104 protein-coding genes, 1 tRNA gene and 3 pseudogenes (1 of these 108 cut by a window edge) are annotated in these 113368 nt (G+C 61.0%); 53 read left to right on the top strand and 55 right to left on the bottom strand.

Translation table 11 applies throughout. The features are described 5' to 3' along the window. The 7 genes from IVB27_RS42240 to coxB form a co-directional block, all read right to left on the bottom strand. Positions 1-141, bottom strand: partial view of a DUF983 domain-containing protein gene (locus IVB27_RS42240; RefSeq protein ID WP_247352353.1) — the 5' portion only. 261 nt of this gene lie to the left of the window's left edge; the window shows 141 of its 402 coding nt (coding positions 1-141); it begins with the start codon at positions 139-141; its stop codon lies beyond the left edge, outside the window. Between the two features lie 96 nt (positions 142-237). Beyond that, on the bottom strand, positions 238-1134 hold the full coding sequence (locus IVB27_RS42235; RefSeq protein WP_247352351.1) for a cytochrome c oxidase subunit 3: 897 nt from the start codon (positions 1132-1134) through the stop codon (positions 238-240). Positions 1135-1212: 78 nt separating this feature from the next. Beyond that, positions 1213-1863, bottom strand: a complete 651-nt coding sequence (locus tag IVB27_RS42230) for a cytochrome c oxidase assembly protein (RefSeq protein WP_247448406.1) — start codon at positions 1861-1863, stop codon at positions 1213-1215. A gap of 5 nt (positions 1864-1868) precedes the next feature. Beyond that, on the bottom strand, positions 1869-2045 hold the full coding sequence (locus IVB27_RS42225) for a cytochrome c oxidase system small membrane protein (RefSeq protein WP_247352347.1): 177 nt from the start codon (positions 2043-2045) through the stop codon (positions 1869-1871). Next, the gene (locus IVB27_RS42220) at positions 2042-2986 is read right to left on the bottom strand and encodes a heme o synthase (RefSeq protein WP_247448405.1); all 945 of its coding nucleotides are present in this window, start codon (positions 2984-2986) and stop codon (positions 2042-2044) included. The genes IVB27_RS42225 and IVB27_RS42220 overlap by 4 nt, the downstream gene beginning before the upstream one ends. Before the next feature lie 61 nt (positions 2987-3047). Continuing rightward, positions 3048-4673, bottom strand: coding sequence for a cytochrome c oxidase subunit I (gene ctaD / locus IVB27_RS42215; RefSeq protein WP_247448404.1), 1626 nt, complete (start codon positions 4671-4673; stop codon positions 3048-3050). A gap of 88 nt (positions 4674-4761) precedes the next feature. Beyond that, positions 4762-5601: a cytochrome c oxidase subunit II gene (coxB, locus tag IVB27_RS42210; protein WP_247352342.1), complete on the bottom strand. Its 840-nt coding sequence runs from the start codon at positions 5599-5601 to the stop codon at positions 4762-4764. Between the two features lie 449 nt (positions 5602-6050). Between coxB and IVB27_RS42205 the strand changes: the two genes are divergently transcribed. Next, on the top strand, positions 6051-6596 hold the full coding sequence (locus IVB27_RS42205) for an invasion associated locus B family protein (protein ID WP_247448403.1): 546 nt from the start codon (positions 6051-6053) through the stop codon (positions 6594-6596). A 19-nt stretch (positions 6597-6615) separates the two neighbouring features. On the opposite strand, the gene IVB27_RS42200 is transcribed toward IVB27_RS42205, so the two are convergent. Both IVB27_RS42200 and IVB27_RS42195 read right to left on the bottom strand, forming a co-directional pair. After that, a complete protein-coding gene (locus IVB27_RS42200) occupies positions 6616-6948 on the bottom strand; it encodes a DUF5615 family PIN-like protein (RefSeq protein WP_247448402.1) in 333 nt (110 codons plus the stop codon). After that, entirely contained in the window at positions 6945-7169 is a 225-nt protein-coding gene (locus IVB27_RS42195) for a DUF433 domain-containing protein (protein ID WP_007599426.1), read from the bottom strand. Before IVB27_RS42195 ends, IVB27_RS42200 begins: the two co-directional genes overlap by 4 nt. Positions 7170-7318: 149 nt before the next feature. Here IVB27_RS42195 and tldD point away from each other — a divergent pair, with 149 nt between their 5' ends. Genes tldD through IVB27_RS42180 form a run of 3 tightly spaced genes read left to right on the top strand, consistent with a single transcriptional unit; the run spans position 7319 to position 10107 of the window. Then, positions 7319-8746 (top strand): metalloprotease TldD, encoded by a 1428-nt coding sequence (tldD, locus tag IVB27_RS42190; RefSeq protein WP_026233924.1) that lies wholly within the window; start codon positions 7319-7321, stop codon positions 8744-8746. Continuing rightward, positions 8743-9519, top strand: coding sequence for a signal peptidase I (lepB, locus tag IVB27_RS42185; RefSeq protein ID WP_247448401.1), 777 nt, complete (start codon positions 8743-8745; stop codon positions 9517-9519). Before tldD ends, lepB begins: the two co-directional genes overlap by 4 nt. A 21-nt stretch (positions 9520-9540) precedes the next feature. Beyond that, positions 9541-10107, top strand: coding sequence for a nucleotidyltransferase family protein (locus IVB27_RS42180; protein ID WP_247448400.1), 567 nt, complete (start codon positions 9541-9543; stop codon positions 10105-10107). A 107-nt stretch (positions 10108-10214) separates the two neighbouring features. Here the strand turns inward: IVB27_RS42180 and IVB27_RS42175 are convergent, their stop codons facing one another. From IVB27_RS42175 to IVB27_RS42165, 3 genes are all read right to left on the bottom strand, one after another. After that, positions 10215-10787 carry a PAN domain-containing protein gene (locus tag IVB27_RS42175; RefSeq protein WP_247352332.1) on the bottom strand — a complete coding sequence of 191 codons (573 nt, stop codon included), beginning with the start codon at positions 10785-10787 and terminating at the stop codon, positions 10215-10217. Positions 10788-10907: 120 nt separating this feature from the next. Further along, the gene (locus tag IVB27_RS42170; RefSeq protein ID WP_247448399.1) at positions 10908-12278 is read right to left on the bottom strand and encodes a glutamate--cysteine ligase; all 1371 of its coding nucleotides are present in this window, start codon (positions 12276-12278) and stop codon (positions 10908-10910) included. A 101-nt stretch (positions 12279-12379) separates the two neighbouring features. After that, on the bottom strand, positions 12380-12877 hold the full coding sequence (locus IVB27_RS42165) for a MarR family winged helix-turn-helix transcriptional regulator (RefSeq protein ID WP_247352328.1): 498 nt from the start codon (positions 12875-12877) through the stop codon (positions 12380-12382). 126 nt (positions 12878-13003) lie between these two features. Between IVB27_RS42165 and gstA the strand changes: the two genes are divergently transcribed. Further along, positions 13004-13618, top strand: coding sequence for a glutathione transferase GstA (gstA, locus tag IVB27_RS42160; RefSeq protein ID WP_247448398.1), 615 nt, complete (start codon positions 13004-13006; stop codon positions 13616-13618). 72 nt (positions 13619-13690) lie between these two features. Here gstA and IVB27_RS42155 read toward each other — a convergent pair whose 3' ends face one another. The 4 genes from IVB27_RS42155 to IVB27_RS42140 form a co-directional block, all read right to left on the bottom strand. Beyond that, positions 13691-15904, bottom strand: a complete 2214-nt coding sequence (locus tag IVB27_RS42155) for an FAD-dependent oxidoreductase (protein WP_247448397.1) — start codon at positions 15902-15904, stop codon at positions 13691-13693. Positions 15905-15922: 18 nt separating this feature from the next. Beyond that, entirely contained in the window at positions 15923-17131 is a 1209-nt protein-coding gene (locus tag IVB27_RS42150) for an acetyl-CoA C-acetyltransferase (RefSeq protein WP_247448396.1), read from the bottom strand. Between the two features lie 68 nt (positions 17132-17199). Next, positions 17200-18990 (bottom strand): acyl-CoA dehydrogenase C-terminal domain-containing protein, encoded by a 1791-nt coding sequence (locus IVB27_RS42145; RefSeq protein ID WP_247448395.1) that lies wholly within the window; start codon positions 18988-18990, stop codon positions 17200-17202. 38 nt (positions 18991-19028) lie between these two features. Further along, positions 19029-19412: a nuclear transport factor 2 family protein gene (locus tag IVB27_RS42140; RefSeq protein WP_247448394.1), complete on the bottom strand. Its 384-nt coding sequence runs from the start codon at positions 19410-19412 to the stop codon at positions 19029-19031. 206 nt (positions 19413-19618) lie between these two features. Here IVB27_RS42140 and IVB27_RS42135 point away from each other — a divergent pair, with 206 nt between their 5' ends. From IVB27_RS42135 to IVB27_RS42120, 4 genes are all read left to right on the top strand, one after another. After that, positions 19619-20209, top strand: coding sequence for a PadR family transcriptional regulator (locus IVB27_RS42135; RefSeq protein WP_247448393.1), 591 nt, complete (start codon positions 19619-19621; stop codon positions 20207-20209). 222 nt (positions 20210-20431) lie between these two features. Continuing rightward, positions 20432-23902, top strand: a complete 3471-nt coding sequence (locus IVB27_RS42130; RefSeq protein WP_247448392.1) for a tetratricopeptide repeat protein — start codon at positions 20432-20434, stop codon at positions 23900-23902. 315 nt (positions 23903-24217) lie between these two features. Beyond that, positions 24218-25135, top strand: coding sequence for a sulfite exporter TauE/SafE family protein (locus tag IVB27_RS42125; protein ID WP_247352313.1), 918 nt, complete (start codon positions 24218-24220; stop codon positions 25133-25135). Next, positions 25132-25902 (top strand): TIGR02186 family protein, encoded by a 771-nt coding sequence (locus tag IVB27_RS42120; RefSeq protein ID WP_247448391.1) that lies wholly within the window; start codon positions 25132-25134, stop codon positions 25900-25902. Before IVB27_RS42125 ends, IVB27_RS42120 begins: the two co-directional genes overlap by 4 nt. A gap of 97 nt (positions 25903-25999) precedes the next feature. On the opposite strand, the gene IVB27_RS42115 is transcribed toward IVB27_RS42120, so the two are convergent. After that, the gene (locus IVB27_RS42115; RefSeq protein ID WP_247448390.1) at positions 26000-26791 is read right to left on the bottom strand and encodes an MBL fold metallo-hydrolase; all 792 of its coding nucleotides are present in this window, start codon (positions 26789-26791) and stop codon (positions 26000-26002) included. Between the two features lie 11 nt (positions 26792-26802). Continuing rightward, on the bottom strand, positions 26803-27717 hold the full coding sequence (locus tag IVB27_RS42110) for a DMT family transporter (protein ID WP_247448389.1): 915 nt from the start codon (positions 27715-27717) through the stop codon (positions 26803-26805). A 96-nt stretch (positions 27718-27813) separates the two neighbouring features. Here IVB27_RS42110 and IVB27_RS42105 point away from each other — a divergent pair, with 96 nt between their 5' ends. Next, positions 27814-28677 carry a LysR family transcriptional regulator gene (locus tag IVB27_RS42105; protein ID WP_247448388.1) on the top strand — a complete coding sequence of 288 codons (864 nt, stop codon included), beginning with the start codon at positions 27814-27816 and terminating at the stop codon, positions 28675-28677. Here IVB27_RS42105 and pdeM read toward each other — a convergent pair. The 4 genes from pdeM to IVB27_RS42085 form a co-directional block, all read right to left on the bottom strand. Further along, the gene (pdeM, locus tag IVB27_RS42100; RefSeq protein ID WP_247448387.1) at positions 28674-29345 is read right to left on the bottom strand and encodes a ligase-associated DNA damage response endonuclease PdeM; all 672 of its coding nucleotides are present in this window, start codon (positions 29343-29345) and stop codon (positions 28674-28676) included. The two genes, IVB27_RS42105 and pdeM, sit on opposite strands and share 4 nt — an antisense overlap. A 53-nt stretch (positions 29346-29398) precedes the next feature. Further along, complete coding sequence (locus tag IVB27_RS42095; protein ID WP_247448386.1) at positions 29399-31987, bottom strand: ligase-associated DNA damage response DEXH box helicase; 2589 nt, start codon at positions 31985-31987, stop codon at positions 29399-29401. A 201-nt stretch (positions 31988-32188) separates the two neighbouring features. Next, positions 32189-33418 carry an ABC transporter substrate-binding protein gene (locus tag IVB27_RS42090; protein ID WP_247338625.1) on the bottom strand — a complete coding sequence of 410 codons (1230 nt, stop codon included), beginning with the start codon at positions 33416-33418 and terminating at the stop codon, positions 32189-32191. 114 nt (positions 33419-33532) lie between these two features. Continuing rightward, on the bottom strand, positions 33533-34459 hold the full coding sequence (locus tag IVB27_RS42085) for a methyltransferase domain-containing protein (protein WP_247448384.1): 927 nt from the start codon (positions 34457-34459) through the stop codon (positions 33533-33535). A gap of 67 nt (positions 34460-34526) precedes the next feature. Here IVB27_RS42085 and IVB27_RS42080 point away from each other — a divergent pair, with 67 nt between their 5' ends. The 5 genes from IVB27_RS42080 to IVB27_RS42060 all read left to right on the top strand — a co-directional run bounded on the left by IVB27_RS42080 (position 34527) and on the right by IVB27_RS42060 (position 40180). Further along, positions 34527-35564 (top strand): ligase-associated DNA damage response exonuclease, encoded by a 1038-nt coding sequence (locus IVB27_RS42080; protein ID WP_247338628.1) that lies wholly within the window; start codon positions 34527-34529, stop codon positions 35562-35564. Continuing rightward, positions 35561-37435, top strand: a complete 1875-nt coding sequence (locus tag IVB27_RS42075) for an ATP-dependent DNA ligase (protein WP_247448383.1) — start codon at positions 35561-35563, stop codon at positions 37433-37435. Before IVB27_RS42080 ends, IVB27_RS42075 begins: the two co-directional genes overlap by 4 nt. A gap of 303 nt (positions 37436-37738) precedes the next feature. Beyond that, a complete protein-coding gene (locus IVB27_RS42070) occupies positions 37739-38041 on the top strand; it encodes a DUF6460 domain-containing protein (protein WP_247338631.1) in 303 nt (100 codons plus the stop codon). 77 nt (positions 38042-38118) lie between these two features. Further along, positions 38119-38853 (top strand): MBL fold metallo-hydrolase, encoded by a 735-nt coding sequence (locus IVB27_RS42065; protein ID WP_247338633.1) that lies wholly within the window; start codon positions 38119-38121, stop codon positions 38851-38853. Between the two features lies 1 nt (position 38854). Continuing rightward, positions 38855-40180, top strand: a complete 1326-nt coding sequence (locus IVB27_RS42060; RefSeq protein ID WP_247448382.1) for an MATE family efflux transporter — start codon at positions 38855-38857, stop codon at positions 40178-40180. Positions 40181-40189: 9 nt separating this feature from the next. Here IVB27_RS42060 and IVB27_RS42055 read toward each other — a convergent pair whose 3' ends face one another. Together IVB27_RS42055 and IVB27_RS42050 are read right to left on the bottom strand one after the other, a co-directional pair. Then, positions 40190-41287, bottom strand: coding sequence for a quinone-dependent dihydroorotate dehydrogenase (locus IVB27_RS42055; protein ID WP_247448381.1), 1098 nt, complete (start codon positions 41285-41287; stop codon positions 40190-40192). Beyond that, positions 41284-41628 (bottom strand): DUF952 domain-containing protein, encoded by a 345-nt coding sequence (locus tag IVB27_RS42050; RefSeq protein ID WP_247338639.1) that lies wholly within the window; start codon positions 41626-41628, stop codon positions 41284-41286. The genes IVB27_RS42055 and IVB27_RS42050 overlap by 4 nt, the downstream gene beginning before the upstream one ends. 279 nt (positions 41629-41907) lie before the next feature. Here IVB27_RS42050 and IVB27_RS42045 point away from each other — a divergent pair, with 279 nt between their 5' ends. Continuing rightward, a complete protein-coding gene (locus IVB27_RS42045; RefSeq protein ID WP_247448380.1) occupies positions 41908-42561 on the top strand; it encodes a S24 family peptidase in 654 nt (217 codons plus the stop codon). A gap of 187 nt (positions 42562-42748) precedes the next feature. Here IVB27_RS42045 and IVB27_RS42040 read toward each other — a convergent pair whose 3' ends face one another. From IVB27_RS42040 to IVB27_RS42020, 5 genes are all read right to left on the bottom strand, one after another. Then, a complete protein-coding gene (locus IVB27_RS42040; protein WP_247448379.1) occupies positions 42749-44392 on the bottom strand; it encodes a lysine--tRNA ligase in 1644 nt (547 codons plus the stop codon). A gap of 180 nt (positions 44393-44572) precedes the next feature. After that, positions 44573-45508, bottom strand: a complete 936-nt coding sequence (locus IVB27_RS42035; RefSeq protein ID WP_247338644.1) for an ABC transporter substrate-binding protein — start codon at positions 45506-45508, stop codon at positions 44573-44575. Positions 45509-45602: 94 nt separating this feature from the next. Beyond that, positions 45603-46193, bottom strand: a complete 591-nt coding sequence (locus IVB27_RS42030) for an SCO family protein (RefSeq protein WP_247338646.1) — start codon at positions 46191-46193, stop codon at positions 45603-45605. A 24-nt stretch (positions 46194-46217) separates the two neighbouring features. Continuing rightward, a complete protein-coding gene (locus tag IVB27_RS42025; RefSeq protein ID WP_247338648.1) occupies positions 46218-46412 on the bottom strand; it encodes a hypothetical protein in 195 nt (64 codons plus the stop codon). 110 nt (positions 46413-46522) lie between these two features. Next, on the bottom strand, positions 46523-47047 hold the full coding sequence (locus tag IVB27_RS42020; protein ID WP_247448378.1) for a Clp protease/crotonase-like domain-containing protein: 525 nt from the start codon (positions 47045-47047) through the stop codon (positions 46523-46525). Positions 47048-47321: 274 nt separating this feature from the next. Here IVB27_RS42020 and IVB27_RS42015 point away from each other — a divergent pair, with 274 nt between their 5' ends. From IVB27_RS42015 to IVB27_RS42005, 3 genes are all read left to right on the top strand, one after another. After that, positions 47322-48980 (top strand): FAD-binding dehydrogenase, encoded by a 1659-nt coding sequence (locus tag IVB27_RS42015; RefSeq protein ID WP_247448377.1) that lies wholly within the window; start codon positions 47322-47324, stop codon positions 48978-48980. Positions 48981-48983: 3 nt separating this feature from the next. Continuing rightward, positions 48984-49901, top strand: coding sequence for a CE1 family esterase (locus IVB27_RS42010; protein ID WP_247448376.1), 918 nt, complete (start codon positions 48984-48986; stop codon positions 49899-49901). 95 nt (positions 49902-49996) lie between these two features. After that, positions 49997-50347: a RidA family protein gene (locus IVB27_RS42005; RefSeq protein ID WP_247338655.1), complete on the top strand. Its 351-nt coding sequence runs from the start codon at positions 49997-49999 to the stop codon at positions 50345-50347. 70 nt (positions 50348-50417) lie between these two features. Here the strand turns inward: IVB27_RS42005 and IVB27_RS42000 are convergent, their stop codons facing one another. From IVB27_RS42000 to IVB27_RS41965, 8 genes are all read right to left on the bottom strand, one after another. After that, complete coding sequence (locus IVB27_RS42000; protein WP_247448375.1) at positions 50418-51260, bottom strand: amidohydrolase family protein; 843 nt, start codon at positions 51258-51260, stop codon at positions 50418-50420. 3 nt (positions 51261-51263) lie between these two features. Beyond that, positions 51264-52241: an aldo/keto reductase gene (locus IVB27_RS41995; protein ID WP_247448374.1), complete on the bottom strand. Its 978-nt coding sequence runs from the start codon at positions 52239-52241 to the stop codon at positions 51264-51266. A gap of 136 nt (positions 52242-52377) precedes the next feature. After that, complete coding sequence (locus IVB27_RS41990) at positions 52378-53310, bottom strand: sugar-binding protein (protein ID WP_247448373.1); 933 nt, start codon at positions 53308-53310, stop codon at positions 52378-52380. A 94-nt stretch (positions 53311-53404) separates the two neighbouring features. After that, on the bottom strand, positions 53405-54487 hold the full coding sequence (locus IVB27_RS41985) for an ABC transporter permease (protein WP_247448371.1): 1083 nt from the start codon (positions 54485-54487) through the stop codon (positions 53405-53407). Continuing rightward, positions 54487-55245 carry an ATP-binding cassette domain-containing protein gene (locus IVB27_RS41980; RefSeq protein ID WP_247448370.1) on the bottom strand — a complete coding sequence of 253 codons (759 nt, stop codon included), beginning with the start codon at positions 55243-55245 and terminating at the stop codon, positions 54487-54489. Before IVB27_RS41980 ends, IVB27_RS41985 begins: the two co-directional genes overlap by 1 nt. Before the next feature lie 12 nt (positions 55246-55257). Continuing rightward, the gene (gene xylA / locus IVB27_RS41975) at positions 55258-56580 is read right to left on the bottom strand and encodes a xylose isomerase (protein ID WP_247448369.1); all 1323 of its coding nucleotides are present in this window, start codon (positions 56578-56580) and stop codon (positions 55258-55260) included. Next, a complete protein-coding gene (gene xylB, locus IVB27_RS41970; RefSeq protein ID WP_247448368.1) occupies positions 56581-58035 on the bottom strand; it encodes a xylulokinase in 1455 nt (484 codons plus the stop codon). An 80-nt stretch (positions 58036-58115) separates the two neighbouring features. Further along, complete coding sequence (locus IVB27_RS41965; protein ID WP_247448367.1) at positions 58116-59174, bottom strand: LacI family DNA-binding transcriptional regulator; 1059 nt, start codon at positions 59172-59174, stop codon at positions 58116-58118. 114 nt (positions 59175-59288) lie between these two features. Between IVB27_RS41965 and IVB27_RS41960 the strand changes: the two genes are divergently transcribed. Next, positions 59289-59816, top strand: coding sequence for a DUF1003 domain-containing protein (locus IVB27_RS41960; protein WP_247448366.1), 528 nt, complete (start codon positions 59289-59291; stop codon positions 59814-59816). A 1-nt stretch (position 59817) separates the two neighbouring features. Here the strand turns inward: IVB27_RS41960 and IVB27_RS41955 are convergent, their stop codons facing one another. Together IVB27_RS41955 and IVB27_RS41945 are read right to left on the bottom strand one after the other, a co-directional pair. Continuing rightward, positions 59818-60285, bottom strand: a complete 468-nt coding sequence (locus IVB27_RS41955; protein ID WP_247448365.1) for a GNAT family N-acetyltransferase — start codon at positions 60283-60285, stop codon at positions 59818-59820. Positions 60286-60747: 462 nt separating this feature from the next. Next, positions 60748-60821, bottom strand: a tRNA-Gly gene (locus IVB27_RS41945). 313 nt (positions 60822-61134) lie between these two features. On the opposite strand from IVB27_RS41945, the gene IVB27_RS41940 reads away from it, so the two are divergent. From IVB27_RS41940 to IVB27_RS41900, 9 genes and pseudogenes are all read left to right on the top strand, one after another. Next, a complete protein-coding gene (locus IVB27_RS41940; RefSeq protein ID WP_247448364.1) occupies positions 61135-61485 on the top strand; it encodes a type IV secretory system conjugative DNA transfer family protein in 351 nt (116 codons plus the stop codon). Positions 61486-61763: 278 nt separating this feature from the next. Continuing rightward, positions 61764-62009 carry a hypothetical protein gene (locus tag IVB27_RS41935; RefSeq protein WP_247448363.1) on the top strand — a complete coding sequence of 82 codons (246 nt, stop codon included), beginning with the start codon at positions 61764-61766 and terminating at the stop codon, positions 62007-62009. Positions 62010-62159: 150 nt separating this feature from the next. Beyond that, complete coding sequence (locus IVB27_RS41930; protein ID WP_247448362.1) at positions 62160-62507, top strand: DUF3768 domain-containing protein; 348 nt, start codon at positions 62160-62162, stop codon at positions 62505-62507. Positions 62508-63938: 1431 nt separating this feature from the next. Next, the gene (locus IVB27_RS41925) at positions 63939-64205 is read left to right on the top strand and encodes a hypothetical protein (protein WP_247448361.1); all 267 of its coding nucleotides are present in this window, start codon (positions 63939-63941) and stop codon (positions 64203-64205) included. A 1-nt stretch (position 64206) separates the two neighbouring features. Then, positions 64207-65790, top strand: coding sequence for a peptidoglycan recognition protein family protein (locus IVB27_RS41920; protein WP_247448360.1), 1584 nt, complete (start codon positions 64207-64209; stop codon positions 65788-65790). A 491-nt stretch (positions 65791-66281) separates the two neighbouring features. Then, positions 66282-68306 carry a GAF domain-containing protein gene (locus IVB27_RS41915; RefSeq protein ID WP_247448359.1) on the top strand — a complete coding sequence of 675 codons (2025 nt, stop codon included), beginning with the start codon at positions 66282-66284 and terminating at the stop codon, positions 68304-68306. Next, the gene (locus IVB27_RS41910) at positions 68299-69990 is read left to right on the top strand and encodes a CHAT domain-containing protein (RefSeq protein WP_247448357.1); all 1692 of its coding nucleotides are present in this window, start codon (positions 68299-68301) and stop codon (positions 69988-69990) included. The genes IVB27_RS41915 and IVB27_RS41910 overlap by 8 nt, the downstream gene beginning before the upstream one ends. Then, positions 69899-71161: a hypothetical protein gene (locus tag IVB27_RS41905; protein WP_247448355.1), complete on the top strand. Its 1263-nt coding sequence runs from the start codon at positions 69899-69901 to the stop codon at positions 71159-71161. Before IVB27_RS41910 ends, IVB27_RS41905 begins: the two co-directional genes overlap by 92 nt. A 10-nt stretch (positions 71162-71171) precedes the next feature. Continuing rightward, positions 71172-72320, top strand: a pseudogene (locus IVB27_RS41900) (ISL3 family transposase); the annotation flags it as partial. A 79-nt stretch (positions 72321-72399) separates the two neighbouring features. Here the strand turns inward: IVB27_RS41900 and IVB27_RS41895 are convergent. Beyond that, positions 72400-72615 (bottom strand): annotated as a pseudogene (locus IVB27_RS41895) (IS66 family transposase); the annotation flags it as partial. Positions 72616-72920: 305 nt separating this feature from the next. After that, a pseudogene (locus IVB27_RS41890) lies at positions 72921-73166 on the bottom strand (GGDEF domain-containing protein); the annotation flags it as partial. A gap of 344 nt (positions 73167-73510) precedes the next feature. On the opposite strand from IVB27_RS41890, the gene IVB27_RS43100 reads away from it, so the two are divergent. After that, positions 73511-73708: a diguanylate cyclase domain-containing protein gene (locus tag IVB27_RS43100; protein ID WP_345947008.1), complete on the top strand. Its 198-nt coding sequence runs from the start codon at positions 73511-73513 to the stop codon at positions 73706-73708. 248 nt (positions 73709-73956) lie between these two features. Here the strand turns inward: IVB27_RS43100 and IVB27_RS41880 are convergent, their stop codons facing one another. After that, complete coding sequence (locus IVB27_RS41880; RefSeq protein WP_247448351.1) at positions 73957-75183, bottom strand: type IV secretory system conjugative DNA transfer family protein; 1227 nt, start codon at positions 75181-75183, stop codon at positions 73957-73959. Positions 75184-75511: 328 nt separating this feature from the next. On the opposite strand from IVB27_RS41880, the gene IVB27_RS41875 reads away from it, so the two are divergent. The 6 genes from IVB27_RS41875 (at position 75512) to IVB27_RS41855 (ending at position 80059) form a co-directional block, all read left to right on the top strand. Next, positions 75512-75757: a hypothetical protein gene (locus IVB27_RS41875; RefSeq protein ID WP_247448348.1), complete on the top strand. Its 246-nt coding sequence runs from the start codon at positions 75512-75514 to the stop codon at positions 75755-75757. 155 nt (positions 75758-75912) lie between these two features. Next, the gene (locus IVB27_RS41870; RefSeq protein ID WP_247448346.1) at positions 75913-76230 is read left to right on the top strand and encodes a DUF3768 domain-containing protein; all 318 of its coding nucleotides are present in this window, start codon (positions 75913-75915) and stop codon (positions 76228-76230) included. 330 nt (positions 76231-76560) lie between these two features. Next, entirely contained in the window at positions 76561-77478 is a 918-nt protein-coding gene (locus IVB27_RS41865; protein WP_247448345.1) for a class I SAM-dependent DNA methyltransferase, read from the top strand. Then, the gene (locus tag IVB27_RS41860; RefSeq protein ID WP_247448344.1) at positions 77396-79207 is read left to right on the top strand and encodes a type I restriction enzyme subunit R domain-containing protein; all 1812 of its coding nucleotides are present in this window, start codon (positions 77396-77398) and stop codon (positions 79205-79207) included. Before IVB27_RS41865 ends, IVB27_RS41860 begins: the two co-directional genes overlap by 83 nt. Continuing rightward, a complete protein-coding gene (locus IVB27_RS44015) occupies positions 79204-79524 on the top strand; it encodes a M48 metallopeptidase family protein (protein ID WP_524536569.1) in 321 nt (106 codons plus the stop codon). The genes IVB27_RS41860 and IVB27_RS44015 overlap by 4 nt, the downstream gene beginning before the upstream one ends. Before the next feature lie 25 nt (positions 79525-79549). Further along, complete coding sequence (locus IVB27_RS41855; protein WP_247448343.1) at positions 79550-80059, top strand: gamma-glutamylcyclotransferase; 510 nt, start codon at positions 79550-79552, stop codon at positions 80057-80059. A gap of 25 nt (positions 80060-80084) precedes the next feature. On the opposite strand, the gene IVB27_RS41850 is transcribed toward IVB27_RS41855, so the two are convergent. Next, a complete protein-coding gene (locus tag IVB27_RS41850; RefSeq protein ID WP_247448342.1) occupies positions 80085-82820 on the bottom strand; it encodes a TrlF family AAA-like ATPase in 2736 nt (911 codons plus the stop codon). 169 nt (positions 82821-82989) lie between these two features. Here IVB27_RS41850 and IVB27_RS41845 point away from each other — a divergent pair, with 169 nt between their 5' ends. From IVB27_RS41845 to IVB27_RS41820, 7 genes are all read left to right on the top strand, one after another. After that, entirely contained in the window at positions 82990-83247 is a 258-nt protein-coding gene (locus IVB27_RS41845) for a multiubiquitin domain-containing protein (protein WP_247448341.1), read from the top strand. Continuing rightward, positions 83248-83664 (top strand): E2/UBC family protein, encoded by a 417-nt coding sequence (locus IVB27_RS41840; protein ID WP_247448340.1) that lies wholly within the window; start codon positions 83248-83250, stop codon positions 83662-83664. Continuing rightward, positions 83661-85112 carry a ThiF family adenylyltransferase gene (locus IVB27_RS41835; RefSeq protein ID WP_247448339.1) on the top strand — a complete coding sequence of 484 codons (1452 nt, stop codon included), beginning with the start codon at positions 83661-83663 and terminating at the stop codon, positions 85110-85112. The genes IVB27_RS41840 and IVB27_RS41835 overlap by 4 nt, the downstream gene beginning before the upstream one ends. A gap of 2 nt (positions 85113-85114) precedes the next feature. Next, positions 85115-85570, top strand: a complete 456-nt coding sequence (locus tag IVB27_RS44010) for a ubiquitination-like system serine protease family protein (protein ID WP_524536568.1) — start codon at positions 85115-85117, stop codon at positions 85568-85570. A 739-nt stretch (positions 85571-86309) separates the two neighbouring features. Continuing rightward, entirely contained in the window at positions 86310-88070 is a 1761-nt protein-coding gene (locus IVB27_RS41830) for a recombinase family protein (RefSeq protein WP_247448338.1), read from the top strand. A 366-nt stretch (positions 88071-88436) separates the two neighbouring features. After that, positions 88437-88904 carry a phasin family protein gene (locus IVB27_RS41825; protein WP_247448337.1) on the top strand — a complete coding sequence of 156 codons (468 nt, stop codon included), beginning with the start codon at positions 88437-88439 and terminating at the stop codon, positions 88902-88904. 194 nt (positions 88905-89098) lie between these two features. After that, positions 89099-89302 carry a hypothetical protein gene (locus IVB27_RS41820; RefSeq protein ID WP_247448336.1) on the top strand — a complete coding sequence of 68 codons (204 nt, stop codon included), beginning with the start codon at positions 89099-89101 and terminating at the stop codon, positions 89300-89302. A gap of 293 nt (positions 89303-89595) precedes the next feature. Here the strand turns inward: IVB27_RS41820 and IVB27_RS41815 are convergent, their stop codons facing one another. Together IVB27_RS41815 and IVB27_RS43095 are read right to left on the bottom strand one after the other, a co-directional pair. Next, entirely contained in the window at positions 89596-90363 is a 768-nt protein-coding gene (locus IVB27_RS41815; protein WP_247448335.1) for a Crp/Fnr family transcriptional regulator, read from the bottom strand. Between the two features lie 353 nt (positions 90364-90716). Continuing rightward, positions 90717-90848, bottom strand: coding sequence for a hypothetical protein (locus tag IVB27_RS43095; protein ID WP_256468519.1), 132 nt, complete (start codon positions 90846-90848; stop codon positions 90717-90719). Positions 90849-91069: 221 nt separating this feature from the next. Between IVB27_RS43095 and IVB27_RS41810 the strand changes: the two genes are divergently transcribed. The 6 genes from IVB27_RS41810 (at position 91070) to IVB27_RS41785 (ending at position 98674) form a co-directional block, all read left to right on the top strand. Further along, positions 91070-92425 carry a hypothetical protein gene (locus tag IVB27_RS41810; protein ID WP_247448334.1) on the top strand — a complete coding sequence of 452 codons (1356 nt, stop codon included), beginning with the start codon at positions 91070-91072 and terminating at the stop codon, positions 92423-92425. A gap of 250 nt (positions 92426-92675) precedes the next feature. Continuing rightward, complete coding sequence (locus IVB27_RS41805) at positions 92676-93029, top strand: helix-turn-helix transcriptional regulator (RefSeq protein WP_247448333.1); 354 nt, start codon at positions 92676-92678, stop codon at positions 93027-93029. A gap of 65 nt (positions 93030-93094) precedes the next feature. Continuing rightward, complete coding sequence (locus tag IVB27_RS41800) at positions 93095-93547, top strand: hypothetical protein (RefSeq protein WP_247448332.1); 453 nt, start codon at positions 93095-93097, stop codon at positions 93545-93547. A gap of 1400 nt (positions 93548-94947) precedes the next feature. Further along, positions 94948-97602 (top strand): Tle-like phospholipase domain-containing protein, encoded by a 2655-nt coding sequence (locus IVB27_RS41795; protein ID WP_247448331.1) that lies wholly within the window; start codon positions 94948-94950, stop codon positions 97600-97602. Positions 97603-97650: 48 nt separating this feature from the next. After that, complete coding sequence (locus tag IVB27_RS41790; RefSeq protein WP_247448330.1) at positions 97651-98466, top strand: hypothetical protein; 816 nt, start codon at positions 97651-97653, stop codon at positions 98464-98466. 43 nt (positions 98467-98509) lie between these two features. Next, positions 98510-98674 carry a DUF2934 domain-containing protein gene (locus tag IVB27_RS41785; protein WP_247448329.1) on the top strand — a complete coding sequence of 55 codons (165 nt, stop codon included), beginning with the start codon at positions 98510-98512 and terminating at the stop codon, positions 98672-98674. Positions 98675-98704: 30 nt separating this feature from the next. Here IVB27_RS41785 and IVB27_RS41780 read toward each other — a convergent pair whose 3' ends face one another. After that, positions 98705-99451, bottom strand: a complete 747-nt coding sequence (locus tag IVB27_RS41780) for a hypothetical protein (RefSeq protein WP_247448328.1) — start codon at positions 99449-99451, stop codon at positions 98705-98707. Positions 99452-99733: 282 nt separating this feature from the next. Next, the gene (locus IVB27_RS43090) at positions 99734-99859 is read right to left on the bottom strand and encodes a hypothetical protein (protein WP_256468518.1); all 126 of its coding nucleotides are present in this window, start codon (positions 99857-99859) and stop codon (positions 99734-99736) included. A gap of 529 nt (positions 99860-100388) precedes the next feature. Here IVB27_RS43090 and IVB27_RS41775 point away from each other — a divergent pair. After that, on the top strand, positions 100389-100847 hold the full coding sequence (locus IVB27_RS41775; protein WP_247448327.1) for a cupin domain-containing protein: 459 nt from the start codon (positions 100389-100391) through the stop codon (positions 100845-100847). Positions 100848-100915: 68 nt separating this feature from the next. Here the strand turns inward: IVB27_RS41775 and IVB27_RS41770 are convergent, their stop codons facing one another. Together IVB27_RS41770 and IVB27_RS41765 are read right to left on the bottom strand one after the other, a co-directional pair. Beyond that, positions 100916-101182, bottom strand: coding sequence for a hypothetical protein (locus tag IVB27_RS41770; protein WP_247448326.1), 267 nt, complete (start codon positions 101180-101182; stop codon positions 100916-100918). 341 nt (positions 101183-101523) lie between these two features. After that, complete coding sequence (locus tag IVB27_RS41765; RefSeq protein ID WP_247448325.1) at positions 101524-102525, bottom strand: septal ring lytic transglycosylase RlpA family protein; 1002 nt, start codon at positions 102523-102525, stop codon at positions 101524-101526. Between the two features lie 355 nt (positions 102526-102880). Here IVB27_RS41765 and IVB27_RS41760 point away from each other — a divergent pair, with 355 nt between their 5' ends. Then, the gene (locus IVB27_RS41760) at positions 102881-103597 is read left to right on the top strand and encodes a hypothetical protein (protein ID WP_247448324.1); all 717 of its coding nucleotides are present in this window, start codon (positions 102881-102883) and stop codon (positions 103595-103597) included. A 1356-nt stretch (positions 103598-104953) separates the two neighbouring features. On the opposite strand, the gene IVB27_RS41755 is transcribed toward IVB27_RS41760, so the two are convergent. Continuing rightward, positions 104954-105583, bottom strand: coding sequence for a LabA-like NYN domain-containing protein (locus tag IVB27_RS41755; RefSeq protein WP_247448323.1), 630 nt, complete (start codon positions 105581-105583; stop codon positions 104954-104956). 912 nt (positions 105584-106495) lie between these two features. Further along, a complete protein-coding gene (locus IVB27_RS41750; protein ID WP_247448478.1) occupies positions 106496-107452 on the bottom strand; it encodes a replication-relaxation family protein in 957 nt (318 codons plus the stop codon). A 198-nt stretch (positions 107453-107650) separates the two neighbouring features. On the opposite strand from IVB27_RS41750, the gene IVB27_RS41745 reads away from it, so the two are divergent. After that, entirely contained in the window at positions 107651-107836 is a 186-nt protein-coding gene (locus IVB27_RS41745; RefSeq protein WP_247448322.1) for a hypothetical protein, read from the top strand. Positions 107837-107875: 39 nt separating this feature from the next. On the opposite strand, the gene IVB27_RS41740 is transcribed toward IVB27_RS41745, so the two are convergent. From IVB27_RS41740 to IVB27_RS41725, 4 genes are all read right to left on the bottom strand, one after another. Further along, entirely contained in the window at positions 107876-109996 is a 2121-nt protein-coding gene (locus tag IVB27_RS41740; protein WP_247448321.1) for a type IV secretory system conjugative DNA transfer family protein, read from the bottom strand. Continuing rightward, complete coding sequence (locus IVB27_RS41735) at positions 109986-110429, bottom strand: hypothetical protein (RefSeq protein ID WP_247448320.1); 444 nt, start codon at positions 110427-110429, stop codon at positions 109986-109988. Before IVB27_RS41735 ends, IVB27_RS41740 begins: the two co-directional genes overlap by 11 nt. 726 nt (positions 110430-111155) lie before the next feature. Next, positions 111156-111374, bottom strand: a complete 219-nt coding sequence (locus IVB27_RS41730) for a helix-turn-helix transcriptional regulator (RefSeq protein ID WP_247448319.1) — start codon at positions 111372-111374, stop codon at positions 111156-111158. An 808-nt stretch (positions 111375-112182) separates the two neighbouring features. Continuing rightward, positions 112183-112617, bottom strand: coding sequence for a DUF3833 family protein (locus tag IVB27_RS41725; protein ID WP_345947007.1), 435 nt, complete (start codon positions 112615-112617; stop codon positions 112183-112185). Between the two features lie 278 nt (positions 112618-112895). Between IVB27_RS41725 and IVB27_RS41720 the strand changes: the two genes are divergently transcribed. Continuing rightward, positions 112896-113237 carry a DUF2934 domain-containing protein gene (locus IVB27_RS41720; protein ID WP_247448318.1) on the top strand — a complete coding sequence of 114 codons (342 nt, stop codon included), beginning with the start codon at positions 112896-112898 and terminating at the stop codon, positions 113235-113237. Positions 113238-113368: the final 131 nt, after the last annotated feature.

Here is a 113368-nt window from a genome sequence, read left to right as displayed (position 1 = left end):
ACGGTCGCAGGCGGGCGCAAGCGTCAGGAAGCCCGCATAGAGCTTGCCCTGGCCGCAGCGCGGGCATTTGCAGGCAAGCCCGCGCAGCGCGCTTTGCAGGACAGTGGCTTGTGGCTTGGACGTATCGGAGGCTTCGTTCATGATGAAGGAGTCTATCACAGTTCTGCCGAAACCTCCGGCGCGTCGAAAGCGAAAGGGCGGCCCTACGGCCGCCCTTTCTGATCAATCCAAGGTTGCTCAGTGCGCGCCGTGGGCCATGGACTCGGCGCCGTGTCCCCACACATAGATGCAGAGGAACAGGAACAGCCAGACCACGTCGACGAAGTGCCAGTACCAGGCGGCAAACTCGAAGCCGAGATGCTGCGTCGGCGTGAAGTGGCCGGCATAGGCGCGGAACAGGCAGACCAGCAGGAAGATGGTGCCGATCAGCACGTGGAAACCGTGGAAGCCGGTCGCCATGAAGAAGGTCGCGCCGTAGACGTTGCCGGCGAACGAGAACGCCGCGTGGCCGTACTCATAGGCCTGCACGCAGGTGAAGAGCGCGCCGAGCACGACGGTGATGATCAGGCCGTATTTCAGGCCCTGGCGGTCGTTCTCGAGCAGCGCGTGATGGGCCCAGGTCACCGTGGTGCCGGAGGTGAGCAGGATCAGCGTGTTCAGGAGCGGCAGATGCCAGGGGTCGAAGGTTTCGATGCCGTGCGGCGGCCAGGTGCCCGGCACAGCGCAGGCGCCGGCCGCGGTACCGAGACCGCAGCCGAATATCGCATCGCGCGTGGCGTGGACGGCGTCGGCCGGGAACAGCGCTGCGTTGAAATAGGCCCAGAACCAGGCGACGAAGAACATCACCTCGGAGGCGATGAACAGGATCATTCCGTAGCGGTGATGCAGCTGCACCACGCGGGTGTGGTCGCCCTTGTACTGGGCTTCCTTGATCACGTCGCCCCACCAGCTCGCCATGGTGTAGAGCACGCCGACGGTGCCGACGCCGAAGATGATCGGCGCCGCCGAGAACATGTGGTGCATCCAGGCGATCGCACCGACCGCCATGATGAAGGCCGAGATCGAGCCGACGACCGGCCACGGCGAGGGATCGACCAGATGGTAGTCGTGATGCTTGGTGTGCGCCGTTGCCATTTGCGGTCTCGCTCCTCAATCCCGTGCCTGTCCGGCACTTATCCCCTTGTTCCAATCCCCTGAGCGTGAGCCCGGCGATCAGAGATTTCCCTTGCGTTTGTCGCCCTCGCCAGAGGCGACCGGCTTCACTACCGGATCGCGCACCGGATAGAACGTGTAGGACAGCGTGATCGTGTTCAGCCCGTCGTTGTCGTGGTCGTCCGCGATCGACGGGTCGACGTAGAACACGACCGGCATCTCGCGCTTCTCGCCGGGCGCCATGGTCTGCTCGGTGAAGCAGAAGCAGTTGATCTTCTGGAAATAGGATCCGACCGTCAGCGGCGCGACATTGTAGGCGGCCTGGCCTGCGGTGGTCCGCGCGGCCTGGTTGGTCACCGTGTAAAAGACTGTCACGACCTGACCGATATTGACCTCGATCTCGCTCTGCTCCGGCTCGAACTTCCAGGGCAGGCCGGGCGCGACGTTGGAATCGAAGCGCACCGCGATCTTCCGTGCGATCGGACCGCTCGCAGGCGCCGAGGTCGCGACCTGGGTCGTGCCGTTGAAGCCGGTGGCACGGCAGAACCAATTGTAGAACGGCACCGCCGCGTAGGAGGCGCCGACCATCAGCGCGACCACGCCGCCGCAGATCGAGGCGACCAGCACGTCGCGGCCGACACCCCTGAAAGGCCGACGCCCTTTGGTGGCCGTCCGGCTCTGATCCGGCGATATGGTCGGCTTCTGATCCATGTTTCCTACATCGGCCGGATGAGCACGGCCGGTCCCTTGACCATGGTCACGGCGAAGAACAGCACTACGAGCACGCCGAGCGCGAGCGCGATCGCGATCGAGCGCTGTCGACGGCTCTTCTTCTGCGCCTCGGTGAGGACGATTCCATCGATTTCGGGTTTGTCGGCCATTCCTGCGATCATGCGCCCCCTACCATCGGAGCAAGCGCCCGGAACACGACCTCGGCCAGCAAAGTCGCGAACAGCGCGAACAGATAAAGGATGGAGAACGCAAACAGCTTTCGCGTCGCCCGCAACGATTGGCTGCGCTCGCGGCGGATATAGACGTTGATGGCGAACGCCAGCATGCCGGCGCCGAGGATCAGCGAGACGATGCCGTAAATGGCGTCAAAATAGCCGAGCGCCCACGGCGCAGCGGCGACCGCGATCAGCACGATGGTGTAGAGCAGGATCTGAAGCCGCGTCGCGTCGGGGCCGGCGACATTGGGCAGCATCGGGATGCCGGCACGCGCGTAATCGTCGGAGCGGAACAGCGCCAGCGCCCAGAAGTGCGGCGGCGTCCAGAAGAAGATGATGACGAACAGCAGCAGCGGCTCGACGTCGACCGTGCCTGTGACCGCGGCCCAGGCCACCACCGGCGGCAGCGCGCCGGCGGCACCGCCGATCACGATGTTCTGCGCGGTCCGGCGCTTCAGGCCGATCGTGTAGATCACGACGTAGAAGAAGATGGTGAAGGCGAGCAGCGCGCCCGCGATCCAGTTGACCAGGATGCCGAGCGTCATCACCGAGAAGAAGGCGAGCGTCATGCCGAAGGTCATCGCCTCGGGACGGGTGATACGGCCGCGCGGAATCGGCCGGTTCGCCGTGCGCGACATCTTGGCGTCGATGTCGCCTTCCAGCGCCATGTTGAGCGCGCCGGAGGCGCCGGCACCGACGGCGATGCAGAGCAGCGAGGTGAAGGCCAGCACCGGGTGGAAATGCCCGGGTGCCAGCGCCATTCCGACCAGCGCGGTGAAGATCACCAGCGACATCACGCGCGGCTTCAAGAGCGCGATGTAGTCGCCAACCTCCGCTTCGGAGATGCGGGGATTGATGTCGACGGCGTTGTGGTCGAGGACGGACACTTAGTTTGACTCGCTTTGTTGTAGAGCCGCGGCGCCCGTCACGGGCGCCGCGGGAGATTGATTACTGCACGCGGGGCAGCACTTCGAACTGGTGGAACGGCGGCGGCGAGGGCAGCGTCCATTCCAGCGTGGTCGCACCGGCACCCCACGGATTGTCGCCAGCCGGCACCTTTTTCGCGAAGGCGTCGATCACGCAATAGAGGAAGATCAGCACGCCGAAGCCGGAGATGTAGGAGCCGAGCGACGAGACCAGGTTCCAGCCCGCGAACGCGTCGGGATAGTCGACGTAGCGGCGCGGCATGCCCGACAGGCCGAGAAAGTGCTGCGGGAAGAACACCAGGTTGACGCCGATGAAGGTGACCCAGAAGTGAGCCTTGGCCAGCGTCTCGTTGTACATGTAGCCCGACATCTTGGGGAACCAGTAGTACCAGCCGGCAAAGATCCCGAACACGGCGCCGAGCGACAGCACGTAGTGGAAATGCGCGACGACGTAGTAGGTCTCCTGCAGCACGCGGTCGACGCCGGCATTCGCCAGCACGACGCCGGTGACGCCGCCGACGGTGAACAGGAAGATGAATCCCACCGCCCAGATCATCGGGGCGCGGAACTCGATCGAGCCGCCCCACATCGTGGCGATCCACGAGAAGATCTTCACGCCGGTCGGAACCGCGATGACCATCGTGGCAGCGACGAAATAGGCCTGCGTCGCCGAGGACATGCCGACCGTGTACATGTGGTGCGCCCACACCACGAAGCCGATGCCGCCGATCGCGACCATGGCGTAGGCCATGCCGAGATAGCCGAACACGGGCTTGCGCGAGAAGGTCGAGACGATCTGGCTGACCATGCCGAAAGCCGGCAGGATCAGGATGTACACTTCGGGGTGGCCGAAGAACCAGAACAGATGCTGGAACAGCACGGGGTCGCCGCCGCCTTCGGGGTTGAAGAATGTCGTCCCGAAATTGCGGTCGGTGAGCAGCATGGTGATGGCACCGGCGAGCACCGGCAGCGACAACAGCAGCAGGAACACCGTCACCAGGATCGACCACACGAACAGCGGCATCTTGTGCAGGGTCATGCCCGGCGCGCGCATGTTGAAGATGGTGGTGATGAAGTTGATGGCACCGAGGATCGAGGAGGCACCGGCAAGATGGATCGACAGGATCGCGAAGTCGACGGCCGGCCCCGGATGGCCCGAGGTCGACAGCGGCGCATACATCGTCCAGCCCGCGCCGACGCCGTTGGCACCCGGCTCGCCCTCGACGAAGGTCGACATCAGCAGCAGCGCGAACGAGGCCGGCAGCAGCCAGAACGAGATGTTGTTCATGCGCGGGAACGCCATGTCGGGCGCGCCGATCATCAGCGGCACGAACCAGTTGCCGAAGCCGCCGATCATCGCGGGCATGACCATGAAGAAGATCATGATCAGGCCGTGAGAGGTCACGAACACATTGTAGGTGTGCGTCTCGTGGAAGATCTGCACGCCCGGATACATCAGCTCGGCACGGATCGCGATCGACATCGCGGCACCGATGATGCCGGCGATGACCGCGAAGATCAGGTACATCGTGCCGATGTCCTTGTGGTTGGTCGAATAGACGTAGCGCCGCCATCCAGTCGGATGGGCGTGCTCGTCATGTCCGTGGTCTTGCGCGTGATCGCCGTGTGCCGCTGCGCTCGTTGCCATTTTCAAATCCTGCCTTGCGTCCCGATCGGACCCTTTGGAGGTCCCGCCTTTATGTCGCTTTCAGTCCCTCGAGCCCCTCGCCCGGCGCTTACTGCGTCGGGCCGGCCGTGGAGGCGTAGGTGCTGGTGCCGCCGCTCGCAAATTTCTTCTTCGCCGTCTCAACCCAGGAGGCGAACTCCTGGTCCTCCACGACGCGAATCGCGATCGGCATGAAGGCGTGGTCCTTGCCGCACAGCTCCGAGCACTGGCCGTAGAACATGCCGGTCTTGGTGGCCTTGAACCAGGTCTCGTTCAGCCGTCCCGGAATGGCGTCGATCTTGACGCCGAAAGCCGGCATCGCGAAGGCGTGGATGACATCAGCGCCGGTGACCTGGACACGAATCACCTTGTTGACCGGCACCACCATCTCATTGTCGACACCGAGCAGCCGGGGCTGCTTGTCCTGGGCCAACAGCGAGTCGAACTCGAACTTGCCGTTATCAGGATAGGCGTAGGACCAGTACCACTGCTTGCCGGTCGCCTTGATGGTGATATCCGCCTTCGGCACGTCGAGCTCCAGGAACAGCAAGCGGAACGACGGCACCGAGATACCAACCAGGATCAGCACCGGAACGAGCGTCCACGCCACCTCGATCAGCGTGTTGTGCGTGGTCCGCGACGGCACCGGATTGGCCTTCGAGTTGAACTTGACGACTACGATCACGAGCAGCGCCAGAACGAACAGTGTGATCACAGTGATCAGCACGAACAGGAAATTGTGGAACCAGACAATATTGTCCATCACCGGGGAAGCGGACCGCTGAAGCGTCCACTCCCACGGCGCCGGTTGCCCGAGTTCGGCGAATGCCGCGCCGCTCGTCGCCAGCGTCAGACCCGCCACGGCCAATCCCAGCAAGTGCCGGCCCACCGGGCCCATCGACAACTTCATGCCGTTCGCGCTCCCCTAACGAAATCACCCCAAGTGCATTCCCCTAATTTTCGGGAAACGCATTATTCGATCCGCCCGTCTGACAAACCGCCGCGCAAGAATACCTCTAAGAGGAACTGGGGCCGGATCGCTAGAACGCCGAAATCAAGCCTCTCAAACCATAATTCTTGATCTATCGCAATGCAGTCTTAAGCCCGGTCTGTCAGCCATCACCCGCAAGATATTTCCTAGTAACATCAGACAAAAATACCGTTTCCCGGGATGCTGCGGCTTGACAGCGGAATTGCCCGCGTTAGGCACTGGCAGACAGCCGCACCGGAACCTGATTCGTGCGGGCGACGGCGGCCGTGGCGGCGTGGAATTTGCTTGCGAATCGCCTTCAAGACGCCGTCATTCCCGTATCAGTCCGCCAGGTGCGAGCGACCCAGGCGAGCAGAGGGACCGACCCGATGGGGTTTTCGAGATGCATGGCAAGGCCGGCGACAAGGCAGGCTAGCGGCCTCACGAAGCTGGCTGCCCTGCTGGCTGCTGTCGTCGTCCTGGCGTTCCCGGGCCTCGCCCATGCGCAGGGCGCGGTGCGCTCCGTCCACGGCGACTGGCAGATTCGATGCGACACCCCGCCGGGCGCCCAATCCGAGCAATGCGCCCTGATCCAGAGCGTGGTGGCCGAAGACCGCTCCAATGCCGGCCTGACCGTGATCGTGCTCAAGACCGCCGACCAGAAAAGCCGCCTGATGCGGGTCGTCGCTCCCCTTGGCGTTCTCCTGCCCTCCGGCCTCGGCCTCAAGCTCGACAACCAGGACGTCGGCCGTGCCGGCTTTGTCCGCTGCCTGCCCAATGGCTGCGTCGCCGAGGTCGTCATGGACGACAAGCTGCTCGGCCAGCTCCGCACCGCCAAGACCGCGACCTTCATCATCTTCGAAACCCCGGAAGAAGGCATCGGCTTCCCGCTCAGCCTGAACGGGCTCGGCGAGGGCTACGACAAGCTGCCATAGGCGGCTGGGACGGCCTCGTCTAGTAAATCTCAAGGCAGGCTGTGCCGTTGTCGCTCTCGAAGGATTCGATCGTCTGCGCATGTCGGCGAAACAGAGCCGCGATTGCCGCCGTGGTTTGATTGCCGGTCCGCAGCCAGATCACCTTTGGCGGAGACCCCAACAAGCTTGCCATGTCGGCAAAATCGACGTCCTGGGTCACAATCGCGAGGCCATTTGCCTTCGCAAACTCCCAAAGCGCACGGTCCGCAGCTTCCGATAGTCCGTGAGACCGGACGTGGCTGGAATCTGGAAAAAGATCGGCGATCATCTGGCAAAGCATAAAGCTGAGGTTCTGATCGAACAGCAGCCTCATATCGGTGCGGTCACCAATCGCCTCTCGCGGTCGGCGGCATAGGCCAGGCAGGCGCGGATATCGTCCTCGGTCAATTCGGGGAAGTCGTCGAGGATTTGAGCGTGGGTCTGACCAGCAGCCAGCCAGCCGAGCACATCTGCCACAGCGATCCGCATGTGGCGGATGCAGGGTCGCCCCCCACGCTTGCCAGGCTCAATCGAGATGATGTCTCGGTAATTCATGAAAGCAGCATAGCATCGATCTGTATCAGCGTCAGGGCCCCTTGCTTCCAGCCCAATCCTATCGTTTCCGTAATGTGACGGCCAAGCCCCTCGCGGAACTGCCGGGAAACCATTATCTTGCCTCACATCCCCCGATAATGGACGGACGCATGACCAACCCTGCCACAACCTCCCTGCTCGACCGCGCCAATCTCGACCGCGACCAGGTTCGCAACGAGCTCGCGCGCGGGCTTGCCGGCGCCGACGACGGCGAATTGTTCCTGGAATATAGCCAGACCGAAGCGCTGATGTTCGACAACGGGCGGCTGAAGCAGGCGACCTACGACACCTCGCAGGGCTTTGGGCTGCGCGCCGTCAAGGACGACGCGGTCGGCTATGCGCATTCCTCCGACGTTTCGCTGCCGGCGCTGATTCGCGCTGCGGACGCGGTCGCGGCCGTGCGCGGCGGTTATTCCGGGAGCTTCGCAGCGCCTCCAGCGCATACCAACGTGCGGCTTTATAGTGACGACAATCCGCTCGATGCCCCCGGCTTCGAGACCAAGGTAAAACTGCTTGCCGAGATCGACGCCTATCTGCGCGACAAGGATCCGCGGGTACGGCAGGTCAGCGTCAGTCTGGGCGCGACCTGGCAGGTGGTCGAGATCCTGCGGCCCGACGGCGAAAGCTATCGTGACATCCGCCCGCTGGTGCGCGTCAACGTCTCCGTCGTCGCCGGCCAGGGCGACCGCCAGGAGAGCGGCAGCAAGGGTTATGGCGGCCGCGCCGGCTACGCCGAATTCATCGAGAGCAAGAACTGGCGTGACGCCGCCGACGGCGCGCTGCGCGAGGCCCTCGTCAATCTGGAATCGATTCCCGCCCCCGCCGGCGAGATGGACGTCGTGCTCGGAGCCGGCTGGCCCGGCGTGATGCTGCATGAAGCGGTCGGCCATGGCCTCGAGGGCGACTTCAACCGCAAGAAGACGTCTGCGTTTGCGGGCCTGATGGGCCAGCAGGTCGCGGCCAAAGGCGTCACCGTGGTCGACGACGGCACCATTGCCTCGCGCCGCGGCTCGCTGTCGATCGACGACGAGGGCACGCCGACCAACCGCACCGTGCTGATCGAGGACGGCGTGCTGGTCGGCTACATGCAGGACCGCCAGAACGCGCGCCTGATGAACATGAAGCCGACCGGCAACGGCCGTCGCCAGGGCTATGCCCATGTGCCGATGCCGCGCATGACCAACACCTACATGCTCGCGGGCGACCGCGATCCGGCCGAGATTCTCGCCTCGGTGAAGAACGGCGTCTTCGCCGCGAATTTCGGCGGCGGTCAGGTCGACATCACCTCGGGCAAATACGTGTTTCAGTGCACCGAGGCCTACAAGATCGAAAACGGCAAGATCGGTGCGCCCTTGAAGGGCGCCATGCTGATCGGCAACGGGCCGACCGACCTGCATCGCATTCGCATGATCGGCAACGATCTCGCGCTCGATACCGGCATCGGCACCTGTGGCAAGAACGGCCAGGGCGTGCCGGTCGGCGTCGGCCAGCCATCGCTTCTGATGGAACGCATTACGGTGGGTGGAACGGGCGGATGAGTGTCGAGAAGGTAACTGTCACCACGAAGCGGAAGAGCAGCGGCTGGGCCGGCCAGCTCGCGCAGCTCGCCGGCATCGTCGCCGCGGTGTTCATCGCAAAGGGCGCGCTGGCCGAGCCGTTCTACGTGCCGTCGGGCTCGATGGAGCCGACATTGTTGATCGGCGACGCCTTGATCGCCTCGAAATTCCCCTACGGCTACGGCACCTCGTCGCTGCCGATCCAGATCAACCTGCCCGAGAGCGGCCGCGTCTTCGCGGAAACGCCAAAGCAGGGCGACGTCGTCGTGTTCCGCTGGCCCGGCGACCGCTCGCAGGCCTGGGTCAAGCGGGTCGTGGGTCTGCCCGGCGACCGCATCCAGTTGCGGCAGGGCCAGCTCTTCGTCAATGACCGTCCCGCCGAGCTGAAGCCGGACGGCGTCGGCGCCGCCGAGGACGACAATGGCGGCAGCGAGCCCGCCTATCGCTATGTCGAGACGCTGCCGAACGGCGTCTCGCATCTGATCTTCAAGATGCGCGACAACGGTCCGCTCGACAACACGCAGGAAGTGACGGTGCCGGCAGGCCATCTCTTCGTGCTCGGCGACAACCGCGACAATTCCGCCGACAGCCGCGTGCCCTTGCGCTCCGGCGGCGTCGGCCTGTTGCCGATCGACAATCTGGTCGGCCGTGCCGATGCCGTGCTCGGATCCTGGGATCTCGGCATCCGCGGTCAGCCGGTGTGGACCTGGCTGTCCGGATTTCGCATGGCGCGGTTTTTCACCGCCGTGCATTGAGCAGAAGTCTCCCCGCTCGCGATGAACCGTGACGAATTCCTCGCGCTCGCGCTGAGAAATCCGGTCAACGCTGCAATCATCGACGAGCTGGCGCGGCTCGCGCTGCCGGATGCGTGGCTGGTCGCAGGGTGCCTGGCGCAGACGGTCTGGAACGTACTTACAAACCGCGCGATCGATCACGGCATCTCCGATTACGACGCGTTCTATTTCGACCCTGATACTTCATGGGAGGCGGAGGACACGGTGATCCGTAAGCTGCATGGTAGGCTTGGGCATCTCGGCGCCAAGGTCGAGATCCGCAACCAGGCGCGCGTGCACCTGTGGTATCCCGACAAGCACGGCCTGCCCTACCCGCCGCTGACGCGCGCGACCGATGGCATCGACCGCTTCCTCACGCAGAACACGCAAGTCGGAGTGAGGCGCGCAGGTGACCGCTACGAGGTCTACGCGCCGCACGGATTCGACGACGTCGAAAGACTGATCGTGCGACCCAATCCGGGCCTGAATTTTTCCCCGGCGAACTACACGGCGAAAGCGGCGCGATGGAAGGCGCTGTGGCCGGAGATCACGGTGATTGAGGCGGAGTGAGATGCCGTAAGTGGGCAAAGCCAAGCGTGCCCCACGACCAAACATGGTTGCAGAGAGATGGTGGGCGCGGGGCTTCGTGCGCCTTTGCCCACCCTGCGGCAGCCTTCCTACCGCACCACGCCCGACGTAAACCCCGCCTTCCGGCGCGGCGGCTTGATTTCCTTTTTCAGGAAGCAGCGCGCCTCGCGTCCGGTGTAGCCGGGGCGTGCATAGGTGAAGGCGCGGCATTTGTTGTCGGCGGTGCAGGCGGCCTTGCAGGCCTCTCCGCCTTCGCCGGCCTTGATCTCGAAATTGCGCAAATCGCCGCCGGGACGGTCGATCGAGGTCTCCACGCCTGCGACGCGCGGCTCGATCACGCCGGCGCCACGCACACCGGAGATGCAGCAGCTTTCCGGCACGCGCGCCGGCACCGCGTTCTTGAGCCAGCAGACCGCCGAGCCGCCTTCGACGTCGGGATAGCTGAAGCTCCAGGAGCGGCAGCGGCGGTCGCGCTCGCATAGCAGCGCGCAATCCTCGGGATCACCTGACGTGACCGGCGTGCTGAAATAGTCTCCGCCGGGCCGATCGAACGCCGTCTGGGCGCGCACAGGCCAGCTCGCAAACACGAGCGAAAGCAGCGCGGCACATGCCACGACGCTTGCCAGGACGCTCGCCATGACGGCCAGGCGGCCCTTCCCCATCGAAACAGCTTTCGGGTTATTGACGACGCTCAGGTTTTTCAGGCGGTCATTTGATCGCCGCAAACCTGTATGGGCGATGAACGGCTCGGGTCCTGATCGTTGGCCCTGCTGTCCCCACGTCTAGAACGCGTATTCCGCGTAGGCTGGTTCCACCGAGCCGTTCCAGGGACCGTTGAACTTCTCGAGCATCTCCTCGGCCGGCGTGCGGCCGGAATCGATGATGCGATCGAGCGGCTCCAGATGCCGGGTCTCGTCGCGGCCGAGCTGATCGATCCGGCCGCGCCGGCGCAGGCCGGCATGTGCCAGAACGAGGCATTCCTTGGCGATCTCGAACAGATAGCGGTCCTTGATCCGCGACTTGAAGCCGAAGCGCGGCACGTCGTCGCGCAGGCCCTGACGCTCATGCGCGGTCCAGTGCTTCACAAGGTCCCAGGCGGCATCGAGCGACACGTCGTCGTAGAGCAGCCCCGCCCAGAACGCCGATAACGCCGGCAGACGGCCCCACGGGCCACCGTCGGAGCCGCGCATCTCGAGATAGCGCTTGAGCCGCACCTCCGGGAAGATCGTCGAAAGATGGTTGGCCCAGTCCGACAACGTCGGACGTTCCCCGGGCAAATTGTTGTTGCGGCCATCGAAGAAGGCGCGGAACGAAGAGCCGGAGACGTCGATGTAATCCTCGTCGCGCTTGACGAAGTACATGGGTACGTCGAGCGCGTAGTCGACATAGCGCTCGAAGCCCATGCCGTCCTCGAACGCCCACGGCATCATGCCCGAACGCGCATTGTCGGTGTCGCGCCAGATCTCGGACCGGAAGGAGAGGAAGCCGTTCGGCTTGCCCTCGGTAAACGGCGAATTGGCGAACAAGGCGGTTGCGACCGGCTGGAGCGCGAGCGAGACACGCAGCTTCTTGACCATGTCGGCTTCGGAGGAAAAGTCGAGATTGGTCTGTACCGTGCAGGTCCGGTACATCATGTCGAGGCCGTATTGGCCGACCTTCGGCATGTAATTGGTCATGATCTTGTAGCGGCCCTTGGGCATCACCGGGATGTCGGCGCGCGACCAGGACGGCGTCATGCCGAGCCCGAGGAAGCCGATGCCGAGCGGCGTTGCGATCTCGCGCACCTGCGCCAGATGCGCCATCAGCTCGCTCTGGGTCTGGTGCACGTTCTCGACCGGCGCACCGGAGAGCTCGAACTGTCCGCCGGGCTCGAGCGAGATCGCGCCGCCGCCGGTGACGTCGTAGAGGCCGATGATGTTGCCCTTCTCCATGATCGGCTCCCAGCCAAGCAGGAGCTTCATGCCTTCGAGCAGCGCACCGATACCGCGCGCGCCTTCGTAGGGCACCGGGCGGTGGCCTTCGAGCGTGAACGGCGTCTTCTCGTGCTCGGTGCCCATGCGGAATTCGGACGGGTCCTTGCAGCCTTCCTCGAACCACGTGACGAGCTCGTCACGTGATTGCAGCGGCGTCATATCGATCTGGTCTCGCGCCATATCAAACTCTAATTAAAAGGGCGCTTCGACAGAAGGCGCGCGGGTGACGGGGACGGTCCGCGCACCCATCGGGTGCACGGACGAGCTGGTGTGCCGCGCGCTCATCGCGACGGCGTGGTTTCGTTGGCGTGGACGACCGGCGGCAGTTTCATCTCGCCGCACGAGCAGCCCAGGCGGTCGAGCAGACCGCTGAGCTTGACGGCATCCGCGTCGGACAGTTTCGAACCGACATATTTCTCGATTGCGGCCGAATAGGCGCCCCACATCCGCTTCTGCAACTCGCGGCCGGCTTCGCTGATCTCCACGAACTGGCCGCGCTTGTCGATCTTGCATTCACGCCGCGAGGCGAGGCCTTCGTCGACCAGACGGTCAATCAGCCGCGATGTCGAATATTGCGGGATCAGCATCTGCCGTTCGAGTTCGACCGGGCGCAGCTCCCCCGAAGGCGCCCGCGACAATTCGAGCAGGGCATCGTACCATGCCAGCGGCGGGAACCCCGCCTTCTTCAGGTCCTGCTCGACGCAATCGAGCACGCGGCTCTGTACCCGCATCAGGCGGATCCAGGCGGAAGTCGCCTCGGTCGATGGTTTGCGTTTCATGGTCCCGCTCAAGCTCGTCGCCCGTCTCTTACGCTATTTGATGCACATGCATCAATCTTGACTATTTCAAGCAGATGCATGTAGTCGTTCTTTCGCCTGAACCAAGCAACAAGAGGAGAAAATTCCATGAAATTGTACTATTCGCCCGGTGCCTGCTCGCTATCCCCCCACATCGCGCTCCTGGAAGCCGGCCTGCCGTATGAGCTGGTCAAGGTCGATATCCGGGCGAAGAAGCTCGAAAATGGTGAGGATTATCTGAAGCTGAACCCCAAGGGCCAGGTCCCTGCGCTGGGTCTCGATAGCGGAGAGATCGTGACCGAAGGCCCGGTGATTGTCCAGATCATCGCCGATCAGGCCTCAGCCAAGGCGCTGGCGCCGGCCCACGGCAGCTCCGAGCGCTACAAGCTGCTCGAATGGCTGAACTTCCTCACCTCGGAGGTCCACAAGAGCTTCGGCCCGATGTTCGCGCCGGCGCTGAACGACGAGGCCAAGGCGTTCTTCAGGGATCGCGTCATGGGCAAGCTGAAATACATCGACAGCCAGCTCGCCGGCCGCGATTACCTCATGGGCAAGCAGTTCACGGTGGCTGACGGCTATCTCTTCACGATGCTGACCTGGGGCGACCGGATGAAGTTCGACCTCTCGGCGATGCCGAACCTTGTCGCGTACAAGACCCGCGTCGCGGCGCGGCCGCAGGTGCAGGAAGCGATGAAGAAGGAAGGGCTGATTCCGGCCGCCTGAGGCGCAAATGCGAAAGGCCGGATCGAAAATCCGGCCTTTCGTATTTTTCATCCTGGCTACGGGTTCAGAGAATTACGCCGCCGCTTTCTTCGGGGCAAAGCGGCCGTAAAAGGTTTCTCCCTTCGCGGCCATCTCCTCGAGGAGTTTCGGCGGGGTGAAGCGCGAGCCGTATTTCGCCTCCAGCTTGTGGCAAAGCTCGACGAAGGTCTTCGGGCCCATGAAGTCGATGTAGGACAGGGTGCCACCGGTGAACGGCGCGAAGCCGAAGCCGAGGATCGAGCCGACATCGGCCTCGCGCGGATCGGTTATGACGTGATCCTCCACCGTGCGCGCGGCTTCCACCGCCTGCACCACCAGGAAGCGCTGCTTCAACTCTTCAATGTCGAGCGTATCGGGGTCGAGCTGCTTCGGCTGCAGCGCCGAGAGACCCGGCCACAGGCTCTTCTGGCCCTTGCCCTTCTCGGGGTAGTCGTAAAACCCCTTGCTGTTCTTGCGGCCGAGACGGCCCTGCTTCTCGACCATCTCCACCATCAGCTTCTTCTGATCGGGATTGATGGCGTTGGGACCGAGGTCGGCTTCCGTCGCCTTCATGATCTTGAGGCCGAGGTCGAGCGCGACTTCGTCGGAGAGCGAGAGCGGGCCGACCGGCATGCCGGCCATCTTGGCGCAGTTCTCGATCATCGCCGGCGGCACGCCTTCCAGGAACATCTCGTTGCCTTCGGCGACGTAGCGGCCGACGCAGCGATTGGCGAAGAAGCCGCGGCTGTCGTTGACGACGATCGGCGTCTTGCCGATCTGCCGGACGTAGTCGAGCGCAGTCGCGATCGCGAGATCGCCGGTGTTCTTGCCCTGGATGATCTCGACCAGCATCATCTTCTCGACCGGCGAGAAGAAGTGGATGCCGACGAACCTGCCCTGGTCCTTGAAGCTCTCGGCCAGCGAGGTGATCGGAAGCGTCGAAGTATTGGACGCGAAGATCACGTCCGGCTTCATATGCTCCTGCGCCTTGGCAAAGGTATCAGCCTTGACCTTGCGGTCCTCGAACACGGCCTCGATGACGAGGTCGACGTCCTTCAACGCCGCATAGTCGGCTGTCGGCGTGATGCGGGCGAGCAGCGCTTCTGCATCAGAAGGCTTGGCGCGTCCCTTCTTGATCTGCTCCTCGATCACCTTTTGCGCATGCGCCTTGCCCTTGTCGGCGCTCTCCTGATCGCGATCGATCAGGACGACATCGAGGCCGGCACGGGCCGAGACATAGCCGACGCTCGCGCCCATGAAGCCGGCGCCGATCACGGCGATCTTCTTCACCTTGGTCGGCGGCACATCCTTCGGACGGCGCGCGCCCTTGTTCAATTCCTGCATCGACAGGAACAGGCTGCGGATCATCGCGGCCGCTTCCTTCGAGCGCAGCACCGAGGTGAAGTAGCGTGACTCCACCCGCAGCGCGGCGTCGATCGGCAGCTGCAGGCCTTCATAGACGCAGCTCATGATCGCGCGCGCGGCCGGATAATTGTCGTAGGTCTCGCGGCGATAGATCGCGTTGCCGGCCGGGAACATCATCATGCCGGCCTTGGAGAACACGGGACCGGCGGGGAGCTTGAAACCCTTCTCGTCCCAGGGCGCAACAGCCTTGCCTCCGCCCTTGATCCAATCCTTCGCCGCCTTGACGAGATCGGCGGCGGGAACGATGGCATGGATCAGATTGAGCGCCTTGGCCTTCTCAACCGTGACAGGATCGCCCTTGAGCAGGATCGTCATCGCGTCCTGCGGCGGCACCAGGCGCGGCACGCGCTGCGTGCCGCCGGCGCCGGGGAACAGGCCGACCTTGACCTCGGGCAGGCCGAGGCGGGTCTTGGGATTCTCCGCGGCCACGCGATAGTGGCAGCACAGCGTGATCTCGAAGCCGCCGCCGAGCGCGAGGCCGTTGATCGCCGCCGCCCACGGCTTGCCGGAGGTCTCGATTCCGCGCAGCACCAGCGAAAAGCGCCGGCTCTGGTCGAACAGCATCTGGTTTGCGGCGGTCTCGCCCTGCTCCTTGAACAGTTTTGCGTAGGCCTGGTTCATGCCTTCGAGCATGGACAGGTCCGCACCGGCGCAGAACGCCTCTTTCGCAGAGGTGATGACGACGCCCTTCACCGCGGCGTCAGCCGTGGTTTCCTTGACGATCGCGTCCAGCTCGCTGGTCGAGGTCTCGTCGAGCACGTTCATCGAACGGCCCGGGATATCCCAGGTGACGAGCGCGATGCCGTCGGAATCGGTCTCAACCTTGAAATTCTTGTAAGCCATGTTGGTCGCTCCCTATCCTTAGACGCGCTCGATGATGGTCGCGGTGCCCATGCCGCCGCCGATGCACAACGTCACCAGCGCGGTCGCCTTGTTGGTGCGCTCGAGCTCGTCGAGCACGGTGCCGAGGATCATCGCACCGGTCGCACCGAGCGGATGGCCGAGCGCGATCGCACCGCCATTGACGTTGATCTTGGCGTTGTCGATGTCGAAGGCCTGGATGTAGCGCAGCACCACGGAGGCGAAGGCCTCGTTGAGCTCGAACAGGTCGATATCCGACTTCTTCATGCCGGAGCGTGCGAACAGCTTTTCGGTGACGTCGACCGGACCGGTCAGCATCATCGCCGGCTCGGAGCCGACATTGGCGAAGGCGCGGATTTTCGCACGCGGCTTCAGGCCGTATTTGCCGCCGGCGTCCTTGCTGCCGAGCAGAACCGCGCCGGCACCATCGACGATGCCCGACGAATTGCCGGCGTGGTGCACGTAATTGACGCGCTCGATCTCCGGGTGCGACTGCACCGCGACGCCGTCGAAGCCGCCCATCTGCGCCATCATCGTGAACGCCGGCTGCAGCTGCGCCAGCGACTGCATCGTCGTCGAGGGACGCATATGCTCGTCCTTGGCGAGGATGGTGAGGCCGTTGATGTCCTTCACCGCGACGATCGACTTGTCGAAGCGGCCTTCTTCCCAGGACTTCGCCGCACGCTGCTGGCTCTGCACCGCATAGGCGTCGACGTCGTCGCGCGAGAAACCGTATTTGGTGGCGATCAAATCGGCCGAGACGCCCTGCGGCATGAAGTATGAGGGCACCGCCATCGATGGATCCATCGGCCAGGCGCCGCCGGAGGCGCCGATGCCGACGCGGCTCATGGATTCCGCGCCGCCGCCGATCACGAGTTCATGCTGCCCGCTCATCACCTGGGCCGCGGCAAAATTCACGGCGTCCAAGCCGGAGGCACAGAAGCGGCTGATCTGCACGCCGGGCACGGCCTCGCCGAAGCCCGCCTTCAGCGCCGCAAAGCGCGCGATGTCGGAGCCGGCTTCGCCGACCGGATCGACCACACCGAGAATGACATCATCGACGGAATCTTTTGGCAGGTTATTGCGGTCCTTCAGCGCCTTCAGCGGCACCGTCGCAAGCGCGAGCGCGGTGACTTCGTGCAGCGCGCCGTCCGCCTTGCCGCGGCCGCGCGGGGTGCGGACGTGGTCGTAAATATAGGCATCTGCCATGGGAGCCTCCTGATTGCGGTTATTGGTTACGACCGCCGCGGTCGCTATCATTCGTGGGGCGGAAATCCTCAGAACGCTTCCGCGGGCAGTTCCATGATGGTGGCACAGCCGGCCTGGATGCGCGCAAGATTGGCGGCGGTCTCCGGAAGCATCCGCTCCATGAAGAAGCGGCCGGTGACGAGCTTGGTCGAGAGATAGGGGGTTGCCCCGCTCTCGGCAATCTTCACCTGCGACACCTTCGCCATCTTCGCCCACATGTAGCCGAGAGCGACGAAGCCGAAGAGATTCAGGTAATCGGTCGCGGCGGCGCCGGCATTGTCGGGCTTCGCCATCGCGTTCTGCATCAGCCAGGTGGTGGCCTGCTGGAGATGGCCGAGCGAAGCCGAGAGCGGGGTGATGAAGGGCTTCATCGCCTCGTCGCCGCCGTTCTCCTTGGCGAAGGCCATGACCTCGCCGAAGAACGCCATGATGGCGCGGCCGCCGTCGCGCGGCAGCTTGCGGCCGACGAGGTCGAGCGCCTGGATGCCGTTGGCGCCTTCATAAATCATGGCGATACGGGCATCGCGCACGAATTGCTCCATGCCCTGCTCGGCGATGTAACCGTGGCCGCCATACATCTGCTGCGCCTGCACCGCGTTGGCGAAGCCGTAATCGGTCAGGAAGCCTTTCAGGACCGGCGTCATCAGGCCCATGTGATCGTCGGCGGCCTGGCGGTCCTTGGGGTCCTCGGAGCGGTGGGCGACGTCGCTCTTCAGCGCGGTCCACATCACGAAGGCGCGCGCAGCCTCGTTGAAAGAGCGGATCGACAGCAGCGTGCGGCGTACGTCGGGATGCACGATGATCGGATCGGCCGGCTTGTCCGGCGCCTTGACGCCGGTGAGCGAACGGCCCTGGATGCGATCCCGCGCATAGGCGACGGCGTTCTGATAGGCCACTTCCGACTGCGCGAGACCCTGCACGGCGACGCCGAGGCGGGCCTCGTTCATCATCACGAACATGCCCTGCATGCCCTTGTTCTCTTCGCCGATCAGCCAGCCGATGGCGTTGTCGTAGTTCATCACGCAGGTGGAATTGCCGTGAATGCCCATCTTGTGCTCGATCGAGCCGCAGACCACGCCGTTGCGTGTGCCCACCGAACCGTCGGCGTTGACCATGAATTTCGGCACCACGAACAGCGACACGCCCTTGATGCCGGCCGGCGCGCCCTCGATGCGGGCAAGCACGAGGTGGATGATGTTGGGCGCGAGGTCATGCTCGCCGGCCGAAATGAAGATCTTGGTGCCGGTAATCTTGAAGCTGCCGTCGGCCTGTCGCACCGCCTTGGTGCGGAGCATGCCGAGGTCGGTGCCGCAATGCGGCTCGGTCAGGTTCATGGTGCCGGTCCACTCGCCCGCCACCATCTTCGGCACGTAGGTCTGCTTCTGCTCGGGCGTGCCGTGGACGATCAGCGCCGCTGTCGCGCCCATGGTGAGGCCGCCATACATCGAGAAGGCCATGTTGGCGGAGATCTGGAATTCGTTGACCGCCTGGCTCAGCGTCACCGGCAGACCCTGGCCGCCGAACTCGGTCGGGGCCGACAAGCCGAGCCAGCCGCCCTCGGCGACCTGCTTGAACGCGTCCTTGAAGCCCTTCGGCGTGGTGACGCTGCCGTCATCGGCGCGCTTGCAGCCTTCGAGATCGCCCACACGATTGAGCGGCTGGAGCACCTCTTCGGCGAGCTTTGCGGCTTCGCCCAAAATGGCTTCGCGCACGTCGCTCGACGCGTCGGAGAAGCCGGCCAGATTGTCATAGCGGTCGATCTGGAAGACGTCGTTGAGCAGGAAGTTCACGTCTTCGACGGGGGCTTTGTAGATCGGCATGGCGTTCTCCCGGCATAGATTTGAAGTGGTGGAATTTTTTATGATTGAGCGGCAAGCTGCTCCGCCATCAGGCGATGCAGCATGTTGATCGCCTTGAGCGGCCGCACCATCACCTTGAAATGGGTGATGCGTCCCTCGCCGTCGAAGGTGATGATGTCGACGCCGTTGATCTCGAGGCCGTCGATCAGGGTCTTGAATTCGAGCACGGCGCCGCTCTCACTTGTCCACTCTCCGACATAGGTGAAGCCGGGACCGCCAAGCACCTTCTCGGCACTCGCGAGATATTTGAAGGTGATGTCGCGTCCGCGCTGCGGCGAATGCACGACGGGGCTTTCGAAGACAGCGTCGGGATGCAGGAGGTCCCAGAGCGCTTTGCCGTCGTGGGATTTCATGAAGGCGTACCAGGAGTCGAGACCGGTCATTGTCAGAATGCCTCCCGTGGATAAAAGGCCTTGGCAAAAAACTCGAAAACAACCCCATGCACAGTAGCTATGAGGTTGATTCCGCTGGGTTTTCGGATCGGGTCTTTGGCCCCGATCTTCGCCCCTCCATATGCACATTGACGCATATGCACCAATGCGCATAAAGTCAAGTCAATAGGTCGAGACCTCGAACGGAAGCTGGCGCAATGGCACTGGGCGACGCGATCCTCGCATGCCTGACGGAACGTCCGATGACGGGCTACGAGCTCGCCAAGACATTCGACTCCTCGATCGGCTTCTTCTGGAAGGCCGACCACCAGCAAATCTACCGCGAGCTCTCCAAGCTGCGCGACCGCGGCTACATCCAGGGCCGCGAGGTCGTGCAAACTGGCAAACCCAATAAACTGATCTATACGCTGACTCCCGAGGGCCGAACAGCGCTGCGGCACTGGGCCGCGCGGCCAAGCACGCCGCCCTCGATCAAGGACGACCTCCTGGTGCGGCTGCATGCGCTCGACAGCATCGACATCGAGCCCCTGCGCGCCGATCTGATGGCCCGGCTGGAGCACCATCGCGACCGGCACGAGAATTACGAGCGGATCCTCAAGAAGCGATTTCCGGAAGGCGCGGCGTCGGGCGTGCTCGACCTCGGTAATTTGCTCCTGCTTCAGCTCGGTGCCCGGCACGAGCAGATGGTGGCCGATTTCTGCGAAGAGGCGCTCGAGGCCCTGTCGGCCACGAGCGGCAAGGGCACCGTGGTGCCGCTGGAGGAAGGCAAGCGCGAGGGCAAGGACTAGACCGGCTTCGAGGGAGGGAGCACACCTGCTCCTTGGGCTGGTAGGCCCCACCCAACTTTAAGACCCCGTCAACGAGTTCCTTAACCCGTTATTTACCGTAACAGACAAAAGTCGGTTTTCGAGGCAGACGACCCGCGCCAAATCCGATTGTCTTTGCAACCGGCACGCGAGGGAAGACTGGAGGCGCCGGGTGGGGCGCCGGAGTCGGAACCGGGCAGAGTCATGAATTCGCGCGTATCGTGGAGTGTTGACGGTATCGATCCATCGGTCAGGGAGCGGGCCGAAGCTGCTGCGCATCGCGCCGGCATGTCACTCAACGATTGGCTGAACTCAACGCTCGGCGAAACTGCCCCGCCAAACTTTCGCGGACCTTACGACCAGCGTCCGCAGCAAATGCCTAGCCAAGCACCAAGCCAGGCACCGAGTCAGGAAAGCCGCGAAGTCGCCGACATCCACCAGCGGCTCGACGCCATCACCCAGCAGATCGAGCGGATCTCGAAGCCCGCGCCGCGCCAGGACCCTTCACGCCAGGACCCTTCACGGCAGGACCCTTCACGGCAGGACTCTTCGCGACCGGACGTCTCGCGCGAGCAGGGCGTGGCACGCCAGCTCAACGATGCGATCTCGCGCCTCGATGCGCGGCTGTCGCAAATCTCAAAGCCGCAGCAGCCCCAACCGCAGCAGCCACAGGCGCCGCGCCCCGCTCCCGTCGACAGCCGCCAGCGCCAGGCCGATGCAGTGGAGCGCGCTGCAGCGCAGGTCTATCGCAACTCACCACCCCTGAGCCCCGCTTCGTTCGACGTTGCCGTCGCCGAGATCACCGCACGCCAGAGCGAGCTCGACGGCTTTGCGCCGCGGCAGATGCCGCCGCGCGCCGCGCCATCGATCGCGCCTGCGGCAGCGCCTTTCGCGCCCCCCATGACACCGATGGCTGCGCCGTCCGCGCCTGCCTACGCCCCGCCGCCACCGCAGCCGGGGCCGGATTTCTCCGCGCTCGAGCGCCATCTGCTCAAGATCACGAGCCAGATCGAATCGCTGCAGCGCCCCGACAATACCGAGCAGGCGATCAACACGTTCCGCAGCGAGCTTGCGGAGATCCGCAACGCCATCACCGAGGCGATGCCGCGCCGCGCGATCGAATCGATCGAGAACGAGATTCGCTCGCTGCATCGGCGCATCGACGAGACGCGTTCCAACGGCACCGACGGGCAGGTCCTGTCCGGCATCGAGCACGCGCTGTCCGAGATCAAGCAGGTGCTGCGCACGCTGACGCCGGCCGAGCAGCTCACCGGCTATGACGAGGCGATCCGCAATCTCGGCGCCAAGCTCGATCTGATCCTGCGCGCCAATGACGATCCCTCGACGGTCCGCCAGCTCGAAGGCGCGATCTCGGCGCTGCGCGGCATCGTCTCCAACGTCGCCTCCAACGAAGCGCTGGCACGGCTCTCGGACGACGTGCAGCTGCTGTCGTCCAAGGTCGACCAGGTCACCCGCTCGTCCGGCTCCGGCGATAGCTTTGCGGTGCTGGAGCAGCGCATCGCGGCGCTCACCGCCGCGCTGGAAACGCGCGAGCGGCCTCAGCCATCCGAAAGCAGCGAGCATCTCGAAAGTGCGATCCGCGCGCTGTCGGACCGTTTCGACCGCATGCAGGTCGGCAACGATTCGGCTTCGACCTTCGCTCATCTCGAACAGCGGGTCTCGTATCTGCTGGAGCGGATCGAGACCGCCTCCGATCCGCGCAACGGCAATTTGAGCCGCGTCGAGGACGGGTTGCACGACATCCTGCGGCACCTGGAACGGCAGCAAGCGACCTATTCCGCGCTGGCCGAGAGCCGCAGCTCCGCGCCGGCCGAATCCGGAATGGTCGATATCGTCAAGCGCGAGCTCTCCGACATCCGCTTCAGCCAGGCCGAGACCAACCGCAGCACCCAGGATTCGCTGGAGGCCGTCCACAACGCACTCGGCCACGTCGTCGATCGTCTCTCGATGATCGAGGGCGATCTGCGCAATGTGCGCACCGCGCCGCCGGCCGCCGCGCCGCAGCCGATGCCGATGGCCGCTCCGATGGAGCCCGCGCCGATGGCGCGCGAGCCGCGGCCGCAGCAACAGCCGCCGAAATACGATCCGAAGCCGGAACTGCCCAATCCCGCCGCCGCGCAGGCGGCGCAAGCCGCCTTCGTCGCCGCGCCGCGCGAATTCCACGCCGCTGCACCGGCCGCGCCGCCGCCGATGCCGATCGCGCCGCCCGTTCCGCCCCGCGCGATCAGCGAAATCCTCGAGCCGCATACGGTGCCCACGCGGGCCGCGCTTGCGCCCGAATTGCCGCCGGATCATCCGCTCGAGCCGGGCACCCGGCCGGGTGCACGCGTCGCCACGCCGTCGGAGCGCATTGCCGCGTCTGAAAGCGCAATCAGCGAAATCCCAGCCGCGCCGAAGGAGCCGGTGTCGTCGTCGAGCTTCATCGCGGCCGCGCGCCGCGCTGCCCAGGCCGCCGCCGCACAGCCGGAAAAGCCGGCCCGCGGCGCCAAGGCAGGGGCCGATCGCTCCAAGGGCAAGGACAACGGTAAGGACGGCGGTTCGACCATCACCTCGAAAATCCGCTCGCTGCTGGTCGGCGCAAGCGTGGTCGTGATCGTGCTCGGCACCTTCAAGATGGCGATGAACCTGCTCGATGGCGGCAGCTCGGCGCCGTCGCCGCAGGCAATGGAGAATTCGTCGAGCGCACCCGCGCCGCAGGTGGCGCCGCCAGTCGAGAACAAGCCCGCCACGCCCGAGCAGGTGACGCCGTCGATGACCTCGCCGACCCCGATCGGGCGCCAATCCCAGAACAATGCCGCGCCGGCTCCCGCCGGCAATTCGGCCTCGGTTGAAATTCCGCCGGTGCCCGCCGTAGCCCCGCCGCCTGTCACCAGCGACGTCACCGGCGCGCTGTCGGGCACGAGCCGCGCGAAACTCGCGATGATCCAGGTGCCGCCGAGTGAAAAACTGCCTGACGGCATCGGCGGCCCGAGCTTGCGTACCGCGGCGATGAAGGGCGATGCGAACGCGGCCTACGAGCTCGGCGTGCGCTTCGCCGAAGGCAAGGGCGTGGCCGCGAATTACGACGAAGCCGCCAAATGGTACGACCGCGCGGCGCAGGCCGGCGTGGTGCCGGCGACCTTCCGCCTCGGCACGCTCTACGAGAAGGGCCTCGGCGTGAAGAAGGACGCCGACATCGCCCGCCGCTACTACACACAGGCGGCCGAGCGCGGCAACGCCAAGGCGATGCACAATCTCGCAGTGCTCGACGCCGATGGCGGCGGACATGGCGCCAATTACAAGAGCGCGGCGCAGTGGTTCCGCAAAGCCGCCGACCGCGGCGTCGCCGACAGCCAGTTCAACCTCGCCATCCTCTATGCCCGTGGCATCGGTGTCGAACAGAACCTCGCCGAATCCTACAAATGGTTCACCCTCGCAGCCGCCCAGGGTGACGCGGATGCCGCCGGCAAGCGCGACGATGTCGCCAAGCGGCTCGACCCGCAATCGCTCGCGGCCGCCAAGCTCGCGATTCAGACGTTCAGCGCCGAGCCGCAACCCGATGATGCCGTCAATGTCGCGACACCCGCCGGCGGCTGGGACAGCGCGCCGCAAGCAGCCGCAAAACCCGCGCCGAAGCCGGTCGCGAGCAAGCGCTCGGCGTCAGCGGTGCATTGAGGCACACAGCATTAGATCAGACCAAAGGGGCCGCAGGATCGGTGTACCTCTCCCGCTTGCGGGAGAGGTCGGCGCGTAGCGCCGGGTGAAGGCTTTGTCCTCTTGGGGAGTCTTACTGCGGAGACACCCCCTCCCCGACCCTCCCCCGCAAGCGGGAGAGGGAGCGCACTTTCTCCGTAGCAATCAAGTCTCATTTGCCTCGCGCGCTAGCCGCGCCCATTCACCACGCCCAAAATTCCTGATCACTCCCGCCAGCGAATTCGGCTATTGAGGGACGCGGCAATCGATCCGTTTTCGCCGGAGCGTGGTCCTTCGATGCAGCTCTATCTCCCGATCGCCGATCTTCCGGTCAACGTCTTCCTGGTGCTGGCGATGGGCGCGGCGGTCGGCTTCGTCTCCGGCATGTTCGGGATCGGCGGCGGCTTCCTGATGACGCCGCTTTTGATCTTCATCGGCATCACGCCGGCGGTCGCGGTCGCTTCCGTCGCGAGCCACATCGCGGCCTCGTCCTTTTCCGGAGCCCTCGCCTATTGGCGGCGGCGCGCAATCGACCCGGCGCTGGCGAGCGTCCTGTTGTGCGGCGGCGTGACCGGGACGGCGCTCGGGGTGTGGACCTTCACGCAACTGCGCGCGCTCGGGCAACTCGATCTGATGATCGCACTGTCCTACGTCGTGCTGCTCACCACCGTCGGCAGCCTGATGTTCTCCGAAGGCCTGCGCGCCCTGCTACGGACCCGGCGCGGCGCGGTGCCGCCACGGCGCACGCATAACTGGATCCACGGGCTGCCGCTGAAGATGCGGTTCAAGCGCTCCAAGATCTACCTTTCGGTGATTCCGGTCGTGATCGTCGGCATCGTGATCGGCTTCATCGGCGCCATCATGGGCATCGGCGGCGGCTTCATCCTGGTGCCGATCATGATCTATCTGCTGCGGGTGCCGACCTCGACGGTGATCGGCACGTCGATGGTCCTGACGCTGGTCACGATGCTGTTTGCGACCTTGCTGCACGCGGCGACCAATCACCTCGTCGACGCGGTGCTGGCGCTGATCCTGATGGTCGGCGGCGTCACCGGTGCACAGTTCGGCGCCCGCGCCGGCCAGAAGATCCGCGGCGAGCAGCTGCGGCTGCTGCTCGGCCTCTTGATCCTTTCGGTCGGTGTTCGCTTCGCCATCGAGCTGGTGATCCGGCCCGAGGACCTCTTCACCATCCGCGAGCTGGGGGTGAACGGATGATGCGCGCAGCTCTCGCAGTCCTGCTTGTCCTGCTGCTCGGCTCCGCCGCACGCGCCGAGCGGCTGATCGTGTCGGTCTCCAACCATCGTGTCACGGTGACGCCGAACTATTCCGGCGAGGAGCTGGTGTTGTTCGGCTCGGTCGAGAAGGACGCCACCACGCCCGCCGACCGCAAGACCTACGATCTCGTCGTCACCGTGATGGGCCCGCGCGCCGATATGGTGACGCGGCGCAAGGAGCGCACCTTCGGGATCTGGATCAACACCGACTACCGTCAGTTCCTGGAGGTGCCGAGTTATCTCGCGCTGTTCGCCAACCGCTCGTTCGAGGCGATCACCTCGCCCGAGGTCGCGCGGCGACAGCAGATCGGGCTCAACAACGTGCGGCTGACCCAACGCGTCAGCGGGGACTACGCCGACGTGGTGCCGAACGACGCGTTCCGCTCGGCCTTCATTCGCCTGCGCACCGAGCGCGGGCTCTATCGCGAGGATCCGAGCGCGGTGACGTTCCTGACACCGACGCTGTTCCGCACCGGCATTCCACTGCCGGCGGAGGTGCCGATCGGCACCTACCAGGTCGAGATCAAGTTGTTTGCCGACGGCGCGTTCGTCGGCAAGACCGAGACCGCGTTCGAGATCGTCAAGGTCGGCTTCGAGCAGTTCGTCGCCACCACTGCGCGGCAGAACGGGCTGATCTACGGCCTCATCACCGCCGCGATGGCGCTGATGACGGGTTGGATGGCCTCGATCGTATTTCGGAAGGATTAGCCTCCGTCATTGCGAGCGCAGCGAAGCAATCCAGACTGTCACTGCGGAGGGATTCTGGATTGCTTCGCTTCGCTCGCAATGACGGCTGTGGTGCTAGCTACGGCGCCTGCACCACCGTCGGCACGCCGGGCTCCAGCAATCGCAGCCGCGTCCCGAAGCCGAGCGCGTCGAAGGTCTTGCGCAGATCCTCGCTGTTCTGGCGGAAATGGGCCCAGCCCTCCGTATGCACCGGCACGATCATCGCATCGGGGAAGGCGCGTGCGGTCTCGATGGTGTCGTTGGTGTCCATGGTGAGATGGAACGGCCCGCGCGTTTGCGCAGCGCCCGCGAAAGGCATCACCACGCCGCACTTGAATCGGCGTGCGACCTCGGCGACGCCATCGAACCAGGTGGTATCGCCGCTGATATAGACCGAAGTTGTGTCGGTCCGGCTCGACGACACCACGAAGCCGATGACGTCGCCTGACAGCGGCTCGATGCCGGCCGGGCCGTGACGCGCCGGGGTCGCGGTGATCGTCAGCGAATTGCCGTCACGATCTTTCAGATGCGTCGTGCCCCACGGCACCAGGCCTTCGACATGCAGGCCTTCGAATTGGCCACCGAGGCGCTTGGCGCCGGCTTCTGTGGTCAGGACGCGCTTCGCGTGCTTGAGATATTCGCGGCCGGAATTGTCGAGATTGTCCGAATGCTGGTCGTGGCTGAGCAGGACCGCATCGATCGGGCCGATTGCATCGGCCTTGAGCGCAGGGCCGATTGTCTTCTCCAGCTTCACATGCGGCAGCTGATAGGCGGTATTTGCGTCATCGAAAGTCGGATCGGTGAGCAAGCGGAAGCCATCGATCTCGATCAGCGCGGTGGGACCGCCGATCAGGGTAATGGAAATGGGCATAAGAACTCCTCCTACGACACAGGCTTCGCGGCAGGCCGCGTCACCAGATAGATCCCGAGCGCCACTGGAATGATTCCGAGCAGATCGCGGGCCTCGACATGCTCGGCGAGCACGAGATACGCGAACAACATGCCGAGCGGCGGCATCAGGAAATGATAAGCGCTGGCAGCCGTTGCGCCACACACTTTCAGGAGATGAAACCAGAGCCAGTAGGCGAGGATCGAGCCGCCGAGCACGAGGAAGGCGAAGGCGCCGATCAGGCCCGGCGTAAAGTCGATGGCGTGAACGTCGGCGAAGGTCAGCGCGACCGGCGTCAGCACCACGCCGGCGGCAAGATTCTGCACGCCATTGCCGATCCACAACGAGCCCCTCGGCGCGAGCAGCTTGAACAGGATCGTGCCGGCGACGATGGAGGCGAGCGAGGCCAGCGTGAACATGATGCCGTGCAGTGAGTCAGTGCCGACCGACAGCCGATGCCAGACGATCAAGGTCACGCCGACGATGCCGAGCAGGAGGCCGCTCGCCTTGCGCCACGTCATGCCTTCGCCGAGCAGGAGCGCGGCGAAGCCCGCCGTGAACACCGGATTGGCCGACACGATCAGGCCGCCGAGGCCAGCCGAAACCGATTGCAGTCCGGTGTAGCCGAGGCCGAGATAGAGCGCGTTATTGGCGATGCCGAGCACTGCGAAAATGGCGGCATCGCGCCAGGACAGCGACCAGTCGTCGCCGCGGATCAGCGTGGCGCCAAGGATCAAGATGCCGGCGAGCGAGAAGCGCGCGGCGAGCAGGATCAGCGGCGGGCAATGGGTCACGCCGATCTTGCCGGCGACGAAGGCGTAGCTCCAGAGCAGGCAGAACAGGCCGATAGCGAAGGGCAGCGTGTTGAAACGGCTGCGGGGGACGGCAAGCGAGGGGGCGAGCGACATGTGGAATCTCCTGAGCCATCGATCTAGGAACCCGGCTTGTCATTTGGAAATTAAATGATTAACTACCCCTCAGTTGATTTTCGAATGGAGAGATCCATGCTCGATCTGGAGCTCCTGCGCAGCTTCGTCTCGGTGGTCGATTCCGGCGGTTTCACTCGGGCCGGCGAACGCGTCCACCGCACGCAATCGACCGTCAGCCAGCAGATCAAGCGGCTGGAGGAGGATGTCGGCCAGGTGCTGCTGCACCGCGACGGCAAGGACGTGCGTCCGACCGAGGCCGGCGAGCGGTTGCTGTCTTATGCGCGGCGGCTGTTGTCGCTCGCCGAGGAGGCACGCGACGTGCTGAGTCAGCCCGACGGCGAAGGCGCGATCCGGCTCGGCATCCCCGAGGATTTTGCGGCATATCGGCTGGCGAAACTGCTTGGCGCATTCTCGCGCTCGCATCCGGGCCTGCGCCTCGATGTGCGCGCCGACCAGAGCAAGAACCTGTCGCGAGACCTCGATCGCGGCGAACTGGATCTGGCGCTGTTCAAGCGCGAGGCCGGCGCGAAGGGCGCTATTGCGGTGTGGCCGGAGCAGGTGCACTGGGTCACGAGCAAGAGCCATCCTATCCATGCCGACGTCGCCTCGGTGCCGTTGATCGGCTTTCCGCTCGGCTGCCTCTACCGCGCCGGCGCCATCCACGCGCTGGAAAGCGCGGGCCGCATCTGGCACATGTCCTACACCTCATCGAGCCTCGCCGGCATCCAGGCCGCCGTCGCCGCCGGCATGGGGCTGAGCATCCTGTCGGAGATGGCGATCCAGTCCGACCACCGCGTGCTGACGGCGAAGGATGGTTTTGCGCCGATCAACCGGACCGAAATGGCGCTGATGGCCGCGCCCGGCGCCAGTCCAGCGACGCTACGGCTGGCGGATCGTCTTGCGGAGTTTTGCGATGACGTGCAGGCGAAGGCGGCTTAGCTGCACCGTGACGCCGCGATCGCGTGGACGCGGCGATCGCCGAGCAGGTGCGCGACAAAACCGTTCCTTGGAAAGATTTTTGCGAACGCGGCATCGCGGATGCTGAGGCCGCCGGCATAGGCGCCGAAGGCGGGCATCACGGCGCGCATCCCGTCGGACGCGAAGCAGCGGCGCTCCATCGAGCGGCCGCGCGCGGAGACACGGGCCTTGGGATGCAGATGGCCGGCGATCTCGCCGCACGCGCCGGTCGGCTCATGGCGGAAGGTGATCGGGCCGATCGCGACTTCGTCGGCGACGGTGCCGCCGAGGTCATGCGGCAGCGCCGGATCGTGATTGCCTGAGATCCAGATCCAGTCGCGGCCGGCCTGCAAGGCGGCGACCGCGTCGCGATCGTCCGCCGACAGCCGTCCATGTGCAGTGCGATCATGAAAACTGTCGCCGAGCGCGATGACGATTCGGGGATTATGGCGGGAGATGACAGCAGCGAGCCGGCCGAGCGTCGCGATGGTGTCGTAAGGCGGCAGCAGCACGCCGCGCATGGCGAAGCTGGAACCTTTTTCCAGATGCAGATCGGAGACGACGAGCATGCGCTGCTCTTCCCAGAACAGTGCGCCGGAAAGATCGGCCGCGAACGTCACGCCGCTGATGCTGACATTTGAAACGCGCATGTCCTCGATATCCCCTGAAACCAGCGCGCCTATCGTCACGTCCGAACCTGCTCTTATCCCATCGCCTCTTTGACGAGCTCGTCGGCGGCCTCCGCCAACAGCTCGTCTCCAGCTTCGCCATAGACTGACTCGCGGCCGATTTCCAGCATCACGGGGACGGCGAGCGGAGAGACACGGTCGAGTTCCCGATGTGTGATGCGGCCCTGGATGCGGGTGAGCATGTCGCTGAGACGGCGCAGATCGAGCAAGCCGGTGGCGGCATCGGCCCGCGCGGCGCGCAACAGCACGTGATCGGCCTGGTGTTTTCGCAGGACGTCGTAAACGAGATCGGTCGAGAACAGCACCTGGCGGCGGCTCTTCTCCTCGCCGGTATGCCGGCGCGCGATCAGGCCGGAGATGATCGCGCAATTGCGGAACGTACGTTTCATAAGAGCGGATTCCGCGAGCCATGCTTCGAGGTCGTCGCCGAGCATGTCGGGATCGAACAGCGCGTCAAGGTCGATCCTGCCGTCCCGGATCATGAAGGACATGTCGCCGAGCGCCCAGACGGCGATCGCATATTCGTTGGCGACGAAGCCGAGCGGCCGGGCGCGGGCACGCTCCAGCCGGCGCGTCAAGAGCATGCCGAGCGTCTGATGCGCGAGACGGCCTTCGAACGGGTAGCAGACGATGTAATGCTTGTTGGCGCGCGGAAAACTCTCGACCAACAGCTCGCGCACGGCCGGCACGCGGGAGACGTCCTTTTGCAGTGACAGCCAGTCGCGCACCTGCTCCGGCAACGCGCCCCACGCGCGCGCGTCATCGAGCAGGCGACGCACGCGTTCGGCAAGATAGGTCGAGAGCGGAAACTTGCCGCCCATATAGGACGGCACTTTCGGGTCCTTGTCGTTGGCGCGCGAGACATAGACCTGGTCCTCGACCAGGGTCTCGTAGCGCACCACCTCGCCGCTGAACACGAAAGTGTCGCCCGGACTGAGGCCCTCGATGAAGGCTTCCTCGATCTCGCCGAGCAACCTGCCGCCGCGGGCGATCACGCCCGTTGACCCGCCTGCTTTTCCCTGACCGCCTCCTTGGCCGCCGCCGCGCGATCGCACCAGCCGCACCTTCAGCATGTCGTCCTCGACGATGGTGCCGACATTCATCCGGTAGCTCTGCCGCACCTTTGGATTGGCGACGCGCCAGCGACCCTGCTTGTCCTGCTTGATGCGGGCGAATCGCTCGTAGGTTTTCAGCGCGTAGCCGCCGGAGGCGACGAAATCGACGACGTCGTCGAAATCCTGCCGCGTGAGATCGGCATAAGGCGCGGCGGTACGCACTTCGTCGTAAAGCTCGTCAGAGAGAAACGGCTCGCCGCAGGCGCAGCCGAGCACGTGCTGGGCCAGCACGTCGAGCGCACCGGTGCGCAGCGGCGGCGTGTCCTGCGCGTTCTCGGCGATGGCGTCAATGGCGACGCGGCACTCCAGCACCTCGAAGCGGTTCGCCGGCACCAGCACCGCGCGCGAGGCTTCATCAAGGCGGTGGTTGGCGCGGCCGATGCGCTGCATCAGGCGCGAGGCCCCCTTCGGCGCGCCGATATTGACGACGAGATCGACGTCGCCCCAGTCGACGCCGAGGTCGAGCGAAGAGGTGCAGACCACGCCGCGCAATTTTCCCGCCGACATCGCATCCTCGACCTTGCGGCGCTGCGCGACATCGAGCGAGCCGTGATGCAGGGCGATTGCAAGGTTGTCGTCGTTCATGCTCCAGAGATTCTGGAACAGCATCTCGGCCTGGCTGCGGGTGTTGACGAAGACCAGCGTGGTCTTGTTCGCCTTGATCAGCTCGTAGATCTCGGGAAGCGCATGGCGCGCGCTGTGACCGGCCCAGGGCAGGCGTTCGCGCGTATCCATCATCTCGACCAGCGGCGGCGCCGCGCCGCCGGCGATGACGATGTCGGCCGCCGCTTCCTTGCCGCCGGGCTGCGGCACCAGGAAGCGCGCCAGCGATTCCGGCTCGGCCACCGTCGCCGACAGGCCGATCGCCCGCATCTGCGGCGCCAATCGCCACAACCGTGCGAGCCCAAGGGAGAGAAGATCACCGCGCTTGGAGGTCACCAGCGCATGCAGCTCGTCGAGCACGATGCGCTTGAGCGAGGAGAACAGGAACGGCGCGTCGTCGGAGGACAGCAGCAGCGCGAGCTGTTCGGGCGTGGTCAGCAGAATGTCCGGCGGATAGCGCCGCTGCCGCTGGCGCCGCGACGTCGGCGTGTCGCCGGTGCGGGTCTCGATCTTGATCGGCAGCGCCATCTCGGCGACCGGCCGCTCCAGATTGCGTGCGATGTCGACCGCGAGTGCCCTGAGCGGGGAGATGTAGAGGGTGTGCAGGCCGCCGCTGCGTTGCAGGGTGCGGCCGGTGGAGACCACCGATTTCGCCGAAGCTTTGGGCGCAGCACTCAGCTCCACCAGCGTCGGTAAAAATCCCGCCAGCGTCTTGCCGGCGCCGGTCGGTGCGATCAGCAGTGCGGACCGGTCCTCGCGCGCTTTCTCCAGCAGCGCCAATTGATGCGCGCGCGGCGACCAGCCGCGGGCTGCGAACCACGCCTGGAAGTGGTCGGGCAACAGCGCGGCCGGCTCGGCCGGAGATTTGAGGATACGAGGCGGCACGGCATCACAGGTAAGCCGTGGGGGTGGGTTCGTCGAGGGGTGGGTGGGCAGGATGCGCCTACAGGCGTCATGGCCGGGCTTGTCCCGGCCATCCACGTTCTTGCCACACGGAAGCGAAGACGTGGATGGCCGGGACAAGCCCGGGCATGACGAGTGTGGAGCTATCGCCCCTTCAACGCTCCGCGCATTCGCGGAGACCCCCTACTCCGTCACCGGCTTGTCGGACACGGCCCAATCCTTGCCGTTGAAGGTCGAGATATAGAGCGTCTTCATCGGTGTGTAGTCGCCGGGCGTGTAGTTGTAATTGACGCCGTCGAGGAAGAACGGCGAGTGGAAGCCGTTGAGGTTCGCGGCCTGCTTGAGCACGCTTTCGCGCGTGAGCTCATCGCCGCAGCGGCGCAGAATCTCGCCCATGGTCACCGCCTGGCCGTAACCGGCATAAGCGATGGTGTTGTCGGGATCGACGCTCGGCAGGTAATTCTTGCGCAGCGTGTCGAACGCGATCACATCTTTATCGTTCTCCCAGGGGCCGGGGCCGGCATCCTTGGAATAACGGATCGCGACGATGCCGGTGGCGTTCTCCAGCCCCGCGGCATTGAGGATCGAGCGGCCGGTCGATCCGGCCGACAGCAACTGCAGCGGCTTCCAGCCGAGTTCGGCGACCTTGCGGATCGACTGCGACGACGCCTTGCCGGTGGAGATGTTGTAGAAGACGTCGGCGCCCGATTTCGAGAGATTGATGAGCTGGGAATCGACGGTCGGATCGGTGAGATCGTAGGTCTGCTCCATGATCACCTTTGCGGTGCCGCCGGAGTCTTCCAAAACCTTCTTGAAGGGCCCGAGGAAGTCGCGGCCAAAATCGTCGTTCTGGTAGAGAATGCCGACCTTGGCATTCGGCTTCACGCTGAGGACGTGCCGCGCCAGGATGCGCGCTTCCGTCGGATAGAGCGGCAGGCCCGCCATCGTCCATTTGAACTCTTTCGGATTGTTCCACTTGGAGGCGCCAGTGTTGAGCAAAAGCTGCGGCACGCCCTTTGAATTCAGGTATTTGTGCACAGCCGTCTGCGGCGCGGTACCGAGCGAGCCGTAGAGCGCCAGCACCTCCTCCTGCTCGACCAGGCGCCGCGTCGCCTCGACACATTTCGGTGCGCTGTAGGCATCGTCCATGGTCAGGAATTTGACCTTGCGTCCGTTGATGCCGCCCTTCTCGTTCAGCATCTGGAAATAGGCCTCGCCGATGCGCCCGAGCACGCCGTAGAGCGAGCCGGGGCCGGAATGCGGCACGGTCTGCCCGATCTTGATCTCGGTGTCGCTGGCACCGGCATCGTATTTCTTCTCCGCGGCCCAGACGTAGGGCGCGGGCAAGGTGGATGCCGCGATGGTCGCAAGCGCGGCGGCGCTGAAATCGCGCCGCGATGGATTCCTGGTCATTGTTTGTTCTCCCTTGGCGCGCGCATTGTGCTGGCATCGCCGCACGGCTCGCAAGCGGGAAGTCGCCGCTTTGCGACGCAATGACGTCCAAAGCGTCGCGTATAGCGCCTAGACTCAAGTTTTCTCGGCGACCACGACGAGGCCACGCACCGGCTCGTTATTCTCGATGCGTGGCGAGGCCGGCTCCAGGGTGAGGAGCTTGAGGCCGGCCTTCGCCAGCGCATCGCGCGCATATTCCGCCGAATGGGCATAGCGCAGGCCTTCGCCGAGAACGATGCCACTGCCGTCATGCGTCTCCAGCGTGAAGGCGAGCACGCCACCGGGCGCGAGCAGGCGCCTGGCTTCGCCGAGCACCGGCGCGAGATCGGGCAGATAGACGAACGCATCGGCAGCGACGACGAGGTTTGCACTCGCGTCACTCTTGGCGCGCAGGCCTTCGATCATGTCGGCGACTTCGAGCTCGGCATAGAGGGCGGTGGCTCGCGCCTCCTTGATCATGCCGGGCGACAGATCGATGCCGATGAAATGATCGACCTGCTTTGCGAAGGCCGCGGCCGCCAGCCCCGTACCGCATCCGAGATCGATGGCGCGCTTGAACAGGGCGGGCTTCTTCGCGGCCACGCGGGCAGCCACCACTGCCTTGAAGATCAGCGACGGTGCGCGATAGTCGAGATCGTTGATCAGGACATGCTCGAAACGCGGCGCGTATTGATCGAACAAGGCCTGCACGTAGGCCTTGGGCATCTCGGACAATTGCGCGGCGCCGAGGCGTATCAGATGCAGATGAGCACCATGCTGATCGCTCGCATCGCACTCGCGCGATTTTCGAAAGGCCGCAATGGCCTTGTCGCGCTCACCGAGCTGCACGCGGATTTCGCCGAGCGTGAACCAGGCCGAGGTGAAATTCGGCGCAAGCTCGATCGTCTGCTCGAGCAGGTCGGCGGCGGCCGGCAGATCGCCCTTGAGCTGGAGGTCGCGCGCGAACTCGAAGCGGCGGTCGGCCATGAGATCGGCGGAGGTCAGGAACAGGCGCAGGGGCATTGGGGGAACCAGAAAGCGAAGCGGGCGGGTGACTCGAACACGCGGTGGCGCAACCTATATAACAGGCATGCGTCCGCAAGACATCCTGCTGCCCGTCGCGAGCGGCCTGTGCTGCAAGCCCGGCGGCTTCCACATCGACCCCATCCGGCCGGTCGAACGCGCCGTGATCACCCACGGCCATTCCGACCATGCCCGCGCCGGTCACGGCGCGGTGCTGGCGACGCAGGAAACACTGGACATGATGCGGCTGCGCTATGGCGAGAATTTCGCCGGCTCGACGCAGGCGATCCGCTATGGCGAGGAGATCTGGCTCGGCGAGACCAGCGTGAAGTTTCATCCGGCCGGCCATGTGCTCGGTTCGGCGCAGGTCGCGGTCACCTGCAAGGACACCTGCATCGTCGCCTCCGGCGACTACAAGGACGCGCCCGACCCGACCTGCACGCCGTTCGAGCTCGTCCCCTGCGACGTCTTTATCACCGAGGCGACGTTCGGGCTGCCGGTGTTTCGGCATGGCGACGCCGCCGACGAGGTGAAGAAGCTGCTGGCGTCGGTGGCGCTGTTTCCGGAGCGCGCGCATCTCGTCGGCGCCTATTCGCTCGGCAAGGCGCAACGCGTGATCGCGCTGCTGCGCCAAGCGGGCTACGACGCGCCGATCTATCTGCATGGCGCGATGGAGAACATCACACATTACTATCAGAGCCGCGGGATCGCGCTCGGCGAGTTGCGGCCGGTGAAGGGCGTGAAAAAGGCGGCGCTTGCCGGCACCATCACGCTGGCGCCGCCTTCGGCGACCTCGGATATCTGGACGCGGCGGTTTCCCGATCCGGTCACGGCATTCGCCTCGGGGTGGATGCGGGTGCGCGCTCGCGCCCGGCAGCGTGGCATCGAGCTGCCGCTGGTGATCTCGGATCACGCCGATTGGGATGGCCTCACCGCCACGATCGCGGCGACCGGCGCCGGCGAGATCTGGGTCACGCATGGTCAGGAAGATGCGCTGGTGCATTGGTGCCAAAGCAAAGGTTTGCGGGCAAAGCCGCTCGATCTCGTCGGCTATGGCGACGAGGAGGAGACCGAGACACCGCTCGCTGACGAGGCCGAAGCATGAACCGCTTCGCCGAACTTCTCGACCGCCTCGCCTACGAGCCCGGCCGCAACAACAAGCTGCGGCTGATCACCGGCTATTTTCGCGAGGTCGCCGATCCCGACCGCGGCTATGCACTGGCCGCGCTGACCGGCGCGCTCAGCTTCAAGCACGCCAAGCCCGCGCTGATCCGCGACCTGATCGCGTCGCGCACCGATCCGGTGCTGTTCGGGCTGTCCTACGACTATGTCGGCGACCTCTCGGAGACGGTGGCGCTGATGTGGCCGAAGTTGCATGGTAACGCGCCGTCTTTTCCGGGCTACCCCTCTCCCCCGCCCTCCCCCACAAGGGGGGAGGGAGCGCAGTTGCGCGCGGCGCTGTCAGTGAGCACGACAACTGGTAGCGATTCCCAAAGTGATGGACGCACGAACCTAACCGTTCCCTCCCCCCCTGTGGGGGAGGGTCAGGGAGGGGGGTACTCCGGAAGAGATGGCGATGAGTCCCCTCATGCCCGCAACCACAACAACCCACCGCCACCGACACTGACCGAGGTCGTCACCACGCTGCGCACGCTCGGCAAGACCGAGCTGCCAAAGCAGCTCGAGCGCTGGCTCGACGAGCTGGATGAGACCGGCCGCTGGGCGCTGCTGAAGCTCGTCACGGGCGCGTTGCGCATCGGCATCTCTGCGCGCCTGGCAAAGACCGCGGCTGCCGCGCTCGGCAACAAGGATCCGCATGAGGTCGAGCTGATGTGGCCCGGTCTCGCGCCGCCCTATCTCGACCTGTTCGCCTGGCTGGAAGGCCGCGGCGACAAGCCGGTCAACCGCGATCCCGCGCCGTTCCGCCCCGTGATGCTGGCGCATGCGATCGAGGACACCGATTTCGCACCACTCGATCCGGCCGACTACATCGCCGAATGGAAATGGGACGGCATCCGCGTTCAGGCAGTCGCCGGCCGCGACGAGCACGGCCACATCACAGCCCGGCTCTATTCGCGCACCGGCGAGGACATCACGGGCAGCTTCCCGGATCTGGTGCCCGCGCTGCGCCTGCCGGGCGCCATCGACGGCGAGCTTCTGGTCCTGCGCGAAGGACGGGTGCAGAGCTTTAACGTTCTGCAGCAGCGGCTCAACCGCAAGGTTGTGTCTCCGAAGCTGATCAAGGAATTTCCGATTCATCTGCGCGCCTACGATCTGCTCGGCGACGACGAGAACGATCTGCGCGAGTTGCCGTTCGCGGAGCGGCGCGAGCGGCTTGAGACATTCATCGGGAAGCTCGGCGATCCCCGCATCGATCTCTCGCCCACCGTCCCGTTTGCGAGCTGGGAGGCGCTCACCGCCGCACGCGCCGATCCCGCCGGCGCCGGTGCCGGGGACGACGCGGACGCCGTCGAAGGCGTGATGCTGAAGCGGCGCGATGCGCCCTATTTGCCGGGACGGCCGAAGGGCCAATGGTGGAAGTGGAAGCGCGACCCGCACATCATCGACGCCGTGCTGATGTATGCGCAGCGCGGTCACGGCAAGCGCTCGTCCTATTATTCCGACTACACCTTTGGCGTCTGGACCGCAGGCGCGGACGGCGACGAGCTGGTGCCGGTCGGAAAGGCCTATTTCGGCTTCACCGACGAGGAGCTGTTGCAGATCGACCGCTTCGTGCGTCGTCATACCACCGAAAAATTCGGCCCCGTCCGCCACGTCGTGCACGAGGGCGACAAGGGGCTGGTGCTGGAGGTTGCCTTCGAGGGGCTGCAGCGCTCGCCGCGGCACAAATCCGGCGTCGCGATGCGCTTTCCCCGCATCAGCCGCCTGCGCTGGGACAAGCCGCCGCGGGAGGCCGACCGGCTGGAAACGCTGGAAAAGATGCTGAAAGCGGAGGCGGCAGAGCTTGATGCGTGAGGGGAGACGGAAGACGGTGCGCCCCCTCGCCCGCTTGCGGGAGAGGGCTGGGGAGAGGGCTGGGGAGAGGGTAGCTCCGCAGTGGGATTCCCCAAGAGGCGAGAGCCCTCACCCGCGCCTTCGGCGCGACCTCTCCCGCAAGCGGGAGAGGTTGCAGCGAGCCTGCGGCACGATCATCCCACAACCAAGGCGAACCCGCCCGCCCGAATTAAAATCCCGTAAACCGATTGACGCGCCGTTGCGGGTTCCCCATGTCCCCCGCCGTGCCCTATGATACGGTCGAATCCGCCCAAGGAGTTTGAGATGGCTCACGACGTCAGAGATTTGCCGGCCGGCCGCAGTGACGGCCTGAACCGCTTTCTCGGCGGCTCGCCGCTGGCGGTCGCGTTTCGCCTGGTCCTGCTCTCGATCCTCGTCGGCGTCGTGCTGGCGGCGATCGGTTTCGATCCCTGGAATATCATCACCAGCATTCGTCTCTTGTTCCAGCGTTTGTGGGATCTCGGCTTCGACACCGTGAACTGGCTGTGGCGCTACTTCCTGCTCGGCGCGGTCATCGTGATCCCGATCTGGCTGCTGATGCGCGTCTTCGGCACGCCGCGCAGGTAAGTCGTTGTTTTGAGCATGATCTTTTCGGAAACCCGCTTCACACTTTTCCGGATCACGCTCTAGGGAGCTAGCGGCCGATGCAACTGCGCTTTGTCGGCTGCGGCGACGCCTTCGGATCCGGCGGCAGGCTCAACACCTGCTTCCACGTCTCGGGGCGCGAGGTCAACTTCCTGATCGATTGCGGCGCGTCGGCTCTGCCGGCGCTGAAGCGACTCGAGATCGACCGCAACGATATCGATCTCATCCTGATCACGCATTTCCACGGCGACCATTTTGCCGGGCTGCCGTTTGTCCTGCTCGACGCGCAATTCTCGCGGCGGACGCGGCCGCTCACCATCGCGGGCCCCAAGGGCATCGAGACGCGGCTGCGTGCGGTGATGGAGGCTCTGTTCGAGCACTCATCGAAGATGCAACAGCGCTTCGAGCTGTCCGTCGTCGAGCTCGCGCCCGAGCAGCGCCGGAGCTTCGGCGCGGTGACGGTGACGCCCTACCCCGTCGTGCACGGCGAATCCGGCGGCCCCTTCCTCGCCTATCGCGTCGAGGCCGAGGGCCGCACGCTGGCCTACAGCGCCGATACCGAATGGACGGAGACGCTCATTCCGCTGGCGCATGGCGCGGACCTTTTCATCGCCGAAGCCTATATGTACGAGAAGGTGGTCAAGAATCACCTCAGCCTGAAGACCTTGGAACAGCATCTGCCGGATATCGGCGCAAAACGCCTCGTCCTCACCCATATGAGCGAGGACGTGCTGTCGCGCCTCGACGACATCGCCCATCTCGCCGCCGAAGACGGCATGGTGCTCGTGTTCTGACATGCACGCCCCCGTTCACTTAGGGATCGGCTCCCGCCAGGTCTTCGCCATCGCAGGTCCCGCGATGGTCGCGAACCTCACCACGCCGCTGATCGGCGTGGTCTCGACCACCGCGATCGGACGGCTGGACGATGCCGCGCTGCTCGGCGGCGTGGCCATCGCGTCCGTCATCTTCGATTGCCTGTTCTGGCTGTTCGGATTCCTGCGCATGAGCACGCTCGCCTTCACGGCGCAGGCGCTGGGCGCCGGCGAGACGCGCGAGCTGACCGCTATCCTGGTGCGCGGCTTCATCGTGGCCGGCCTGATCGGCGTAGCGCTGATCGTGCTGCAACTGCCACTGGCCGCCGTGCTGTTCAACCTGATGGGCGGCAGCGAAGGCGTCACGCGCGCGGCGAAAACCTACTTCGTAATCCGGATCTGGTCGGCGCCGCTGGCGCTCGCGAACTACGTCATCCTCGGCTGGCTGGTCGGCCAGGCCCGTGCCAATCCGGCGCTCGCGCTCCAGGTCGTCATCAATCTCGTCAATGCGGCGGCGACGATCCTGCTGGTGCTGGTCTACGACACCGGCATCGCGGGCGCTGCGATCGCGGCGCTGCTGTCCGAAGCGGCCGGATTCGGGCTCGGCCTGATCGTCTGCCGCCGCCATGCGGACAGTGGGTTCGCGGTGCCATACGCGGCCCTGTTCGACCGGGCCAAGCTGATGCGGCTGCTGGCGGTGAATTCCGACATCCTGATCCGCACCGCGGCGCTGATCGCCGTGTTCCTGTTTTTCACCGCCAAGGGCGCGCGGGCCGGCGACGTCACGCTGGCCGCCAATTCCGTGCTCAACAACTTTCTGCTGGTCAGCGCCTTCTTCCTCGACGGTCTTGCGAACGCAGCCCAGCAGCTTTGCGGCCGCACGCTTGGCGCACGCGACGCCAAGGGATTTACGGATTCGACCCGGCTGGTGCTGCTATGGGGGCTCGGCTTCGCGTTGGTCGTGTCCGCGCTGTTCGCGCTGTTTGGGCCGAGCTTGATCGATTTCATGACGGCGAGCGAAGCCGTCCGTCGCGGCGCGCGGGAATTCCTGCCGTTCGTCGTGCTTGCACCCATTCCCGGCGTGTTCGCCTTCGGCTTCGACGGCATCTATATCGGCGCGACCTGGGCGCGCGAGATGCGCAATCTGATGCTGGCCTCGCTCGCGATCTTCTTCGCCGCATGGTGGGCGCTGCAATCGTTCGGCAATGCCGGACTGTGGAGCGCGCTGATTGCCTCCTACGTCTCGCGCGGTGGCTTGCAGGCCGCGCGCTATCCGGCGCAGTTCAGGAAGACGTTTCCGAAGCCGTAGCCCGATTGGCTACATCCCCGGCCAGTCTTCCGCCGTCAGCGTCGCGGCGTCGGCGCCGACGATCTCGGAGAGAGAATCCCTCCCGGTGCGCAAGAGCGTCGAGGTGAGGTCGCGCTTGATCTCGTCGACGAGGCCGAGGCCCTTGTAGATCAGCGACGAATAGAGCTGGATCAGGCTCGCGCCGGCGCGGATTTTCGTCAGCGCGGCGCCGCCCGAATCGACACCACCGACACCGATCAAGGGGAATGCGCCCTCGACCCGCACATAGGTCTCCGCGACCATCCTCGTCGACAGCCGGAACAGCGGCCGGCCGGACAGCCCGCCCTGCTCCTTGGCGCGCATCTCCTCGCGCAACGTGCTCGGCCGCACGATCGTGGTGTTCGAGACGATCATGCCGTCAACCCGGCGCGAGCGCGCGACCTGCACGACGTCGTCGAGCTGGGCGAGGCTGAGGTCCGGCGCGATCTTGAGCAGCACCGGCGTGTCGCCGGCCTTCTGGCGCACCCGCTCGCGCGCGTCGATCACCCTGGCGAGGAGATCGTCGAGCAGCGCGCCTTCCTGCAAATTGCGCAGGCCCGGCGTGTTCGGCGAAGAGACGTTGACGGTGAAATAGCTCGCCACCGGCGCAAAAGTCTCGATCAGCTTGACGTAATCATTGACGCGGTCCGGCGAGTCCTTGTTGGCGCCGACATTGACGCCGACGATACCGCCATGCTGCGCGCGCGCCGCGAGCCGGCGCAACGCGACTTCCGCGCCGTCATTGTTGAAGCCCATGCGGTTGATAACGGCCTCGTCGCGCTCCAGACGAAACAGCCGCGGCCGCGGATTGCCGCTCTGCGGCTTCGGCGTCACCGAGCCGATCTCGACGAAGCCGAAACCGAGCCGCAGCAGCGCATCCGGCACTTCGGCGCTCTTGTCAAAGCCCGCAGCCATGCCGATCGGATTGGAAAAGTTGAGCCCGAAAGCGCGCACCGCGAGCTTGGGATCGTCAGCGCGCGGCTTGACCGGCGGCAGGAAACGCAGGCCCTGGATGGCGAGTCGATGGGCATCCTCCGGATCGAGCCAGCGCAACACCGGCAGCGAGAAAGCGTCGAAAGCGCGGATCACGGGGCAAGCTCCGGGACGTCGTGGCCGCCATCGGAGCGCGTGTTGAGGTTGATCACCGCGATCACCGCGCCGAAATCGAGCTCGCCATAAAGATGCGGAAACAGCTCCTCATTGCGCGAGCGCTCCCAGCGCAATTCGCTGCCCAGCGCATCGCCGTCAACCTCGACCAGGAACAGCGCGCGCTGCCCGAAATAATGCTTGCGCAAGGTCTCGGGAACCTGGGCCGCGGTGGAGAAATGGATGAATCCGTCGCGCGCATCGTCCGCGCTGCCGCGGTAGACACCCTGCCGTTCCGCCTCGCGCCAGGCCGAGGCCGGACAGATTTTGTAGATCTTGACCACCGCTTGCGGAGCCCTTTGAGTTTCTTGGGTTTTTTCGTCTCTTGCGGGTCTTAAAACCCGGGCGCGACCGTAATGGCGCCCCCGTCCGAACTCAAGAGTTAGAGCCATTTCCGGTCCGATGAAATCGAACCGGGACTCTAAATTCTTGTTTGACGCGCTTTCTTTGCGCGAACCGGCATCCACTTCGCTTGAAAACGCTTTCCCGCCCCCTTGCGCGAAAACCGGAAAACCGGTTGATTTGAGGATAGTTTTCCTGGGTTGCGACGGGCTGGACCTTCCATGGTCAGGCAGGCCAAAGCGCAGAGGATCCTCACTCACGACCAGATCTGGGTCGCACTGGATCGGCTGGCCGAGCGTGCCGGCTTGTCACCGTCCGGCCTTGCCAAGCGCGCCGGGCTCGACCCCACCACCTTCAACAAGTCCAAGCGCGTCACCGCCGACGGCCGCGAGCGCTGGCCCTCGACCGAATCGATCGCGAAAGCGCTGGCGGCGGCGGATTCGTCGATCGATATTTTTGCCAGGCTGGTCGACGACGAGGCCGGCGACGGCCGCTCGGTACCGCTGCTCGGCTTCGCGCTGGCGGGCGCGAGCGGCGCCTTCGACGAGTCCGGCTTTCCCATCGGCAAGGGCTGGACCGAATTTGCGCTTCCCATCGCCGAGGACAGCCGCAGCTTCGCGCTGCACATTTCCGGCGAAGCGCTGCAGCCCGCCTATCGCGACGGCGACGTCATCCTGGTCTCACCCGGCGCGCCGATCCGCAAGGGCGATCGCGTGGTGGTGAAGACAAGAGCGGGCGAGGTCACGGTGGCGACGCTGAAGCGCCGCACGGCAAAGGCTCTGGAGTTGCAGCCGCTCGATGCCTCAAAGGCCGACCGCACGATCGCGGCGAGCGACGTGGCGTGGATCGCAAGGATCGTATGGGCAAGCCAGTGAGGGAGCGTTATGCGCCGCACACTCGGCGTCGTCCTGGCGAAAGCCAGGACCCATTACCCCAGGGAGCAGTAGTCACGAGAGGTGGTCACTCCGAATCTCCGTAACCACATCCGACGGTGGTTATGGGTCCTGGCTTTCGCCAGGACGACATTGTGGAGAGATCACGCAAACAACAAATTGGACACCCTCACGCACTCCGCGCCAGCGCGCCGTCGATCATGTTGATCGCGTTCTGCACGCCATACACCGCGACAAAGGAGCCGAAGCGCGGGCCCTTTTCCTGGCCGAGCAGCACCTGGTAGAGCATGTTGAACCAGTCGAGTGTCACGCCCGGACGACCGTCCTTGCCCTTCTTGACCTGGTCGAGGAAGGGCTCGCGGCGGCCGATCTCGTAGACGACGTTCTGGATGTCCTCCGGCGTTGCGTCCTGGGAAAGCTGCGACAGCGCGTCGCGCAGATCCTGGAGCGCTGCGCGCTCCGTCTCGGTCGGTTCGCGGAACGTCTTCGTCGGCGCCACGAAGTCGCGATAATAGTTGATGGCATAGCCGACCATCGCATCGAGCTTGGGATGCGTCTGCGGCGACACGCCCGGACGATAACGGCCGATAAAACCCCACAGCGTCTCGGCATTCTCCGCGTTCGACGACGACACCAGCGTCAGCAAGAGCTGGAACGTGACGGGCATATCGAACTTCGGCGGGTTGCCACTGTGGACATGCCAGACCGGATTGCCGAGCTGCTGCTTGGCGTCCTGCTTGGCAAAGCCGTCGATGAACTGCTGGTAGTCGTCGACGTTGCGCGGGATGACGTCGAAATACAGCCGCTTGGCCGCCTTCGGCTCGCGATACATGAACAACGACAGCGATTCCGGCGAGGCGTAGCGGAGCCATTCGTCGATGGTGAGGCCGTTGCCCTTCGACTTCGAGATCTTCTGGCCCTTGTCGTCGAGGAAGAGCTCGTAGTTGAAGCCTTCCGGCGGCGTGGCGCCGAGCGCCCTCGCGATCGCGCCGGAGAGTTTTACGGAATCGATCAGGTCCTTGCCGGCCATCTCGTAATCGACGCCGAGCGCGACCCAGCGCATCGCCCAATCGGCCTTCCATTGGCACTTGACGTTGCCGCCGGTCACGGGCGTCTCGACTTCCTGGCTGGTATCGGGGTCGACATAGGTCACCGTGCCGGCCGCAACGTCGCGGCGGATCATCGGCACCTGCAGCACGACACCCGTGGTCTTGCTGATCGGGAGGAACGGCGAATAGGTCGCGCGGCGGTCGGGTCCGAGCGTCGGCAAGATGATCGCCATCACCTTGTCGTAGGCCGCCAGCATCTTGAGCAGCGTCGCGTCGAAACGGCCGGACGTATAATAGTCGGTCGAGCTCGCGAATTCGTAGTCGAAGCCGAAATGATCGAGGAAGGCTCGCAGCCGCGCATTGTTGTGGTGCCCGAACGACGGGTACTCGTTGGAGAACGGATCCGGCACGCGCGTCAGCGGCTTGCCGAGATGCGCGGCCAGCATCTCCTTGTTGGGGACGTTGTCGGGCACTTTCCGAAACCCGTCCATGTCGTCGGAGAACGCGAGCAGGCGCGTCTTGATCTTGTTTTCGGTCAGCACATGGAAGGCGTGCCGCACCATCGATGTGCGCGCGACCTCGCCGAAGGTGCCGATATGTGGCAGGCCGGACGGGCCGTAGCCGGTTTCGAACAGCACCTCGTCCTTCGGGCTTTTCTTCAGCCGCGCGACAATGGCCTTCGCCTGCTCGAACGGCCAGGCGTTGGATTGTTCGGCGAGCGCACGCAGATCGCTCGGATTCGCGGCAAGATCGATAACGGACATCTAGGAGCCTCCGGGCCGCGGAAAATAGCGATTTCCGGGCAGAATGCAATTTTGCGAGACCGTGCAACCGCACGCACCGTCATTGCGAGCGAAGCGAAGCAATCCAGAATCTTCCCGCAGAAGCACTCTGGATTGCTTCGTCGCTGCGCTCCTCGCAATGACGACGAGGAGGCAGCGAAGTTAAAACGGGCTCACCGAGAAATACCGCAGCCACAGATCCGTGTAGCGGCCTTTTTCCCAGACACGGAACATCGCCCAGTTCAGGGCCTGGCGCAGCACGTCGTTGCCCTTGCGCACGGCGATGCCGATGCCCTCGCCGAAGAAGCGGCTCTCGACGAAGGGGCCGCCGGAGAAGGCGCAGCAATCGCCGGAATCGGAGCCGTTGATCCAGAACGCGAGCGAGATGGCGTCGCCGAAGATGAAATCGACCTCACCCTTGCGTAAAGCACTCCGCATAACGTCGTCGTTGGGATACGGGTGCAGCTCGGCGTCGGTGAACATCGCCTTGAGATAGGCTTCATGCGCGGAGCCGGCGATGACGCCGACCTTCTTGCCCTCGAGATATTCGGGCCGGATCTCCGGCATCACCGCGTCCTTGCGCGAGGCGAAGCGCGCCGGCACGCGGTAATAGGGATCGGTGAAGTCGACGCGGGCGCGGAGCTGCGGGCTCACCGCCATCGAGGCGATGATGGCATCGCCCCGGTTGGAGGCGAGCGCGTCCACCAGCGTCTCGAAGCGGCGCATCTGCACCGTGCAGGTGACCTTGATCTCCTCGCACAGCGCGCGGGCGAGATCGACGTTGAAGCCGGCCGGATTGCCGTCGGCGCCGGTGTAGTTGAAGGGCGGATAGTCGGTCTCGGTCAGGAAACGGATCACGGTCAGACGCGACAGGTCCGGCCGCTCCGGCCGCCGCCGCGGGTCCCAGAAGCCGGGCACGGCCTGCGGGGCCGCCTGGGGTCTCACCTGCGGTGTGGCTTCGGGCACCGCGGAAGGCTGCTTGGCCGGAGTCTGGGCTTTTGCGCCGGGCAGGCTTGCGAGCAGACAAACGCCGGCCGCCAGCCCAAGCAGGACACGGCGCACGGTCTGAAGCGGTTTTACCTGTCGCGATGCGGCCATCGGCGGGAAATGAACGAATTTCGTTGAGATCGGAGGGCCTTATAGACCATCCGGCCGGGAACGCGAGCGCCGATTGCGTTTAGACGGGGGACCTTCAGAGATACCGCTTCAGCTCCACCGCGGCCTCTTCCGGCGTGCGCTTCAGGTTGAACGGCGAGACGAAGCGGCCGTCGCGGTCCATCAGATAGATCAGCGCGGTGTGGTCCATGGTGTAGTCGCCGTCCTTGGTCGGGACCTTCTTGGCGTAGACCCGGTAGGAGGTGATCACCTTGGCGGTCTCGGCGGGATCGCCAGAGAGGCCTTCGAGGTGCGGGTCGAAGCTCGACAGATAGTCCTTCATCGCCGCGATCGTATCGCGCTCGGGATCGACCGAGATGAAGACCGCGTTGACCTTGTCGGCATCCTTGCCCAGCGCGCGCAGCACTTCCGAGATCTCGAACAGCGAGGTCGGGCAGACATCGGGGCAGTGGGTGTAGCCGAAGAAGATCAGGGTCGGCTTGCCCTTCAGGTTCTTGTCCGTGAAGGCCTTGCCGTTCTGGTCGGTGAGCTGGAACGGGCCGCCGATCGCGGCCGGCTGCGCCACCTTGCTGACCCCGCCCATGGCCCAGAATACGATCAGGAGCCCGAGGACGAGGCTTGCAGCGAAGGCGGTCGCGATTACCAGCGGACGGGCGGCTGAACTCATGGGCGGAAAACTTCCTGTCGCGGGTCAGAAGCAGGCGGCAAAGCCGGTCCTGATCATTTCGAAGAACACCTGGCTGCCATAGTGGAACCAGAGCGCGAGCACGCCGAGCACGACCAGGCCGCCGACGCCAGCACCTGCCAACAGCAGCACGAACGGCGTCCGGCCGGCAGTGGGCGAATTGTCCGATACAGGATGGGTAGGGTGCAGTGGTTGAGCCATGACAACGATCGGGGCGAAGGCCCTGGTTCCCAGGCTTTCAGATAGGCTTTGGGCCGCCTGGGGGCAAGGCGCCGCTGGCGACCCAAAAGGATCCCGTCATGCTGAGGATCTCAGTGAAAGACCTGGCCCCGAGCGGACTCGAGCTGTTCCGCTTCCGGCAGAGACCGGCGCGACGGCGGCTTGAGCGCCGACGCCTGCGCGTCCAGATAGCACGGCTTGTACATGGCCTGGAGCTGTCTGCCCCTCAGGAACAGCATATGCGGGGTGAGGCCGCCGCGCTGATTGATCCAGCGTTTCACCTGCGACGGATACATCGCATAGAGCATCTGGGTCGCTTCGGAATTGGTGACGGCGCGGCCATTGGTGCCGAAATCCCAGGCGGCGTGGAAGCCCAGCGTCGCATGCGAGGTCACACAGATACGGTCATGCGGGATGGCGCCGAGGACGATGGTGCAGGCCGAGGCGCAGAGGCCGTCGATGATGACGGTATCACCGGACTGGCGCAGGTCCTGGTATTTGTCGACGTAGGTCCCGATCCGGCCGCCGCGGTCATCCGCGATCCGGACCACCGCGTGAGAAGCCCCCATGCTCGCGATCAGGAGAACCGCCGCGAGCAACCCCGTCAGAAATTTCATTATCCCCCGCCCCAGTCGAATTCGAATCTGTGTGTCAGGTGGTGATGCCCTGCTAGGGTCCGTCGTAACCGCGGTTTTGTCTAGGCATGCCGGCTCGCTCAAAACAAATTCAAATCCAGTGTTGCGCCCGCGCTGCACTCGGGCGGTCTTTTCCCGAAGTGGAACAAGTTAACGATGGCTTCCGCGCCATACTCTTGATCTCAGTTGCAACCGCTGGCTTCAATCCGGGCAACTACAGGGGGAACCGATGGAGGGGGAACACTTGGCTAAACAGATGGCTGAAGAGACAGACGTCATCGTCGTCGGCGCAGGATTGTCGGGCCTCGTGGCCGCAACCGAGATCGCCGATGCGGGCAAGCGAGTGATCGTGGTCGACCAGGAGGGCGAGCAGTCGCTCGGCGGCCAGGCGTTCTGGTCGTTCGGCGGATTGTTTCTGGTCGATTCGCCGGAGCAGCGCCGGCTCGGCATCAAGGATTCCTACGAGCTTGCGCTGCAGGACTGGCTGGGCACCGCCGGCTTCGACCGCGACGAAGATTTCTGGCCGCGCCAATGGGCCGAGGCTTATGTGGGATTCGCGACCGGCGAGAAGCGCGACTGGCTGCGTGCGATGGGCCATCGGATCTTCCCCGTGGTCGGATGGGCCGAGCGCGGCGGCTATGACGCGATGGGCCACGGCAATTCGGTGCCGCGCTTTCATGTCACCTGGGGCACCGGGCCCGGCATCGTCGAGCCATTCGAGCGCCGCGCGCGCGAGGCCGTCAGAGGCGGCCGGCTGAGCTTCAGGTTCCGGCATCGCGTCGATGCGCTGTCCGTCACCAACGGCACGGTGGATGGCGTCAGCGGCGCCGTTCTCACCCCCGACAACGTCGAGCGGGGCAAAAGCTCGTCGCGCAATGTCGTCGGCGAGTTTGCGCTGAAGGCACAAGCCGTGATCGTGGCGTCCGGCGGCATCGGCGGCAATCACGAGCTGGTGCGGCAGAACTGGCCGAAGCGACTCGGCGCGCCGCCGAAATTCATGATCTCCGGCGTGCCCGAGCATGTCGACGGCCGCATGATCGGCATCACCGAGACATCAGGCGCGCGGCTGATCAACCGCGACCGCATGTGGCATTATGTCGAAGGCATCCAGAACTGGAATCCGATCTGGCCGCGCCACGGCATCCGCATCCTGCCCGGCCCGTCCTCGATGTGGTTCGACGCCACCGGCACGCGATTGCCGGCGCCGCTCTTCCCCGGCTCCGACACGCTCGGCCAGCTCCAATACATCATGTCCACCGGCTATGATTATTCCTGGTTCATCCTGACCCAGAGCATCATCAAGAAGGAGTTTGCGCTGTCGGGCTCGGAGCAGAACCCCGATCTCACCGGCAAGAGCTGGCGGATGACCTTGCGCCGCGCCATCAACAAGGGCGCGCCGGCGCCGGTGGAAGCGTTCAAAAGCCATGGTGTCGACTTCATCGTGCGCGACAAGATCGAGGATCTCGTTACGGCGATGAACAAGCTCGCTGGCAGCGACCTCCTCAAGCTCGAGCACATCAGGATGCAGATCGAGGCGCGCGACCGCGAGATCGCCAATCCTTACGTCAAGGATGCGCAGGTGATGAACATCCACAATGCGCGGCGCTATATCGGCGACAGGCTGATCCGCACGGCTCCCCCGCACCGCATCCTCGATCCCGCGCAGGGACCGCTGATCGCGGTCAAGCTCAACATCCTCACCCGCAAGACGCTGGGCGGTTTCGAGACCGACCTCTCCTCGCGCGTGTTCGGCGAGGAGGGCAGCGTCATTCCGGGCCTCTACGCAGTGGGCGAAGCCGCCGGCTTCGGCGGCGGCGGCGTGCACGGTTATCGCTCGCTGGAAGGCACGTTCCTCGGCGGCTGCCTGTTCTCGGGCCGCAATGCCGGACGCGCGGCGGCGAAGGCGGTGAGCTAGATCATGCGGCGGTGGATGCGCATCGCGGCGCTTGTTGCGGCATTGGCCGCCGCCTCGGCTGCGTCCGCCGATACGATCGACATCGACGGCGTGAAGCGGTCCTACACCGCGCAACTGCCGGCGAAGCGGCTTGTGCCGCTCGTGGTCGTGCTGCATGGCAAGACCCAGCGCGGCGCCGACATGATGACGCGGACGGCATGGCCGCAGGTCGCAAAGCGCGACGGGTTTGCCGTGGTCTTTCCCGATGGCCTCAATCACGCATGGGCCGACGCGAGGACCAAGGCGGGACCCGCGCTCCGTGGCCCGCCCAAAGGCACCGACGACGTCGCCTTCATCGCAAAGCTCGTCGAGAAGCTGGTGGCGAACGGCACCGCGGACCCTCGCCGCGTCTATGTCACCGGCATCTCCAATGGCGGCGCCATGGCGATGACGCTGGTCTGCGCCCGCGCCGATCTGTTTGCTGCCGGCGCGAGCGTGATCATGAATCTCACCGACGAGGCCGCCGTCACGTGCCATCCGTCGCGGCCGCTGCCGATGCTGTTGATGAACGGTACGGCCGACCCGCTGGTCCCCTACGACGGCGGCCGCGGATCGAGCTATTATGCCGCAGACGGGTTCTGGTCCACCGACGAGACGTTGGCGTTTTGGCGCAAGCTCAACGGCTGCGAGACCGACAACGCCGACATGACCGATTTGCCCGACAGGGCGCCCGCAGACCAGTCCACGGTCACACGGATCTCCTCGCGCTGTCCTGATGGGCACGACGTCGTGCTTTATCGCATCAATCGAGGCGGTCACCGCATGCCCGGATTTTCTCCGGATGCCCGCTTCCCGAAGGTCGCAGCCGGCCTGCTCGGGCCGCAGAACGGCGACATCGACGGCGCCGAGACGATCTGGACTTTTTTCAGCCAGTTTCCGTAGGGAGTGCATGCATCGACGGCGGCGCATGCGTGCTCGGGGTGGCACGGAGCAAGCCGCTGCGCTAGACAGGGCCGCCATTCAAAGGAGATCCCCCAATGAGCATTCAGCGTCTTGAAGCCGGCCCGCGCATGAGCCAGGTCGTCGTGCACGGCAACACCGTCTATCTCGCCGGTGTCGTCGCCAACAACGCCGCCGGCGAAAGCGTGACCAAGCAGACCCAGGACATCCTGGCGACCATCGACAGCCATCTCGCCAAGGCCGGCACCGACAAGTCGAAACTGCTCTCGGCCACGATCTACATCACCGACATGAAGACCTTCGGCGAGATGAACGCGGTGTGGGACGCCTGGGTCTCACCCGGCAATACCCCGGCGCGCGCCACCGTTGAAGCCAAGCTCGCAGCGGCGCAATACACCGTCGAGATCATGGTCACCGCGGCGAAGTAAGCTTACGACAACATTTACGCGCGGCTGAAGCGCGATGAAATATCATCGCGCTTCAGAGCGACCGCCGCAATCACGCCAACCGATACGCAGCCTTCGCATTCACGCCGAACGCCTTGTCGCGCACATGCGCGCCGAGCCTCATCAGGCACGCCTCCAGCGCCCCCTTGATCTCGCCGTAGCTGCCCGCGAGCAGGCACACTGGCCAATCCGAGCCGAAGATCAGGCGATTCTCGCCAAAGCATTTCGCGGCGTGCGCGACGAACGGAAACAGCCGCTCCGCATCCCAATCGTTCCACACCGCTTCCGTCGCCAGCCCCGAGACCTTGCACCAGACGTTGCCGCAGGCCCCAAGTGCGGCGATGCGATCGGACCATTCGTTGCTTCCACCGTCCGCGATCGGCGGCTTGGCGGCGTGGTCGAGCACGAAGCGCGCCTGCGGGAAGGCCTGTGCGGTTGCGATCGCCGCCGGCAGCTCGCGGGCACGGACGAGGAAATCGTAGGCGAGATCGTGTGCGAACACCGCCGTGAGGCCACGCTGGACGTCCTCGCGCAGCAGCCAGTCCGGATCGGCCTCGTCATGCACCTGGTGGCGGATGCCGACCAGCTTGTCGCCGCCGGGCGAAGCGCGCAGCCGGTCCAGCGTTTCACCAAGTGCAGCATCGGTCAGATCAACCCAGCCGACGACGCCAACGACAAATGGGTTTTCATGCGCGATCCGCAAAAAATCCTCGGTCTCCTCCAGCGCGGAGCGGCATTGCACCACGATGCTGGCGTCGATGTCGTTCGCTTCCAACAACGGCGCGAGATCGGCCGGACCGAGGGCGCGGCGAATCGGCGTGAGCTCGGGCGCGTCCATCCAGGGATAGTCGGCGCGCGCCGGGTCCCAGAAATGCTGATGGCCGTCGATGATCATGCCTTACGCTCCGCCCGGCAATGGTGCGCGGACGTCGACAAGGTTTCGCGCACGCAGCTCCTGCCAGAACGCCGCCGGCACCGCCTTTTCCGACATCGCGATATTGTCGGCAACTTCCGCGGCATTGCGGGCGCCCATCACGGCGACCGTCACGGCCGGATGGGCCATGCAGAACTGCAGCGCGGCGGCTTTCAGCTCGGTGCCGTGCTTGCGGCAGAGCTCGTCGAGTGCGAGCGCACGGGCAACGAGTGCCGCATCGGCGTCCTGATAGTCGAACTTCGCGCTCGTGTGCGGATTGGCCAAAATGCCGCTGTTGTAGATGCCGCCGAGCAGGATGCCGATGTTCTTGGCGGCGCAAACCGGGAACAGCGCATCCAGCGCGCCCTGATCGAGCAGCGTGTAGCGGCCGGCGAGCAGGAAGCAGTCGACCGGAGCGGCCTCTGCAAACCGCACCAGCATTTCCGACTGGTTCATGCCGGCGCCGATTGCCTTGACCGTGCCGTCGGCGCGCAGGCGCTGGAGCGCGCGGAAGGCACCGGCCACGGCGTCGTCATAGTGATCGTCGGGATCATGCACCAGCAAGACGTCGACGCGGTCGAGCCCAAGACGCGCCAGGCTCTCCTCCACCGATCGCATCACGCCGTCATAACTGAAATCAAACACCGGCCGCTCGCGCGACGTGCCCTTGTAATGCTCGTCCTCGGCGGCAGCGCCATCGGGCGCACGCAGCAGACGGCCGACCTTGGTGGAGATGGCGTAGGAGTCACGGGGCTGTTGCCGCAGGAATGCGCCAAGGCGTCGCTCCGCGAGGCCAAAGCCGTACAGCGGCGCGGTGTCGAAGAAGCGGATTCCGAGCGACCAGGCGCGGGCGATCGTCGCTTCCGCATCGGCATCGCTGACGGGGGTGAACAATCCGCCGAGCGGGGCGGAACCGAGGCCGAGTGACGTGACGTCGAGAGAGCCGAGCCGCGACCTTTTCATTCCCATTGCCTTCCAAGAGCCTGCTTTCGAAAGTCCCGCTTCCGAAAGTATCGGTTCCAACAGCCAAGATCATCTCTCCCGCTTGCGAAAACCGCAAGCGGGAGAGGCACGCAGGAGCGCGGGGCTGGGGCCGCTCCTATTTCAACATCTGCGCAACGTTGTCCTTGGTCACGAGATCGAGGCCGGTATAGACGATCTCCGGCACCTTCTCGCCTTTCTTGATGGCGAGCAGCGTATCCATCGCCTTCTCGCCCATCTCCAGGGGACGCTGACCAACCAGCGCATTGGCATAGCCATCGCGCAACAGCTCGAGCTGCATCTTCAGCGTATCGGCGACGACAAGCGTGAACTTGCCGGAATCGATATCCTTCTTGTACCTGGAGGCGAAGGCCTTGAAGCCTTCGGGGGCGAACATCGGCCAGCCGCCGATGGGAACGATCGCGGCGAGGTCGGGCGTTGCAGTGCGCATGTCAGTCATCTGCTGAACCGCCAGCGCGGGATCGTCGTTGCAGAACGTCGGAGAGCCCGCGACTTCGGTCCATTTCGAGCCCTTCAGCGCCTCGCGGACGCCGTCGACGCGTTCGGCGAGGTTCTTGGCGCCGGGACCACCCGAGACCATGGCGTATTTGCCGCCGTCGGGCCGCAGCTTCAACAGTTGCTTGCCGAGTGCGACGCCGAACTCCTTGTTGTTGGTGCCGATATAGGCGATCCGCTTGGAGCCGGGTGCATCGGCATCGAAGGTGATGACCGGGATGCCGGCCGCGGTCGCCGCCTCGATCGACTTCGACATGGCCGCGACGTCGGCGACCGAGATCGCGAGGCCGTCGACCTTCTGAGTGACGAAGTCCTGAATGATCTGGGCCTGCGTCGCCGGCTCGTGCTCCACGGGCCCCTTGTAGATACACTCGATATTGCCGAGCTCCTTGGCACGCTTCAGGCAGCCGTCGCGCGCGAAGTCGAAGAACGGATTGTTCATCGCCTTGGGCACGATCACGAAACGGTAGTTCGCGGCAAACACCGGCGTTGCCATCATCGCGACTGCGATGCCGGCAAGAAGAAATTTCTTCATCGTCTCCTCCACCCTTCTCTGGCGCCCATCCTCTTAAGATCGTCCGGGAAGCGGACAGGCGGCATTTTCGTTGCCTTCCCGGAACGACGTCATTTCAGATCATCCGCGAACGGATGCGGTCGACCAGCACGGCCAGGATGATGATCACGCCCACCAGCGTCTGCTGCCAGTAGGAGCTCACCTGGGCGAGCACGAGGCCGTTGCGGATCACCTCGAGCAGCACGCAGCCGACGATGGCCCCTAACGGACCGCCGATGCCGCCGGCGAGATTGGCACCGCCAATGACGGCCGCGGCGATCACGTTGAGCTCGTAGGATGTCGCCATGTTGGCCGGCGCCGACCCAAGCCAGCCGGAGATGATGATGCCCTGGAGGCCCGCGGCGAGCGCGCAGGTCACATAGACCTCGATCTTCACCCGCACGACCGGGATGCCGGTGAGTTCGGCCGCCTTCTCGTTGCCGCCGAGCGCGAACACGTGGCGGCCGAAGCCCGTATGGTGCAGCACCACAGCCATCGCCAGCGCGAGGACCACGAGATAGATGAAAGGCACGGGCACGCCGAGCACGTCGCCCGAGGTGAGCGCGTAGAAATAATCGGCATCCGGTCCACCAGGAAAGCTGCCGCGGCCGTTGGAGACGACATAGCCGAGCCCGCGCACGATCGAGAGCATGCCCAGCGTGGTGACGAAGGGCGACAGCCCGAGCACGGCGATACAGAAGCCGTTGACGAGGCCGGCGAGCAGCGCGACGCCGAGGCCGGCGAGGATCGAGAGCAGCAGGATCAGGCCGGGAACATTGGCCAGCACGGTCTTGCCGTCGGCCGCCATGTGGACGAACAGGGAGCCTGCGGCCGAGCCGGGTGACGACAGCTCAGTCATCACCATCGAGGTGACCATGGCGGAGAAGCACATCATCGAGCCGACCGACAGATCGATGCCGCCGGTGATGATCACGAAGGTGACGCCCAGGGTGGCGATGGCGATGAAGGAAAAGTTCTTCGCCACGTTCTGGATGTTGCCTTCGGTAAAGAAATACGGGCTGGCGAAATGCATGACCACCAGCAGCACCGCCAGCGCCAGCAGGACATAGCCGGTCTGGGAGGCAAAGATGCCGCGCTGCCACCATCTGATCCGGCCGACATTGGTGAAGCTGATCGGGGATTCCAAGGGCATGGCCATCACGCCGCCTCCTTCGCGCCGGTGATCAGGGCGGTGACCTCCTCGGGGGAGGTCTGGTGGATCGGCTTGTCGGCCCGCTTCTCGCCACGGCGCATGACGACGACGCGATCGCACACCGCGAACACGTCGGGCATGCGGTGCGAGATCAGCATCACGGCAACGCCCTGTTCCTTCAGCCGGTGGATCAGGCCGAGCACCTGCTCGACCTGGCGGACCGAGATCGCGGCCGTAGGCTCGTCCATCATCACCAGCCTGGCGTTGGAGAGCCGCGTCCGCGCGATCGCAACCGCCTGGCGCTGTCCGCCCGACATCTGCTTGACGAGATCGTCGGGGCGCGTTTCAGAGCGCAGTTCGCCGAACAGCTCCAGCGCACGCGCCGCCATCGCCTTGTGATCGAGCAACGCGAGCGGGCCGAACCTGCGCTTCAGCTCGCGGCCGAGGAAGACGTTGGCGGCAGCCGTCAGATTGTCGGCGAGCGCAAGGTCCTGGTAGACGACCTCGATGCCGACACCGCGGGCATCGACGGGCCGGTTGAAATGAACCGCGCTGCCGGCGAAGCGGATTTCGCCGTGGCTGGGGCGGAAATTTCCGGCGATGATCTTGACCAGCGTCGACTTGCCCGCACCGTTGTCGCCCATCAGGCCGACGACCTCGCCGGGGAGGACCTGCAGGTCGACGCTGTGAAGCGCGCGGATTGCGCCGAACTCCTTGCCGATGCCGGTCAGCTCGAGGACCGGTGTCGCTTCAGTATTTGTCATCAGCGGCCTTCCTCAGACGTAGCGGTTGACCAGGGATTCCAGATATTCCTGCCGGCCCGAGCGCGGCTGCGGGTCGAAGCCCGGGCCGAGCGCGCGGTCGGCAAGTTCGGCGAGCGAGCGCTGGCCGCCAAGAATGGCGCGGCCCTCGGGCCCGGCCCATCCCTCGTAGCGTTTCGCAAGCGGCGCAGTGAGGGCGCCGGCGTCGAGCATGTCCGCGGCAGCGAGGAGGGCGCGCGCGCAGGCATCCATCGAGCCGACATGGGCATGGATCAAATCATCAGGGTCGATCGACTGGCGGCGGATCTTGGCGTCGAAATTCAGGCCCCCCGAGGTGAAGCCGCCACGGTTCAGCACCTCATGGAACACCAAAGCGAGCTCCGGCACGTTCATCGCGAACTGGTCAGTGTCCCAGCCGAGCAAATCGTCGCCACGGTTGATGTCGAGCGAGCCGAACACATCCAGCGCCTCGGCAAGCGCGACCTCGTGATGGAAGGAGTGGCCGGCGAGGATCGCGTGGTTCTGCTCGATGTTGAGCTTGACGTCCTTCAGCAAATCGTAGCGCGCGAGGAAGCCGTAGCAGGTGGCGACGTCGAAATCATATTGATGCTTGGTCGGCTCCTTCGGCTTCGGTTCGATCAGGATCGGGCCCTTGAAGCCGATCTTGTGCTTGTGCTCGACGACGAGGGAAACGAAGCGGCCGAGTTGGTCGAGCTCACGCTTGAGGTCGGTGTTGAGCAGCGTCTCATAGCCCTCGCGCCCGCCCCACAGCACGTAGTTCTGGCCGCCGAGCCGGTGCGTCACCTCCAGCGCGGCGCGGACCTGGCCGGCGGCATAGCTGAAGATCTCCGGGTCCGGATTGGTCGCCGCGCCCGCCATGTAGCGGCGATGCGTGAACAAATTGGCGGTGCCCCAGAGCAGGCGCACTTTGCTTGAGGCCATCTTCGCTTCGAACAGGTCGGCGATCGCATTGAGATTGGCGACGGACTCGCCGAGCGAAGCGCCTTCCGGCGCCGCATCGACGTCGTGGAAGGTGAAGAAGGGCACGTCGAGCAGGCGGAACAGCTCGAAAGCGACGTCGGCCTTGGCGCGCGCCTGCGCCATCGCATCGGTGCCCTGGTGCCAGGGCCGCAGGAACGTCTCGCCGCCAAAGGGATCGCCGCCCGGCCAGCACAACGAGTGCCAGTAGCAGACCGCAAAGCGCAGATGGTCCTCCATCCTGCGGCCATGAACGAGGCGATCCTTGTCGTACCAGCGGAAGGCGGACGTGTTTCCCGCATCCTTGCCGGCGAAGGCGACAGGCGCGCTTGCATCGAAGAATTTCACTGACGCGTTCACTCAGGCACACTCCTTCAACGCAGGATAAAGCTCGCGCCAGCGGCGATAGGCCTCGTCATAGGCCGCACTGACGGATGCGCGAGGCGTAAAGCTCGCAAGCCGCCGCGGACGGGTGCAAACCGCAGCAGCGTCTTCGCCGGTGGCGGCGAGCCGGCCGAGCCTGGAGGCGCCGAGCGCCGCGCCGACCTCGCCTTCCTCGACGCGGTGGACGGGAATGCCGAGCACATCGGCGCAGATCTGCGCCCACAGCGGCGAGCGCGAGCCGCCGCCGACGAGATCGACCTCGGAAAGCGGCCCGCTGGCCGCGCTCAGCGCCGCGAGATTGTCGCGCGCGGCGAAGGCGACGCCTTCGAGCACGGCCTGAACGATCTGGGAGCGGCCGGTCGCACCGCGCAGGCCGACGAAGGCGCCGCTGACGGCGGCATCGTTGTGCGGCGTGCGCTCGCCGTCGAGATAGGGCAGGAATTTGACCGGGCTCGGTCCATCGACACGCTCGCCGAGCGGCGCCAGCAGCGCAGGCGCAGGCGTCTCCATCACGCCCGCGAGCCAGGCCAGCGACGCCGCAGCCGACAGCATCACGCCCATCTGATGCCAGCGGCCGGGCAGCGCATGACAGAACGCATGCACCGCCGAGGCCGGCGCCGGCGCGAACCGATCGGTGACGCGGAACACCACACCTGAGGTTCCCAGAGACAGAAACGCATCGCCCGGCGCGATTGCGCCGAGCCCGATCGCGCTCGCGGCGTTGTCGCCGGCTCCTCCGGCCACCACGACATCCCGAGCCATGCCCCAGCGTTGCGCGTAGTCCGGCGCGAGCACCGCGCTGACCTCGCTGCCTTCGACGAGGCGCGGCATATGGTGCAGATCGAGCCCCGTGGCATGCAGCAGCAGGGCCGACCAGCGGCGCAGACCGACGTCGAGCCACAGCGTGCCAGCCGCGTCCGACATGTCCTCGACCATCTCGCCGGTCAGGCGATAGCGCACATAGGCCTTCGGCAGCAGCACCTTTGCGATCCGCGCGAAGATTTTCGGCTCGTGCCTGGCGACCCAGAGCAGCTTCGGCGCGGTGAAGCCGGGCATGGCCAGATTGCCTGATATCGTGTGCAGCGACGGGCAGCGCCGCTCCAGCGCGACGCATTCGGCGTGCGAGCGGCCATCGTTCCAGAGGATCGCGGGACGCAGCGGCCGTCCATCCTCATCCAGCAGCGTCGCGCCGTGCATCTGGCCGGATAGCCCGATGCCGCGCACCTGCGCGACCTCACGCGGATGGCGGGCGGCAAGATCGTCGACTGTGCCGATCGCCGCATCGACCCAGGCATCGGGATCCTGCTCGGACCACAGCGGCGCGGGATGCGACAGCGACAGCTCGCGCGCCGCCGTCGCGAGAACCGCGCCGGCTTCGCTCACGAGCACCGCTTTCACACCGGATGTGCCGATGTCGATTCCGAGATCCACGCCACCCTCCCTGTCGCCTGTTGCGGTGCGCGAACTCAGAGTCGCCTTGCCACAACGGGTCGTTTTGAATCCACTTGCCGCTAAGGCAGATTGTCCCGCATCACGATGTCGATCCTGATCTTCTCCTGTTCGCGCAAGATCGGCTCACCACGGGCGAGCGCGAGCAGCACGCGCACGGCGGCGCGCGCCTCGTGTCCGGGGTTTTGCGAGATCGCGGCATCCATCACGCCTTGCAGCAGCAGCCGGCGCGTCAGCGCGGTGACGTCGTGTCCGACGAATACCACCTGCCTGTCGCGACCGGCATCGCTCAGCGCCTTCTCGCTCAACGCGTTGGCCACGCCCTGCGTGCCGGCGCCGACGTTATAAAGGCCGACAATGTCAGCATGCCTGCCCAACAGCCGCGCCAAGACCTGTTCCGAACGCGCGTCCTCGTCGCGCCCTTCCAATACCGGCAGCACGCTGAGCCCGGGGAATTCCGACGCCATCACCTGGATGAAGCCAAAAATGCGCTCGGCATGGTCGCGCAGGCCCTGCGATCCCGCGATGATCGCGACCTTGCCCGGCCTTTGTCCGACCAGCCGCCCGACCAGCGCGCCGGCGGTGCGCCCCGCGGCGATGTTGTCGATGCCGATATAATGGTGGCGGCGCGACGACGGCACGTCCGAGACCAGCGTCACGACCTTGGTCCCGGCATCAACGAGATCGTCGATCGCGGCGCGGACGCCGGGATGGTCCAGCGCCACCACGGCGATGCCGTCATAATCGTCCGAGAGCCCTTCCAGCGAAGCAACGAGCACCGACGGATCGAACACGTCGGTTGCGACCATCTCGACGCTGAGGCGGCGGGATGAGAGCCAGGCCGACATCTCGCCGAGATAGGCCTCGATCTGCTGCATGAACGGGTTCGGTCCCGACGGCATCACGAAGGCGAAACGGCGGGCGCGGCCGCGGGCGAGCTCGGCGGCGGCCACATGCGGCTGGAACGAATTGCGCTCAATTGCTTCCCTGACGCGCCGGACCGTATCCGGCCGCACACCCGGACGATTGTGCAGAACGCGGTCGACCGTCGCGAGGCTGACGCCCGCCTGGCGGGCGATGTCCTTCAGCGTCAGCGCGGTCGTGGTGAGCGTCTCGGCCATGGCTGAAGGCTATCAGAGGTGTTTTGAGGTACGCAACTCATTTTGAGGAGCAGCCGGCATTTTCTGGTCCCGCTGTTGCTAGGAACAGCCTCTTCAGTCGGCCGTTGCCGCCGCGTGCATAACGACATCACCCATGATCCCGGCGAGGGATTGAGCCCGACGCTCGAGCGTAACATCCAGGCCTTGGTCGAGCGCCGCCGCCAGGAGCAGCGCGCGGCCAGGGGGCAGGAAAAGCTTGCCGACGCGATCACGGCCTTCACCGGCAGCATGATTTTCGTCTACCTGCATCTCGCGGTGTTCGGCTTCTGGATCATCGCCAATCTGCATTGGCTGCCGGGGATCCCGGCCTGGGACGAGAGCTTCGTGGTGCTGGCAATGATTGCTTCGGTCGAGGCGATCTTCCTGTCGACATTCGTGCTGATCTCGCAGAACCGCATGAGCGCAGCAGCGGACAAGCGCGCCGATCTCGATCTCCAGATCAGCCTGCTCGCCGAGCACGAGTTGACCAAGGTTGCCCGCCTTCTCACGCAAATCGCCGAGCGGCTCGACGTCCAGCCCGACTCGAAGGGCGATCTGGAGGAGGCAAGCCGGGACATCGCCCCCGAGCGCGTGCTCGACAGGATCGAGGAGACACGCTCCTGAGCTATCGGCCCGCCGACAGATCCAGGGTCAGGAACAGGCTGTTGGGATCCTCGACATAGCCCTCGAACGGGCCGCAGAGGACAAAGCCATGCGCCCGGTACAGCGCGTGCGCCGGCTTGAAATAGTCCCACGAGCCGGTCTCGAGGCTGAGCCGCGCCATGCCGCGCGCGCGGGCTTCCGTGATGATGTGGCGAAGCATCTTACCGCCAAAGCCGCGCCGGCGCGTGGTCTGGAGCGTGTGCATCGACTTCACCTCGCCGTGCTCGGCCGAGAGCGTCTTCAGCGCACCGACGGCGGCCAGCGTCTCGCCGTCCCAGCCGGTCCAGAACGCGACGTCGGACGCGCGGAGCCCGGAGAGATCGAGCGCATGGGCGCTGCCCGGCGCGGTCTGCGCTCGCGCGGCGGTGACGTGATGATCGAGCAGCGCGATGACGCGCGGATCAAAGGTGTCGCCGGTTCGGATCTGCATGGTCAGGTTCACTCCAGGATTTCATATTGCATCAGCACCATTACATCTTCCCGTAGGAAGCGCCGCGGCGCGTGATGATGACGTAGCGGGCGTCTTGTAACTGGGAAGGCATTGCGTCCCCACGGGCTGTACGGCACCCGCGCGCCGGCCGGCAGGTCGATGACTGGCTGACGCCGGAGCGCGCCGCGAGTTCATTCAGCGTCATGCCGGCCTGCGTCCGAAGCGGCTTCAAGCGACGACCGATCGCGCGATCGCGCTTTTGCTGGTCCATTTTTTGTAGGCCCCGGTTTTCATCCGAACATGCCCCGGCGCGGTGACCGCAAGCCACCAGGCGAGAGAAGCTTAGCCGAGAGAGCAGCGGGTGCCGGTCACGATGGGCTAATATATTGGAAACTCACGCACTGCGCGATGTGCGCTTGCGCCTGTCAGGTCGATCGGAAGGAAAATCTCAATCGAGAAGCCTGGAGCGGGCGAAGGGAATCGAACCCTCGTATGCAGCTTGGGAAGCTGCCGTTCTACCATTGAACTACGCCCGCAATCACTTGAGATTGCTCGTCTTTTTTGATCCAACCAAACTGGCGTGGCACGATTTCGGCACGGAGAGCCAGATTGGATACGACTCAATTAGAGCAAACAAGGTCACCTTTTGCAATCGCGGCCGTGCCCGAGTCGCCAACCACTAGGAGGCGCAACGGAAAGCGACCGGGTACCCCCCTCAAAGAGCGGCCTTCGCGTTGTCAGACCAACCGCAGGAGTGCAGCGATTACCGATGCGGCTCATTCTAGATCTGGAAATGCTCCGTGGGGTAAAGGGCACATTGGGGAAGACAGTTCCTCGCTCCTTGGCGGCTTGCTCGTTACCACCATTGGCCTTGCGGCGTTTAGCCGGGCCGAGACCGCACAAGAGAAACGCAGAGACTTCTTCGTCTACATTGACGAGTTCCAGAGCTTCACCACGGTCGCACTGGCGAACATGTTTTCCGAGCTTCGCAAGTATCGCGTCGGCTTCACCGTGGCCCATCAATATCTAAACCAGCTCGCCCCTGACGTGCGCCATGCGGTACTTGGCAACGTCGGCTCTATCATCTCATTCCGCGTTGGCGTTGAAGATGCCCCCTATCTCATTCGAGAATTCCAGAGCCGGTTCTCGGAGATTGATTTCTTGCGCTGCCGAATTACCGCATCTACCTCAAGCTTATGATCGATGGCACGCCGTCGAAGCCATTCAGCGCCGTCACACTTGACCCTGCTGGCGCACCTCCGGGCCTCCAGTAGGATTTGCCAATTTGGCGTAATCTCACGCCTGTCCGCCCCCGCCACTCACAAGCACCATTCCGCTCGGACATGTTCTTTCTCCGGCTCTCATTCGGAGTCGGTAGCGAGGCGGAAGCATTTGCAGCTGCGCTGGTAGTCCGCAGAAGCAGCTCCGCCTTGCTGTCCGGCACCGAATAGTCGGGCGTCGGCAGTGACGAGGAAAACATGTCCACCATTGCAGTATCCCAAAGGGCCGTAAAGCCGATGAAGCTCTGCGAAGTTGAAGGCTTCGAACAGCTCGACGATCTTCTTCTGCTGGCAGCTCTTGCTGAAAGCATGTGTCCAGCCATCTGCATGACAGAAGGATGTGACCATACAGCGGAGATGGAGCCTGACCTAGATCAGGGATTCTGCGAATCTTGCGGCGGCAACACTCTCGTCTCAGTGCTTGTGCTCGCCGGCTTTATATGAGCTCGGCCATGCAAATCCGTAACTTCTACCATTGCGCGGAATGCGGGCGTGAGTGGACTGCCGTTTGGTCCGCACAATGTGACGATGATTGCCCGCACTGTGGCGCCCGTCACATGGCTCCGTATAAATGCGAGGTTGCAGAGGAACGCGATGACGGATGATTTCGCTAACTCCACGACGCTGCGCCGCATTCAGGTACTCAACGACTTCTTTCGCGCGACTTTTCTCGGCGGCAAAGTCGTCGTTACTGCAGGGGTGGCGGCACTGCCAATTGACGTGAAAGCTCGGGTACTGCTCCAGGTTCAGAGTTTCACGAGTTTCAACGTCGACAATGATCCGCATGGCGAGCACGACTTTGGCAGTCTCGAAGTCGCGGGAGAGAAGTTCTTTTGGAAGATTGACTACTACGACGTGCTCTGCGAATTCGGATCGGAAGATCCGGCAAGTCCAGAAAAGACCACACGCTTTCTCACCATCATGCTTGCTGACGAATACTAATAGAGCAAGAAGTGACCGCCTCCCGTCTAGCCTAGACGCAGCGGATCATGCTCCAGCAGGAGGAGCACCGTTGTGGGGACCATCGGATGGCCTGCCGGATTGCTCTTGCAGTTAGGCGCCCGATCAGTGCGGATTTGACTTGGACGCTCTTTTTGTCCTGACCCTCGCTTCATCGCGAGGTTTTGTTTCGGTTCGGTGGCGCAAGTCCCGAAGGGACGCGAGGGAGCGCCGCGGTGTTTCCGGTACACGCAGCTTGAAGATTACGGTGGCACAACTTAGCGGGAAAGGCGGCCGATATGGCGCATCGTCTCCTCGCGCGCTACACAGAGTCCTTTCCAGGGCCCTTGGTTGGTGAGATCAAGGCCACTCCTCCTTGGCCGCCGCTCCGACTCAAAGCGCGGCTGCACGTAGCGGCGGACCATTGAGCGTTGATGGCGTTACCCAAGACGCGGCGCCGGCTTGCATCCAGGGTCCGCATTGGAGCAGATTGCGGCCCGGAGCCCCTCCAGAGAGGCCGGCTAAGCTTGAGACGCGAAGGTGACAATCGTCTGGCATAGACGGTCGATCGTCGCAGTATTGGCTTTCACGTTCTGCAGTTCCTTGAGCCGGGCGCCGATGTGGAGCGTATTCTTTTGTAAACCTCCTGCCCCGCCGAAGGCGGCCGACGCTGACGAGCCAGCGGACTCCCAGTGCACATCAGCATCGACTTTTACGCTCTGAGCCAGGTCGCAAGGCCAGGCCGCAAAGGTATTGCCCCAAACTACCTCGCTGGGAAACGGATCGTCACCCGCTTTGGCTAACGCAAAAAGAGCCTTGTTGTCCCGTTCGTGGGCCTTGCGGATGGACTTCTCGGTGTCTGGATTCTTGTGCGCAAGCTTGTCGCCATCACAGTCAAAAGTGAAGAATGTCGGAATCTGTCAATCGGCGTTGGACTGGGACCCCCGATCGGCATCCAAAGGGTGCAGGCCGAAACACACCCGGGAGAGCGGCGTCCTGATACGCCGGGGCAGCGACGCTCCAAAGGGGAATACGGCAATTTGTCTCAGCTCGGTCTAGAGACTAGATTTGCTTCGATTGCAGTGCTAAGCTCCTTCAACGTCTCGGCGTATCGCAATTGCCCCATTTTTGAAGTCGGCGATGCGCGGCAAAGTCTTTGGATTTTGGTGTAGGCTCGGATGCCGACGGCTGTGGCCGTTTCCGCACAGGATAAGCCTAGTCTGCGTCGTCTTTCGAGAGAATTAGGCCAAGAGAAATATCGCAAGCGCGATGCAATTGGCATCGCGAATGAAAATGTGCGTCTTACTCGCGAAGCGATTGCTGAAGAGATGCAGCCGTTACCAACACGCTCCCTTCCGGCATCGCTCTCGCCTACTCTCCGGCGCCGCCGCCGGGTACGAGCAAACTGACATTGCCGCCTAACGGGAGGTATCCATGCCGATTAGTCCGGTTAATCCAGATACGTCGCTGGCCAAAGATCCGGGCGACGATGACACGGACGGCTGTCTTTGCGGCATGGATCACCTCGATGAGGATGCGACTTTGGATGAGGAGTTGCCAGCCGGTATTGGCGGTATCGAGACTGATGCCGAGAAGTGGTCAGACAACGACGAGGATGACGTTGATGGACGCGAGATCGGGTTAGCCTCCGATGATCAAACGACTGATGAAGAGCTGCCAATAGCGTTTGGGGGTACTTGAGATGGTATTTTCACTCACATGGCTTGCAGAAGTTCTCGAGGATGCTGGACTTAAGCTTGCTGAACAGCCCGGATGGCGCTCTCGCGGCCGCGGCGAGATGGGAACTGTGAAGGGTGTCATTTGCCATCACACCGCTGGCTCCGCCAAGGGCATCATGCCAAGTCTTGGCGTAATCACCAATGGACGGCCGGACCTGGCCGGACCACTGGCGCAGCTGGGGCTGGGAAGAGATGGCACGTTTTTCGTCGTCGCAGCCGGCCGATGCAATCACGCCGGACGCGGTATGTGGCAGGGTTTAAGCAACGGCAATGCCAACTTCATTGGGATCGAAGCAGAAAATACCGGCCTTTCGAGTGACCCATGGCCTGCCGTGCAAATGGACGCGTACAGGCGCGGCGTCGCGGCCATTCTAAAGAAGGTCGGTGCCAATTCGATTATGTGCTGCGGCCACAAGGAGTATGCATTGCCGCACGGCCGTAAAGACGATCCGTCCTTTGATATGGTTGAATTTCGCACCCTGGTCGCAACCATTCTGGCGGGTACGGCTCCAGATCCTGTCATCATTCCCAATGCAGATGCAGACGGTCGGCCCACGCTTCGGCGCGGGGCGCGCGGCGACCTCGTCCGTCAGATCCAGACCGACCTGAAGCTTCCGGTTGATGGGGGCTTCGGTCCGGTCACCGAAGCTGCCCTGAGGCAGTTTCAGCGCGATCACGACCTTGTCCCGGACGGTATCGTCGGGCCGCGCACTTGGGCCTCGCTGGAGACCCTGGCCGCTCCTAGCCATGTCGTCGGGGCTGCGGCATCCGCGGGAGTGGTAACCATCAAGCAACTCAAGCAGATGGCGGCGACGAGCGAGGTCGCTCGCTTTAGCTGGAAGGACCGCGGGAAAGCGCCTGTGGGTTACATCAAGGGGATGGCCCTGGCTTTCGGGCGCGCGTACTGCAAATTCAAATTGGACAACCCTGCGGCACTTGATATGGCCCGGAAGAACTCTCGAGACCAAGCGCGTGACGCGCTTGCCTGGTACGACGAGATATTTGCGGCCGCAGGAATGAGCAATGACGCCGATGGACCCGACACGCTTAGGCATCTTTTCGTGCTTTTGACCGGATTGGGCATGCGCGAAAGCTCTGGGAAATTCTGCACGGGTCGCGACACGACAGCCGATAACACCACGGCGGACACGGCGGAGGCCGGCCTGTTTCAGATGAGTTTCGATGCTAACAGTGCGAGCCCCCTGCTATCGCAAGTCTTTGCGGAGTATAAGAGTGATCCGTCCGGGTTCATTGACGTATTCAATGAAGGCGTGATCTGCAGTGCAGCCGATACCGAGAACTTTGGGTCCGGCGCGGGATTCGAGTTCCAACGTTTGTGTAAGGCGAGCCCGGCTTTCGCGGCGGAATACTCCGCCGTGGCGCTCCGGCACATCCGAAAGCATTGGGGCCCGATCATTCGAAGGCAAGCGCAGGTCCGGCCAGAATGCGACGCCCTTTTTAACAAAATTCAAGTTGCGATCGACGCGTCGCCTATTCTGAGCGAAGCATTGCTTCCGGCAGGTACCTCAATGCGCAGGGTCGCGTAACTCAAAGGAGCATGCGTAGGCGTAGGTATGTGACGACGAATGGACGCGCCTTGGGTCGGTTCACCAGCCTAGTTGCTGCCGGCGAACGTAGCTGAAGACGTCCTCACCGTAGCGTACAACTCTAGCAATCTTAGAAGACGATTGCAGATGTCGTAGATCGTTCCGTGGGGCCTTGGGCGAGCGCGCGCCGTCCTGTGAGCCAGCTCACAGACGACCGCGACCCTAAGCGATATGATGCTGGAGTAGGAAGGGCGCGAACCACCAACATAGAAAGCATATTAAGCAAATTTGAGTGCTCTGAAGGTCCTCTGTATCGCGCTTTCTTGAGCGCTTGTCACGACGGCAGCCACTTCGACGAGATGAAGCTCAGCCAAAGTGGAACGTGAACACGGTTGATTGAGGCTGATATGAGCCAAGCGGACCAACTTCGGTTTGCGATTGGAGCTCTAGACCTACATCGCGCATGCGACCTGGGGAGTTCGCCCGAAGGTATGCTCGATGGCGCGTGCTGTGTTCTCCGTAAATTCATCGCTTTCGATCTTGTCACATTTGCTGAGTATGCAGTCGATCGAGCTGCTTCTGACAGCATTCTTGCGCTCGGCCGATACGCGGTTGACGATGGAAAGCGCTTCGACTGGCCAGCTCGCTGGCTCCGAGTACCGAAGGTCGCCATTCAAAGTCACGCCGGCAAAGATGTGGTGCTCTCCGACATGGAGGCATCCTTCGCCGACCCCGCCCTTGCAGAGTTGCGCTCCAATCCAGTCATCCAGACGTATCTGCAGCGAGGTGCGCGTAGTCTTCTCGCCGCCTTATTCTGGGAGAACGATCAACTCGTCGCCAGCCTCACCCTCGCGCGCAAAGGTAATTCCTTCAACGAACAGGATAAGGCTGACTTGGAGGCCTTGACCGTTGCCGATGGGCTGCGGCGGATTCGCGGTGCGTACCAAGCGAAGGCCGCTGCATTCCGTCAGGAAATGCGCGACCTTTTTGCCGAACGAGCACAACCCGGTCGAGTCGCGCCGCTCGTCGTACGCCGACTGTGCGAACACTTCCGGTGGAATTATGTTGCTATTTTTCGCGTTGCGGGCATTCGCGACCGATTTGAGCTTGTTGACCAGTACGCTCTCGATAAGAGATTACTAATCGACAAGAATTACTCCCAACCGCTGGAGAAGGGCGTCCTTGGCAGAGTCAAGCGGACGGGCGGGCCGCTTCGCGTCGAGGACACCTTGGCGCACACAAGGCACGGCTATCGGCGCATTGCTCCGGACGCGCGATCCTGCCTATGTTGTCCAATCAAGGTAGACGGAGTCGTCGAATGGATTCTTGATTGCGAATCTGCCGAGGTTGGTGCCTTCCAGTATCCTGACGAGGTAGAACTGGGCACCCTCATCAGGGAAGCTGAGAAAACTGTGGCGCTCTGGTTTGAGATGCGCCTAAACCGAGCCTTGATCGAGAACATGGACCAGGGCGTGATCGTGGTCGACCGAGAGAACCGGATCACCAGGTTAAATGCGCAGGCTGCCCACCTGCTGGGAGCATCGCCAACCGCTCAAGATGACCTCGACGCCAAGTGGGACCTTTCGCACGTTGGCGTCCAACCTCAGGTGCGGGGAAGACTTCTCACGGACTTCGGTGCCGGTCAAGATGCGAAAGACGACCTTGAGGCGGGGCATGTCGCGATCAAGCAACTTCACTTGTTGGGAGCCGATGGAGTGGTCAGGAATGTCGCCGCGTCCTCTCGCGAGGCAGAGGACGCTTTCAACCGGCGCATCTGGCGGCTTAGCGACCCCAAGATTTGGAACTGGGTGACTGCATTGGAATATATGCGCACAACTGTCCAGAGCGTTGCTCAGCAGACGCGCGGTCCACTCCTTCTCGCCAACGCGCTGATCGCTAAGTCGACGCGACTGATGCCCGATAACATAGAGCTGCAGGACCTTCTGTCGAAGGCCAGGGCCTGCCTTGCCAAAACAGACATCACTTATGAGCGTCTGGTTGACGTACTAACCGTTCAGCGCAACCCTATAGGCAGCCCGGTCGCTGTCGATGTAAGCGTTGCGATCGAGCGCTTCCTCACTAGTCTTCCTCCAGAGGATCGTCGTGCGGTCATCGTCACTTGCGCAGAGAGTGTTCCTGCCGCATGGGTCGATCCAAACCGTCTGGATTTTGTAATACGTTCTACTCTTGGCTATCTCCTCGCGAGTCACCTTCCAACAAGCAAGATAACAGTGGACGTAGCGGGAAGTGACGACGAGATCGCTGTAAATATCACTTGCGCCGTTCAAGAAGCGGATGGTTTCGGTCAGGTGCCGGCAGACAGCGATCCCCTAGCTGTCGCCAAGGCCGAAGCGCAAGAAGCCGCCACACACGCTCTCAGCTCAGTTAGAAAGGCGATCGAGATTAACCGGGGTGGCAATTGGATGCTCGACCATGCCCGAGGGAAGCTCGTTCTCCACTTTGGCCTGCCTTCGCCTCTCCGTGCTCGGGGCAAAACGGTACTCGCCCATGAGTGACCATTTGCTCATTGTCAGCTCGGATTCGGCGTGGCTGCAGGCATTGCGATTCCTTGAGGATCCTACGTGCTACGACAGCTCCGCGGACTCCGAGGACCTACCACCGCACGTGACCTCCTGCCCCGACAGCGCGACTGCGCTGGCCAAGTTGGACAGTGAAGCCAGCGATCCAATAGCCGCAGCGATCATCTTCGGCTTTCACACCAGTCCGGCGATAAGCAGAGAGATGGCGATGCAAGGCTACGGTGCGCGTGAACTTGCGATCGATTTGCATGCGAAACGGCGATCACTGCCGGTCATCCTTGCGACGCGGGATCGGCTGGACGTGCTAGAACGTTTTGCGGCGAGCACAGAGAACGTCGAGGTGATCCGGGACGAGTCTATCCAATCGATACATGCCGCGATCGTCAGAATGCGCAAAACGAACTCGAAAAAGCAGCCTTGGGCCGAGGTGGATATTCATATTGGTGTGGAGTCAGTCGGTTTGCGCGCCGTTCTGGCGAACGGCCAGGTGCTCGCTGACAACATGGCCCCGTCCGACATTTACGCGTTCCTTGAAGACGAGCAGGATGAGTTTCAGCCGTGGCAGCTCTACAAGTATGATGTCCCCGGCGGGCGTCTAAACGACGGATGGCCGAGCCGCCTTCGGCTGGTCGGAGAACGGCTGCATCAATACCTGGTAAGGGAGCGCCAAGTAATTGAGAACTGCCTCAACCGCGTCCGGAAAATGGACGATATCCATTTTCGCTTCGTCACGAGTCACATCACGTTTCCAGACGTGCCGTTCGAAGCAATGCGGGATCCCGACCGCGCGAAGTATATTCGTGACATGTCGCCCATGGCTCGCCGCATTCTTTTGAGCCCGTCAGAATTGACGTTTGGGGAAGGGACCGCCTCAGAGTTCTCGGCGAGTACACGGCTTACCGGCCCGCTTCTTGTGATACAGTCCAACTCTGGACTCGGAACATTGCGTGTCGGCCGTCATACCTTTGATGGAGTTGAAGCCAGAAGTTTTACGAGATTGCCCGACCTTGCGAGGGAGCTGACCTTAGTCCAGGCAGCACGTACTCAAATGAACCTTAGTCCGCCGGAAACGTGCCTGCTTGAAATCGGTGACGACAGCGCCAATAAGCTGGAAGCGGCTATCGGCGATGGACCTTGGGACATCGTGCATTTCTGCGGGCATAGCGTCAGGGCGGATGATAAGGAGGTTTTCCTTGTTCTTCCGGGAAGAAAAGCGGGCGAACTCACTTCGATGTCGATGAGTAGGTTTGCTCAGATTCTTCGCCGAGGGCGCGTTAGGTTGCTAGTACTGTGCTCTTGCGAGGGCGCATCGTCTCAGGGCGTCTTTCGGGTTGCTCAAGAGGGCGTTCCAGCGGCCGTCGGCTTCCGGTGGGAGGTGAAGACGAGTGAGGCCACCCAATTCGCAGAGCAGCTGCATCAGAGACTCGCCGGGGGAGCACCACTTGGGCGGGCCTATCTGGAGGCAGTGCGAAAGTTGACGGCCGATTCCCCAGCCTTTCTCTCGACCATACTGGCGGTGCAGCAGGACCATTGGGCTGAGCCTGCAGTTTCAGCGGAGGACCAAATCGATGTTCGAATGGCTTTGGCAGAAGGCGGACGAGGTACGTCACGCACCGGTGGAGCGCAAGGAAGCCGAAATGTTGCCGCCGGAGAGGGTTAAAGACGATCCGAACCCCAAACTGATTGATGGTCAGAAGTTTCAGACCGGAGGATCCTATTTCGGTGTCCGCCTCACCGGACTGCACGTCGTCGACGCTCGGCAGTTTGGATCGCAACGCTTTCCGCTCTTCGTAAGCTTGGCGGAGTTCAGGCAGCGAGGCCAGGACCGGAGCGTTCCGTTCACTGTCGGCCCGCGGGAGATCATCGGTAAACTACGGTCAGCAGGCGCAATGAAGGATGACAAACCCGATCCGGGATGGATTGAGCTGCGTGACTTATCAGTGGTTCCTCCAACGCCGGTCGGTGTTGGGAATTTGTCCCTCTTCGTCGGCCTTTACAGCGTTCCCGGCAATGATGTCGTTGGCACGCTTCTCGACGTTGTGGGTAACCTCTCCAAAACGGCGGGTGCAATTGCGCCTGCGACGGCTGCAGTCGTGAGCCCGGCGCTCGATGTTGCGAAGGCGGTTTATGCCGGCTTCGGTTCACTCATTGGCTTACAGTCATTACAGGCGCTGGCCCAGGCGCAGAGTGGCCGCGCATTGTCTGGAACTGGAAGTGGTTACCTAGTCGTCGCTAACGTCGCGCCAAATACGTTGTCGAAGGAGAACGTCATGATGCGGGGAGGCAAACTCTGTCGAGGCGAGTCGATGATCACTGATATGGACTACTGTGTGCTCGCCATTGAGCACTATTCCACAATTTTGGAGGAAGCGACAGGTATTGCGCCCGACCTATTCGACGCGGACTGGGCCGAAGTATTAAAGGCGCTCAGTGGGGAAAATCCCGGTAGCGCTAAGGAGCCGATGCGAAAGCTTATGGCCTCTATTCGGGGAACGCCTGCGCTGATCGACACCGACCGAACGGCGGCCATGACCGCATATCTGCAGAGATATACCGAGGAGCAGGAGCTTGTGAAGCAAGTGGATGACGCAACTCGTGGAGCACGTGACATGCTCGCAGGTGCTCTGGGAAGCGCCCGGGACCAGCAGCTTGCCAGTGGCAATCAGATTGCAGCAGAGAAGCTTTCAACGGTGTTCGAGCTAGTCGATGCGGCTCGTCGGAAGGAAAAGCCTTCACCAGCAGCCGTGGCGGCGGAGGCGCGCGCCGCGTTGCACAAAGTCGGCGTCGGCGGCGATGACGCCGTGGCGGACGCCCTGCTAAGGGCGGTGTAGCGGCCGGACTCGTCGCTTAAGTACCAGCCGCCCGCAGCCAACCCATATCCGTGAGCATCGAGACCAGTGCCTGATCGGTATCGATGACTGGGCATGGCGGCGCAATCAGCGGTACGGAACAATCATCTGCGACCTCGAGCGGCGACGACCGATCGCCCTGTTACCCGACAGAGAGCCAGCTACTGCACAGGCCTGGCTCTCGGGGCAGCCCCAAATTGCCGTCGTCGCGCGCGATCGCGGCGGTGGTTACGCCCTTGCTGTAGCCAAGGCGCTTCCGCAGGCCACCCAGGTTGCTGACCGCTGGCATTTGATGGAGAACGCCAGCCACGCCTTCCTCGATGCGGTCCGCAAATCCATGCGCCAGGTTCGTGTGGCGGTCGGCGCCGCCACAATTAATCCTGCCTTGCTGACTGCCGCCGAGCGCATCCAGTACGAAGGCTATCTACGGCGTGAGGACACCAACGCGGCAATCTTCAGACAGGCTGAGACGGGTGTCTCCATAAAGGAGATCGTACGACTTACGGGACATAGCCGAGGCCTCGTCCGCAAGGTGCTCCGAGGTCAGCGAACGGATGTATTCAGAGTGCGTGAGAGTTCTCTCGAACATCATCTGTCTTGGCTTGATGCCCAGTGGACTAGTGGTCATCACAATAGTGCCGACTTGTGGCGTCGCCTCAGGAGGCTGGGTTTTAGGGGCTCCGAGCGGGTTGTTAGAGAATGGGCGACACGCCATCGGCGCGCCGAAACGCCCGATGCTCAAAGTGTACAGCGCGTGCCGTCCGCCAGAACCATTGCCCGCCTGATGACTAATGGCCGCGATGCGCTATCAAAGTCTAAGACCGTTACCATCGCGGCGATCGAGCAAGGCGCTCCTCTCCTGGTGGAAGCTCGTGAAATCATCGCAGCTTTCCACACGATGATCCGCAAGAAGGCTCACGTAGATCTTGATCCTTGGCTGGAACGAGCATGCGCAAGTCTCGTCGGGTCCTTCGCCAACGGTGTCACCAGAGACAAGGCCGCCATCAACGCTGCGATTAGAACATCTTGGTCCAACGGGCAGACCGAGGGTCAGATTACCAAGCTCAAGCTCGTCAAGCGTCAGATGTACGGGCGCGCCAAGCTCGATCTTCTGCAGGCCCGCTTGATCGGTGCTACATGATCCCGATGCACAAAAATTGCTCAGAGCCAATATTGCAAGCCGAATGACACAAAACGATGCAGACGTGCCAGCGCCAGTTCTTCCTCGAGCTTGACGTGTCCTCGGTGGCGTCGGTTTCCAGCTCCTCGAACGTCAGCGCCAACTGCTCGATCAGGCGCGACGAACGCTCCGACCGTTGGCCATAGATCTGATGCTTCAGATTGGCGATCTGCAGCTGCTGCTGGGCGATCAGCGCTTCGTCTTCCGACGCTTTGGCGCGGACAACCGCGAGCTCGGCCGCGATCTCCAAACCCAGGCCCGCACGTGCTGAATGGAGGGGCGAGCGCTTGAGGGAATGTTCGTGACATAATTCACAAGCCTTATGATTTACCTCATTGGAGGAGCACCGAGAGTCGGGAAGACATCGCTTGCTAAAAAGCTGTTGATCGAGCGCAACGTTCCCTTCATATCGACCGACGTGTTGACGCATGCCCTCGGCCAAGCCTATCCCGCGACCCGCTTGCGCGAAGCGAGCTGGACTGAAACTCCCGGTTCGAATACAGCATCCGGAGACCCGCGACCAATTCAGGAGACTGGTGATACGAAGATACTGAATTTGCACATCAGCTCCTCGCCGCCATATCGCGCAGCACAGTCTCCCTCCCTGATGCCATGTTCCAGACACTTGGCGACGAGGCGTAGCACCTGATCCCCGAGCTGATGGCCGTGGTCGTTGAACTTCTTGAAGTGGTCGATGTCAGCCAAGAGAACGCTAGGCGGCTCGCCGTGCTCCATAGATTTGATCTGCGCGGCGCGAAGAAAACTCTCGAGCGCGCGCCGATTAGCAAGTCCGGTGAGTGCGTCTGCCTTGGAGCGCGTTTGCGCTTGCTCCAGGCCATCGTGATCACCCATTCCAGAGCATCGTGATCACCGTTTCCAGCGGATCGTGATCGGTATTTCCAGCGATCGCGATCGGGGCAATTAGGAGGCGCGCGCCGCTGACAGTCTGCAACCCGGGTAGCTTGGTCTTTTGCCTAACCGCAGAGGATCGAGATGCCGACCGAGAGACTGTCCATGCGCCACATCCGTGAAGTTCTACGCCTACACGACAGCGTCGGCATGTCGCAACGCGCCGAGTTTGGTGCTACCCCGTACCCCCGAATTGGGGGAACAGGAGCCGCGTGGACCGAATTTGATAGCTCCCGAAAACGGTGTGCCACACCTGGGTGACAGAAGAAGCTGAAACCGCTCACCGCCGACCGAGCGGTGAATCGATCGGGCAGGTTACGGTCTCCATTGGGGTAACAGAATTTATTCCTGGCGAAAGCTTCGAGGCGCTCTTTGAGCGATGTGACGGAGCGCTTTACGAGGCAAAGCAAGCCGGCAGAAATTGCACCAAATCCGCATGAGAAATGTTCAATTTCGCTCGGATCACCGGAAAACAGGGGGTATGCGACCAACATAACAAGTCGCCATCATCATTTCACAAGCGGCCGTTTTCGGCAAAATCACGAGCTCGTGCGCGCCTGGCTTTGAGAGACGATGTCCGCAATATGGGTTCGAGTGATAACACTCGCTTTGCTCGCGTCGATCTTCGCAACGATGACCGCTTCTTCGGGATGGAGGCCATAGCCTCCAGGACCAAGAGGTAAACATTTTAAACTTCAGTTTCGAAGTTACGGCGTAGCGCAGAACCCGGAAAGTGCCGGTCGCTAGGTTCAATCGTAACGGCGCTGAACGCTCTCGACGGCATGCCGTCGATCATGAGCTTGAGATAGATGTGGTAGTTCGGCAGCTGCAACAGATCGAGCTCATCAAATCGCTCTTGAAATTCTCGTGCCAAGTACGTCGCGTCCTCTGAGCCAACGCGGAAGGAGATAATCGTGCCGGCATTTCCGAGGACGGCGTGGCGGACGTCCGGCTCAAGCTGGTGAAGGTACTGGTGCGCGACAGTGAACCCGACGCGATACTTGCGAAGCTCCGAGAACATGTTCGCCATGGCGAGCGTCGTAAAGTTCTGGAACTCGTCAACGTAAACGTAAAAGTCTCGTCTTTGATCCTCCAGAAGTTCCGCTCGGCTAAAGGCCGCAAGTCCAAGCGTAGTGACAAGCAAGCCGCCCAGTAGCGATGAGCTATCTTCGCCGATTTGCCCCTTCGCCAGGTTCACGAGCAGCACCCCGCCCTCATCCATGATCTGCCGGATGTGGAGGTCACGATCGGGCGCGGTGAGCAGCCGGTTGAGGAGTGGATCCGAAAGAAAGGCTCCAACCTTGTTTTGAATAGGGGCGGTACCGTCTGCCCGATAGCCGAATGAAAAGCGATCGAACTCCTTCAATAAGAACGTGCGAACCGTCTCATTCTTCAACTTTCGCGCAATCTCCATACGGAACTTCTGATCAGACAACACGTGCAGTATGTCATGCATCGTCGCGTGCGGCTGCTCCAAGAGCGCCATAAGTACGTTCCGCAGGATGTGCTCCATGCGCACGCCCCATGCGTCCGGCCACATCTTCTTGAAGACCTCGATAAAGCCGGAAGCGGCAAGGGCGATTCGATCTTCGCGAACATGGCGTAGCGGATTGTACCCGTACGGCTGCGTTGGGTCACAGGCATTCAAATAGATCACGTCCGACATGCGTCTCTCCGACACTTGAGCCGCGATGCGCTCCACCAAATCGCCGTGAGGGTCGATAAGTGCAAGTCCGCGTCCGTTTTCAATGTCCTGGAGCGCCATCGTCTCGATCAAGGTCGACTTGCCGGTACCTGTCTTACCGATGATGTAGGTGTGCGACAAACGATCTTCGTTCTTGATTCCAAAGGTGTAGTCGAAGTTGCGATGGTCAGCGCGAGCAAAGCGCGTAAGTCCTAGTGGCATGCGCTCCATACTCGCGCCTCAGACATATCCTCCGAGAGGGTGTGTCAGGTATTTCAATGTCACGCTCCGCTCGGTGACGAAGTGGCACGATCTCTCGCCTCCACTCGTTTCGAGTTAGGCGCGACAATCACCCCAGAGTTTTGATCTTTACACGTCCGCCCCGCGATCCGGGACCTGCATGCATGTCTGGGTCTCGGTGGCGAAGCGGAGGCATCGCGACGAGCGTCCATACGGTCGATTGGGTACTTATTCTAATCCGGCTCAGTGACGGACGCTCGGCCTCCTCCTCGCGATCGAGCCCCCGAATGGGTCGGGTGCTCGTAGCGAGGAGGACATGATGTCCAACATTGCTCTTTCCCAAAAAGCTCTAAAGCTGATGCGGCTTTGCGATCTTAGCGGCTTCGATAGCCTCGACGATCTTCTATTAGCGATGGCTCTTAAGGATACTGTATGTCCGGCCATCTGTATGACGGAGGGATGTGACCACACAGCAGATACGGAACCAGACCAGAATCAGGGGTTCTGCGAGGCGTGCGGCGGCAACACCCTTGTATCGGTCCTCGTGCTCGCCGGCTTGATCTAGGAGGTCGGCGATGCAAGTCAGAAACTTCTACCACTGCGCAGAATGCGGTCGCGAGTGGACGGACATCTGGTCCGCACAGTGTGACGATGATTGTCCGCACTGCGGTGCACGTCATATGTCCCCGTACAAAAGCGAAGACGCGGAGGAGCGCGATGATGAATAAGATCGCACTTCTCAACGACGCGTTCCGGAACACGTTCCGCGGCGGCAAGGTCATGATGACAGTCGGCGTTGCGGAGCTAGCGGACTGCGTGAAGGCCGAGGCACTTCGTCAGGTAGCGGATTTCTCGGAATTTACGCCGGAGAACGACCCGCACGGCGAGCACGACTTCGGAAGCTTCGATCTGGTCGGTCGCAAGTTCTTCTGGAAGATCGACTACTACGACAAGGACATGCGGCACGGCTCCGAAGATCCCGGCAATCCCGAGCGAACACTACGCGTGCTCACGCTCATGCTCGCGGCCGAGTACTGATAAAGCAAGAAGTGACCGCCTCCCATCTAGACGCAGCGGATGGACGCTCCAGCAGGAGGAGTACCGTTGTGGGGACCTTCGGAAGGCCTGACGGACAGCGTGATGCTGTCATGCGCCCGAACAGAGCGGATGTACCTTAGACGTTCTTTTTGTCCACGCCCTCGCTTCTTTGCGAGGGTTTTCTTTATGCCCCACACTTGAAATCGCCCGGCTGGCACTGGGAGGAGAAAAAATGGCTTCGCGATATTGCGTAAACCATTGAAGCACTTTAGGCATTTCAATAGCTGCCAAAGATTCGGGCTGCGACGGCGTGTGATAGGATAACGGGGCATGGGGAACGGTAACGGAAAATCACTTGAATCCTGGATTTGGGACGCCGCCTGTTCGATCCGGGGCGCGAAGGATGCTGCCAAATTCAAGGAATTTATCCTGCCGCTCATATTTACCAAGCGGCTCTGCGACGTATTCGATGACGAGCTGAACCGTATCGCCGAAGAGGTTGGATCGCGCGCGAAGGCGTTCAAGCTGGTTAAGCACGACAAGAAGCTCGTGCGCTTTTACCTGCCCCTTGAACCGAAGAACCCGGACGATGCTGTCTGGTCGGTGATCCGAACTCTGTCCGACAAGATCGGCGAACAGCTCACAACTCATATGCGCACCATTGCGGAGGCGAATCCCTTGCTGAAGGGCATCATCGATCGCGTCGATTTCAATGCGACAACGCACGGGCAACGGGATATCGACGACGATCGCCTTTCAAACCTGATTGAAGAAGTTGGTGCAAAGCGACTGGGTCTCAAGGATGTCGAGGCAGATATCATTGGCCGGAGCTATGAGTACCTGATCCGCAAGTTCGCCGAAGGAAGCGGCAAGAGCGGCGGCGAGTTTTACACTCCGGCCGAGGTCGGCCTCGTCATAGCGCGGATCATTAGTCCCGGCCCTGGCATGGAGATTTATGATCCATGCTGCGGCTCCGCGGGACTGCTGATTAAGTGTCGCCTTGTGCTTGACGAGAGGCTGCGCGACACCAAGAAAAACAACAGCGCACCGCTGAAACTCTTCGGCCAGGAAAACGAGGCGGGCACCTGGGCAATGGCCAACATGAACATGATTATCCATGACCTGGAAGGTGAGATTCAGATCGGAGATCCACAAATTCCGCGACATGCCAGCGAACCTCAACAATCGGAAAAATATCTTCGTCTTGATCGACGAAGCTCACCGCACGACTGGCGGCGACCTTGGTAACTTCCTCATGGCTGGCCTTCCCAACGCGTCGTTCATCGGCTTCACGGGCACGCCAGTTGATAAGACTGCGTATGGCAAGGGGACGTTTAAGATCTTCGGGCTTGGGGACGACAAGGGGTATCTCCACAAATATTCGATTGCGGAGAGCATCGAAGACGGTACGACCCTGCCGCTTTATTACAACCTCGCGCCGAACGAGATGCGCGTGCCCCACGACATCATGGAAAAGGAGTTCCTCTCGCTCGCAGAGGCAGAAGGAATCGCCGATATCGAGGAGCTGAACAAAATCCTCGACCGTGCAATCAATCTGAAAAACTTCCTGAAGGGTAACGAACGCGTCAAAAAAGTCGCGCAGTACGTCGCAGATCACTATCGTGAAAACGTTGAGCCGCTCGGCTACAAAGCATTTCTGGTTGGCGTCGATCGCGAAGCCTGTGCACTCTACAAGGAAGCGCTCGACGCGATCCTTCCGCCCGAATATTCTGAGATCGTATACACTGGCAACAACAACGATTCGGCTCGACTCAAGAAATGGCATTTAGAGCCGACGCGGGAAAAGCAAATCCGTAAGAGCTTTACCAAGCTCGGGGATTGGCCGAAAATCCTCATCGTCACTGAAAAGCTGCTGACCGGCTTCGACGCGCCGATCTTGTACGCGATGTATCTCGATAAGCCGATGCGTGACCACACGCTCCTGCAAGCCATCGCGCGCGTCAATCGTCCATACGAGAACGAAGCGCAGGAAATGGTCAAGCCGCATGGCTTCGTGCTCGATTTTATCGGCATCTTCGACAAGTTGGAAAAGGCGCTCGCGTTCGACAGCGACGAGATCAACGCCATTGTCAAAGACCTGGGGCTCTTAAAGCAGCTCTTCAAATCAAAGATGGAATCGAAGGCTCCAGTATATCTCAAACTTGTCGGCCAAAAATTTGACGACAAGGACGTTGATAACCTGATCGAGCACTTCCGTGACCCCGATCGGCGGAAGGAGTTCTTCAAGGAATACAAGGAAATTGAGATGCTCCACGAAATCATCTCGCCCGATGCGTTCCTGCGTCCGTATATTGACCCATACGCGACGCTCTCTTCGATCTACGCCGTCGTACGCAATGCGTACGCCAAAAAGGTGTATGTCGATCGCGCGTTCCAGAAGAAGACCAATGAGCTTGTTCAGAAGCACATCGGAGCCGAACAGCTAGTAAACGTCGCCGAATTCGTGAAGATCGATGAGAACACGATCGAGCTCATCAAGAAGCAGAAAGGCGGCGACGGAACCAAGGTTATCAATCTAGTTAAGAGTATCGAGAAGGCCGCCGAAGACGGCGCAAACGACCCCTTCCTAGTCGCGCTCGCGGAACGGGCCATGGCGGTGCAAACAGCTTTTGAGGATCGTCAGACCAGCACCGCCGAAGCCCTGGGCGAGCTGATAAAAGAGGTGGAGCGCAACGAAAAGCGAAAGAAGGAGCAGGCTGAGAAAGGATTGGATGCAATCGGGTACTTTGTCCTCTGCAAGCTGACGGACGATGGCATAAAGAATCCGGACGCTGCGAGCCGCAAGGTCGCCGAAGCTTTCACCAAGTACCCGAATTGGCAGCGCAGCGAAGCCGAGCTGCGCGAGTTGCGCAATCAGGTCACATTCGCTCTCATGCGGGTAGAGGATGACGTGGAGAACGTTACGGCTACGGTCGAGACGCTGTTCACGTTGCTGAGGAAGAGCTTCAAACCATGAAGAAAGGCTGGCGGAATAAGCAGGAGTTCAAGGCTCGGGTCCATGAGTGGGCGCTCAAGCTGGACGCCCACGTAGCTACGATCTACGTGCGCCCAATGAGTCGAAAGTGGGCATCGTGCTCTACCGCAGGAAATCTGAATTTTAATGATGAACTACTTCAGCTTGACCAAGAGCTGGGGGATTACGTAATCGTTCACGAGCTGTTGCACTGCTCCGTCCCCAACCATGGGAAGCTTTGGAAGAGTCGCATGTTGGCACACCTGGGTGATCACGAACGGCTAGCGGAACGACTGCAGCGCGTCGTTAGCCGACGCTAACTCCCATCGAGCAGATTGCATAGATATGTGGGTCTTCGGGTATGGTTCATTGATGGGTGATGGATGGGAGGTCAGCCGTGGATGCGTTCGGCGATCGCTGGCCAATCTGTCTGGATATTCCCGCGCCTTTAACAAGGCATCTGTCAGGAACTGGGGAACGAAAGCGAGTCCGTGTCCTACGCTTAATCTGGTGCCGATGGCTTCAGAGATATGCCGCGGCATTGCTTTTGAATTTTCGGACGAACGCACGGAAGGAATTCGGGCATATCTCATGGAACGAGAGGGCAAGTCATTCGCGCTTCATTCGCTACCGATCCAGCTTGACGATGGCAGGCATGTCGACGCGCTTGTCCCGATATACGAAGGCAGGAATATTATCTCGGTCAATGACGCAGAACTTAAGCGTTTGATCGTACGTGCACGCGGTACGAGTGGCTCGGGTATCGAATATGTCGCCGGAGTCGCTCGCGAACTCGCTAATGCAGGTGTAGTTGATCCGGCCGTTACGAACTTGATGCGCGATATCTCCAGCTAGTTGGCGGATCAAATCACTCTGAGGCTCAAAAGCCGTACTTTTGCTTGCGGAATTCGAACGCCTCTTGCCCGCCTTCAAGCAAATCCTTGATCATTTCCTTGATGGCCGGCGTGTCTATAGAACCGCACAGGCTGTCAGGGATGGTCGCATGTTCGACGCCGGCTTCCACAACCGGCGTGAGCCCGACGATCTGCTCGGCGTCTCCAAGGACGGGGATATTCGCATTATGCGTTGAGAAAATAAACTGACGCTTCTTCTTCTCGTCACGCATGGTCGGAACGATGCAATCCGCGATGAACCGATTGTCAAGATCATCCTCGGGCTGATCGACGACGAGTGGTGCATCCGATTCAAGCAGCAACAGGAGCAGCACGGCCGTCGCTTTCTGGCCTGTCGAAAGCTGGTCCAGCTCTTTCCAGGTTTGCGCCTTCTCGCTGCCGACGTTCAACTCCAGCACGGCCTCCGCCGGCACCTCGCATTCCTCGATCTCGATCTCGAGGGCGAGCGCTGTTCCGCCTTTTGCGATTCGCTCTGCGGCACTTTGCGAGAATCCGTACTTGTTAACGAGCGATGCCGTTCCCTCGGCAACCGTCGATCCGAGGTCGGTCAAACTCAGATCATCCTTGCTGCGCAACCGCTCCAGCGCCTGGCTGAAGTTGCCAGTGCAATGCTTGCGAATGACGGCCTCCAATTGGTCGAGGGAGGCGCTGGGCCGGACGTTGACGCGGACGCGATCCTTCAGTCGTTTCGAGACCTTGCGGGCGGCCTTTTGCAGCTCACGGTAATCCTCGGCTTTGGCTGCATCCCACTTCGCCAGCAATTCCCGGCGAGCCTTTTGAAGCTGACCCAGCATCTTATTCCGCGTCTTGAGTTCGGTCTCTTTAGGCTTGAGCCGGTCGAGCTGATCTTTGAATTGCACGAACTTGCCGGCGTCGTGGCCCTCGGCCTTAAGTTCACGCAGTGTCTTTTGGTACAGCTCGTTGGCGGCCGTCTGCTTCGGCGCCCATTCGGCCTTGATATTCTCCACGGCCGTGGCGGCTTCCTTCACCGCCGCCTCGATGCTTTTGCCAGCTGCCGCTATCTGCTGAAGCAATTTGGCTTGAACTGCGTCGAGCTTGGCAACGATCGCAAGGTTCGGAAGTTCCTTGGCCTCCTCCCCGACTATCGGGCCCTCGGAGGTTCCACCGGAGATCACTTCGGCCGCAAGTTCTTCAACGTCTGAAACCATCTCCTCGGCTTGCTCGAAGAGCCGGGCCTCCTTGTCGATCTGGGTTTTGTCCTTCAGCTTCGCATCCAGGCCCGCCGCAGCGAAACGCTTGAGATGCTCTTTAAGGGTAGGCAGCGCCGCAAGCGCGTCCTCTATCCTGCCGATCTCGGTCGTTTCGCTGGCAATGGCGGTACGCGATCGCTCCAACTGCTCCTTTAATTGAGTTTTCCCGACGGTGGTGTCTGCGGCCGGCTCCGTGAAGCGGCGCAGCAACTGGGCGAGCTTCTCCGGAAATCTCGTGAGTTCGGATATCTCATGCTGGCCGTAGACTTCAAGGCTGCCCAAGACCGAACGCGGGCTCACATTCTGTAGGAGGTCACCGTTCTGGTCGCGGACCCGAGGCCGGCTTCCATAGATACGCTCGATCAAATAATACTGCGGGGAAGGCAGCGGCGATCGTATCAGCACCGAAATGGTAGCGCCCTGCCCGAGCACGTTCTTGACCATGCTGTCGTGCGTGCGTTTCGCCTCATCGCCCTTCGGCGGAAGTTCGAACACGTATCGCAAGCCCTCGATCAGCGTAGACTTACCGGCGCCGCGTCCACCAACGAGAACGTTAAGAGACTCATTGAACCTCAAGCATTGACCATCAAGAAGCCCGCCGGCCCAGGACATGGCGATCAGTTCGGTGTGGGAAGCTGGCTTCGGATCGCTGTTGAGGCGGATGCGTGATTCGCAATCGAGGAACGCCTGACGGAGACCCTCGACGGAGGGCGACACCATCTTGATCCACGTGGTGGTGCTGGGATCAGAGAGCGCCGCGGGCGAACTCACATCGTTCGCGTTAATGACTGCAATCTGCCGCGGGCGCGCATGCGCTGGGTCCTTATTGGCGATAATGTCGCGGCATGCCTCGGGCGCGCCACTCCTCGGGCCGGGCAGCGCCATTGCCATGAGGTCGGGGCTGGTCCAGACGCGCGAGCGCGCTTGCCCTCTCAACGTAATGAGGAGACCGGATGAACTGCATGCATGAGCGGCGATGGTGATCCCGCCCATATTGGGGATCAGCTGGAGGAGCTGTTCGCAGCTCCTATCGGACTGCGGGGATTCCGCCTCAAGATCGGTCACCCCGCACCTGCCAATCATCCGCTCCAATTCATGCGAGGAGGTCGAACCCGGAAATAGACACAGAAGATGCACGCCTTCGCTTGAACTCGCTTCGAAGCCGAGAAGAACATGAATGCCCTCATCTTTGAGAGCAGCGGCGAGGCTCTCGGATGTCGCAATCCGAAAATGATCCGTGATCCCGACGACCTCCACCCCTTCCTTGATACAGGCGGCAACGATGGCTGCGTTGTACTCCTGCTCTGTTTTATAAGCGGAATGTTTAGCGTGACGGGTCGTATATGCGTAGGGATTGATCTGAAGCGCGCAGCGAAAAAATCGCGCCCCCGCGGGCTTGCGAATAGCGTCGTAAATGCCGGCGGGTACAGCGCTGTGCCCGAGCAAGGTCGTAAGCTGTGGATCTAGCGAATCGTCTGCGGCGCGGTTCATTTCAGCATATTACTTTGTGGCAACCAGCCGCGCCATCTTCAAAGGGAAAAGAGCGAAAGGCCGCCATTTGACTCTTGGGCAAAGAATCATGTCTTGTTCAACGACGACTCGAAGTTGCATCCTCGGGTGCCGTGATACAATGGGCTATTACTTAAAATAGGGGCTCTATATGACTAAGGACGACAACAGTAAGAAGCATAAAATCAAAGTAGAAAACGACGTGTATGAATGGGAAAGCCAATTCATCACTGGCGCGCAGGTGCGTGCACTTGGTCCGGGAATCCCGGATAGTATGGACCTGTTTCTGAAGGTTCCGGGGCAACCTGGTCGATTGATAAAGAACGACGAGTCCGTGGATTTGGATCAGCATCCCGGGATCGAAAAATTCTACGCCCAAGAATCGAGCTCCGAGGCTGGCGTCAAATAAATGGCGCTGCTGTTTGATGAAGACTACGGGTTTCTTGAGGTGACGGGTCTCGACTACGAGGAAGACGCAAATAGTCACTTTCTCCTCCTCAAGAACTTTCCCTTGGCCGACGGGCTGTATGTTGCCAACGGCAAGCCGGTCAATGCCGTCGACGTATTGAGTGTGATTCCGCAAAATTACAACACCGCGGGCTGCGACATGTTTTGGGTGTATCCGCAGCTCGCACGGGCCGACGGCAAGGCCATTCCGGCAATTAGCGGACCCAATGAGGATTCAAGAATGCATAAAGGAATTGAATATTGCAGGTGGTCTCGCCATTGGAACAAAAACCCCTGGAAACCCAAGCTGGATAATGTTCGAACAATACTAAGTCGGCTTGAATGGGCACTCAAAAATCCCGACGCCGATAAAATATGAACAAGCATCGGATAACATTGCTCGGCTCGCAAGATGCGAGACTGCGAAAATGGCTGGAGGGAGACCCGGAGGGAAATGAACGCGGGGCAATCGTCTTGCTTCGAAAGTTCGATAGGGCTGTACGTGATCAGAAACCCTCGATTCGGTTCGTAGTCATTGACGTCATTGAAATGACTAACGAGTGGGTGATCGAAAGCACAACGACCAGCCTCCGTATAAATATGCGCAAGCTGCCAGAGTTATACTTTCGTTGTGAGCAAGAACATTTAGAGCTTGGCTTCGTGCACAGCCACCCGTCTGGACATCCTGACTTCTCCGATAAAGATGATCTGAATGAACAAAACATTCTTCATGGCTTTGCGAGCAGCAATGGACCCGATGTTTTTTTGGTCGCAATGGTGCTTTCGGATGGAAAGTGGTCCGCAAGATGCCGCCATGGAGCTGATCCTTCACATGTCCAAGATATTCGCCACACGGCCATCGTTGGCGAGCGTCTACAGCTAGACGGGGTTACAGGCGCAGCCGGATCGAATGAGATCTTCAAGCGGCAAGAGGCCGCCTTTGGAAAGCCATTCAATAAGAAGCTTCAGTCACTGCGTGTTGTGGTTGTCGGCGCTGGGGGAACGGGCTCGTCAACCGCCACATTGCTTGCCCGCGCAGGAGTAGGTGAGCTGATAATTGTCGATGGCGACGACCTCGAAGATACTAATCTGAATCGCGTTCGCGGGCACCGTCTTGTTCACGTCGGCAAAAACAAAGCTAAGGTTCTAGCCGAATTCATTCACAGTATGGGGCTCCAAATCTCAGTCTCATCAATAGGTGAATATATCGGCGAATCTCCAAAGGCAATCGACGCAATCTCGGGCGCCGATATCGTCTTTGGTTGCACGGATGACGTGGCAGGAAGAGACCTGTTAAATCAGGCACTATATTATTACGGCTTGGTTTACATAGACACCGGGCTTACGGGAAAAATTGATAGGTCTCCAGACGGCGAACCTTACTTGCGCGATCATCGCGGAAGGGTCAGCTGCATATTGCCCGAACATGGCGCTTGTTTGCGTTGCCAGGGAGTGGTGACGGACATGAAGCTCAAATATGAGAAGGCCCTCGAAGAACGGCCTGAGCTGGCCACACTTGACCCCGAAACTTTGAAGCGGGAATATTACTTAGTTGGCGGTGGTGAGCATGCGCCAGGCGTAGGGCCGTTCACGAGCGCAACTGCTGATGCGGCCGTGGCCACTCTTATGGATCTAATAAAACCCTTTCGTAAACTGCCAAGCGATTTACGCCAAGACAACATCTGGCATGACTTCGTGCATATGACGATCCACAGCAATGCACCAGCCGAAGATGCAAATTGCATCTACTGCAAAGAGCACTCGCTGCTTCTCAAGCGCGAGGGAGCCTATCGATTGGAGATGCCGGCTTTAGGAAAGTTGAAATAGATATGTGGAGGTGGATCAAAAATACAATTCAGACCCTTTCAAGAGTGTTTTCGGCGAACAAAATAGAAAGCGCCCGTGAAACTGCTGCTGAAGGACGCCAGCTGCCCGATGTGCACTTCGACAATCTAGCCATCGTCGATAAGACCCCGAGCAACGATGTCGTTGGACCGAAGCAGTTCATTGAGGTCGTGTATAAGGACGTTCCTCGATGGGCGATTTTCAAATGCCCATGCGCATGCGGGAATACCATCTCGCTGCCGCTGCAGAGACCGCACTCGCCTCTATGGAAGGTTACAGAAAGTCGAGCAGGTAGACCCACTTTGCACCCATCGGTTTGGCAGAATAAGGGATGCATGAGCCATTTCTGGATTGAAGACGGCAGAGTATTTTGGTGCGGAGATAGTGGAATTGCTCCCTCGATTGCGAGGCCCCACTTATATGGCCGACTGAGGAACTAACGAGAGACGGCACGATCGCGGCGGCGTTTGTTATCGCCCCGCCAACCTCGCTCACAGGATGTGGGCAATCACCTCCGCTCTCATGCAGAAATAGCAATTTTCACTTCTAGCGTGGACCAATCGCTCCCTGGCAGTGAGTCAAAATGTCGGTCGTCAGTCATAGCGCTACTGTGATTCTCTTCTGCCCCATCCACACGAGGAGAGATAATTGTCCTACTTCATCAGTGGCAAAGATTCGGTGGCACATAGGGAAGAAAGTTCTCCACGTTCATGAGGCGCTTGGGGAAGCCCGGCACATGGTTCAACGGGGAATGACGAACGTCTTGATTCAAGATAACGCAGGCCATTCAATCGACGGGAACGATCTGCTCGCGTGCGTCAAAGGTGAGAAAGTCCTTTCGGACGACTTACGAGCACATTACGTGAGCTGAGGCTCTCGCAGACATATGTCGGTCCAGCTCTAACGGGCGGAGGGGGCATTGTGCATGAATAGCATTTTCCGCCCCTAGCATCGTGACTGCTCAAAGGCACATGATGTCGGGATGAGCGAAAAGATTGCACCTCAAATTCACTATCAATTTCTTGATGAGCAACTAGCCGGGCATCAAGGGCGGCTAGATAGCGCTTTTGATCTTCTGTTTGAGGAGGTCCTGAGAATGCGCTCCTCGGTTGGATCTTGTTGCGCCAACCGATTCGACTCCTACCGGGGGTCAGGAGTAAACTTATATCTATAGAGGTTATGAACCGCGAAAAATTGGTAACGAGTAGAAAACTGATTGCCATATACGCGAGGGTTTCGACTGCGCGACAAGAAGAGGAAGGAACCGTCGAGACCCAACTAATAGCGCTCCGAGATTTCGCTCGTCAGCACGGTTATAATATCGTCAAAGAGTACATTGACGACGGTTGGAGTGGAGACATTCTTGCCAGACCGTCACTGGATCAGCTGCGCCAGGATGCGCGAGGAAAAACATGGCAAGCCGTCTTGGTCTACGACCCTGATCGGCTAGCTCGACGTTATTCCTACCAAGAACTGGTGATGGACGAGTTGCGAGAGGCCGAAATTGAAATCATGTTTGTTACTGTTTCTGCCCCGAAGAATAGCGAAGAGAAAATCTTACATGGTGTGAGAGGCCTGTTCGCGGAGTATGAGCGGGCAAAAATCGCGGAACGATTTCGGCTTGGGAAACTTCGCAAAGTAAAAGATGGCCACATCCTCGTAAGTGAGGCGCTCTATGGCTACAACTACATTCCTAAGCTCGACGGCAAGCATGGATACTACGAAATTGATCCTGTAGAAGCGCGGATTGTGAAATTGATTTTCAGCTGGGTCGCCTATGAAGGCTGCACCTTGCGGAAAGTCGTGCGCAAACTACAGGGACTCGGCATAAAACCCCGCAGAAGCAAACGGGGGGTATGGAACACGAGTACGCTCAGTACATTGTTGAGGCACAAGGGCTACATCGGCGAAGCCCACTGGGGCGCATCATACGCCGTGGCGCCTCAGCATCCAATCAAGCAAGACACGTATCGAAAAGTAAAAAAGACGAGTCGTCGAATGAGACCAGGAGACGAGTGGTTCATTATTCCCGTACCAGCGATCATAGATAAAGAGCTCTTTGAGCGCGCTCGCGCACAACTCGACGCTAACTTCGCGCTGTCCCAACGTAACAAAAAGAACGAGTATCTCCTTGCGGGCAAGATTCGATGCGTGTGCGGGAGGACTAGAACCGGCGAAGGACCGATGCATGGCAAGCACCTGTATTATCGTTGCAGCGATAGAGTGCTCAGCTTTCCTCTGTCCGCAACGTGCAAAGAACGGGGAATAAATGCACGTGCCGCCGATAAGCTTGTTTGGGAGAAGATCGCCAATTTGATGGGCTCGGAAGAATTACTCTCTGAACAGATCAGTCGCTGGTTGGGAACGCGCCGGAGGAAGGTGCGGTCTTCTGACGTCGATGTTGCCGTGGCGGAAAAGGAAGTAGCTACATTGAAGGTACAGGAGGATCGCTACAACAAGGCGTATGGCGCTGGCCTGTTCACGGTCGAACAGTTGAGAGAGTACACGACCCCGCTACGAAAAAAACTCGCGTCCTTAGAAAACGAAATTGCGAACGCGCAGCAAGAAACGAGCGCTATTGAAGTAACCGAAATGCCGAGTGCCTCGGAGATCAAGGAATTCTCTGATGCGGCTCAGAAAATGCTCCACAACTTGAGTTTTCAGGCGAGACGGGCGATACTACTGAACACGGTAGAGAAAGTCGTGGGAACACCCGAGCAATTACAGGTGCATGGCTTTATTCCGGTAAAAGATCATGTCGAGTTCAAAACTATCCATAGGCATCGACTGAACGCAGCTCGACACGTCAATCTGGCAAAGATTCCCTTCGAATTCAGGATCCCACTTCCGCCTCCACGTTATGAGCGAACAATCATGAGTCGCGATGGAAGAGGACGAATAACTCGATCGGCGCCGTCGGATCAGTGTCAAGCCGGATGAACCTCTCGGATAGGTCCTCTCGGGCAACCTTGGATGCGGAGCGATTCCGCTCCGGGCGGCGTTGTGCGTGCCCCTGGCGAGAGCGCTCAAAATAATGCGACGCCTTGCCTCGCGATGTCCGTCATGCGCCAGACCATCCCTGTAGATGTGACGATTTTATGTATTGACATCCCGGACAAGATTTTGATCGACGGTCGGAAACCCAACCGACAGCACCCGTTGCACCGGTCACAGTGGTCTCGGGGCATCCAAGCCCATCAACGAGCTGATCGAAGGCGGAAGCGGGACAGCTCTCCGCCTCCACAAGCTCTCGTGACGCAAGCCAGCGTCTCGAGACATGATTTCACTTGAGAAGGGGATGGCGCCGTGAGTGAAAGTGAAGTGAAAATCGGACTAAACGGAACGAATGGCTTCCGGCTCCCGTTGCTGGGGTTCTCGAAGTTCACGCTGCCGGGCGTGTTTGGCGAGCTTGTGGAGCAGGGGATCGCCCGCGCGCAGGCGGGCTGCGACACGATCAAGGTTGTGTCGGAGGAGTTGGCGGCGACGGTGCATGAGACCTATTCGAGGAACGCCGTGAGCGCGACCGACTACGGACTCAAGGTCATCGAGATCTCGAACGCCAATACTACTTTGGGGATCGAGTTCCTCGGCCTTCTCTTGGGCAGCAAGTCGATGACGGATGTCCTCACTTTGTCCGCGGCGCAAGCGCACAAGGCTTTCGACGCCACATCCGCCCAGAACAAGGAATTGTGGGTGCTTGCCCAGAAGCTGGCGACAGAAACCGGCGAGCCGATCAGGAGACACGTCGCGAAGGTTCTCCGCCAAACCGATTGACCGGCTTAGTTCAGGGTTCGTTCAAGAGGGCGACCCGGTCGGTTGGAATAAGCCCCGCCACGAGCATGCGACCCGTGCTCGAACAAGCAAGGTGCAGCTGCGCGATGCTCCAAGTAAGCGCACCAACAAGAGGCGCAATCAACCGGCCGGCCTATTGCTGAAAAGTAACAGAAGTTAATTCAGGGGAGGATCACATGGGTATGGTCATGGTCAAATGCCCGAAGAGCGGGCGCGCGATTCCAACTGGCATCAGGACCGATCGCGAGAGCTTTCGGTACAGCCCGGTGTTTTTCAGTCGCACCAATTGCCCGATGTGCCACACCTACCACGAGTGGTTCGCACGGGAGGCGTGGGTCCACGAACCGGGCACTTCGACGCAGCGCCGCAGCGCCGACTAGCCAAGGATGTTCTTTTCGAAGCACGCCAGTTGAAGCCGGGCCGCGCCCACAACGAGCCGCCAGGTCGCGAAGGTGCTGCGGGAGTTGGCGAAGCTCGACGAGGCGCAAACTGAAGCCGCACGGGACTTTGATCTACTGAAGAGAAGCTGATCGGGGCGGAAGGATCCACTGTTCCCTGTCTGGGGAAGCGGCTTCTCGGGCGTCACGCGACGGAGTCCTTCCGTGAACCATTGCGGCAGGATGGCGCGCCACGTGCCGATACTTTTCTAGGTAGGCGGCCGCGCGAAAACGGCTCACATAGCATTTCCTGTTTCATCTACTGCATCACCGGCACAACTAAAAACGCCGGAACGTGCCGTATTCATCGAGAATGATTCCTCGACTTCGATGCGCATGTTGCTGTGGCATTCGCACGCTGCGGCCTCGAGCCGCGACCGATCGACTTCGATCTGGCCTCGTCGATCAGATTTGATTGCTCCAGACGTGCGCAGATTGCGCATAAGGAGCGTCACCGTCGTTCGTTGCACACCTAGTATTTGCGACAGTGATTCGTGAGTGAGTGGGAGGACGTCGCGGTCTATGCGGTCGTGAAAATGGAGCAGCCAGCGTGCCATGCGGGCTTGGACCGGATGCAGAGCATTGCAGGCCGCGCCGGTCTGAAATTGTACCAGCATCGCTCTGATGTGACTCTGGACCGCATGTCGGAGCGCGGGGCTGCGGTTGAAGGCGGCGTGAAATCGCGATGCGGGGATCCGCGAAGCGCTGCCGATCGCACGAACAACGGCAGTAATGGCCGAAGCTGATGGCCCGAGCACGGATAGTGTGCCTATTGCCCCCTCCCGCCCGATTACGGCGGTAGCGACCGTCTGTCCGTTTGCCATGTCGGTCATCAGCGAGATGGCGCCGCTATCAGGGAAGAAGACATGCTCGATCCGGTTACCCGGTCGCGAGAGGACCGCCTCCGGATCGAGCGCGACCGTCTCTAGCTCGGGTGCCAGCAGATCGAAATCTGCTAGCGGAAGTGCTGCCAGTAGGCGGTTACCAATACGGCCGGGCCGCATCACTGCGCCTGACCGGCTTTGGGGAATCCGCCGCCTGCTACATTCCGAGTGGTACGGAACGCCGACCTTAACATACGTGTAATTCTGCTTTGTCTACTCGCACCGAAATTCAACTCACTTTGCAGATGCTTTTACTCTCATCGATTAAACTCCAGACGCTCACCACCGCGATCCATATCTTCTGCTCAGCATAGTCGGGACTTAGATGCAAGTTCGCTGCGGCATATTGTGCAAAATGCGAATGGCTAGGCCGAACAGCGTGCAGCGGCCGCATGAGTTCCAATTTCAGGCGCGCGGCCGATGCAAGGAGAGAGGTCATCTCCCGGTCCAGGAGCCCTCGCCTCAAGCTCGACTTACCAAAGTGTTTGTTGTTTAAGCGGTTCGCGCGTTTTGGCCTTGTCGCTCGACGGCTCGCCACGCGCCTTGGCGTTTGCATCATCAATCGATTTTTTCAAATCCAGCAGCATATTCTTGACCCACTCCATCGACGTCTCCAGGGCTGTAAATCGGCCGTTCGAGTACCACGCCACCGCAACCAGTGCGCCTAAGAGTCCTAGGAAATACTCCCAGCCGATATGAACTGTTATTCCCTCCATATGCCCATAGGCTAAGCGTGGAAGACGTTCCGGCCAAGGCTCGTGAATGTGCCAGACGAAGCACAGCTCCGGGCCTCGCCGCACCTGCCATGATCTGCGATCGTCGGGGCATGAACGATGCCACTGCAGGCCGCAATGATCGTGGACGCGCCGTACCGACGGTTTCCGATGTGCTCCAAGATGGCACCCTGATCGAGCTCGTGTACCGGCCAGAGGAGCGGACTACGCTTCTCGGCACGTATACTGCAGGGCGTTGGACACTTGGGAAGTCCGTCGACGTGGCGGGACAACGGCTTGTCCCATTCTCTCCGAGCAACAATCTCATCAAGAATGAGGTGGTTCTGCTTCCTTCGGAGCCCCGGATTTACGAAAGCGAGCAGAGCCTCATCTCCGAGATCGCTGGTTTCATCCACCGATATGCCGACCTCACTCCGATTTTCGAGCAGGTTGCCTGCCACTATGTTCTGCTAAGTTGGCTGTACGACGCCTTCAACGAATTGCCGTACCTCCGGCTTCGGGGGGACTTCGGTACAGGGAAGACGCGGTCACTCCTGACAATCGGATCGCTCTGTTACAAGCCATTCTTTGCGAGCGGAGCCTCGACCGTCTCGCCGATCTTCCACACGCTCGACGCGTTTCGAGGGACGTTGATATTTGACGAGGCGGATTTTCGCTTTAGCGATGAACGATCGGAGATCGTCAAGATTCTCAACAATGGCAACATGCGTGGCTTTCCGGTGTTGCGCACCGTGATGAATGGTCAGCGCGAGTTCAATCCGCGCGCATTCCATGTGTTTGGCCCAAAGATCGTGGCCACGCGAGGGCGGTACGAGGACAGGGCACTGGAAAGCCGCTTCATTACCGAGGAGACAGGCGGGCGGCCGCTACGCGCCGACATCCCCATCAATCTGCCTGAGACGTTCAAAGAGGAAGCGCGCGAGCTGCGTAATAAGCTGCTGCTGTATCGGTTCCATAGAAGATACGAGGTCAAGCTCGACCCTAGCCTCGTAGATCCAAAGCTCGAACCGCGCATCAATCAGATCATGCTGCCACTGCTCAGTGTCGTCGGTGATGCGGCCCTTCGCGACGAACTTAAGAAGGCCGCCCAGCGTACCCAGCTCTCGTTGATTGCTGAGCGCGGTCTTCTGATGGAGGCTCAAGTGCTGGAAATTGTTACTGAACTGATGTGGATCTCCAGGCGGCCCGTTCTTGCCGTCGGAGAGATTACGATGAGTTTCATCAATCGGTACGGCGCCGAATATGAGCGGCCAATCACGAACCGGTGGATAGGAAGCGTCCTGCGCAACAAGCTTAATCTCCAAACGTACAAATCCCACGGGATATATGTCATTCCGCTGAGCGAGAAGGAAAAAGTGGAGCTTCTATGCGAGCGGTACGGCGTGAATGTCTTCGCCGATAACGTAATGATGGATACAGAAGGGGACGTGGGGACCTCGGGGACGTAGCAGGCGCGCGATAGAGCTGCGCCGATTGCGGGATGCTCGCCATTATCGAGCTCACGGTCACGCCATGCGAACTCCCCACGTCCCCTTGTCCCGCTCCACACTCCTTTCATCGAAGCGCCAGCATTATTGACTAAGCCACAATGGGGTACGGCGATTTATTTCGGTGACGAGGCGGCACTTTTTCGCGTCTCGAACTGAGGTGTTCTCAGGTGAATAATTGCGTGTGTGCCTGACATAAGGCCACCACGTTATGGATCACGACCTCAAATCATACATTCGACCTCTTCGTCGCCGCTTTGGCTTCACGCAAAAGGAGATTGCTTTCCTTATCGGAGCCAAGTGCCGTACTGCGATCTCGCGCCTTGAAGGCGCGACGCGCAAACCCAGCCTTGAGGCTGCGTTTATATTCGCGCTACTGTTTGACACAACTCCGTCGGAGCTATTTCCCGGATTGATGTTGGAGCTTCATGAAATCACCGTTCGGCGTGCAAATGATCTCTACGATGAGCTTCAAGGAAACCCCTCTAACACGACGCAATTCAAGTTGGACTTCCTGGAGAGATTACTGGAACGAGCCGAGAAGCGAGCACTTCGCGCCGTATGAGGCAAGCCGGTCGACATGGGCTCACTCTCTCAATCTACTTAAACACGCGCGGCTTCGCATTCGTCGTGTTCGAGGGCGACTTCTCGCCTTTCGACTGGGGAATACGTGAGATACGCGGGCCTCGAAAACGCACAGGATGCCTCACGCGTATCACGCAAGTTGTCGATCGGTATGCTCCCGATGTTCTCGTTATTCAGGATACGTCCGAGCACGGCACCCAGCGGGCGCGGTGGATCACGGCTCTCAATACCTCGATCACTGTGCTCGCAAAAGACCGCGACATTCCCGCTTTTGCATACTCGCGCGATCAGGTCCGCGATACGTTCGGGCGCCACGAAAGCCCGAACAAGCATCGCCTGGCCGAACTAATTGCGAAGCGCATTCCCGCGTTCGAGCGATACGTCCCGCCGCCTCGCAGGCCGTGGATGAGCGAGGATCGAAGAATGGGCCTCTTCGATGCAGTGGCGCTTGGACTGGTGTTCTTTCAGTCGATTGACCGCGATGGACACGCTGCGTAGTTGTGCGGTGGCACAGAAAGGCTCTCCACGCTATTTGTAGGAAGCGCTGTTGAGTGCGGGCAATTCAAGCGGAGTGCAGGGCACGAGAACTCTTTGTGGGATTTGCTACAATATCGGGATGACTAAGCGAGCACTTTGGATTGCCCGGTACGTCGCGGCAATAGGTTGGTTTATTCCGTGGGTCATGAGCTATGGAGTTGTGTTTTGGTCCGCCCTTCTAATATCAGGTACGTTTCCCGAGGCGAACGCGGCTGCATCGTATGTCCTGAGTTCGATGTCCTTGTATTCATTTCTGCTCATTGTCGGTTTGGCTCCACTTTGCTTTGTTATCTATTTGGATAGACGGCGAGCGTGTAGCGGCATAAGCTAGCTCTTTCTGATTGAGGAGGCGCAAAAATGCGCTACACAGCTGGAGTGGCGATACTAACTTTGATGGCGGTTTACGATGCGAAACCTGCGTCGGCACAGATGTGTTACGTTCGTGGCGCACCTCCCGGAACGGTGGCTGCTTGCGGCAGTGCTCCCGGGTACTATCGGCCTCAAGGGGTCACGCTCTCCGGCGGTTTTCCGCCAAGAGTTGCGACGACCAGTGCGTACTATGCGCCGATTCAAGGACAGCCGCAGTATTGGCGACAGTATTATCCATCAAGTGGCCAGTATGGTCCGCGCGAACCTAATCCTTTCAACAGCGCAGGAAGGTTGTCACCGGTCGGGGTGCCTCGACATCTCTTCTACACAAGGGTCATGCCAAGATATTCTGGGTATCGATACAGGTAGGCATGTCACGTTACGCGCGATCGACCCCGCGTTCGAGCGATACGTTCCGCCGCCTCGCAAACCGTGGATGAGTGAGGAACGTCGAATGGATCTTTTCGATGCAGCGGCGTTGGGACTCGTGTTCTTTTAGTCGTTCGAGAGTAATGGATGATCCGTACGGCGGCAATGCAACGCCGCTGACATGGCGCGATTGAACGCCGCGGATTTCAGATCGTGCGATCGGTCGTTTCTGCTGGGCGGTTAGGACATCGACAGCCATGGAGTGCCGATGGCTACAAGAATATAGAAGGCAAAAAAGGTCACCCAAGCGGCTTGCGATTTCAGGGGTGGCCGGAAGTGCGCAAGACAAAAGCTTATGGCTATAAAAGCTATCCAAGGTATCAATGAAATCTGGTCTTCAACGGACGAGAATGCATCTCCGCCCCTTACTCCGGCGGTGAAAATGAAAAACGCGAAGAAGAACAAAAACGCGTAGCCAAAACCGCTAAATACTTGGCTGGGTAGGGACTTTTCATAGGGTTGGACATCTCGCAGGCGCGTCATAAAGTTTGGATGGTGATGGACCGAGGTTCGCTATAGTATAGCGCAATAATCTGCTGCACGGTTAGAAAGCGAGCCGTCAGATGGAGATAGCCAGCCCGCGTTTTGCTTCAGTAATATTAGTATTTTTCACTCTCTCCCTTCTTTCCACAGCCCGGGTCCAGGGTGAAGATGCTGGTTGGATCGACGAACCGACCGCGAATTCGGTTTTGCCATACGCTTATATGTCGCGTGATGTGTCCGGCGCGGACGCAACGCCTATCGGCGGTTGGACTCGTATCGCCGACTGGAAAACTATCTTCAGCAAAGGAGGCCTTCCCGCCGACATGATCAGTTCAGCGGAGAGGGTCGGATTTTCCGCCGCGCTATACAGGAATAGCGCCACAGGCGAACTCACGATCGCCTATCGCGAGACGAAGGGATTATTAGGTTGGGCAACGGACGTAGAAGCCGGTGTAGGAAAGGTTCCAGGTCAATATCATTTCGCGGCCGCACTCGCTACTCTCGTCAAGACGCAGTATCCAAAAGCTCCGTCGATTACGGCCACGGGCTACTCCTTGGGTGGCGGTCTCGCAACGTATGCATCTCAGCATAGTCCAGGAATAACCAAGGTTCTAACCTTCAATTCCGCTCGACCTCCGATCGTGAGTTCTGCGACAGCTGGGCATGTTACTCAGATCAATATTGCAGTTCCAGGCGAACTTGTTGGCGATCCGAATACGAAATCTGATGTTGGATTAGGTTCCCTTCCTGGAAAGACATACAGCATTCGGTCGACCACAGAGACGGCCGCCGGGACTTTACCTCCCAGTCAACTCAAGAGCATTGTGACAACACATAAGCTCGAAGGCGTCATAGGTGGCCTTGAGGCTGTCAAAAGCGTCAAAGCTGATCTCCAGGGTGGCAAGCCATCCGGCATCCCGAGTGGTGGATTAACAGGAAGTCCCGGGGCCGCTACCGAGCCCGCGCGGCGATCTTCTCAATCACCCTCCTCTCAGTCCCAGGCAACTGCGTCAACGAATGCCTCAGCACCGTCCGGGGTTGCCGCTCCTATCCTATCTGGTACCCAGCAACGGGGACAATTGCCGATGTCAGCCGACACCCCACGGCAACCCACGGTCACCGGATTTGCGCCGATGACTATCGCTAAGCCGGGTGGAGTTTCTCTTAGTAGAGCTGCCGCCGACCGAATGCCGCTCGAAATCGCCTTGGATGCCTCCGCCGTCGCTGACGGAAAGATTGTGCTTTCAGGACGCGCCTCAAGGACTCGAATGGATGCAGCACTATTTTTGACTGCTCTTCGAGCGGCGTGTGACGATCGTGACCCCTATTTCAGTCTTGATCCAGACAATGGAGCCCTCTGGAGTCAGCAAGGAGATCAAGCGTCCAACGATTTTTGGGAAAAGATAAAAAAGGATTTTCCATCTGACACGCCAGCGCGAGCGAAGAATACTCAGCCCGGTATCAATATTCGCACCGTCTCAGCCACGCAGGATTATCCGAGCATCTGGAATGACATTTCGCCTCGTTATCCCAACTTCCGTGCAAAGTTGGTGTTCTATCCGGAGTGGCTGCGGCAAACCCGATTGGGAGAGGTTCTTTACAAAGCCGATGTACTTCTAAAGGAGATATCTTCGGGCGTTTCAATTCTTGGGCCGGGCAAGCTTCGCGCGTCCGCGATCCCTGGGTATCTTTCCGCGGACTTTGAATATGCCGCAAAGGGTCTCCTCGCCGGTACTCGCGAGCAGGCGATCTCACGGGAATGGCGCGGAAGTCGGCTGTGGTTCGAAATCACTCCCTCCGAATTGCCCACAACCATGACGGACGAAGCGGTCGCGCGACCATCAGTAGACGACCCCGCACTTCGCTCGCTTCTTCACTCGAAGGGCCTTATTCGCTCAGCTGATCAATCGGTTCGCGACGCGTCATTCTTCGTGCGCCACGGCAGCGTATTCGATCTTTCGCAAGTCAATCCGATAATGTTCGTGCGCGTTCACGATCACGCAACCAACAAGGATTTATCGGACCACGATCCTAGGCTAGATGGGCTAGCGATGGACGTAAGCAGGAGGTTCGATCAATACGCCGAGTATTATGATGAGCTGAAATTACTTCGAGATATCGTTCGCGCTTATATTGCGGCCCGCAAAATCACGGAAGCGAACGACCGTCTCTGTGGCACGCTGGATACAATGCCCCTTCTTGATTCGGAGAAGCTTGCAACGAAGCTTCCCGAATATCACACAAGCGAACTATTCGTTACGATTGCCAGCTACTCGGCGGTGTCTAGAAAAGGCAGCCAAACGCAATTCGTAAAGGCTTCATCAATGAGTGGGGGCGTGTCGATCGCCGGGCAGAAATTTGTCGAGACGGCTATGCGCGATGGCGAGACGACTGTCACGCGCTCGGTCGAGGCCGCTCTCGCGGGCGTCAATCTTGATCAACCAGTCGCAATCGATTCCGATCGAAAGTTGATTTCATTTGTCGTTGATGACCGGTCGGGCGCCCCCATCCGTCTGGCGTCGACTGCGGGCGATCCGATCGGCCTGCGCAACCTGAGTGACTATCCGATTGAAAACGAGCCGAACGCAGCGGCAAATCCGTTCGCACGGCAGAACGGTCAAGGCGGGAATAGGTTAGAATGGAGTCTGACTCTGATCGGAGCGTTTCTGACAATCTTAGCTTTGGGATTGCTCTTCAACCATGTCGCTCGAAAGCGACCCATCGCCCGCAGCTGACCGATGATGGAGAGGGCTCGCACAACGCGTCGCAGTTTCGGGCCGTTAATGGCCATCCTCTTCGTTGCGAGTGCGATCTACGCCACCATCGCCAATCAAAGGAAGGAACGGCCGTCCTCGCCTGCGGCTTCTATCACGAAGAGCAACACTCTGACGGCGGCCGCCCCTATTTCCTCTGCGCAACCATCTGTTCGCGACTGCCAGAGTGCCGACATTTCCTGTATATCGGAGCGAAACAGGGAGATCATTGAACGCAACAAGTATGTGATGGCTGGAGGTGAGGGGCAGATGCTGCCCTTGTCCATGATACCCATCCCCCCTGTCCAGACGTTCGAGGTGGCCAAGATACCCAAAGCGGCTTATCGAGCTTCGCCACGAACGCCTCAGACGGCCATCCGTAGCTCGCCGGCAACTGTGGACACCGCCGAGAAGCAACCCAAACCGGCTCCAACGACCGGCGACATGCAGCCCCGAAGACACCGGAACGCGATCGCTCCATTTACCGTGCGAACCGAGTCAGGACAAAACTATCTCATCAAGCTCGTGAATGTCGACAATGCCAAGGATCAGATTTGGATTTACGTAAAGGGGGGCGAATCGTATTCCACGAAGATGCCTCTGGGCACCTATAACTTTAGAGCTGCGACAGGCAATGAATGGTACGGACGCGAGGATCTATTCGGCCCCAACACGGGCTTTTTCCGGCTGCGAACCAAGAACGGCGCGACGGTCGATGCACAGCAAAGCCTCGAATTCAAAAAGGAACGCGATCGTATTTTCGGGATGACCATCAGTCTGAAGGGTGTCGTGAACGGCAATATCGAACAAGAGGCGATGACCAGATCAGAGTTTGATGCTAACTGATGATCTTATTGTCGAAGGTTGGGATTGTGAGTGAGTAACGCACATGGCAAGCCCTCTGGCCCAGAAGGACATCGAGCGCCGCGCATATAAGCTGTGGGAGCAAGCAGGAATGCCTAAGGGGCGCGATCAAGAGTTCCATCTGGAAGCGGAAAGACAGCTGAAAGGAGAGCTGATCCGCCTCGAACTTAAGACGCCGGATACGCTGTAGAAGCAGCAAGAAAAAAGTCCGGCGTGCATTTCACGGCGTCGAGATCAATCCAGTAGCTGTTGCAACGATCCAGCGGTTGCCCCAACGCACGATAGAGTCGATCCGACCGATGCCGGAGACTGTGTCGCCGCGCGTTGCCATCCGAATCCCATCCGGACCTTCGAGTATCGCCGTTGTGCCTCGAACATCAAGCACCGTCCAACCCTCAACGGTTGTCGGCCTTGTCTCCGGCGTAGGCATGAGAGGTCCGCTGGGCGCTATCGAGCCGGTCACCGTCATATCCGCTTGGACAGCCGCAGACGCGGGGCCTGAAGAGTCCGGAGATCGGTAATCGCCATCCGACCATGCGGCCGTAGGCCTGGCGGAGATGCCCGCTCCGACTGCTGAGACCTGACTTACGCCTAGCGGCGTTCGCAAAGCCAGAGTCGATGCCGGCTTTCGTGTGCCTTCGGTCTTGCGGCCCGACTTTGTTTCGGCAATTCGACCCGAAGGCGTTTCTGTCTGAGTGGTTGAATTGAGCCATGCGAGAGTTACAGGACCGTACCAAGCAAAGCCGCCAGCCCACCCGAACACAAAACCAATAATCAGTGCGCCTGCGACCAGGCAAATGGTGCGCGCTCGATCGCCGCCTGGCTTCAATAACTCCAGGACCTCTTCTCGACTGGGACTTGAGAAATCTTGCGGGTTCAGCGTCACACGTCGCATTGGGACTTCGCTGATGCTGTCAGCGACCGTCACCTCGATCTCTTCCAAGATATTTGCCTGGCGCAATCGCATGATCGGATCCCCTGCGGCTCCCCAATGATCATGCTGCGAACTAAATCAATTAACAGCGAATGAGCCGCAAGACGAATAATGACATCAATGAATTGCACAGAGGGCAACCACCGCTGAAGTGACGTCAGGAATCGCATGGGGGCGATAAGTTCAGCTTTCTTAAGAGTGGATCAAGCCCATCTGAACGGCACCGCCTCGTTTCAACCTGCTTTAGACGCTGATCAGCCGCGCCCTTTCTTGGTCCTTTTGCGGTGTCGGCTCTTTTGCTTGCGGCCCTGGCATTCAGGTCATGCGGATCGTGCCAATGACGAGGAGTAAAGTCGCGACGCGGTGGAAGAGCGACTTGCTTTGGTGCGGATGGCGGTAAATCAGCTTGCTCTTCTTCGCCAGACTGGACGTACGCAACATCCACGCTCTCAACGGCAGCTGGCATGTCCAGTTTGATTGGGAATGGCAGGCGATCAGCCTTGTTACCGGCTACTATTGGCATGACAACTTCTGGCGCGGGCGGCGGCGCGGATTTCTTCGCGGCTGCAGCAATAGCGCCCAGTCCAACTAGGCAAGCCACTCCAAGCACGACGATTCTAATCACGTGGCGGCTCCCTGTGCAGAGCGGGCCAACGGTCATGATCAAGTTGGTCCAAAATGAGGCCGCTCGCTTGGTGTGGTTAACCCACACAGCGGTGCGCGGAAAGATGGGCTCGCGGGTTGAAGCCGTTGCTGCGTAAGGCTCAAGCGAGAGAATGCAACCGGCCGAATTCCTCGATCTTTTCGTCCGAGCGTTGGCAAGCCAACGGCAGCGGAGCTGTCACTGTTGGTGGGATCATCAATCTGCGAAGGCCTCCGGTCTTCAGAATGCCGGCAGCGGCAGGTTAACTTTCAGTTGACTTGTTTCACCCCTGGCACACGATGATCCTTCGCCAAAAAGGAGGAAATCATGCTCAGTCGCTTGCTCGCTTTGGCGTTCGTCCTGACCGGTGCGAACACGGCCATTGCCGATGACATGAAAATGCCGACTAACTCTGGTGACCTTAGATGGGAGGCAGCACCGCCCACCTTACCGAAGGGAGCGGATATCACGGTACTCTCGGGCGACCCCTCCAAAGAAGGGCTGTTCGTTCTCCGCCTAAGAATGCCAAGCGGTTATAAAATTCCCGCCCATAATCATCCAACCGATGAAGGCGCTACCGTCATATCGGGCAATTTTCACATCGGAATGGGCGACGAACTCGATGAGAAGAAAGCGATCGAGCTAACAGCGGGCGGATACGCCGAAGCGCCTGCCAGAATGAACCACTACGGTTGGACAAGTAGTCCTTCCGTTGTTCAAATTCACGGTCAAGGGCCATTCGGGATTACTTACGTCAATCCGGCCGACGACCCGAGTAAGAAGTAGCGAAGCAAACGAATCGTCTGTGTGCTCGCAAGGCAAAAAAAGCCCGGACGGTGGTCCGGGCTACTTTGTTAGTCGTTATCGTGATGAATGACGGTTTTCTCTCGGCTGCCGTCCTCATTCTCTTTTTTAATGACGGTCGTTCTATCAGTTTCCCGGGGCTCGTGTTCCTTGATGACCGTTGTGTGGTCCCGATCAACGGGCCGGCGCTCGCGGGACTCTCCAACCGTGACGCCTCCGCCCACCGGACCGGCCTGAACTCCGACACCAACTTCATCCGCAATTGCGGGTGTCGCGATTGCACTCACGATCGCCACAGCAAACAAGTACTTGCGCATCCTGTTCTCCTTCAATTTTGTTGAGTTGGAGAATGTCTGCGTGCGACAATCGTTCCCAGAATACCTGGCGTCAGGCTGCTCATTGTTCACGCAAGTTCCCGCTGTGGATAGTAAGGCCCTGCGAGTCAGGGTTCGTCAAATTCCGCGACGTCTCTTCCGAGCATCGGTTGGGCCGTCCCTCTTCGATCCGACCTGAAGTTCTGGGCTGGGCACCCGTTGGCTCAAGTCGCGACACTACCTGAGCGTGGTACATCAGCGCGCAAGGAGCGCCTCGCGACCCGAGCGCTTTTATAAGGCCAACCGGAATGAGCTCGGCCGTCGTGACGGCCAAGGGATACTAGCTAAAGCACCTCTGCGCGAACCCGGGCGACGCCACGATCGGTAATCTCCAAGCTGCGCGCGGCGCCAAGCGAAAGGTCGATGACGCGGCCGCGAACCCATGGTCCGCGATCGGTGATACGAACGACCACCGATTTGCTGCTCTTCAGATCAGTGACGCGAACGTGCGTGCCGAACGGCAGCTTGCGATGAGCTGCAGTTAGCGAATTCCGATCAAACGTGGCGCCGCTCGCGGTCTTTCTTTTCGAGTACGAGTAGTAGGAGGCCTTCCCGGAGAACACTCGGTTGAAAGATCGAGGGGCTGAATGATCTTCCGAACTACGCGTCGGCTCTTGTCCAATCCGAGATTGCGGCTGCGGCTGATTAGTCTGCTCCGGTGGCTCAGGAGCCGGCTCGGCGTGTGCTTTTGGAATGATCGACCATCTCTCATTGAAGTCCTGTGCTGCAGCCGACTCTGCATGTGTCCACATCCAAGCCGGGACTGTCGCAATCGCGACTATTCTATAAAGAAGACGCATAGTGCGCCTCACTACAAATCCGAGACAAAGGGACAATGCAAACTCATGAGGTGTGTTCCTGAAGACGCATTCCTGTGTCGGCAATTGGTGGTGCGGAAAAACTCTTCGAGTTCGTCGCGTGCGCGCGAGGGAAGATGGCGGGACGTCCTTGAGATCGGTTTCAGGTGGAGAGCGTTCCGGCACGGCAAACACGCGATCATTGCGCTCGTTCTTGCCGTCGCTCTTCTGCTCGACCTCTAGAACACCGACTGGTCGGCATTTGAGGACGCCGCGGTATGTCCGAGCGTCATGGACGATCAGGACATCGAGCGGATCGCCGTCTTGGGCTTGTGTCGAAGGGATGACGCCGCAATCGTAGGGATAGCTCAACCCTGCCATGAGAGGTTTGGTGAGGGTGAAAACTCCCAGCTTCGGATCGAAGTCGAGCTTGCAGGTGCTCGAACGGGGAGTTTCGACGACCGCGAAGACGTATTCGTCATCGCCCATGTCGGAAGCTTGAGAAGATTAGTCATGTCACGCACTCTAGGGCATCAACAGTCCGCCATTCGTGCTCCTCTGACGCTTGAGTTCTGTTTGAGAACAGGAACAAAGCAGCGCTTGTTCCTCAGTCTCTGGCGCCGTCCCGAAATTTGCAGCCGAGCACCAGGCCCGCGCGAAGGAGCCGTCGAACGGGATATACTTGGCCGCCGCGAATGCGACTGGCAGGCCGATAGAAAGCCTGGCGCGAGGGGCATCCGGCGAGGTCCGGCAATGAATCCATAGCGCTGCCCGATTTCAGCCGCATCGCGGCCCGGGTGGCGGCGAAGGGTGTGCGGGGTGGGCGCAACACCGGGAGTCTTCGATGTCCGGTTATTTGCGATTTTGCTTCGCCGGCTTGGTGTTTGTTGGAGGTCTTGCGGCGACACCTGCGGTCTCCGACCCGTTTGCCGACTTGTTCAATGCCGCTCCTCGCGAGCCCGCAGCAACCTCTTTGGCGCAAGCGCAATGCTTGCCGCGACCGGGCGACACGACCGCGGACGGGGCGCATTGGGTGTATCGGTTCGACGGTCACCGTAAATGCTGGTTCCTGACCGAGGGTATCGCGAAGGTGAAGAAGGCAGTTCATCATCGCGGCGCCCAAGATCGCACCGCAAGTTTGGACGAGAACGGGACTCCGCGGCCCAGGCACAGCGCGGTGGTTGACGCGCGCGCGGAGTTGCTGCGCTCCGCACCGGCCGAGCCGTCTCAGCCGCCTGCAGCCGAAATCAAAGGGGCTGAGGCCGCTTCCGTACTCGATATGGGCACCGCCATGACCTCAGCGGTACCCACCGATCTTCACAGCCGGAGGCTTACGCCTGAGCAATCCGTGCCGGGCCAAGTCGAGGTTGAGCAGCCTCTCGCGCCTACGCTCGCCGGCTCACCTCCAGCTATGTCGATGGACGCGCGCATTGCAGAGGCGCACGACGCGGCACGCAGCTGGACGGCAACTTGGTCAGGTGTGCTGCTGATAACGCTTGGCGGCTTCTCGATCCTAAGCTCGAGCCGCACGCTTCGGTATACGCTGAGATTGCGCCAGTGAGGTAGCGCAATCGGCTCGGCAGGTGCGCGCGCCGCCGCGCGATCGATGCAGGTACAGCCGAATTGCCACACGTACAATGGTTCCGCGCGCCTGCATTTAGTTTGCCCACCGCCTTAGACGGTCATTCGATTACGATCACGGTCCCCGTTCGGATCGGATTGCGTCATGCGGTACAAAGCATTCGTGGTCGACAGCAGCCGGCAAGTGATCTGCGCGGCAAAGCTCGACTGCATTGACGAGCAGGCGGCGAGGCGTCGAGCCGAGCAAATGCATAGCGAGCACGACGTTGAGGTTGGGAAGGCGATCGATTTGTTGCTGTGTTCCGAGGTGCAACGTCGAACGAGAGTCAGGGTGACCGCGCGATTCTGAATAGACGGCCCGTCTCGCGGCTGAGTTGACGTTCGAACATTGTGAGGCACGCCGGCCTGGCAGTTGCCGACATGTCGCAGGGCCACAGTCGCCGAGGCTCGCTACGGTATGAAGGCGCCAGCCTTCCTCCAAATAACGGCAGACGCGAGATGGCCGGCAATCCGTGCATGGAAATCGCGCGAGTGAGCCAACGCCGGCGAACCTTCGGACCCGGCCTGTCTCTAAACGGCTCTTGCTCTGCTGCCCGCTTTGGTACGCCGTCATCTGCCGATCGCTCTCGCTCCTATCGAAGCTTCTCCACCTCTTTAAGCTCCGCCACAAGCGTTTGGAGCCACTCTCTCAGAACAGCACAAGTATAACTCTGATGCGCCCTGGACATCTCGCGCCTAAGAATATGATTTGAAAGAAGTCGATGAAGAGAGAAAGGACAAACAATCCTGGGACCAAACCTCAATGAACTAAAGCCGCAGTCGCCAGATGCTCCCAGTATTCTGCCTCTGCGAGCAGCTTCCAGCTTCTGTCAGGATTGAGCGCAGCAGTCTATCGGCAAAGCAACGCCGTCGAGCGTAAGCGGCGTTTTGCGGAAGAGTCATGAGGCAGAACTAATTTTATCGTTTTCAGCACTCGCTTTGCGTTCCGACAGTGGAACTATTTCGTTTTAGCTTCGCATTGGTTTCGAACGCTACTCAAGTTGCGCACGGCCTAGATGCAGCGCGGCTAGGCTATTCAAGTAGTGTCGCCGGTCAGCAACACACTCTTGAAAAGTAGCGTGACAAGCATCCAACGTTACAATCCCGACCGACCAAGGCGTGAACACTCGGTACCAATTGATCCATTGCTTAGCACCTAAAGCTTATTTGCGATCGGCCCGGCGCAAATGCCGGGCTTATTCGTTAAGCGTCCCTCTCCGGGCCGACAAACAACTCAAGCAAATATCGGAGTTTGCCAGGTCAGGTGCGCCCGTCTCCGAAGCGGCCTCCCTCGGGATCACTTCTCGAGAAGGCTATCGTTTCCCTTCGGTCCCGCGACAGTCTCACGTCGCGGGAATTGCTGCTGATAGCGCGACTCGCGCTCGCGCCCGGGCGGGCGTTCGGACGGGTCGCGGCCTAGCTTGGACTGCAGCTCGACGAGGTCGGTGAAGGCGTCGGCCTGGCGGCGCAGCTCGTCGGCGATCATCGGCGGCTGGCTCGCGATCGTGGAAATCACGGTAACCCGCACGCCCTGGCGCTGCACGGCCTCGACCAGGGAGCGGAAGTCGCCGTCACCCGAGAACAGCACCATCTGGTCCATGTGCTCGGCGAGCTCCATGGCATTCACGGCGAGCTCGATGTCCATGTTGCCCTTGACCTTGCGGCGGCCGAACGCGTCGATGAACTCCTTGGTCGCCTTGGTGACGACGGTGTAGCCGTTGTAGTCCAGCCAGTCGATCAGCGGCCGGATCGAGGAGTACTCCTGATCCTCGATGATCGCGGTGTAGTAGAACGCCCTAAGCAGCGTCCCGCGGCTCTGAAACTCCTTCAGCAGGCGCTTGTAATCGATGTCGAAGCCCAGAGTTTTCGCCGTCGCGTAGAGATTGGCTCCGTCGATGAAGAGCGCGATCTTGCTGGGAGATGACATGGTGCGTGTTCTCTGGAGGAGGAAGTGCCGTGCTGCGGGGGCATATATGTGAACCCGCCAATGAGGCGGCACTTCAAGACTTTCGTCAAAGCCGGACGCTATACCGAGGTCCTTTAAACTTCAAACAGTTTTGCAGCTGCAAAAATTAATTCGAACACCTCATTCGAGCGAAAATTCCCCCGGGCGCCTAAAAAACGGGGCGTCGGCACCTGTGGATTGGGTCAGCCCTTTCGACTAGTCTCAGACCGTCCGCAATCCTTTCAGTGCAATGTCTGAGCAATTCCCAATCTATGATGTCGCCTTGAAGAGGCGAGGCCGAGGGTGGACCTGGTGCGTGTGCACCAGCGAAGAGACGACCGTCATGTCAGGACGGGAGGACCGCCGCGCCGCTGCCAGATACAAAGCAGCCAGGGCGCTTTTTTTGTTGCTGCTCTCGGCTTCCTATCGGCCGACGTCATCGAAGGCGTCCAACAGGAGTGCGGCTGAAAGAGCAAAGCACTCGCCGCACCAGCTACAGCGAAGGATGGCCTCATGGCGCCGTGCGCCTGTACAGGAACCGGGGTACCGTTAAGCCCCGATTGGGGCTACTAGTGTCCGGAGAAAATTTGGGAAAATCGAACTGCTCCAAGTGCAAACACCTAAAAGGCCTCTCAACAACGCGTTTTGTTAGTCAGTGTCTGCTGTCCGGTAAAAACATGTTTTCGGGACTCAGATCGAAAATGGCACATTTTCCGAATTTTCTGATTCATGTGGTCATTACTGGCTAAAACGTCGAACACGGCTCAATTTAAGGCCCGAAATGATGCTGTCCGGGGAAACTTTTCAGAGAAAGAGCCCACTTTTGCGGGCTCTAAAAAACTTTAACCGGACAGTAGTGGATTGGGGCGGGGGCACACTGGTCTCATCGACTACCTAGCTCAAGCGGGTCGCACGGCCGCTGCCATCCCGCCAAAAGTGGGTCAACAGATCATTCCTCTGCAATTCGTTAGCTAAGCTAAACAGGAAGAGGGAAGGTCCTGGGCTCTGTGGCATATCCAGCCGTCGCAGCGTCTCGACCATGGATAGGGTGCGTTGGTGATTAGTGGTCACAACGAGCACGCGAAATGTCTTCCAACCGAACTGTTGAGCATGTTGTCCTTGGCTGTGCGCGGTGAGATACGCCTGCATCTTTCGCTCGAAGCTAGTTTGTCGAAAATCTGAGCGCGAGATCGGCATCGTACCGCGATCGATCTCTACCATGAAGCAACGGCGCGAGCCGTCAGAAAACATGAGGCCGAACACGAGGTCGGGGACTACAACGACGTCGTGCGCCCGCTCGCTCTGCGAGATCGTAGCCCGAAGTGCGAACGGGTTTCGTATGTTTCGAATGTGTTCAGGCGAGTTCGCGATGATCTCCTCGGAATGAATGAGTCGCAGGTCGCTCCGGCCACGTGTGGATCGCTCCAAGGCGACGTGAAAATCCACGATCTCCAGCTGATGTTCAATGAACGGCCGGCCCGCTTCTCGATTATTTCGCGTCAGGTCCAGGTTTACGTGGTTTGCGCAGTCCACCCCGCGCTCGGAAAGAAGGTGAGCACCGAACTCCCCAAGCGCGTACACCATCGGTGCCGACCCCGCGGTGGGGTAGTAGTCGAGCTGCGCCCGCGGCCTATCGACATATCCGGCATGAAAGAGGCGACATAGTCGGTCATTGGTGCGATCGAGTGAGCGGCCGACGAGCGCGGCAATGTGGGTGGATCGCAAGAATCGATGGCGCAACAATTCCCGCAGGATCAGCACGTCACCTTCGGTGACCCGAAACGCAACTGGTTCTGGCGAGCGGCGGAAGCGAGGCCGACGCTTGGTAGCTGAGACTGCGATTCCATCCATCGACAGCAATGTAGCAGATTCCGACCTCGCGGGCAGACGCTCGGTCCCTGTGCCCAACAAAAAGTGAACAGTCACCACTGTGGCTCGTCCTTTCACGTGGCGGCACATAGCGGAGCACGCGTCCGGTTGGGTATCGCTGAATGGAGCAGACGAGCGGCACTCGAACGCCTATTTGTTTTCTGATAGGAGGTGGTGCAAATGGATCTGGACGGCAAGATCGCGCGGGTCAAAGAGCTGATCGCCAAGCGCGAAGAATTGGACGCCGAACTCAATGAGCTTCTTGGTGGCGCGGCTCGCGAGCGACGCATTCCGAAGTGCTCGATCTGTAACGAGCCGGGACACCGGGCGAGTACATGTACTTCAAAAACGGCCGACGCCGCGTAACAACCTCAAGCCCGCTTCGCGCGGGCTTCCTTCTATCCCCTATGAGCGCCAATCATCGCCGCCAAAGTCTGGCGCTGCCGCCGGTCCAGCATTAGGCGGCTCTATTAACGTTGCACCCTGTGCCCCCGTATCCGTCTGAACAGCTGCCGGCGCCTCTGGCCTGACCGAATAGCGTTCTCGGATGCTCTTGCGTACGGTAGCGTGTTCAGTCGGCGTCATGCGCGGCATCGCATTCATGTCAGTCGCCGGCACGCCGACCGACAGCGCGGCACTTGTCATGCCGCGGATGTATGCCGCAAAATGATACGGCGGCTGATTGAGAATGAACTCTGGGGTCGTCCGCATGTCGCGCGCGAGCGCATGAGCAGCCGCGTCGCTGATTTTGGAAGCGAATTTTATTGCGGTTGCACCATACAGAGCATCAAGTACGTGCGGCTGCATTTGCTGCAATCGCTGATGCGCTAGGACCAAACCGACATTGAGCTTACGTGCCTGGTCAAGGATGACCGGTATCTTGGGATCGCGCTTGATGAAATCCTGGCACTCGTCGATGTAGACGAAACAGGGGAGGCGCCGCTCCTTTGGAAGGAGCTGACGCTTGTGCGCGGCGAGCAAGATCATTGAAATGAAAAAGCGGCCCACGATCTCCACGCCCTCCTCTTGAAGGAGGCTTTGCGGCACGTTGATGAGAATAACCTTCCCAGCGCCCATTTCCGTGAAAAAGTCGAACTTGGACTTTGGCGCTGCAAACATCCGAGACAAGGTGCGGATGCGTTTGACGGCAAACAGGCGATCAACGACCTGCTCCTTGGTGCGGTCAAACTCCTTGCTGTTGAACTTCAGTTCAAAAAAGCGCCGAGCATCCGGATCGAGCTTTGACAGATGCTGCTCGAACTGGGTGAGGCCGCGGGGCTGCATCAGGTCTATGAGGGTATCGATCGTGGCTGACGGAATGGTAAGCAACAGCTCGATCGTGAAATGGAACAAGGTGTTCTGACGGCTGGTCATTTCCGCCGACAACAACGAGCTGAAGATGTAGTCGTATAGCGCGAGCACGGCGTTGCGGAAGCCTTCATGCTCGGCCGGGGAGTAGGACTGCGTCTCCTCGATTCCCACGTCGAAAAGATTAAGGGCGACCGGCCATTCGATGTCTTCGGCATCGATGACGACGAGCTTGCCGTCCAGGCGTTCTCGGGGCGCGAAAACCTGCAAACCTTCGATCGCTTTGATGAGGTCGCGGTTGCTTTCCATGACGACGATCGACGCTTGATCCGCGGCCACGAGCTCGATGTCGCGCAAAATCAGGTATTGAAGGAGGGTCGACTTCCCGGCCCCTGGCGGCGCAACGATCCATTGGTGCTCGAAGCGGGTCTTTGCAGGAATGCTAAAGGGCACCGGGCACATAAAGAGGTCAAGGAAGGGAGTGCCGGTCAGATACGTCTCGATCAATTCGATGGGCGGGAGATCGGATTCGGCGGCGTAAATCATTGGCCTTCGAGGTTTCTCGTCCTCAGGAGAGATCCCAGAGGCCTCGCACAAATTGACGTACAATCGCTGGTACAGCGTCGTAAACAGGCCGGCCTCTATGTTCTCCTTCCTGCAGATGGTGCCGATAATCCGATCGACAACTTGGCGAGGATCGCGCAGCAGACAGACGAGCGGAACCGTGAGCGGCGCAGCATCCACGCTTTCGGACAAGTTAGGCAGGCTGGAAATAAGGCCCCAACAGGCATCGCGCAGAGCCGTAATGAGCAGATCACTGACGCGAGGGTCATTGGCAAGGAAGTGTTGTTTGGCCCGCAGATAGTGGCGAAGATCAACATGCTCCTTGAGCGAAAGCACGGCAACATTCAGGTCGATTTCCGGGAAGGAAAAGATCGTGGTCTCAAGGGCGAGCACTTCTTGCTGGCACCGGTCGAGTGCCTTTAGCAGCCCGGAAGACGTCGGTAGATCGACAATCTCACCGACCCGATCGGCCACTAAACTGTTGACGTGCTCGATGGCATCGGGATGAGCCCATATAGAACCTAGATGCGTGGCGCGCACCTCATTATAGAGCGCGGTCGTTTCAGCCAGGTCGCGTGCCCGCTCGTCGGTGAAGCGACGCAGGAACGGGGTAAAAGGGGAAGCGCGTTCGTATTTTGGGAACTTAGAACTCAACGACCTCCTCCCGCCCGTCGAAGGTTTGCGCCGTTTCGAGATATGCCTTGAGGCTCTTGCAGGCGTTGAGAATGGCCGCCTCGGCGCCAAGCAGCTCGTCGAGATCTTTGCATTCGATGTGTTGACCGGTCGTCAGGCTGTCGACGGTGACCCGTAGCGAAAGCGTCATCATGGCGGCGCTTGCAATTCCGCGGGCGTTTTTCCAAAGCGAGCGTCCAATTGCGCTGCTTGCGCCTTCATCGAAATGTCCGTAGGCGGCCTCGCCGTGTTTCTTGCGGGCCTCGCTGTCGTACACGACGAGCTTTCCAAGGCCGTATTTGCTCACCAATCCCTTTTCATCGGGCGTGAGATCGGTGCGTGCATCGAGACCAAAGATGACCTTGCTGCCGAGCATGCCGCCCGCGCGCTGGGAGCGCTTGAGCTTTAGTTGCATGGAGTATCCCTCCTCTGCAAAGATCAGAGTATGCACGTTTAACATACGAATGACCAGATATTCCGTGACGGACGCTGTCTGTGGGAGATGCCGTGCGGGTCGACGAGGAATTTGAGAACTGAAGTTGAAATGCGTGCATCGCATCAAACGGCCGAACAGCTTTTTTGAATCGTGTCCTGACTTGGCGCGCGTCGATGGCTGATAGGCAAGCCGATCCGATCGAGGCACGATTTGCTCGTTTCGCAATCGCAAAAACTCGAAATTCAAAACTCACGAAAAGTGAGAAAGTGGAATCACAATTTTTGAAAACATAAAAATTGGATATCAAAGGCCGTCTCGTTCGAGGGCTCTGCACGAGCAACGTTCAAGGCCAAGGGTTCTGTGCATCGCTCCTATTGGCATCAGTAAACCGTTCTTCTTCCTTGTGGTTTCTTCCTTCCATATGAGTCTGCATTCTCCGGCTATTCCTGCTTCTGTCTGCAGGCCTCTTGAGGACATAGCGTCAGCTATGGCGATGGCGAGGCAGCCGTCATCCAAAGAGGCCGCTGAGCATCAAGTCGCACGTCAACGTCTGGCTTGTCGATTATGCATGCTGCCTCATGCTGACGCCTGCTAACCATTTACCCCGCCTTACCTTAAAGGCGGGGCGTACCGCGGGGCATAAGGCCGAGGTCGACAGGAAGCCTCTAAGAAGGAAGGGCTGGCTTTGGAGGGCCAGCCCCGCTCCTACTTTGTTGGAGCGTCGGCAGGTTTGGCTGTTGCGCGAGCTTCAAGCCACTCGATGATCTCGTGCAGCCACCACACGGGCGGGCTGTTTCTGTGGCGGCCGAGTTTGAAAAACCGCGGCGCCTCTCCACTCGAACACAGCCTGAACCAATGCGTGCGGCTGTAGGGGATTCCAAGTGCCTTAAGTCCACGCCAGTTGACCACTTCCTTGCCAGTCATCGCTTAGCTCCATGGGGTTGGAGCCGTCGCGACGGCTGTTAAGTCAGCCGACGAGGAGAGCTTATCCGATGTTTCTCGTTAACCGATAAGTTTTCTTAAATGAGCTTCGAGCTTTTGCAGCGCAGCGCGCTTTTCCGGTAGGTAACCATACCTGTCGCATCGAGTAGCGATCGGTGCAAAACGGCAGCCCGCGTAAAGCTCGCGGCGCGAAAAGCGTTACGAGCCGGCCAACCGATAGGGCGCATCCATTTAGGTAATTGCATTATCGCGCGCTTGGTCGGCCTCAGATTTCTGCAGTTGCTAGGAACAAACAAGCTGATCCGGAGTGAATTCAGAAGTCTTGTCCTTCCGGAGGCCATGCGTCACCGGCCCCGAGTTGTTGGCTCATGTGTGCATGACCATGCGTTACGTGGCATACGCTGTCGATCTATGGGGAGTCGCGCACGCGACCTACGAGCTAGAGTGCGGCGACGACGCCGCCGCAAGATGTCGAGCATTGAAATTTCTCGAAGCACATCCGGTGGTCGAACTCTGGAGCGGCCCGCGGCGGATCGCAAGGTTAACTGTGGATGGGCCTGAGCAAACGGAGCATGGGGCCGCGCCCCATCAACGACGTGGAGCCCGAAAACTCTCAGAACGACATGGCGCGTGAGCAGCTCGGCCCGCTCGGTGTTCCTGGCTCGCCAGCCCCAGGCGCGCATGGACCCGCGTCGAGAAGAACACGCCTACAATCCGATTTGGATATTGCGAAGAAGCGATTGGTTATTCCGGGATTGATAGCCGACGACATGTCCGTCGCGAGCTCCGCTCATCGATGGCTGTTCATAGTTTCCGATATGTGACGTGCGCCGTCGCAAGCGGAATCGCCCGCACGTCCAGCAATCCCACGCACGATGCAGGCGCGATCGTCGATCGCATAGAACCAGTCGTCGAAATTCAGTTTGAAAGATTTGCCACCGATTTGCGGGGTGTCGCGGGTGTACTTCCAATGGAAAGCGCAACCTGCTTGCTGACCTATTGCCTCGCCTTCGAGTCGGTTTTCGAGGCCGGTGTACCTACCTTCGTCGCCTTTTCGTATTGTCCAACGCAACGTTTCAGAATGCCCGTCATCGAATGTGTATGTCTCGGTGAATAGAACGATTTGCGTGTCCGACTCGAATTCACCGTGCGCCGCGATTGTCGCGCGCTTCAGCAACCCGCCCACCAGACTTTCCAGCACCGCCCACCCTTCGATCCGTCCCACAAAAAATTGCTCAGGAAGAAAATATCGGCCCTGTGCCTTTGAAATCGTCGATCGTCATTGGCGGACCCCGCTCAGGAACTCCCCCAAAAACTAAGTCTCCTCTTACCAATCGGTTCCGATCGGCGCTGCACAGCACGACGGGCTTCGTGTTCTGAGGCGACGCGGCCGTGCGGCAATCATAGATTACAAAAGAACCCTTAGGCCCCGATCATTTCATTGGGGTAGTGCCTACGAACATTCTTCCCTCTGCCGCGTCATATAAGCAGCCGGAGCAGCTCATGGGCTATCGAGAAGAACTTCAAAGGCTGCAACATCAGTTGGAACTGGCGAACCGCGCGATTCCTCTGATCAGAGATGAGGCGACGGCGGAGCGTCTGGCAAGGTTCGCAGATGAGATCAAGGGCAGGCTCGATAAGCTCCAAGCCGCTACGCTAAGCGAGCAAACCAGCAGGCCCGCTTTCGAGACCGCGCCGCATTGGGAGGTTCACACCCATGCCTCTGAGGACAACATACGAGCACGTGCGTATAAGCTCTGGGAAGCGGCCGGGAAGCCGGAAGGACGCCTGGATGAGTTCTGGTACGAGGCCGAGCGGCAGCTCAAAGCGGAGCAGGTCAACTAGGGTCTGTTGGGATTCATCTGGAGTTTATCGCGGCCGCGGCCAGATAGATCATTGAAGTGAAGCTCTGGTCGGTCTTGTCGGCGCGCATTGCGATGCGCTTGAATTCCTTGAGCTTGCCGAAGAAGTTCTCG

This window comes from Bradyrhizobium sp. 197 (assembly GCF_023073375.1).
Taxonomy (GTDB): Bacteria; Pseudomonadota; Alphaproteobacteria; order Rhizobiales; family Xanthobacteraceae; genus Bradyrhizobium.
Note: the sequence above shows the minus strand (reverse complement) of the source record. Positions and strands in the feature narration are given on the sequence as shown.

What these genes read in the sequence shown, in the direction of transcription:
- IVB27_RS42235 (WP_247352351.1), bottom strand. Translation starts at nt 1,134, where the DNA reads ATGGCAACGGCGCACACCAAGCATCACGACTACCATCTGGTCGATCCC.
- IVB27_RS42230 (WP_247448406.1), bottom strand. Translation starts at nt 1,863, where the DNA reads ATGGATCAGAAGCCGACCATATCGCCGGATCAGAGCCGGACGGCCACC.
- IVB27_RS42225 (WP_247352347.1), bottom strand. Translation starts at nt 2,045, where the DNA reads ATGATCGCAGGAATGGCCGACAAACCCGAAATCGATGGAATCGTCCTC.
- ctaD (WP_247448404.1), bottom strand. Translation starts at nt 4,673, where the DNA reads ATGGCAACGAGCGCAGCGGCACACGGCGATCACGCGCAAGACCACGGA.
- coxB (WP_247352342.1), bottom strand. Translation starts at nt 5,601, where the DNA reads ATGAAGTTGTCGATGGGCCCGGTGGGCCGGCACTTGCTGGGATTGGCC.
- IVB27_RS42205 (WP_247448403.1), top strand. Translation starts at nt 6,051, where the DNA reads ATGGGGTTTTCGAGATGCATGGCAAGGCCGGCGACAAGGCAGGCTAGC.
- IVB27_RS42200 (WP_247448402.1), bottom strand. Translation starts at nt 6,948, where the DNA reads ATGAGGCTGCTGTTCGATCAGAACCTCAGCTTTATGCTTTGCCAGATG.
- IVB27_RS42195 (WP_007599426.1), bottom strand. Translation starts at nt 7,169, where the DNA reads ATGAATTACCGAGACATCATCTCGATTGAGCCTGGCAAGCGTGGGGGG.
- tldD (WP_026233924.1), top strand. Translation starts at nt 7,319, where the DNA reads ATGACCAACCCTGCCACAACCTCCCTGCTCGACCGCGCCAATCTCGAC.
- lepB (WP_247448401.1), top strand. Translation starts at nt 8,743, where the DNA reads ATGAGTGTCGAGAAGGTAACTGTCACCACGAAGCGGAAGAGCAGCGGC.
- IVB27_RS42180 (WP_247448400.1), top strand. Translation starts at nt 9,541, where the DNA reads ATGAACCGTGACGAATTCCTCGCGCTCGCGCTGAGAAATCCGGTCAAC.
- IVB27_RS42175 (WP_247352332.1), bottom strand. Translation starts at nt 10,787, where the DNA reads ATGGGGAAGGGCCGCCTGGCCGTCATGGCGAGCGTCCTGGCAAGCGTC.
- IVB27_RS42170 (WP_247448399.1), bottom strand. Translation starts at nt 12,278, where the DNA reads ATGGCGCGAGACCAGATCGATATGACGCCGCTGCAATCACGTGACGAG.
- IVB27_RS42165 (WP_247352328.1), bottom strand. Translation starts at nt 12,877, where the DNA reads ATGAAACGCAAACCATCGACCGAGGCGACTTCCGCCTGGATCCGCCTG.
- gstA (WP_247448398.1), top strand. Translation starts at nt 13,004, where the DNA reads ATGAAATTGTACTATTCGCCCGGTGCCTGCTCGCTATCCCCCCACATC.
- IVB27_RS42155 (WP_247448397.1), bottom strand. Translation starts at nt 15,904, where the DNA reads ATGGCTTACAAGAATTTCAAGGTTGAGACCGATTCCGACGGCATCGCG.
- IVB27_RS42150 (WP_247448396.1), bottom strand. Translation starts at nt 17,131, where the DNA reads ATGGCAGATGCCTATATTTACGACCACGTCCGCACCCCGCGCGGCCGC.
- IVB27_RS42145 (WP_247448395.1), bottom strand. Translation starts at nt 18,990, where the DNA reads ATGCCGATCTACAAAGCCCCCGTCGAAGACGTGAACTTCCTGCTCAAC.
- IVB27_RS42140 (WP_247448394.1), bottom strand. Translation starts at nt 19,412, where the DNA reads ATGACCGGTCTCGACTCCTGGTACGCCTTCATGAAATCCCACGACGGC.
- IVB27_RS42135 (WP_247448393.1), top strand. Translation starts at nt 19,619, where the DNA reads ATGGCACTGGGCGACGCGATCCTCGCATGCCTGACGGAACGTCCGATG.
- IVB27_RS42130 (WP_247448392.1), top strand. Translation starts at nt 20,432, where the DNA reads ATGAATTCGCGCGTATCGTGGAGTGTTGACGGTATCGATCCATCGGTC.
- IVB27_RS42125 (WP_247352313.1), top strand. Translation starts at nt 24,218, where the DNA reads ATGCAGCTCTATCTCCCGATCGCCGATCTTCCGGTCAACGTCTTCCTG.
- IVB27_RS42120 (WP_247448391.1), top strand. Translation starts at nt 25,132, where the DNA reads ATGATGCGCGCAGCTCTCGCAGTCCTGCTTGTCCTGCTGCTCGGCTCC.
- IVB27_RS42115 (WP_247448390.1), bottom strand. Translation starts at nt 26,791, where the DNA reads ATGCCCATTTCCATTACCCTGATCGGCGGTCCCACCGCGCTGATCGAG.
- IVB27_RS42110 (WP_247448389.1), bottom strand. Translation starts at nt 27,717, where the DNA reads ATGTCGCTCGCCCCCTCGCTTGCCGTCCCCCGCAGCCGTTTCAACACG.
- IVB27_RS42105 (WP_247448388.1), top strand. Translation starts at nt 27,814, where the DNA reads ATGCTCGATCTGGAGCTCCTGCGCAGCTTCGTCTCGGTGGTCGATTCC.
- pdeM (WP_247448387.1), bottom strand. Translation starts at nt 29,345, where the DNA reads ATGCGCGTTTCAAATGTCAGCATCAGCGGCGTGACGTTCGCGGCCGAT.
- IVB27_RS42090 (WP_247338625.1), bottom strand. Translation starts at nt 33,418, where the DNA reads ATGACCAGGAATCCATCGCGGCGCGATTTCAGCGCCGCCGCGCTTGCG.
- IVB27_RS42085 (WP_247448384.1), bottom strand. Translation starts at nt 34,459, where the DNA reads ATGCCCCTGCGCCTGTTCCTGACCTCCGCCGATCTCATGGCCGACCGC.
- IVB27_RS42080 (WP_247338628.1), top strand. Translation starts at nt 34,527, where the DNA reads ATGCGTCCGCAAGACATCCTGCTGCCCGTCGCGAGCGGCCTGTGCTGC.
- IVB27_RS42075 (WP_247448383.1), top strand. Translation starts at nt 35,561, where the DNA reads ATGAACCGCTTCGCCGAACTTCTCGACCGCCTCGCCTACGAGCCCGGC.
- IVB27_RS42070 (WP_247338631.1), top strand. Translation starts at nt 37,739, where the DNA reads ATGGCTCACGACGTCAGAGATTTGCCGGCCGGCCGCAGTGACGGCCTG.
- IVB27_RS42065 (WP_247338633.1), top strand. Translation starts at nt 38,119, where the DNA reads ATGCAACTGCGCTTTGTCGGCTGCGGCGACGCCTTCGGATCCGGCGGC.
- IVB27_RS42060 (WP_247448382.1), top strand. Translation starts at nt 38,855, where the DNA reads ATGCACGCCCCCGTTCACTTAGGGATCGGCTCCCGCCAGGTCTTCGCC.
- IVB27_RS42045 (WP_247448380.1), top strand. Translation starts at nt 41,908, where the DNA reads ATGGTCAGGCAGGCCAAAGCGCAGAGGATCCTCACTCACGACCAGATC.
- IVB27_RS42040 (WP_247448379.1), bottom strand. Translation starts at nt 44,392, where the DNA reads ATGTCCGTTATCGATCTTGCCGCGAATCCGAGCGATCTGCGTGCGCTC.
- IVB27_RS42035 (WP_247338644.1), bottom strand. Translation starts at nt 45,508, where the DNA reads ATGGCCGCATCGCGACAGGTAAAACCGCTTCAGACCGTGCGCCGTGTC.
- IVB27_RS42030 (WP_247338646.1), bottom strand. Translation starts at nt 46,193, where the DNA reads ATGAGTTCAGCCGCCCGTCCGCTGGTAATCGCGACCGCCTTCGCTGCA.
- IVB27_RS42025 (WP_247338648.1), bottom strand. Translation starts at nt 46,412, where the DNA reads ATGGCTCAACCACTGCACCCTACCCATCCTGTATCGGACAATTCGCCC.
- IVB27_RS42020 (WP_247448378.1), bottom strand. Translation starts at nt 47,047, where the DNA reads ATGAAATTTCTGACGGGGTTGCTCGCGGCGGTTCTCCTGATCGCGAGC.
- IVB27_RS42015 (WP_247448377.1), top strand. Translation starts at nt 47,322, where the DNA reads ATGGCTGAAGAGACAGACGTCATCGTCGTCGGCGCAGGATTGTCGGGC.
- IVB27_RS42010 (WP_247448376.1), top strand. Translation starts at nt 48,984, where the DNA reads ATGCGGCGGTGGATGCGCATCGCGGCGCTTGTTGCGGCATTGGCCGCC.
- IVB27_RS42005 (WP_247338655.1), top strand. Translation starts at nt 49,997, where the DNA reads ATGAGCATTCAGCGTCTTGAAGCCGGCCCGCGCATGAGCCAGGTCGTC.
- IVB27_RS42000 (WP_247448375.1), bottom strand. Translation starts at nt 51,260, where the DNA reads ATGATCATCGACGGCCATCAGCATTTCTGGGACCCGGCGCGCGCCGAC.
- IVB27_RS41995 (WP_247448374.1), bottom strand. Translation starts at nt 52,241, where the DNA reads ATGAAAAGGTCGCGGCTCGGCTCTCTCGACGTCACGTCACTCGGCCTC.
- IVB27_RS41990 (WP_247448373.1), bottom strand. Translation starts at nt 53,310, where the DNA reads ATGAAGAAATTTCTTCTTGCCGGCATCGCAGTCGCGATGATGGCAACG.
- IVB27_RS41985 (WP_247448371.1), bottom strand. Translation starts at nt 54,487, where the DNA reads ATGGCCATGCCCTTGGAATCCCCGATCAGCTTCACCAATGTCGGCCGG.
- IVB27_RS41980 (WP_247448370.1), bottom strand. Translation starts at nt 55,245, where the DNA reads ATGACAAATACTGAAGCGACACCGGTCCTCGAGCTGACCGGCATCGGC.
- IVB27_RS41965 (WP_247448367.1), bottom strand. Translation starts at nt 59,174, where the DNA reads ATGGCCGAGACGCTCACCACGACCGCGCTGACGCTGAAGGACATCGCC.
- IVB27_RS41955 (WP_247448365.1), bottom strand. Translation starts at nt 60,285, where the DNA reads ATGCAGATCCGAACCGGCGACACCTTTGATCCGCGCGTCATCGCGCTG.
- IVB27_RS41935 (WP_247448363.1), top strand. Translation starts at nt 61,764, where the DNA reads ATGTCCACCATTGCAGTATCCCAAAGGGCCGTAAAGCCGATGAAGCTC.
- IVB27_RS41930 (WP_247448362.1), top strand. Translation starts at nt 62,160, where the DNA reads ATGACGGATGATTTCGCTAACTCCACGACGCTGCGCCGCATTCAGGTA.
- IVB27_RS41925 (WP_247448361.1), top strand. Translation starts at nt 63,939, where the DNA reads ATGCCGATTAGTCCGGTTAATCCAGATACGTCGCTGGCCAAAGATCCG.
- IVB27_RS41920 (WP_247448360.1), top strand. Translation starts at nt 64,207, where the DNA reads ATGGTATTTTCACTCACATGGCTTGCAGAAGTTCTCGAGGATGCTGGA.
- IVB27_RS41915 (WP_247448359.1), top strand. Translation starts at nt 66,282, where the DNA reads ATGCTCGATGGCGCGTGCTGTGTTCTCCGTAAATTCATCGCTTTCGAT.
- IVB27_RS41910 (WP_247448357.1), top strand. Translation starts at nt 68,299, where the DNA reads ATGAGTGACCATTTGCTCATTGTCAGCTCGGATTCGGCGTGGCTGCAG.
- IVB27_RS41905 (WP_247448355.1), top strand. Translation starts at nt 69,899, where the DNA reads ATGTTCGAATGGCTTTGGCAGAAGGCGGACGAGGTACGTCACGCACCG.
- IVB27_RS41880 (WP_247448351.1), bottom strand. Translation starts at nt 75,183, where the DNA reads ATGGAGCGCATGCCACTAGGACTTACGCGCTTTGCTCGCGCTGACCAT.
- IVB27_RS41875 (WP_247448348.1), top strand. Translation starts at nt 75,512, where the DNA reads ATGTCCAACATTGCTCTTTCCCAAAAAGCTCTAAAGCTGATGCGGCTT.
- IVB27_RS41870 (WP_247448346.1), top strand. Translation starts at nt 75,913, where the DNA reads ATGAATAAGATCGCACTTCTCAACGACGCGTTCCGGAACACGTTCCGC.
- IVB27_RS41865 (WP_247448345.1), top strand. Translation starts at nt 76,561, where the DNA reads ATGGGGAACGGTAACGGAAAATCACTTGAATCCTGGATTTGGGACGCC.
- IVB27_RS41860 (WP_247448344.1), top strand. Translation starts at nt 77,396, where the DNA reads ATGCCAGCGAACCTCAACAATCGGAAAAATATCTTCGTCTTGATCGAC.
- IVB27_RS44015 (WP_524536569.1), top strand. Translation starts at nt 79,204, where the DNA reads ATGAAGAAAGGCTGGCGGAATAAGCAGGAGTTCAAGGCTCGGGTCCAT.
- IVB27_RS41855 (WP_247448343.1), top strand. Translation starts at nt 79,550, where the DNA reads ATGTGGGTCTTCGGGTATGGTTCATTGATGGGTGATGGATGGGAGGTC.
- IVB27_RS41850 (WP_247448342.1), bottom strand. Translation starts at nt 82,820, where the DNA reads ATGAACCGCGCCGCAGACGATTCGCTAGATCCACAGCTTACGACCTTG.
- IVB27_RS41845 (WP_247448341.1), top strand. Translation starts at nt 82,990, where the DNA reads ATGACTAAGGACGACAACAGTAAGAAGCATAAAATCAAAGTAGAAAAC.
- IVB27_RS41840 (WP_247448340.1), top strand. Translation starts at nt 83,248, where the DNA reads ATGGCGCTGCTGTTTGATGAAGACTACGGGTTTCTTGAGGTGACGGGT.
- IVB27_RS41835 (WP_247448339.1), top strand. Translation starts at nt 83,661, where the DNA reads ATGAACAAGCATCGGATAACATTGCTCGGCTCGCAAGATGCGAGACTG.
- IVB27_RS44010 (WP_524536568.1), top strand. Translation starts at nt 85,115, where the DNA reads ATGTGGAGGTGGATCAAAAATACAATTCAGACCCTTTCAAGAGTGTTT.
- IVB27_RS41830 (WP_247448338.1), top strand. Translation starts at nt 86,310, where the DNA reads ATGAACCGCGAAAAATTGGTAACGAGTAGAAAACTGATTGCCATATAC.
- IVB27_RS41820 (WP_247448336.1), top strand. Translation starts at nt 89,099, where the DNA reads ATGGGTATGGTCATGGTCAAATGCCCGAAGAGCGGGCGCGCGATTCCA.
- IVB27_RS41815 (WP_247448335.1), bottom strand. Translation starts at nt 90,363, where the DNA reads ATGCGGCCCGGCCGTATTGGTAACCGCCTACTGGCAGCACTTCCGCTA.
- IVB27_RS43095 (WP_256468519.1), bottom strand. Translation starts at nt 90,848, where the DNA reads ATGGAGTGGGTCAAGAATATGCTGCTGGATTTGAAAAAATCGATTGAT.
- IVB27_RS41810 (WP_247448334.1), top strand. Translation starts at nt 91,070, where the DNA reads ATGAACGATGCCACTGCAGGCCGCAATGATCGTGGACGCGCCGTACCG.
- IVB27_RS41805 (WP_247448333.1), top strand. Translation starts at nt 92,676, where the DNA reads ATGGATCACGACCTCAAATCATACATTCGACCTCTTCGTCGCCGCTTT.
- IVB27_RS41795 (WP_247448331.1), top strand. Translation starts at nt 94,948, where the DNA reads ATGGAGATAGCCAGCCCGCGTTTTGCTTCAGTAATATTAGTATTTTTC.
- IVB27_RS41790 (WP_247448330.1), top strand. Translation starts at nt 97,651, where the DNA reads ATGGCCATCCTCTTCGTTGCGAGTGCGATCTACGCCACCATCGCCAAT.
- IVB27_RS41785 (WP_247448329.1), top strand. Translation starts at nt 98,510, where the DNA reads ATGGCAAGCCCTCTGGCCCAGAAGGACATCGAGCGCCGCGCATATAAG.
- IVB27_RS41780 (WP_247448328.1), bottom strand. Translation starts at nt 99,451, where the DNA reads ATGCGATTGCGCCAGGCAAATATCTTGGAAGAGATCGAGGTGACGGTC.
- IVB27_RS43090 (WP_256468518.1), bottom strand. Translation starts at nt 99,859, where the DNA reads ATGTTGCGTACGTCCAGTCTGGCGAAGAAGAGCAAGCTGATTTACCGC.
- IVB27_RS41775 (WP_247448327.1), top strand. Translation starts at nt 100,389, where the DNA reads ATGCTCAGTCGCTTGCTCGCTTTGGCGTTCGTCCTGACCGGTGCGAAC.
- IVB27_RS41770 (WP_247448326.1), bottom strand. Translation starts at nt 101,182, where the DNA reads ATGCGCAAGTACTTGTTTGCTGTGGCGATCGTGAGTGCAATCGCGACA.
- IVB27_RS41765 (WP_247448325.1), bottom strand. Translation starts at nt 102,525, where the DNA reads ATGGGCGATGACGAATACGTCTTCGCGGTCGTCGAAACTCCCCGTTCG.
- IVB27_RS41760 (WP_247448324.1), top strand. Translation starts at nt 102,881, where the DNA reads ATGTCCGGTTATTTGCGATTTTGCTTCGCCGGCTTGGTGTTTGTTGGA.
- IVB27_RS41755 (WP_247448323.1), bottom strand. Translation starts at nt 105,583, where the DNA reads ATGTCATCTCCCAGCAAGATCGCGCTCTTCATCGACGGAGCCAATCTC.
- IVB27_RS41750 (WP_247448478.1), bottom strand. Translation starts at nt 107,452, where the DNA reads ATGGATGGAATCGCAGTCTCAGCTACCAAGCGTCGGCCTCGCTTCCGC.
- IVB27_RS41745 (WP_247448322.1), top strand. Translation starts at nt 107,651, where the DNA reads ATGGATCTGGACGGCAAGATCGCGCGGGTCAAAGAGCTGATCGCCAAG.
- IVB27_RS41735 (WP_247448320.1), bottom strand. Translation starts at nt 110,429, where the DNA reads ATGCAACTAAAGCTCAAGCGCTCCCAGCGCGCGGGCGGCATGCTCGGC.
- IVB27_RS41730 (WP_247448319.1), bottom strand. Translation starts at nt 111,374, where the DNA reads ATGACTGGCAAGGAAGTGGTCAACTGGCGTGGACTTAAGGCACTTGGA.
- IVB27_RS41720 (WP_247448318.1), top strand. Translation starts at nt 112,896, where the DNA reads ATGGGCTATCGAGAAGAACTTCAAAGGCTGCAACATCAGTTGGAACTG.